The 113,442-nt window shown below is 38.3% G+C and carries 102 protein-coding genes and 2 other annotated features (1 of these 104 cut by a window edge); of the genes, 21 read left to right on the forward strand and 81 right to left on the reverse strand.

The genetic code is table 11. The features are described 5' to 3' along the window. A protein-coding gene (locus tag ACPWSO_RS07070) for an ABC transporter permease (protein ID WP_426082184.1) crosses the window boundary here: on the reverse strand, positions 1-671 show its 5' portion. 145 nt of this gene lie to the left of the window's left edge; 671 of the gene's 816 nt are visible here — the first part of the coding sequence; its start codon is at positions 669-671; the stop codon falls past the left edge of the window. A 285-nt stretch (positions 672-956) separates the two neighbouring features. After that, positions 957-3,803, reverse strand: a complete 2,847-nt coding sequence (locus ACPWSO_RS07075) for a GBS Bsp-like repeat-containing protein (protein WP_426082185.1) — start codon at positions 3,801-3,803, stop codon at positions 957-959. Positions 3,804-4,080: 277 nt separating this feature from the next. Between ACPWSO_RS07075 and ACPWSO_RS07080 the strand changes: the two genes are divergently transcribed. Beyond that, a complete protein-coding gene (locus ACPWSO_RS07080; protein WP_426082186.1) occupies positions 4,081-5,043 on the forward strand; it encodes a lysylphosphatidylglycerol synthase domain-containing protein in 963 nt (320 codons plus the stop codon). 722 nt (positions 5,044-5,765) lie between these two features. Here ACPWSO_RS07080 and ACPWSO_RS07085 read toward each other — a convergent pair. From ACPWSO_RS07085 to map, 16 genes are all read right to left on the reverse strand, one after another. After that, positions 5,766-8,516 (reverse strand): YfhO family protein, encoded by a 2,751-nt coding sequence (locus tag ACPWSO_RS07085; RefSeq protein WP_426082187.1) that lies wholly within the window; start codon positions 8,514-8,516, stop codon positions 5,766-5,768. Positions 8,517-8,541: 25 nt separating this feature from the next. Next, positions 8,542-9,504, reverse strand: coding sequence for a glycosyltransferase family 2 protein (locus tag ACPWSO_RS07090; protein ID WP_426082188.1), 963 nt, complete (start codon positions 9,502-9,504; stop codon positions 8,542-8,544). Positions 9,505-9,572: 68 nt separating this feature from the next. Then, complete coding sequence (locus tag ACPWSO_RS07095) at positions 9,573-11,492, reverse strand: DUF2142 domain-containing protein (protein WP_426082189.1); 1,920 nt, start codon at positions 11,490-11,492, stop codon at positions 9,573-9,575. A gap of 27 nt (positions 11,493-11,519) precedes the next feature. Further along, entirely contained in the window at positions 11,520-11,858 is a 339-nt protein-coding gene (locus ACPWSO_RS07100; protein ID WP_426082190.1) for a hypothetical protein, read from the reverse strand. Beyond that, the gene (locus ACPWSO_RS07105; protein ID WP_426082191.1) at positions 11,858-12,205 is read right to left on the reverse strand and encodes a DUF2304 domain-containing protein; all 348 of its coding nucleotides are present in this window, start codon (positions 12,203-12,205) and stop codon (positions 11,858-11,860) included. Before ACPWSO_RS07105 ends, ACPWSO_RS07100 begins: the two co-directional genes overlap by 1 nt. A 1-nt stretch (position 12,206) precedes the next feature. Further along, a complete protein-coding gene (locus ACPWSO_RS07110) occupies positions 12,207-12,941 on the reverse strand; it encodes a glycosyltransferase family 2 protein (RefSeq protein WP_426082192.1) in 735 nt (244 codons plus the stop codon). A 109-nt stretch (positions 12,942-13,050) separates the two neighbouring features. Beyond that, the gene (rfbD, locus tag ACPWSO_RS07115) at positions 13,051-13,890 is read right to left on the reverse strand and encodes a dTDP-4-dehydrorhamnose reductase (protein ID WP_426082193.1); all 840 of its coding nucleotides are present in this window, start codon (positions 13,888-13,890) and stop codon (positions 13,051-13,053) included. A 273-nt stretch (positions 13,891-14,163) separates the two neighbouring features. Continuing rightward, complete coding sequence (gene rfbB / locus ACPWSO_RS07120; RefSeq protein WP_426082194.1) at positions 14,164-15,192, reverse strand: dTDP-glucose 4,6-dehydratase; 1,029 nt, start codon at positions 15,190-15,192, stop codon at positions 14,164-14,166. 25 nt (positions 15,193-15,217) lie between these two features. Beyond that, positions 15,218-15,790, reverse strand: coding sequence for a dTDP-4-dehydrorhamnose 3,5-epimerase (gene rfbC, locus ACPWSO_RS07125; protein ID WP_426082195.1), 573 nt, complete (start codon positions 15,788-15,790; stop codon positions 15,218-15,220). Between the two features lie 15 nt (positions 15,791-15,805). Further along, positions 15,806-16,672, reverse strand: a complete 867-nt coding sequence (rfbA, locus tag ACPWSO_RS07130; RefSeq protein WP_426082197.1) for a glucose-1-phosphate thymidylyltransferase RfbA — start codon at positions 16,670-16,672, stop codon at positions 15,806-15,808. A gap of 116 nt (positions 16,673-16,788) precedes the next feature. After that, the gene (locus ACPWSO_RS07135) at positions 16,789-17,502 is read right to left on the reverse strand and encodes a glycosyltransferase family 2 protein (RefSeq protein ID WP_426082199.1); all 714 of its coding nucleotides are present in this window, start codon (positions 17,500-17,502) and stop codon (positions 16,789-16,791) included. Further along, the gene (locus ACPWSO_RS07140; RefSeq protein WP_426082201.1) at positions 17,499-18,341 is read right to left on the reverse strand and encodes a glycosyltransferase; all 843 of its coding nucleotides are present in this window, start codon (positions 18,339-18,341) and stop codon (positions 17,499-17,501) included. Before ACPWSO_RS07140 ends, ACPWSO_RS07135 begins: the two co-directional genes overlap by 4 nt. After that, the gene (locus ACPWSO_RS07145) at positions 18,341-19,123 is read right to left on the reverse strand and encodes a glycosyltransferase family 2 protein (protein ID WP_426082203.1); all 783 of its coding nucleotides are present in this window, start codon (positions 19,121-19,123) and stop codon (positions 18,341-18,343) included. Before ACPWSO_RS07145 ends, ACPWSO_RS07140 begins: the two co-directional genes overlap by 1 nt. Before the next feature lie 365 nt (positions 19,124-19,488). Then, entirely contained in the window at positions 19,489-20,631 is a 1,143-nt protein-coding gene (locus ACPWSO_RS07150) for a glycosyltransferase family 4 protein (RefSeq protein WP_426082204.1), read from the reverse strand. A 131-nt stretch (positions 20,632-20,762) separates the two neighbouring features. Then, the gene (locus ACPWSO_RS07155; RefSeq protein ID WP_426082205.1) at positions 20,763-21,677 is read right to left on the reverse strand and encodes a YihY/virulence factor BrkB family protein; all 915 of its coding nucleotides are present in this window, start codon (positions 21,675-21,677) and stop codon (positions 20,763-20,765) included. A 114-nt stretch (positions 21,678-21,791) separates the two neighbouring features. Next, on the reverse strand, positions 21,792-22,556 hold the full coding sequence (map, locus tag ACPWSO_RS07160; protein WP_426082206.1) for a type I methionyl aminopeptidase: 765 nt from the start codon (positions 22,554-22,556) through the stop codon (positions 21,792-21,794). 131 nt (positions 22,557-22,687) lie between these two features. Between map and ACPWSO_RS07165 the strand changes: the two genes are divergently transcribed. Together ACPWSO_RS07165 and ACPWSO_RS07170 are read left to right on the forward strand one after the other, a co-directional pair. After that, a complete protein-coding gene (locus ACPWSO_RS07165; protein ID WP_426082208.1) occupies positions 22,688-24,760 on the forward strand; it encodes an LTA synthase family protein in 2,073 nt (690 codons plus the stop codon). Between the two features lie 79 nt (positions 24,761-24,839). Continuing rightward, entirely contained in the window at positions 24,840-25,283 is a 444-nt protein-coding gene (locus ACPWSO_RS07170) for a flavodoxin (RefSeq protein WP_426082209.1), read from the forward strand. 104 nt (positions 25,284-25,387) lie between these two features. On the opposite strand, the gene ACPWSO_RS07175 is transcribed toward ACPWSO_RS07170, so the two are convergent. From ACPWSO_RS07175 to ACPWSO_RS07270, 20 genes are all read right to left on the reverse strand, one after another. Further along, a complete protein-coding gene (locus ACPWSO_RS07175; protein ID WP_426082210.1) occupies positions 25,388-26,305 on the reverse strand; it encodes an LCP family protein in 918 nt (305 codons plus the stop codon). 318 nt (positions 26,306-26,623) lie between these two features. Then, a complete protein-coding gene (locus ACPWSO_RS07180) occupies positions 26,624-27,025 on the reverse strand; it encodes a hypothetical protein (RefSeq protein WP_426082212.1) in 402 nt (133 codons plus the stop codon). Between the two features lie 212 nt (positions 27,026-27,237). Beyond that, entirely contained in the window at positions 27,238-28,218 is a 981-nt protein-coding gene (locus ACPWSO_RS07185) for a DUF975 family protein (RefSeq protein ID WP_426082213.1), read from the reverse strand. 158 nt (positions 28,219-28,376) lie between these two features. Further along, a complete protein-coding gene (locus ACPWSO_RS07190) occupies positions 28,377-29,069 on the reverse strand; it encodes a hypothetical protein (protein WP_426082214.1) in 693 nt (230 codons plus the stop codon). A gap of 184 nt (positions 29,070-29,253) precedes the next feature. Continuing rightward, positions 29,254-29,475 carry a hypothetical protein gene (locus ACPWSO_RS07195; protein ID WP_426082215.1) on the reverse strand — a complete coding sequence of 74 codons (222 nt, stop codon included), beginning with the start codon at positions 29,473-29,475 and terminating at the stop codon, positions 29,254-29,256. 1,216 nt (positions 29,476-30,691) lie between these two features. Continuing rightward, on the reverse strand, positions 30,692-31,021 hold the full coding sequence (locus ACPWSO_RS07200; RefSeq protein WP_426082216.1) for a nucleotide pyrophosphohydrolase: 330 nt from the start codon (positions 31,019-31,021) through the stop codon (positions 30,692-30,694). Between the two features lie 121 nt (positions 31,022-31,142). After that, the gene (locus ACPWSO_RS07205) at positions 31,143-31,661 is read right to left on the reverse strand and encodes a hypothetical protein (protein WP_426082217.1); all 519 of its coding nucleotides are present in this window, start codon (positions 31,659-31,661) and stop codon (positions 31,143-31,145) included. A gap of 98 nt (positions 31,662-31,759) precedes the next feature. Beyond that, positions 31,760-32,062 carry a hypothetical protein gene (locus tag ACPWSO_RS07210; RefSeq protein WP_426082218.1) on the reverse strand — a complete coding sequence of 101 codons (303 nt, stop codon included), beginning with the start codon at positions 32,060-32,062 and terminating at the stop codon, positions 31,760-31,762. A gap of 18 nt (positions 32,063-32,080) precedes the next feature. Beyond that, positions 32,081-33,673, reverse strand: coding sequence for a hypothetical protein (locus ACPWSO_RS07215; RefSeq protein WP_426082219.1), 1,593 nt, complete (start codon positions 33,671-33,673; stop codon positions 32,081-32,083). A 257-nt stretch (positions 33,674-33,930) separates the two neighbouring features. Next, positions 33,931-34,452, reverse strand: coding sequence for a hypothetical protein (locus tag ACPWSO_RS07220; RefSeq protein ID WP_426082220.1), 522 nt, complete (start codon positions 34,450-34,452; stop codon positions 33,931-33,933). Between the two features lie 35 nt (positions 34,453-34,487). Continuing rightward, entirely contained in the window at positions 34,488-35,006 is a 519-nt protein-coding gene (locus tag ACPWSO_RS07225) for a GNAT family N-acetyltransferase (RefSeq protein ID WP_426082221.1), read from the reverse strand. 100 nt (positions 35,007-35,106) lie between these two features. Next, a complete protein-coding gene (locus ACPWSO_RS07230; RefSeq protein ID WP_426082222.1) occupies positions 35,107-36,615 on the reverse strand; it encodes a hypothetical protein in 1,509 nt (502 codons plus the stop codon). 20 nt (positions 36,616-36,635) lie between these two features. Continuing rightward, the gene (locus tag ACPWSO_RS07235) at positions 36,636-37,094 is read right to left on the reverse strand and encodes a GNAT family N-acetyltransferase (protein ID WP_426082223.1); all 459 of its coding nucleotides are present in this window, start codon (positions 37,092-37,094) and stop codon (positions 36,636-36,638) included. A gap of 172 nt (positions 37,095-37,266) precedes the next feature. Beyond that, entirely contained in the window at positions 37,267-38,295 is a 1,029-nt protein-coding gene (locus ACPWSO_RS07240) for a VOC family protein (protein WP_426082224.1), read from the reverse strand. A 21-nt stretch (positions 38,296-38,316) separates the two neighbouring features. Next, positions 38,317-38,508: a 4-oxalocrotonate tautomerase gene (locus ACPWSO_RS07245; protein ID WP_426082225.1), complete on the reverse strand. Its 192-nt coding sequence runs from the start codon at positions 38,506-38,508 to the stop codon at positions 38,317-38,319. Positions 38,509-38,523: 15 nt separating this feature from the next. Next, positions 38,524-39,315, reverse strand: coding sequence for a 2-keto-4-pentenoate hydratase (locus ACPWSO_RS07250; protein WP_426082226.1), 792 nt, complete (start codon positions 39,313-39,315; stop codon positions 38,524-38,526). A gap of 15 nt (positions 39,316-39,330) precedes the next feature. Next, complete coding sequence (gene dmpG, locus ACPWSO_RS07255) at positions 39,331-40,341, reverse strand: 4-hydroxy-2-oxovalerate aldolase (protein WP_426082227.1); 1,011 nt, start codon at positions 40,339-40,341, stop codon at positions 39,331-39,333. Positions 40,342-40,354: 13 nt separating this feature from the next. After that, complete coding sequence (locus tag ACPWSO_RS07260; protein WP_426082228.1) at positions 40,355-41,224, reverse strand: acetaldehyde dehydrogenase (acetylating); 870 nt, start codon at positions 41,222-41,224, stop codon at positions 40,355-40,357. Positions 41,225-41,240: 16 nt separating this feature from the next. Beyond that, positions 41,241-42,014 carry a 2-keto-4-pentenoate hydratase gene (locus ACPWSO_RS07265; RefSeq protein WP_426082229.1) on the reverse strand — a complete coding sequence of 258 codons (774 nt, stop codon included), beginning with the start codon at positions 42,012-42,014 and terminating at the stop codon, positions 41,241-41,243. A 14-nt stretch (positions 42,015-42,028) separates the two neighbouring features. Beyond that, entirely contained in the window at positions 42,029-43,483 is a 1,455-nt protein-coding gene (locus ACPWSO_RS07270; RefSeq protein ID WP_426082230.1) for an aldehyde dehydrogenase, read from the reverse strand. 201 nt (positions 43,484-43,684) lie between these two features. Here ACPWSO_RS07270 and ACPWSO_RS07275 point away from each other — a divergent pair, with 201 nt between their 5' ends. After that, entirely contained in the window at positions 43,685-44,443 is a 759-nt protein-coding gene (locus ACPWSO_RS07275) for an IclR family transcriptional regulator (RefSeq protein WP_426082231.1), read from the forward strand. A gap of 166 nt (positions 44,444-44,609) precedes the next feature. On the opposite strand, the gene ACPWSO_RS07280 is transcribed toward ACPWSO_RS07275, so the two are convergent. Continuing rightward, positions 44,610-45,794, reverse strand: a complete 1,185-nt coding sequence (locus tag ACPWSO_RS07280; protein ID WP_426082232.1) for a DUF6630 family protein — start codon at positions 45,792-45,794, stop codon at positions 44,610-44,612. Between the two features lie 183 nt (positions 45,795-45,977). Continuing rightward, positions 45,978-46,240, forward strand: a binding site (T-box leader). A 363-nt stretch (positions 46,241-46,603) separates the two neighbouring features. Between ACPWSO_RS07280 and ACPWSO_RS07285 the strand changes: the two genes are divergently transcribed. Genes ACPWSO_RS07285 through ACPWSO_RS07295 form a run of 3 tightly spaced genes read left to right on the forward strand, consistent with a single transcriptional unit; the run spans position 46,604 to position 49,149 of the window. Continuing rightward, positions 46,604-47,455, forward strand: coding sequence for a MetQ/NlpA family ABC transporter substrate-binding protein (locus tag ACPWSO_RS07285; RefSeq protein ID WP_426082233.1), 852 nt, complete (start codon positions 46,604-46,606; stop codon positions 47,453-47,455). Between the two features lie 9 nt (positions 47,456-47,464). After that, the gene (locus ACPWSO_RS07290) at positions 47,465-48,505 is read left to right on the forward strand and encodes a methionine ABC transporter ATP-binding protein (RefSeq protein ID WP_426082234.1); all 1,041 of its coding nucleotides are present in this window, start codon (positions 47,465-47,467) and stop codon (positions 48,503-48,505) included. Next, a complete protein-coding gene (locus ACPWSO_RS07295) occupies positions 48,490-49,149 on the forward strand; it encodes a methionine ABC transporter permease (protein ID WP_426082235.1) in 660 nt (219 codons plus the stop codon). The genes ACPWSO_RS07290 and ACPWSO_RS07295 overlap by 16 nt, the downstream gene beginning before the upstream one ends. 185 nt (positions 49,150-49,334) lie before the next feature. Here ACPWSO_RS07295 and ACPWSO_RS07300 read toward each other — a convergent pair whose 3' ends face one another. Continuing rightward, positions 49,335-50,270: a helix-turn-helix transcriptional regulator gene (locus tag ACPWSO_RS07300; protein WP_426082236.1), complete on the reverse strand. Its 936-nt coding sequence runs from the start codon at positions 50,268-50,270 to the stop codon at positions 49,335-49,337. 80 nt (positions 50,271-50,350) lie between these two features. On the opposite strand from ACPWSO_RS07300, the gene ACPWSO_RS07305 reads away from it, so the two are divergent. Further along, positions 50,351-52,579 carry an ATP-binding cassette domain-containing protein gene (locus tag ACPWSO_RS07305; RefSeq protein WP_426082237.1) on the forward strand — a complete coding sequence of 743 codons (2,229 nt, stop codon included), beginning with the start codon at positions 50,351-50,353 and terminating at the stop codon, positions 52,577-52,579. 67 nt (positions 52,580-52,646) lie between these two features. Here ACPWSO_RS07305 and ACPWSO_RS07310 read toward each other — a convergent pair whose 3' ends face one another. From ACPWSO_RS07310 to ACPWSO_RS07370, 13 genes are all read right to left on the reverse strand, one after another. Then, complete coding sequence (locus tag ACPWSO_RS07310; protein ID WP_426082239.1) at positions 52,647-52,946, reverse strand: hypothetical protein; 300 nt, start codon at positions 52,944-52,946, stop codon at positions 52,647-52,649. Between the two features lie 329 nt (positions 52,947-53,275). After that, a complete protein-coding gene (locus tag ACPWSO_RS07315; protein ID WP_426082240.1) occupies positions 53,276-55,813 on the reverse strand; it encodes a fibronectin type III domain-containing protein in 2,538 nt (845 codons plus the stop codon). Positions 55,814-56,910: 1,097 nt separating this feature from the next. Then, entirely contained in the window at positions 56,911-57,867 is a 957-nt protein-coding gene (locus ACPWSO_RS07320) for a LacI family DNA-binding transcriptional regulator (RefSeq protein ID WP_426082242.1), read from the reverse strand. Positions 57,868-57,946: 79 nt separating this feature from the next. Continuing rightward, positions 57,947-59,599 carry a glycoside hydrolase family 13 protein gene (locus ACPWSO_RS07325; RefSeq protein ID WP_426082243.1) on the reverse strand — a complete coding sequence of 551 codons (1,653 nt, stop codon included), beginning with the start codon at positions 59,597-59,599 and terminating at the stop codon, positions 57,947-57,949. Between the two features lie 20 nt (positions 59,600-59,619). Beyond that, entirely contained in the window at positions 59,620-61,278 is a 1,659-nt protein-coding gene (locus ACPWSO_RS07330; RefSeq protein WP_426082244.1) for a glycoside hydrolase family 13 protein, read from the reverse strand. 269 nt (positions 61,279-61,547) lie between these two features. Beyond that, a complete protein-coding gene (locus ACPWSO_RS07335; protein WP_426082245.1) occupies positions 61,548-63,830 on the reverse strand; it encodes a glycoside hydrolase family 65 protein in 2,283 nt (760 codons plus the stop codon). Positions 63,831-63,857: 27 nt separating this feature from the next. Next, positions 63,858-64,682 carry a carbohydrate ABC transporter permease gene (locus ACPWSO_RS07340; protein WP_426082246.1) on the reverse strand — a complete coding sequence of 275 codons (825 nt, stop codon included), beginning with the start codon at positions 64,680-64,682 and terminating at the stop codon, positions 63,858-63,860. Continuing rightward, the gene (locus ACPWSO_RS07345) at positions 64,682-65,545 is read right to left on the reverse strand and encodes a carbohydrate ABC transporter permease (protein WP_426082247.1); all 864 of its coding nucleotides are present in this window, start codon (positions 65,543-65,545) and stop codon (positions 64,682-64,684) included. The genes ACPWSO_RS07340 and ACPWSO_RS07345 overlap by 1 nt, the downstream gene beginning before the upstream one ends. Positions 65,546-65,623: 78 nt before the next feature. Then, on the reverse strand, positions 65,624-66,937 hold the full coding sequence (locus ACPWSO_RS07350) for an ABC transporter substrate-binding protein (RefSeq protein WP_426082248.1): 1,314 nt from the start codon (positions 66,935-66,937) through the stop codon (positions 65,624-65,626). 408 nt (positions 66,938-67,345) lie between these two features. Beyond that, positions 67,346-69,820, reverse strand: a complete 2,475-nt coding sequence (locus ACPWSO_RS07355; protein ID WP_426082249.1) for an ABC transporter permease — start codon at positions 69,818-69,820, stop codon at positions 67,346-67,348. A 1-nt stretch (position 69,821) separates the two neighbouring features. Continuing rightward, positions 69,822-70,481, reverse strand: a complete 660-nt coding sequence (locus tag ACPWSO_RS07360; protein ID WP_426082250.1) for an ABC transporter ATP-binding protein — start codon at positions 70,479-70,481, stop codon at positions 69,822-69,824. 94 nt (positions 70,482-70,575) lie between these two features. Continuing rightward, positions 70,576-71,715 carry a sensor histidine kinase gene (locus ACPWSO_RS07365; protein WP_426082251.1) on the reverse strand — a complete coding sequence of 380 codons (1,140 nt, stop codon included), beginning with the start codon at positions 71,713-71,715 and terminating at the stop codon, positions 70,576-70,578. Further along, entirely contained in the window at positions 71,688-72,362 is a 675-nt protein-coding gene (locus ACPWSO_RS07370) for a response regulator transcription factor (RefSeq protein WP_426082252.1), read from the reverse strand. The genes ACPWSO_RS07365 and ACPWSO_RS07370 overlap by 28 nt, the downstream gene beginning before the upstream one ends. A gap of 392 nt (positions 72,363-72,754) precedes the next feature. Here ACPWSO_RS07370 and ACPWSO_RS07375 point away from each other — a divergent pair, with 392 nt between their 5' ends. The 9 genes from ACPWSO_RS07375 (at position 72,755) to ACPWSO_RS07415 (ending at position 82,826) form a co-directional block, all read left to right on the forward strand. Beyond that, the gene (locus tag ACPWSO_RS07375; protein WP_426082253.1) at positions 72,755-73,666 is read left to right on the forward strand and encodes a permease; all 912 of its coding nucleotides are present in this window, start codon (positions 72,755-72,757) and stop codon (positions 73,664-73,666) included. Between the two features lie 12 nt (positions 73,667-73,678). Continuing rightward, entirely contained in the window at positions 73,679-74,524 is an 846-nt protein-coding gene (locus tag ACPWSO_RS07380) for a TIGR03943 family putative permease subunit (protein WP_426082254.1), read from the forward strand. 208 nt (positions 74,525-74,732) lie between these two features. Then, entirely contained in the window at positions 74,733-75,416 is a 684-nt protein-coding gene (locus ACPWSO_RS07385) for a FadR/GntR family transcriptional regulator (RefSeq protein WP_426082255.1), read from the forward strand. A gap of 134 nt (positions 75,417-75,550) precedes the next feature. After that, positions 75,551-76,609, forward strand: a complete 1,059-nt coding sequence (gene uxuA, locus ACPWSO_RS07390; RefSeq protein ID WP_426082256.1) for a mannonate dehydratase — start codon at positions 75,551-75,553, stop codon at positions 76,607-76,609. Next, positions 76,602-77,915, forward strand: coding sequence for a PTS sugar transporter subunit IIC (locus tag ACPWSO_RS07395; RefSeq protein ID WP_426082258.1), 1,314 nt, complete (start codon positions 76,602-76,604; stop codon positions 77,913-77,915). Before uxuA ends, ACPWSO_RS07395 begins: the two co-directional genes overlap by 8 nt. Positions 77,916-77,940: 25 nt before the next feature. Then, entirely contained in the window at positions 77,941-79,353 is a 1,413-nt protein-coding gene (locus tag ACPWSO_RS07400) for a glycoside hydrolase family 1 protein (RefSeq protein WP_426082307.1), read from the forward strand. A gap of 121 nt (positions 79,354-79,474) precedes the next feature. After that, a complete protein-coding gene (gene gnd, locus ACPWSO_RS07405) occupies positions 79,475-80,380 on the forward strand; it encodes a phosphogluconate dehydrogenase (NAD(+)-dependent, decarboxylating) (RefSeq protein ID WP_426082259.1) in 906 nt (301 codons plus the stop codon). A 2-nt stretch (positions 80,381-80,382) separates the two neighbouring features. Next, positions 80,383-81,816: a gluconokinase gene (locus ACPWSO_RS07410; protein WP_426082260.1), complete on the forward strand. Its 1,434-nt coding sequence runs from the start codon at positions 80,383-80,385 to the stop codon at positions 81,814-81,816. 182 nt (positions 81,817-81,998) lie between these two features. Beyond that, on the forward strand, positions 81,999-82,826 hold the full coding sequence (locus ACPWSO_RS07415) for an enhanced serine sensitivity protein SseB (protein WP_426082262.1): 828 nt from the start codon (positions 81,999-82,001) through the stop codon (positions 82,824-82,826). 619 nt (positions 82,827-83,445) lie between these two features. Here ACPWSO_RS07415 and eno read toward each other — a convergent pair. The 11 genes from eno to ACPWSO_RS07470 form a co-directional block, all read right to left on the reverse strand. Continuing rightward, complete coding sequence (gene eno / locus ACPWSO_RS07420; RefSeq protein WP_426082263.1) at positions 83,446-84,744, reverse strand: phosphopyruvate hydratase; 1,299 nt, start codon at positions 84,742-84,744, stop codon at positions 83,446-83,448. Positions 84,745-84,904: 160 nt separating this feature from the next. Next, complete coding sequence (gene tpiA / locus ACPWSO_RS07425; RefSeq protein WP_426082264.1) at positions 84,905-85,660, reverse strand: triose-phosphate isomerase; 756 nt, start codon at positions 85,658-85,660, stop codon at positions 84,905-84,907. Positions 85,661-85,820: 160 nt separating this feature from the next. After that, complete coding sequence (locus ACPWSO_RS07430) at positions 85,821-87,014, reverse strand: phosphoglycerate kinase (RefSeq protein ID WP_426082265.1); 1,194 nt, start codon at positions 87,012-87,014, stop codon at positions 85,821-85,823. 425 nt (positions 87,015-87,439) lie between these two features. Further along, entirely contained in the window at positions 87,440-88,441 is a 1,002-nt protein-coding gene (gap, locus tag ACPWSO_RS07435) for a type I glyceraldehyde-3-phosphate dehydrogenase (protein ID WP_426082266.1), read from the reverse strand. A gap of 38 nt (positions 88,442-88,479) precedes the next feature. Beyond that, positions 88,480-89,517: a sugar-binding transcriptional regulator gene (locus ACPWSO_RS07440; protein ID WP_426082267.1), complete on the reverse strand. Its 1,038-nt coding sequence runs from the start codon at positions 89,515-89,517 to the stop codon at positions 88,480-88,482. A 377-nt stretch (positions 89,518-89,894) separates the two neighbouring features. Beyond that, positions 89,895-90,770 (reverse strand): YitT family protein, encoded by an 876-nt coding sequence (locus ACPWSO_RS07445; RefSeq protein ID WP_426082268.1) that lies wholly within the window; start codon positions 90,768-90,770, stop codon positions 89,895-89,897. A 524-nt stretch (positions 90,771-91,294) separates the two neighbouring features. Continuing rightward, positions 91,295-93,064: an aspartate--tRNA ligase gene (gene aspS, locus ACPWSO_RS07450; protein ID WP_426082269.1), complete on the reverse strand. Its 1,770-nt coding sequence runs from the start codon at positions 93,062-93,064 to the stop codon at positions 91,295-91,297. Between the two features lie 217 nt (positions 93,065-93,281). Next, positions 93,282-94,580: a histidine--tRNA ligase gene (gene hisS, locus ACPWSO_RS07455; RefSeq protein ID WP_426082270.1), complete on the reverse strand. Its 1,299-nt coding sequence runs from the start codon at positions 94,578-94,580 to the stop codon at positions 93,282-93,284. A 147-nt stretch (positions 94,581-94,727) separates the two neighbouring features. Continuing rightward, positions 94,728-94,937: a binding site (T-box leader), on the reverse strand. A gap of 123 nt (positions 94,938-95,060) precedes the next feature. Then, a complete protein-coding gene (locus ACPWSO_RS07460) occupies positions 95,061-96,371 on the reverse strand; it encodes a PTS sugar transporter subunit IIC (protein WP_426082271.1) in 1,311 nt (436 codons plus the stop codon). Positions 96,372-96,374: 3 nt separating this feature from the next. Then, positions 96,375-98,762: a glycoside hydrolase family 9 protein gene (locus ACPWSO_RS07465; protein ID WP_426082272.1), complete on the reverse strand. Its 2,388-nt coding sequence runs from the start codon at positions 98,760-98,762 to the stop codon at positions 96,375-96,377. After that, positions 98,755-99,723 carry an ROK family protein gene (locus tag ACPWSO_RS07470; protein ID WP_426082273.1) on the reverse strand — a complete coding sequence of 323 codons (969 nt, stop codon included), beginning with the start codon at positions 99,721-99,723 and terminating at the stop codon, positions 98,755-98,757. The genes ACPWSO_RS07465 and ACPWSO_RS07470 overlap by 8 nt, the downstream gene beginning before the upstream one ends. Before the next feature lie 186 nt (positions 99,724-99,909). Between ACPWSO_RS07470 and ACPWSO_RS07475 the strand changes: the two genes are divergently transcribed. From ACPWSO_RS07475 to ACPWSO_RS07490, 4 genes are all read left to right on the forward strand, one after another. Beyond that, on the forward strand, positions 99,910-100,971 hold the full coding sequence (locus ACPWSO_RS07475; RefSeq protein WP_426082274.1) for a LacI family DNA-binding transcriptional regulator: 1,062 nt from the start codon (positions 99,910-99,912) through the stop codon (positions 100,969-100,971). Beyond that, a complete protein-coding gene (locus tag ACPWSO_RS07480; protein ID WP_426082275.1) occupies positions 100,971-101,777 on the forward strand; it encodes an HAD family hydrolase in 807 nt (268 codons plus the stop codon). The genes ACPWSO_RS07475 and ACPWSO_RS07480 overlap by 1 nt, the downstream gene beginning before the upstream one ends. A 66-nt stretch (positions 101,778-101,843) precedes the next feature. Beyond that, positions 101,844-102,944 carry an SIS domain-containing protein gene (locus ACPWSO_RS07485; RefSeq protein WP_426082277.1) on the forward strand — a complete coding sequence of 367 codons (1,101 nt, stop codon included), beginning with the start codon at positions 101,844-101,846 and terminating at the stop codon, positions 102,942-102,944. A gap of 304 nt (positions 102,945-103,248) precedes the next feature. Then, the gene (locus ACPWSO_RS07490; protein WP_426082278.1) at positions 103,249-103,620 is read left to right on the forward strand and encodes a YxeA family protein; all 372 of its coding nucleotides are present in this window, start codon (positions 103,249-103,251) and stop codon (positions 103,618-103,620) included. 195 nt (positions 103,621-103,815) lie between these two features. On the opposite strand, the gene ACPWSO_RS07495 is transcribed toward ACPWSO_RS07490, so the two are convergent. The 17 genes from ACPWSO_RS07495 to ACPWSO_RS07575 all read right to left on the reverse strand — a co-directional run. Next, a complete protein-coding gene (locus tag ACPWSO_RS07495; RefSeq protein WP_426082280.1) occupies positions 103,816-104,106 on the reverse strand; it encodes a hypothetical protein in 291 nt (96 codons plus the stop codon). Between the two features lie 24 nt (positions 104,107-104,130). After that, positions 104,131-104,502: a hypothetical protein gene (locus ACPWSO_RS07500; protein ID WP_426082281.1), complete on the reverse strand. Its 372-nt coding sequence runs from the start codon at positions 104,500-104,502 to the stop codon at positions 104,131-104,133. 124 nt (positions 104,503-104,626) lie between these two features. Then, a complete protein-coding gene (locus tag ACPWSO_RS07505) occupies positions 104,627-104,953 on the reverse strand; it encodes a hypothetical protein (RefSeq protein WP_426082283.1) in 327 nt (108 codons plus the stop codon). Positions 104,954-105,084: 131 nt separating this feature from the next. Next, complete coding sequence (locus ACPWSO_RS07510) at positions 105,085-105,990, reverse strand: class I SAM-dependent methyltransferase (protein WP_426082284.1); 906 nt, start codon at positions 105,988-105,990, stop codon at positions 105,085-105,087. Positions 105,991-106,495: 505 nt separating this feature from the next. Next, entirely contained in the window at positions 106,496-106,888 is a 393-nt protein-coding gene (locus ACPWSO_RS07515) for a hypothetical protein (protein WP_426082285.1), read from the reverse strand. Positions 106,889-107,032: 144 nt separating this feature from the next. Next, positions 107,033-107,374: a hypothetical protein gene (locus ACPWSO_RS07520; protein ID WP_426082287.1), complete on the reverse strand. Its 342-nt coding sequence runs from the start codon at positions 107,372-107,374 to the stop codon at positions 107,033-107,035. Between the two features lie 313 nt (positions 107,375-107,687). Beyond that, on the reverse strand, positions 107,688-107,996 hold the full coding sequence (locus tag ACPWSO_RS07525; protein ID WP_426082288.1) for a hypothetical protein: 309 nt from the start codon (positions 107,994-107,996) through the stop codon (positions 107,688-107,690). Positions 107,997-108,478: 482 nt separating this feature from the next. Then, positions 108,479-108,970: a hypothetical protein gene (locus tag ACPWSO_RS07530; RefSeq protein ID WP_426082290.1), complete on the reverse strand. Its 492-nt coding sequence runs from the start codon at positions 108,968-108,970 to the stop codon at positions 108,479-108,481. Positions 108,971-109,146: 176 nt separating this feature from the next. Further along, on the reverse strand, positions 109,147-109,467 hold the full coding sequence (locus ACPWSO_RS07535) for a hypothetical protein (protein ID WP_426082292.1): 321 nt from the start codon (positions 109,465-109,467) through the stop codon (positions 109,147-109,149). A 169-nt stretch (positions 109,468-109,636) separates the two neighbouring features. Continuing rightward, complete coding sequence (locus tag ACPWSO_RS07540) at positions 109,637-109,984, reverse strand: hypothetical protein (protein ID WP_426082293.1); 348 nt, start codon at positions 109,982-109,984, stop codon at positions 109,637-109,639. 7 nt (positions 109,985-109,991) lie between these two features. Next, on the reverse strand, positions 109,992-110,300 hold the full coding sequence (locus ACPWSO_RS07545; protein WP_426082294.1) for a hypothetical protein: 309 nt from the start codon (positions 110,298-110,300) through the stop codon (positions 109,992-109,994). Beyond that, a complete protein-coding gene (locus tag ACPWSO_RS07550; RefSeq protein ID WP_426082295.1) occupies positions 110,284-111,042 on the reverse strand; it encodes a hypothetical protein in 759 nt (252 codons plus the stop codon). Before ACPWSO_RS07550 ends, ACPWSO_RS07545 begins: the two co-directional genes overlap by 17 nt. 236 nt (positions 111,043-111,278) lie before the next feature. Continuing rightward, positions 111,279-111,662 (reverse strand): hypothetical protein, encoded by a 384-nt coding sequence (locus ACPWSO_RS07555; protein ID WP_426082296.1) that lies wholly within the window; start codon positions 111,660-111,662, stop codon positions 111,279-111,281. Between the two features lie 396 nt (positions 111,663-112,058). Further along, positions 112,059-112,382, reverse strand: coding sequence for a hypothetical protein (locus ACPWSO_RS07560; protein WP_426082297.1), 324 nt, complete (start codon positions 112,380-112,382; stop codon positions 112,059-112,061). 161 nt (positions 112,383-112,543) lie between these two features. Then, complete coding sequence (locus ACPWSO_RS07565; RefSeq protein WP_426082298.1) at positions 112,544-112,795, reverse strand: hypothetical protein; 252 nt, start codon at positions 112,793-112,795, stop codon at positions 112,544-112,546. Between the two features lie 31 nt (positions 112,796-112,826). Next, on the reverse strand, positions 112,827-113,090 hold the full coding sequence (locus ACPWSO_RS07570) for a hypothetical protein (protein WP_426082299.1): 264 nt from the start codon (positions 113,088-113,090) through the stop codon (positions 112,827-112,829). Between the two features lie 38 nt (positions 113,091-113,128). Beyond that, a partial coding sequence (locus tag ACPWSO_RS07575; protein ID WP_426082300.1) for a transposase occupies positions 113,129-113,442 on the reverse strand: 314 nt, incomplete at its 5' end.

A 113,442-nucleotide genomic window follows, 5' to 3' on the forward strand; every position in this document is an offset into this window, starting at 1 on the left:
CCCTGCACAATGTAATACAATGGATTCAGTTTTAGTAGTTGGATAATTCTAGGGGAAAACTGACTTGGCGACCATAATACTGGCAATGTCCACATGATTGTCTGTAAAAGAACCCCTATCAACTGCATGATATCTGGTAAGAAGGGTTGAATAGATGCAGTCAGCCAGGTAATTCCTGTAAGGAATGCACATAAACAAAATAGGTAGTATACAATTTGAAGTGTCTGCATTGTTGGGAAAAATCCGTGCAGAATACAAATATTTAACGTAATAAAAATAAAGAACAAGTGTGTATATAGATTGGACATCACCTTTGCTGTTGGCAATATTCGAATGTTGAATACAACCTTTTTCACTAAATAATTATAATCTCTAAACACACCAGTAGAAGAGGTTAATGAATCAGAAAAGAAAAACCACGGTACAATACCGGTTACAAGAAAAACAAGGAATGGGTATTTCCCATCTGTTAAACCAGCTTTTAATCCGAATCCAAAAACAAACCAATAAGTTAATACTGTTACCAACGGATTCACAAAAGCCCAAAAAATCCCAAAAAAAGAACCCGCATAACGTGATTTAAAATCATTAAAAGAAAATTGAATCGTCAATTTCTTATTTTGGTAAATATCTCTTATAAAACTTACTAACTCTTTCGTTGCTGTAATCATTTTTTTTCCTTTCTGCATCAAAGATATGTTATTTGTCGATTTACACTTTTATCTCAAAAAGTATTATATGCCATCTGGAGATAAGATGTATGTTGCTTTATAAAAATTTAATACTTATCTTCGAGGTCAACATGTCCATTTTACTGAAAAGAACTCTATAAATCAAGCTTCGACCAAAACTTGAAGTTTTCAGACCATGCGAAAAGAGTTTGAAATAAAATTCAAATTGAATCTATTTCAAACCCTTACTTTTAAGCTTCATTTATTTCTTTTTAGCTAATTAGACTAAAGTGATACTTTGCCTGCATTTATCGCACGAGTAATCCCATTTTTCGCATAAAGATACGCATGAACAGTAAACGAAGAAGCATTTTTATGATTTTGTTTATTTACAGTCACTTTATATGTGCCATTCGCCTGTTTTACAGCTGTATACCATTTTATATCTGATTGATTGCTTTTAGACCATACAGGTACCTGAATTTTATCAACTCCTGATTTTGAATTTGGAGTAACGATGACGTCAAAAGTACCTTTAGAACGATTAATATTAGTTGTGGCAACGGTCAAATCAGGCGTAGAGACAGTAAACGTATCGGTTCCAATTGCCTTCTTCGTTCCATTCTTTAAGTTGACATAAGTATGAACATTATAGACTCCAGCAGTTTTATGTCTGCTTATTGGAATGTTTACTGAATATGAGCCGTCTGACTGTTTTGTGCCAGTGTACCATACTAAATCATCTTGACCGCCAGCCTGGCTCCATGTCGCAAAATAAACGGTTGCCGGCGTACCATACCCGCCCATATTCACTTTTGCTTTTGCAGTATATGAAGTTTCATTGCCGCTGCTGTCTTTAATTTCAGTAGTGCCGGAGACTGGCTCTAATGAAACATTAACTGTCCCTGCAGATACAGCTGCACGAATCCCGTTACCTGCATCTACGTATGCATGAACAGTATATGTGCCATTATTAAATTGATGATTTGCAACATCAGCCACTACTTTGTATGTGTTATCTGACTGCTTTTCAGCTGTGTACCATTTTAAATCCTTTTGTCCAGGCTGGCTCCAAATAGGAACCTGAATTTTACTTATCCCAGATTTAGAGGATGAATTTATGCTAACACTGAATGTCCCTTTAGCAGCATTCTTCGTATCAACAGTTGCAGAAACTCCTGGTGTCGAAACCGTAAATGTTCCTGAAGTAATGTTTTTCATAGAGTTGTTTTTTAAACGCGCATACGTATGGACACTGTATATCCCAGCCGTTTTATGTCTTTTAATATCAAAATTGGCAGTATAGGTACCATCTGCTTGTTTTGCCGCAGTATACCAAACTAAATCATCCTGTCCATTTTGTTGACTCCAAACAGCAAACAAAATTGCTGAGGGGTCTCCATAAGCACCCATGTCAACAGAAGCAGTTCCTTTATAGGTCGTCTCTTTCCCGTCTACATCTGCCACTGTAGTTATCCCATTAAGATTTCCAATCTCACTGACCGTTACTTCACCTAATGACTTAGCCACTCTAATACCATTATTCGTTGTCATATAGACATGAACTTTATAGTTCCCTACATTGTAATTATGATTACTGATTGTCGCACTCAGTTTGTAAGCTCCATCATTCTGCAGCTTCGCTGTATACCATTGAATATCTGATTGATTTGCTTGACTCCAGATAGGCACTTGAATTTCTTTTACACCTGAATTAGAAGACGGTTTTATAGTTACTTCAAATTTCCCCTTAGCAGCTGCCGCTACATCAACACTTGCTTCAAAGGAAGGCGGAGTAACCGAAAACGAATTACTACCAGTATTTATACTCTCAGTAGTCGCAAGCATTTGAACATAGGTATGAACCTGATACTTTCCACTAGTTTTATGTTTGGTAATATCAATATTTGCACTCCAAGTACCATCGTTGTTCAGTTGACCTTCATACCAAATCAAGTCATCTTGACCGCCAGTGTCAGACCAAGCTGGAAAATAGACTCTATAGGGTGTATAACCCCCTGCACTAACAGAAGCAGTCGCTCTAAAAGTTGTTTCTGAGCCATTTGTATCATTAACAGTCGTTTGAGCAGTTACAGGGATACTTGGTTTCCACTGGTTGCCATTATTAGTAAACAAACCAGTATAGTCCGTATTCACATCAAAGGGATGAGAAATACCTGGGAAATAAAAGTTGGATGACCACTGCCATGAAGAAAAATCACTGTTCCAGTTCTGAGATGCAGTTGGCGAATAAGGATATTGAGCTACCCAAATATTTCCTTTTCCAAAAAGACCTGTATTAAATAAACCTCCAGCTGTATCCAGCCAGCTTTGAGAAAGATAATAGGCAACTTTTGAATACCCTGCTGCATTCAATTTATTTTTAAACGCTGTTGTATTTGTATTTAAAGAAGCAATCCGCATAGTCGGTTCTTCAATATCCGAAACCATCACTGTATCCTTAGGTAAATTCAAAGATTGAGCTTTGCTAGCAAAGAAGGCTGCTTCATTCTGAGCACCGCTTGTCGTAGTATAGTGACTGTAATGATAGACAGATACCATCATTCCTGCTGCTTTTGCATTAGCTATTTGAGACTGAGCATACGGGTTAAAATAAGTAGTTCCTTCTGTTAATTTAACCACAACCCCTTTAACACCATAGGTCTTCATCATCTGGTACTGACTAGTTGTAATTGTGCCGTTGTGAGAAGAAATATCAATAAAGCTCAGAACGGGTCTATTCTTTTCACCAGCATAAACTGTATCGATTGTCGCTCGAGCCAGACTTCTTGCTGCTATAGCAAGGTCTGAACGACTACTAGGAGAAGGTTCTGTAAAACCATTTGGATCATTTACTTCCTCTTCAACATCACTTTCACTCATTTCAGCAACAGGAGCTTCCGATAGTTCCATTGAGGATTCAGTCGATGGCTCAGCTTCTTCTGACGACTGAGACTCCTGCACGCTACTTCCTTCATTAAGTGGCGAAGGAAGCTCATCACTCAAAGAATTGTTTTCCTCAGGAATAGTTATTCCCGGTTCAGTATCTTCCGCAAAAGCATATGTCATTGGCAAAGCCGCATTCATAAATAAGGCTAGACAACTAGCTGTAAAAAGTAATTTTTTCTTCATTAATTTAAAACTCCATTTTCTTTTTTTTAACCCGCTATTATTCAAACTTCATCTAAAACTTAAGTAAATTTGCATGTATAGTTTATCATTTTATTTAACAACTATTAAGTAAAAAACTATGTAGACACTTAATAGTAATCAAATAATCTTTTAATTGCAAGATAGATTATAACTTTTTAACTATTCCTTTAGCTTAAACAAGCTCTCAAAAAAATTTGCTCCTCTAATTATTTTAGAGTAAAATTGAAGCTAGTAACTATCAGAAAGTGAGAAAATAATGAATACAAAAGTGAAAAAAATTCTGAATATTTTAGGTAATATTATTACCCTTGTAGCAGTGTTTTTCGTCTTCAGAAAACTATTTACCAGTTCACTGGACTACACCATTTTATTTAAACAACAAAATATTTTCACAATTACAGGCATCACTCTTATTTTAACTATAATTATCATTACTAACTGTTATCCGTGGAAAAAATTGGTGGAAATCTTTTCTGCCAAGAAAATGCCCTGGCGGGATACAATCATGGTTTATACAAAATCTAATTTGCTAAAGTATCTCCCTGGGAATGTATTTCAGTATGTCGGTCGTAATGAGCTGGCAACCAAACGTGAAATACCACATCTAAAAGTAGCTACAGCGACTGTTTTTGATATTTTTATTAACGTTCTGGCAGCAGTTGTTCTATCGTCAATCTATTTTTTCCAGCATGGCTTTTCTTTTCATTTTAATTCACAGACGATACTTTTTATTTGTATCGGATTTATTGCTCTGATTCTTGGTGCTGCAGTGGTTGTCTATGCTTTTCGAGAAAAAGCTCATACTTTTTTTAAAACAATAAAACAATTTATTACTCTTCAAACATTAAAAGGTTTTGTTTCAGCTTTGATTTACTATATATTTACAATGATGATTCAAAGTCTGTTGTTTACAGCTCTACTTGTTTATGTTCTTGATGTCAGCCTAAATCCTCAGTTGTTTCTTCAATTGTTTTCTGCTTATACATTTTCCTGGCTGGTTGGTTTTATTACACCTGGAGCACCGGCAGGCATTGGAATTCGAGAAGCAGTCATGGCTGGAGCCACTGGTGGTCTCATAAATGAGGGAGTAATTACCTTTGCAATGGTGATTTTTAGAGTCTTGACAACTGTTGCTGATGGTCTGGCATTTTTATTGGTCTTAATTTTTAACATGTTAAAAAAAGATGGCCAGCATAAAGAAAGTAGTATTGAAAAATAAAAAACTGGAACATTTCTGGAGTCTACTAGCTCCTAAAATGTTCCAGTTTTTTTGGGGTCTACAACATTTTGTGTTAGTGAAAAATCTGTCAGTATTTTTTGAATGTTCAAAAAAATAAAGGAACAACAAGTGGAAAAAATAAACTCAATTGAAATCACAAAGCATCAGAACGGTTGTTTCCTATGGATAAAAATATTGGAAGTTATTTCTTAAGGTTTCATCTAAACTGGATAGTCAGTTCTGTCTGTACCATCCATTAGTTAAGCGCCTCTTGGCTCAGACAAACATGTCGATGAATTGCTTAGTTATGATTCTATATTACACATCGCTTATGACACCATTCAGTTTTCAAATAGCCCTTTCGTGATGCCCTACGTTTCTTTGAGGAACTCGATACGTTAGATGTCAGGATTCCTACTTGTTTTAAAAAGAAACAGACCTAAAAAAACAAACAAGGAATCACTAATGCTTTTCGTTATTCTTTCTCCAATGGTGTCACAAAAGAGCCAAACAGCAAGAATAAGGGAATCAAGTGTTTTACCCATAGTTATCGCACTTTCTATCATTTTCGTTTGCGTACTTATAATATTCAAAATCTTATTTTTCGCAGCATGAAGAAGAGCTTGAAACAAAATCAGAGTTTCTCTGTTTTTTGTTTCAAGCTCTTCAATGTCATTCAGTTTTTGTTCTAACAACACAAGTTGAAATAGAACCTTTTTGGTTTAGTTTTGATTATTTAATCTTAACTTTTTTTCCCACCACTTCATTGATACCCATAGCAAAATGAACACAACTGCCGTACCAATAGCAATTTTAGTAAACAGCAACTTATATTTCGGTTCATACTTAAATTCAACACTATGATTACCTGCCGGCACCTTAACTGCTCTCAAAAGGTAATTCCCACTATAAACAGCTTCCTTTTCCCCATCAACATAAACAGTCCAGTTGTTATCATTATACTCATTTAAAAGAACCACTCGTTGTTCTTCAAAATTAGTTTTGAAGGTAACTGTGCCATTTTTAAGATTTTCTATCTCTTCTATACCTTCACTAGATTTGATAGCGGATGTTGAAATTTCATCAACGTCTAGCTTTTCAGCTTCCTTTGCTGTTATAAACATCGTGTTTGGCTGATACTCATCAGACATAGCTTCTAAAATATCATTTTTTGAGTCTTTAACTACAATAGAATTTACTATCTCAAGCTGTTCAGAATATTCCTCAATGTCAGTTGTAAAGAAACCATCTTTACCATAGTAAGTTTCTTCAGCGTTCGTTTGTGCTAGAATTAATGAACCTGAGATTTCTTCATTTCCATAGAAGATTTCGCCATCATATACTTGTTTTTCGGTAGTATAAAAAGCCATTGGCATTTCTTTAGCTAGATTACTGGAAACTCTAAGCACATAATCCTTATCCAAAGAATTATCAATGCTTGGAAACTTAAAGGTGAATGGTGCATTATTTCTTAAGCCTTTAACTTTTGTTGTTGCCTGACTAGCAATACTACCCGAATTTCTATCGATGATTTCAAAAGTTAATGTATCATTTTCTCCAAATTCATAGTCAGAAGTTCCGACTAAAACAGTCATTTGGCTTAATCCTTGCACAGTAGCAGTAAATTCCTGCTCAAAACCATGTCCTTTGTAAACACTCAAAGTTGGAACAAAGCTAATATCTGCATATCTATCATCCAAAGTTGTTAGACTATTTGTAGAAATATACTTAACACCTAAGTATTTAATGAGGTTAATATTATCAATATGTTTTAAACTAATTCTAGTTGGTGAATCATAAGCCGTTTTATCTATAGCTTTGTAATAGTTTATTATTTCTTCATTTGTATAAGCAAAATCATGACCTCTGATATCTCGAATCCCATAAAACACATTTGTGGAAGGAAACAGATTCCAATTACCCAACATCGCAATTTTTTCCTGATTTTTTGTATTTTCCTGCATATATTTAATTGTATCAGTGGGCTCTGGAATCACATCGGCTGATTTATCAATCATCGGCAGATATTCTTTAGTGAATGTTCCCATGTCCCATATGACGAGTAAGGATACAATAGATACCAATATTCCTTTAAGCTTCTTGGATTTTGAAAATAGTGCCGCAGCAATGGCCATACTACTTCCAATTAACACAAGATAAATCCGATAAAATTCAGTTTGTTTTTCTGGGTCAAGCTCTGAAAAAACACCTAGCGTATTCGCAGCAACTAAAAACAGGAAAAAGCCTATTCCAAGGCAAGCAATTAGTCCTAGCTTCTTCTTAACAGATCTCGTTGCATTCCTCATTAAATCATTTAAGTTTAAACCAGTTAGGATTGCTAGCGAAAAATTAAGCAATACAATTACTCGTGGTTTTGCCGACGTATTAATCATTGGTAGTCTTGTAAATACTACATCGAATACTCCGGTAAAAATAAGTAATAGCAAAACAACAGAAGTAACAAACCAGAAAACGGTCGTACGTTTCTCTTTTCTATTAATTAAAGAAAAAGGAAATAGAAGAACTGCTAATATTCCAGTGTACATTGTTCCTTCATTTACATGACCTTCCATTCCTGCAGAACGAATAGTTGGAAAAATCATCGAACGAATATGTTCAAAATTCAAAACTCGTGTTGCTTGATACTTCCTCGAATCAGCATAGCCATTCGAACCTACTGAAGTAAGTAAATCTCCAGTATAAGGAAGGCTAGCCACCGCAGCAACCATAATGGCGATAAAGAAACAGACAAAAATAATCATCATTTTTCTTTTGTCATTTTTAAAATTCTTGATAGTATAAACTAAAACGTATAGCCCCAACAAATATAAAAAGTAAGCAGTGTATGTCGGCATACCAGCTACTAAAGAAAAATAAGTTAATGCTGATAATAAAAACAGATACTTCAATTTCATTGTTTTAAAGAACTTCTCCGTCAATAAAAACATGAAAGGTGCCAATATTGCTACACTTGTGTGAGGCCATCCGTGCCAATATACTAAAATAGAAGAGAAAGTGAAAATTATCCCCGCTATAAAAGAACTGCTTTTATTTGCTCCGTATTCTCTGACTAGTAAATACATTCCAATAAAACCTATAAGAAATTTGGATAAAGAAAACAAAAATATTCCAATATCCAACGGCAGCAGGAATAAATAATGCAGTGGAAACAGAAAGAACCACATGCTTTGCGGGACTCCTATCCCTGCTTGGGGATTCCAAAAGGTGAATGTAAAATCATGAATATAGTTAAAAAAAACAGTATAGTTTTGATCAACCACGTCTGAGAGCAACGGACCATCAATAGCCACATTCTGTGAACTGAACGGTGGAAAAGCGTACATTATATTTGTGAAAGATAGTTTAAAATCATCAAATACAATGCTAGAAAATACCAATAAAAATACAAGTATCAACCCTACATATATCCAAATATTACTTTTAATCTTATGAAGAAATTTTTGCTCTCTCATAGTTAGTATTTCTTTCCCCCGCTAATTATTTTTTTTCTTCTCTTTCTGATGAATCATAATCTAATTTTCTAACTCTATATTGAATATCTTCCAAAAGTTTTCTGTTTGCAGAAATTAGATCCGCCTGCAAGCCAATAACAAATGTTTGAAAACCAATTAAAAGCAGCGTACTTGCTAGAATCAATGACTGAACATGACCATTACCAGCACCTTGAAGGAAAAATATCAGGAAACGAATACCTAAAACAGCCCCAACAGTAAACATGACTCCACCTAAAACAGTAAAGAACATCAATGGCTTATACATCATAAAAGCTCTTAAAATAGTTAACATAGATTTTTTTACATAGCCAAACATACTGCTAAATAACCTTGAAGGTCTAAGCTCACCATTTGTTCGAATTGGTACTGAGGTCATTGCAATTTTATTTCTACCGGCTTGAACGATAGTCTCTAATGTATAAGTATACTCATTAGCTACATTCATTTTCATAGCAGCGACTCGACTATAAGCTCTAAATCCGCTTGGAGCATCAGGGATATCAGATTTCGAAGCTTTTCTAACTACCCAGCTTCCCAATTTTTGTAGTCTCTTTTTTAGAGGTGAGAAGTGCTCTGTTTGAGCAATGGGACGCTCTCCAATCACAATATCTGTTTCACCATTAAGAATCGGGCGCACTAGCTTTTCAATGTCTGCTCCGTTATATTGATTATCGGCATCCGTATTAACGATGATATCTGCTCCATTACGCAGACAAGCATCCAGCCCTGCCATGAACCCCTTAGCAAGTCCTTTATTTCGTTTAAAGTTGACAACGTAGTCAACGCCCCAGTTTTTTGCAACTTCTACAGTATTATCCTGGCTGCCGTCATTAATAATCAAGACTTCAATCTTATCAATACCATCGATTTGTTTTGGTAAATCATTCAACGCAATTTCAAGTGTTTCTGCTTCATTATAACAGGGAATTTGAATAATTAATTTCATTTGTTTCATCCTTTTGTAAAGTTATTTTCAAAAAATACAGATACCCAATATCCATACTTCTAAATGTACTAAGAGTTATAAAAATAAGTGAGCATCATCTGAAATAGCGGCATAGAAACGAGTATAATCATTACGCAAACCACTCTTTCTAGAAAAGCTTTATCGAATGGTGAGCGAACCCCTTTGTTTCTAAATGCAAGCAAAACAGGAAAGAGAATCGCTAACAAGTATCTTCCTTGAAATCCTTGGACAGCATTTTGACCTACTGGAGTAAAACTAACATATAGGGCTGTCAATGATAAGCCTAAAGCACCAAAACTTCCAACATAAAGAATTGATTTATCAATTCTACTAAGTCCATCAAACTCATTAACAGGGTAGTTTGGCAAATCAAACCAAGACAAGAATAGCGTTGTTCCTGTCGTCAATAAGACAACCAGCGGTGTAGCATTCCCTAGATAAGCAAAGAAAGAGAACATATTTTGAATGTAGTGTATTGAGTTATCTGCTAAAAAGGTAAACAGCATTTGCAGATAGCCAATCGGATTTTTTAGGATTCCCAGTACTTGAAGCTTACTGTCAACCCCGTCCTTAGGCCACTGGACAATGCCTAGCTTTTGGGCATATAAATAGGTGCCTATAGCAACAACTGCCGTCACAATGACAACCGCACCATAATAGATTCGGCGTTTTGATTTATCTGAAAATTGATTTTTGCCCAGTAAAAACATAAACAAGAACATTGGCGCATAGGAAACTTTTGCAAAAGTAATACATGTATACAAGACAAACAAAAGTACAATGTCCTTAGCTGATGCTTTCTTTTTATTAACAAGAAGATCCAATGTATAAGCTAACGCCAGCAAAATACAGCCGGTTGCCAGAAAATCACAGGATAGCGAAGCCGCCAAAAAAATATTTATTGGCAACATTGCAAAAAACGCCATTAAATTTTTACAAACAGGTGTCTTCTTAACTGCCAGATAAGCTAAAAGTGCATATAATAAAACATTCATCATTCGCCCAAAAATCAAATAATATAGAATAGGCAGCTTGAAAATCATTGCAATTTTCATGCCTACACCACTGGGAATATAGGGAACAAATAAATTGATAATTGCGGTTGAATTATAAGCTTTCTTTTCTTTTTTCTCAGCAGATACATCAGAAAGATGCTGCTTAACGACAAGAAAATCATCATAGGACTGATATTCCAAATTAGCAGTGTAATCAAGTTTTTCTAACCCCACCGGATACTCTCGTTCTACACCATTTTTAGGAAATACATGTCCTTCTGCAAGGTCATAGGATTTAATAAAATGAGCAAACTCATCCCATGTATGATGGGGAGGAACTAATACAGAACAAAGTAAACCAAACGAAACAATCACTATTGGAGTAAAAATTTCCATTTTTATTTCAAGTTTCCTAAAGAAAATAATCAAAAGTATTAATAAACTAAACATAAAAATAATCAAGAATCTAACTTTATTAAATTGGAAATAGTTTGCGACTCTATAATTATCTATTTTAATTGCAGAATCCTTCATGTTCGAAAAACTCATAAATATTTCGTTTGTTTCTTGATTAAGAACAATTGTTTTTTCCTTAATCCCAAAATAATTATTATACACACTATTATATTTTCTTAAGAGATCCTTACCATTCACTTGTACTTCATATTTGGGAGGATTTTGGTAATCACCAACTGTTACTAAGCCAATATCATACTTAAAATTTTTAATGAATTTCTTATCAAACTTCAAGGTAATATTTGCATTATTTTGCTCAGCTGTTAAGTTCCCTTGTTCATCCTTCTTAAAACCAGCCGTCTTTATTTCTGTAATTTTCAAATCAACGTTTTCAGCCGTAATATTTTTAAAATTAAACCCAAGTGCTTCAATTAGTACCGCAGCTACAAGCGCAGTCAGCACTATTAACCCAATTAGAAGCTTTTTGTTGTATTTAACTGCATGCCGCTTTCCCATTTACGTTTCCCATCCTTACCTTACAGTTTAAATTTTCATTAATATAATTCCAATGATAATGACCCCTGTTCCAACTAGCTCTTTGATTCCGATTGCTTCATTTAAAATAAAATGAGAACCGACTAAAATAGCAATATTTATACAGGCGATTGACAACGGATAGATGTATGAAAGTTCTGATTTATTTACTATTACCAACCAGAGTAAAAAACTGGCTAGATAGCAAAAGATACCCGCAAGTACAATCCATGACATGGAAAATGAAAATAGCTGCTGTTGAAAAACAACATTCAAATCTTTAGAACCCAGTTTAAATAAGATGAGACCTAAAGAAGATAAAACAACATAAATAAAAAATAAAATCATTATTTCTTCTCCTTACTATTCTGTGATTTCAAAATGGACATTTCCTGAACTAGATTTTTGATTTTTTCTTCCTGATTGGACAATAAAATACTTTGAAATATTGCTGAAATCAACAAGAATAGAATCGCACAAAAATAAAGGAAATTAGAGGTTGTCTCAAATCCAAAAAATGAGCTCAAACTCTCAGCAAGTCTGGGTACTATACCAAATAGCAGGAGAGCAACTCCTAAAACAAGGAGACTAGCTGCTCTTTTTAAGCTCAACTTATTACGATTAATTGAACGAATGACAAAAATGAAAAATAAGATTCCCACAATCATCATTTCTATTCTAAATAATGTTGTCAAATCAATCGCCCTCCTTCATAAAGGCTGAGATTAGTATAGCAGTGCCAACCTCTACCATATACTTTACAGATTTAAATGAATGGATGGACGATTTTCCACCTGCACGTTCCATCATATTAACTGGACATTCCTTTATCCTGGCTTTCCTCTTCAACAAATGAACAATTGTTTCCGGTTCTGGATATTCAGTTGGATAGCGGGTGCAGAAAAAATGAATGATTTCTTTGTTTGCTGCCCTATACCCCGAAGTCACATCATAAATCCTTTTGCCTGTTACAAGTTTGATTAGAAAAGAGATAATTTTTATCCCAGCTCGACGCATTGAAGTCGTTTGAAATTCTGAAGATGAGCCGTCAATAAAACGAGAGCCCACACAAAAATCATATTCTCCATCAATTATTGGCTTAACAATAGCATCTAAGCTATTAATATCATGCTGTCCATCTCCATCAAATTGGACAGCAATATCATAATTGTACTGAAAAGCATATTTATATCCAGTTTGAACAGCTCCGCCAATACCTAAATTCTGAATCAAATGAACGGCATTCAACTGATGTTCTTCAATGATTTCTTTTGTTCTATCCTTAGAGCCGTCATTTATTACAACATAATCCAGCGAATAATGCTCCTGCCGTTCTTCCAACTGCTTTTGATATGCCCATACCATATTAACAGTATTAAGAATATTGGCCTCTTCATTATATGCCGGAATAATTAACAGTACCCTACACATAGCAAACCCTCTCTCGCCAAACTTTTAATGCCATTTATTTTTCCCATCAACTAGAACTTTCCTGAAAATCTTAAGCACTAGTTAAAACCCTGAACCTTATTTACTTTTATTATTCAATTCCAGCCAGCATTTGTTCCAAAGCTTCCTGCCAAGTTGGAATCACAAATCCCAATGCTTCAGTCTTACTTAAATCCATCACAGAATATTGCGGACGTGTAGCCTTTTGTGGGAACTGACTAGAATCTACTGGTAATACTTCAACTTTAGTATCCTTCAAAATTTCTTTAGCAAATTCATACCAGCTACAGCTGTTCTCATTAGACAAATGGTAAATTCCATAGTTAGCTTGCTTTTCAATAATAAATACCATAAACTCTGCTAATGTTCTTGTCCAAGTTGGACGGCCAAACTGATCATTCACTATAGTCAGCTGATTTCTTGTTTCTGCTAGCTTCTGCATCGTAAAAACAAAATTATGTCCATATTTTCCAAATACCCACGATGTTCGGATAATGTAATACTTACTCATTGTTTTTTGAACAATTTGCTCTCCCAAGAGTTTTGTACGCCCATATTCATTTTGTGGATTCGTTTGGTCATCCGTATGATAGACACCATCTTTTTTTGTACCGTCAAATACGTAATCAGTACTAATGTAAATCAATGTAGCCCCAACTTCTTCTGCTGCTTCAGCAACATTTTTTGTTCCGTCGACATTAATTTTTTCATCTAATTCTTTGCCTTCATCTTCAGCTTTATCAACAGCAGTATAAGCCGCACAGTGATAAATAACTGTTGGCTTAAGTTTAGAAATATATGCTCTGGTTGCTTCTACGTTTGTAATATCCATTTCTCCCGCATCTGTGGAAACATATGTCATTCCTTGTTCGTCTAGTAAATGACGTAATTCTGTGCCCAGCTGACCATTCCCGCCTGTAAGTAAGATCATAATTAGTTTCGCCTCTTTCATTGTTCGTTTTATCCGTTGTTCTTTCAAACTACCAACCTATGGACTTCTTAAAACTTTATACATGTTCATGTAGCAATATACTGATAAAATACGTTTTATTTAAAAAAAGAGGTAGAGACAGAAGCAAGCGTAGCTCCTTCTGTCTCACCATCTAATAATCAGCTCACTTGAAGGAGTAAGCAAGTCAAAAAGCTTAATCTAGTATCTATCTAACTATTATCAACAAATGAAACAATGATTGTTGCTTATTAATCATTGTCCATTTTTGGCATAATTAGCTTCTACAGCATCTTTTTCTGCTTTCCACCAAGCTTCATTTTCAGTGTACCATTTAATCGTATCGGCTAAGCCGTCACGAAAGTTAGTAAATTCAGGCTGCCAGCCTAATTCTTCACGTAATTTTGTTGAATCGATTGCGTAACGTAAGTCATGACCAGCCCGGTCATTTACATGCTCATAAGCATCTTTCGGCTGTCCCATCAACTCTAAAATCAGTTCAACAACTGTTTTGTTGTCTTCTTCACCATCGGCGCCAATTAGATAAGTTTCGCCAATACGACCCTTTGTCAAAATTGTCCAGACAGCAGAAGAATGATCATTTGTATGAATCCAGTCACGTACATTCTTTCCTGCCCCATATAGCTTAGGTCTAATTCCACTCAGTACATTTGTAATCTGACGAGGAATAAACTTCTCAATATGCTGATAAGGTCCATAGTTATTTGAACAGTTGGAAATTGTTGCCTGCAGTCCAAATGAGCGTCCCCAAGCTTTTACCAGCAAATCTGACCCAGCTTTAGTAGAAGAATATGGGCTTGAGGGATTATATGGTGTTTCATCCGTAAATTTCTCTCCTGGACCTTCTCCGTGCTCCGGCAAATCCTCACGCAGAGGTAAATCACCATAAACTTCATCAGTTGATACATGATGATAACGAACATCGTACTTACGACACGCTTCAATCAATGTGTATGTACCAATGATGTTCGTTTGAACGAAAGGAAACGGGTCATTTAAAGAATTATCGTTGTGTGATTCTGCAGCGTAATGAACCACTGCATCAGTCTCTTTTACCAACTTATCAACCAACTCGGCATCCGCGATGTCTCCGACCACCAGCTCTACACGGTCGGCAGGCAATCCAGCAAGATTCTCTTTGTTTCCAGCATAAGTTAGTTTATCTAATACTGTTACATGAACCTCCGGATGGTTATTCACCACATAGTGAACAAAGTTTGAGCCAATGAAACCAGCTCCTCCAGTAACAATGATGTTTTTCATCTACAAGATCTCTCCTAAACAGTTTTTAGATTTCACCATATACAAATGGATTTTCTGCTTCAAATTCTTTCAATGTAGGATGCTTTTGATCCTTTTCAGAAGTAATTGCCTTTGTAATATCAATTGGCCAGTCAATTCCTAGTTCGGAATCATCAAAAGCAATGCCTCCGTCTGCTTCGGCACTATAATAGTTATCACACTTATACATAAAATTGACATTCGGTGTCAGTGTAACAAATCCATGGGCATAGCCTCTAGGAACTAACAGCTGGCGATGATTATGTTCAGATAAAATATATCCTTCCCATTGACCATATGTTGGACTGCCTTTGCGAATATCCACAATCACATCCAACACAGCCCCAGTAACCACTCGAATCAGTTTCGTCTGAGCTGCCTCGCCTTTTTGAAAATGTAGTCCTCTCAACACGCCAGCTTCACTAGAAAGAGAATGGTTATCTTGAACGAAATCAAAATTCAATCCATGCTCAGAAAATTTTTCTTTTGAGTAGCTTTCAGTAAAAAAGCCACGGTGATCGCCAAAAACATCCATTTCAATAATTTTGACATCTTTAAGTTTTGTTTCGATGACTTTCATTCGTTTTGCCTCCTGTTATCCTTCAGCCAGTCTTAGCAGATATTGACCATAACCGTTTTTCTTCAGCGGCTGTGCTAATTCTACCAGTTGCTCTTTTGAAATATAGCCCATGCGATAGGCAATTTCTTCCAGACAGGCAACCTTCAGATTTTGACGTTTTTCAATTGTTTCAATAAAAGTAGATGCCTCAAGCAGTGATTCATGAGTTCCTGTATCCAGCCAGGCAAACCCACGACCCATTACCTCTACAGACAATTTATTTTTTTCTAGATAAACTTTATTCACATCTGTAATTTCCAACTCGCCGCGCTCTGAAGGCTTAATGTTTTTAGCGATTTCAATAACTTCGTTATCGTAGAAATACAAACCAGTAACTGCATAATTTGATTTTGGCTGCTCAGGCTTTTCTTCAATAGATAATGCCTGCATATCCCCATCAAATTCGACTACTCCGAAACGCTCAGGATCATTCACATGATAGCCGAAAACTGTTGCACCGCTTTCCTTAGAAGCCGCTCTTTGCAGCATCTTAGAAAGTCCTCCGCCATAATAAATATTATCTCCTAATACGAGACAAACACTGTCGTTTCCAATAAATGATTCGCCAATAATAAATGCTTGAGCCAAACCATCCGGGCTTTCTTGAACAGCATATTCAATATGGATGCCCAAATCAGATCCATCACCAAACAGACTCTCAAACCTTGGTGTATCATCTGGTGTTGAGATAATCAGTATTTCTTTAATCCCTGCTAACATCAATGTAGACATTGGGTAATAAATCATTGGTTTGTCATAAACCGGCATCAATTGTTTAGATGTTGCTTTTGTCAGCGGATATAATCTTGTTCCGCTTCCGCCAGCTAAGATAATTCCTTTCATGGGAAAACTCCTTCATATTTAAAATTTCATTTATTGCATACCATCGTCCATTATCTCATTATCCGAAGGACTTGTCATGTATTTTCCTAACATTTTACAAAATTGTAAAATAATTCTCATCTTTTCAATAGTAGACGTTTAATCAATGCCCATGCAAGCTGTATGCGCCAGCGTAATTTTTGAATACCACTGGAACTGGTGGCTATTTCACTGGCATTCGCTTCATGTCTTCTATAATAGGTAAGTTCTTTATCTAGAAAGGCACTCTTACCATGATAGTCGCTGATTAATCCCAGCCACATATCATGCATTGGAACAGTTGGCGGAATTGGCAATGCAATATTTTTCAAGCTTTTGCGGAAACACATCCCAGCACCAATATATCCGCTTTTCCAAAGATTAGATAAAAAACCAGTTTTTACCTTTCGGTAATCAAAATAGGATAAAAGAATCGGTTTCAGCGTTTCATCAACCACAATCAAATCGCTGACTACCAGTTCCTTCTCCGGATGAGCAGAAAAAAATGCTAATGTTTCTTTTACTTTATTTGGCAGCCAGACATCATCCTGATCAGATAAAAAAATGAAGTCCCCTCGACTTTCGCTAATTGCAAAATTATAATTAGCAATCACGCCATTACCTGGTCCGTTTCTCCACTTAATCCGCAGATCTTCTGCAGCAAACTGCAGAACAATTTCCTGCGTATGATCAGAAGAACCATCGTCAGAAATAATCACTTCATCCTCAGCATTGAGCTGAGGCAGGATACTCTTCAACTGTTCTGCAATATATTTTTCTCCATTATAAGCTGCAATACATACAGAAATCATGTTTTACTCCTTACCAATCTACGGTATTCCGCCCAAGTCCGCCGCCAGATTTTACGATTTTTTACCGTTAGAAACTGTTTAAGAATCCTCTTCAGCAAATGTTTCTTATGAAGGTCAAGCTTTGCTGTATCATACTTCGTATAAAAAAGTGTTTCTGCTGTCACAATTGATTCGTAGCGCGCTAAGCTGACTTGGCGATAATCTAAAACAGATAAATTATGCTGAAGCTTGAGAGGAAGAACATAAACCGCAGCTTTCTCCTTATTCAGCTTCCAAAATACCCAATGGTCTAGAAAATCCAAAGGAAATTCCTCATTAAACTTAGAAATTGCTGTTCGACCTTTTTTAGTAAGTACTGAGCCAGAATTGATTGCCATCACCGAATCTTTCGCAACGCCAACTTCTGGATACGAACGCTCTCTGCTGATGTACTGATTACTAAAAACTGGTGAGATTTCCACTTGACCGGAGTACACATTAGGAACCAAAGCCCCCATCTTCGTTGTGTCAGCGGCAGAAAACTTCATTATATATTCAATATCTGAAACTGTTATTGCTGTATCCTGGTCTAAAAGCAGCAGCAAATCACTGTTAGCTTCATTACAAAAATCCAAAGCGGCATTATACGCTTTCGCCAGTCCCGGGTTGTCAGCATCATGTATGTAATGAACATTACTCAAGTCGAGCAGGTCATCTGTTTGCGGTACAGGACTATTATCATAAATGTAGAGAGAGAATTTTTCCAAATTCACAGCACCATAAAGAAACGTTTCATAACTTGGACAGTCAGAAAGCTTTTTTTTGTAAAGAACAATTACAGCGAGTAGTTGTTGGTCCATCAGAAAAACCTCCAGCCCCATTTATTAAAAAATTTACCCATCGACTGCATAAAAATTTTGAATAAGGCTCTGCTTCTATGAGCTCCTTTTTCATATAAGTGCACCACAGTTTCCAACGGCGTATACAAAATTTTATAGCCTTTTTGACCAAAACGAAGGCACAAATCATTATCTTCAAAATACATGAAAAAACGTTCATCAAAGCCTTGTATCTCCCTATATTTCTCCACATCAATAACCATAAAACAGCCGGAGCCCATTTTTATAAATGAGGTTCTGTCATCTGGAAGGTCACGGCATTCGTAAAAGCTTAGCCGTTTATCAAACAGCTTCTTCACAAAATTAAAGGGGATAAACCGAAGCATATAGTCAAAAACATCCAGCTTCTGTCTCACCAGATACTGTGTCGTTCCATCTTCATTCAATACTTTAGGACAGACCGCCGCAAGTTGGCTATCCTCTTGAATTCTTTCAATTAGCTTATCCAGAACAGCCTTTTTCACTAGAACATCTGGATTAAAAATTATTCCGTATTTTGTGTCAACGAGCTGAAAAATCCGATTATGGCCAAAACCAAAGCCTTTATTTTCATCACAGGAATGGATAGTGATGAACGGCTCATAGTCCTTTAGCCGAGACAAGTAGGTTTCTTCTGAAGCATTGTCAAAAATATGTATTTCATAGCTGGAGTCTTCACCGAGCTCCCTTTTTAAATCATTTAAAACATCAAATATATGTCTGCTGTTATGTGTCACAATCGAAAGTGTAATTTTTTTTGTCATTGTTCTGATAAACCCCTTAATATTCACCTTACAGTTTTAGTTAACAAGATGATTCCCTAAATTGGCAACATTTGCCAATAAAGCTTTTTTATATAAAAAAGGGGCTTGGGACAATAGTATGTCTCCATCCCCTAAAATCAAATAAAAAGTATTTCAAAATTGTCGCTTCAGAAGCAAATCGAATACTGCCAAGAATAAGAAAAGCTCTGGATAGATATCAATCAACAGCTGCTCGATTCCTTGCACCGTTCCTTGACTCCTTGACATTTTCCGGTTAGTCCGCCTTATCTTTCAAGTCAAAACACTTCTGTCACAACTACTATTTTATCTTGTAAAGTATACCATAGGCAGTAACATTTCCAAAATCACCGTTTCTTCTTTTTAGAATGCTTGCCTGCATGCTTATCCAACTGCTCCTGCCGGAACTCTTTGTTGCCAAATACTCGCAAAATATACATCAGCGGCTGATGATTTTCACCAACCAGACCTATCAATTCAATGAACAGCTCCAAGCCGATTAAGCTAAAGACAATCAATAAAATTGAAGCTACCTGACTGGCATAGCTAAACAACAACGCTACAAATGAGAAAACCAGTGCTAAACCATAGATTGTCATTACAGCTCCCTTATGTGTAAAGCCAAGAGAAAGCAAACGGTGATGGAGATGCATTTTATCAGCAGATGAAATCGGACGCTTATTCATCAGCCGGCGAATAATGGCATAGACTGTATCCGTAACTGGTACGCCTAGAATAATTAATGGTGTAATCATTGAAATAAAGGTAGCATTTTTCAAGCCCTGCAGCGACATTACCGCAATCATAAAGCCTAGAAACAAGGCACCTGTATCTCCCAGAAAAATTTTAGCTGGATAAAAATTATAAGGAAAAAAGCCCGCTATACTTGCAACTAAAATAAAAATAACGATTGGTACGTAGATAGTATTGGCATGCAGAAAAAAATAACCAACTAGCCCTATTGTCGTCAAGCTAATCATTGAAACCCCTGAAGCTAATCCATCTAGACCGTCAATAAGATTAATAGCATTGGTAATCGCTACAATCCAAAGTACGGTAAGCGGCAGACTAAACCAGCGAAGATCAATCTGATCAAGAAAAGGCAAAGTAACATAATCAATTCTTATTTCGGCAACAAAATAAATCACTAAGGAAGCAAGTAAAATTCCTAAAGTTTTCTTTGAAGGCGACAATTCAAAAATGTCATCAATCAGCCCAGTTAGTACTACAATACCGGCGGCTAATAGGATGGGTAGAATATATTGCTGAGGAATAACCGACTGAAACAAAAACAGACAGGCAAAACTAAATGAAAAATAAATAGCCAGTCCGCCAGCAGTCGGCATATTTTTTTCGTTTATACGACGTTCGCCTGGTGCATCATACGCACCAATCCGAAAAGCCAGAAGCTTAACAACTGGTGTAATAATCAATGAAATCATGAATGTTAGTAAAAGACGAAGCATAATCTCATATATAAACATAGACATAAAAAGCCCTACTTTCTTAAGGTTCATCGTATATTATACAGAATAAGCCTTGTTTTACAAGACATGTAGAAAAAAACAACACTGTATAAAGTAAAAGCGGTCATTTGTTCCTCGGTACTAAACGATTTCAATCATTTCTTAAATTTTTTCTTTACGGAGCTGAATAACTGCTTTATCATGCCGTCACGGTCCTCTATCTCGCCATGAGATAAATAATCCTCTACAACTGCATTCACAATTCCGCCTAATACGATGATTGTCGCTGCAAAATTCAGCCACAACATCAAAACAATAAAGCTTCCAATAATCTGATAGCCGGAAACTCTTGAACTAAAATAAGTAATATAAATGCCGAAAACCTGCGATAATAATAGCCAGCCAATTGTAGCAAAAACAGCTCCCGGAAGTACGGAGCGGCTTTTAAGCTTGACATTAGGAACAACGAGATAAATTAAACTTAATACTAAGAACAAGCCCAACGCTGTAACCGGCCATTTCAACGCTTCAAACGTATCAAGAAAGTCGGTTGGTATATGAACAAATGGTTCAAGGAACTCTAAAATATTTTGTCCCAATCCCAGGACAACAACAACTCCCACCAATGAAACAAGAAATAATACAATAACTACCAATGAAACCAGCCGCACAATGATAATATTTTTCCTAGGCTCCACACCAAACGCTTTGTTCATCGCGGTTTGCAGTGCATTAATACTTTGACTGGCACTCCAAAGAGTTGCTAGAGCAGAAATTGAGAGGAGCCCGCCGGAGCTTTGTGTCAGCAAAGATTTGATTGCCGGCTTTAAATCATTAAAAATTGTTTCAGGAATAATCTCCGCTACGTATGGAAGTACAGTATTAGGATCAATACGCAAATACGGCAAAAGGTTGCCAATAGTAATTAGCAGTGGAAACAGCGAGAGCAGCAGATAGTAGGCAACCACAACAGACGTATTTCCTATCTCAGAGCTGACCATCCGTTCCTGTGTTGTGTGAATAAAACGGTTGAGCTTTTGATTACTTTTCAGCTTATCCATCCACTTCATAAGTGCTCCCCTTTCTCATCCTATCTGTCAATTACTACTTTCCCTGAAAAATGATATGCTACCATCAAAATCTGCAGAGCTGCTGTCCATTCACAGCGACTCTGCAGATTTATTTTAATAGGTTAGTTCTTCCCCTTGGGAAGTTAAAATTTTAGGCCCTTCCTTTGTAATAGCCAGTGTATGCTCAAACTGACAGCTCAGTCCGCCATCCTGAGTATAGGCAGTCCAGCCATTTGGATCCATTTTCATTCGCCAGGTTCCAGTATTGACCATTGGCTCAATAGTAATAACCATGCCTTCTTTTAGCCGCAGTCCTTTTCCTGCTTCACCATAATGGGGAACTGAAGGACTTTCATGAATTGTCGGTCCTATTCCATGTCCCACAAAATCACGGACAACTGCTAAATTCTCCCCTTCGACATAGGTTTGAATAGCATGGCCGATATCTCCGATTCTGTTGCCAACTTTCGCCTGCTCAATTCCTATATATAAAGCTTTTTTAGTTACCTCCATCAAGTGCTCGATTTCCGGTGTTGACTCGCCAACAACATAGCTCCAGCAGGAATCAGACATTGCTCCCTTCAAGTCGATGCACATATCCACTTTTATTAAATCCCCGTCTTTTAATACTTTTTTTCGAGGAAAACCGTGACAAATCTCATCATTGATGCTGCAGCAGGTTGCGTACTTATATCCTTCATAACCAATTTGTGCAGCAACTCCGCCGTGGCTTTCAATGAAGTCTCTAACAAAGACTTCAATATCCCAACTGGAAATCCCAGGTTTAATAAAATCTCGTAAATGACGGTGAACATCCGCAAGTAATTCTCCGGATTCGTTCATCATTTCAATTTCTCTTGCTGATTTTAATGTTATCATTTTATTTCATCGTCTCCTAAAAATTTTTCTCACCTCTCTATTTTATCACAGATAAAAAATTCCTCCTACTTTAAAATCTATCCAAATTCTATCGCTTTTATGTTAAAATACTTAATTGGAGGGGATTAGCCTTGTATTTTATTTTGATTATTTCTTTTTTTATTGCAGCATTAATTACTTATTTGTTTCAACTACTTTTATTCCAGTTTGAAACAAGAATTAAACTACTTTTAAATTCGCTAGATACCAGCTTATTTATTTGGCTTGTCACATTATTTTCTTATACAAATGTCTTAGGACATTCCATTGCGTTCGAACAACCGGTGGATAGATTGACCTATTTCTTAACACTTTTCACTACAACCATCGTAGTGTTATTACTGAAAGGCTATTACAAGGTGAAAAGAAAGCAGACTGAACAACCAAATACTAAAAGTAGATTTTTAATAAAGGATTACTTCTTTCTTTTTATTTACGCTTTGATTATTTTCTTTTCCACACTACTATATTCAAGCAGTGTGTGGTTGATTAATCTCTTTGGCCCAGTCAGTGTTGAGCAGCTTTTATATAATGTTCAGAATCTATCCGGATCCAGCAACGAGCAGGTTTTCAGCTATATTAATGGACCATTAATGCTAACGATATTTATTACTTATCTATTCATGAAAATTTATGTTTTCTCACCTAGACCGCTTATTAATTTAAAATCCAACAATAAATTTTATACTATTATTAGTAAGTGCCTACCTTTGGTCTTAATTTTACTTGTTCTTTCAAGCTCCATCTTTTTAAGTCTTAATCAGGTAGGAATTGCTCAGGTAAAACTTTATTTTCAGAAATCAAACTTTTTAGAAGTAGAATATGCAGACCCTAATAATGTACAATTACAGTTTCCTGAAAAGAAAAGAAATTTGATTTATATTTTTGTTGAGTCTTTTGAATCAAGCTACACAGACAATCTTTCCGGAGGGACTCAAAAGCACAATCTCTTAGAGGACCTAACCGTGTTACTTGGTGATGACGCTATAAACTTCTCAAATACAGAGGGTATTGGTGGAGCCTTGCAAGTTCCTGGAGCTGAATACACAGCAGCTGGAATTGTTTCTCAAACTTCAGGAATGCCTTTAAAAGTCCCATCAGGATTCGCAAAGCCGTCAAATGTCGTTGGGTTTGATATAGAAAACAATTTCGGTATGGATGAAAACTATACTTCTGGAGAAAGCAGTTATTTGCCAGGGCTTACTTCTATAGGCGATATTCTCCAAAAGAAAGGATACAATCAAACCTTCGTCATGGGCTCTGATGCAACTTTCGGGGGCAGACGATCCTACCTAACACAACACGGTAATTACGATATACTGGATACGATTGAAGCCAAAAATAGAGGCTATATCCCAGAAGACTATAAGGTTTGGTGGGGGTATGAAGACACAAAACTATTTGATTTTTCAAAGACTGAGCTAGCCTCACTATCAAAGCAAGAGGCTCCATTTAATTTGACGTTATTAACAGCAGATACTCATTTCCCGGATGGTTTACTGACAGAAGACACTCCGACTCCATATGACAATCAATATGCCAATGTTATTTCTTATACAAGCAAGCAGATTGCAGATTTCCTTATCTGGTGCCGTCAACAAGACTTTTATGAGAATACAACGATTGTTATCAGCGGCGATCATCTAACAATGGATCAAAAATTCGTTGCTGATTTTCCTAAAAATTATGAGCGAACCATTTTTAATATGTTTGTCAATGCACCAATTACTACAGAAAACTCAAAAAACAGAACATTTACATCTATGGATATGTTCCCAACAACCTTAGCCAGTCTAAACGTTGCCATCCCCGGTGACCGCTTAGGAATAGGAACGAATCTATTTTCTGATCGAATTACGATTGCTGAAACGCACAGCATAGAAACCTTACGGGAAAATTTGACTCAAAAATCTGAATTTTATGAGAAAAACATTTTACAGGAAGCATTACCTGCTAAAAGTTCCAGTAGTACTACAGCTATAGAAGGTGGTTCATCTTCTTCAGCTGCTGAAGAAGCTAAATCTGATTCCCAAGCACAGACATCTGTCGAAACAGAAACGGCAGAAGAAATACCTTCAGTAGCAGATACTGAGGAAGTACGAACCGGTTTAGAGATATCTACTAAAATAGGTCTCCAGCAGCCTATTGCCGGAGTATTACAATAGCAAGCATTTAAAAGAATTTTACAGGCTTAAGGAAGTTCTGTTATAATCTTATCTGTACTATTTTTAAGGAGGAAATGAAATGACACTGGCTAAAATCGTTTATGCAAGTATGACTGGAAATACAGAAGAAATTGCTGACATCGTCGCAGAAGCATTTGAAAATTTAAATATCGAAGTAGAGATTGATGAATGCACGCAAGTTGATGCTGAAGATTTTAAGGATGCTGATATTTGTGTTGTGGCAACTTATACTTACGGTGATGGCGAATTGCCGGATGAAATTGTTGATTTCTATGAAGATTTGCAGGAGGTAGATTTATCTGGAAAAACCTTCGGTGTTTGTGGTTCCGGAGATACATTCTATGAAGAGTTCTGTAAATCTGTTGATGATTTCGAAGCAGTATTTGTAAAAACAGGAGCAAACAAAGGAGCTGACAGTGTAAAGGTTGATCTGGCAGCTGAAGAAGAAGATATTCAAAATCTAGAAGCCTTTGCAAAAACCTTAGCTGAAGCAGCTTCATAATTTAGCCGATTGTTTATAAAAAATGAAGTTCTACATCAAATTTTGTGAGTAGAATCAAAACACCCGAAAATTGTCCTTGAACAATTTTCGGGTGTTAATTTTATTTAATCTTTATTTAAAAATTCTTTTATTGCCTGAGCGTTCGCTGCTTCATCGATCTCAATGACACTTCCGGAAGAAGTATAGTCATTAAAATCCCAGCTACCTTCTACAGGAACAGATAGGCTTTCCAAAGATTTTACTTTACCCAGCAGAAAATCCTTAGCTAAATCAATAATCAAATCAGTCGGTACATTTGTATCAACTTTTCCAACTGCTTCTCCTGCAACCTTAGGCAGCTTAAGAATAGGAACCAAATCCTTCGATTGATCCGCCAAGGCATTCATCACCTGCTGCTGTCGGCGAATCCGTCCAAAATCCCCCTCTTCGTCCATTCTAAATCGGGCATATTGAAGTAAAGTATTTCCGTCCATCTTCTGCTTTCCAGCATATATATCAACACCATCCAAATTAATGTCTTTTTCAGCATTGATTTCTACGCCGTCAGTATATAGCTCATCCACCATTTCACTAAACTGGCTAAAATCGATGACTGCGTAATAATTAATCGGTATACCAAAGCTTTCATTCAGGACTTCTTTTGTCAGCTTCGCCCCGCCATAGGCATAAGCCGCGTTTATTTTATCTAAGCCATAACCGGGAATATTGACAAAACTATCTCTCATAATCGAAATAAGCTTAGGCTGCTTAGTCTGCGTATCGTAATGGGCAATCATTAACGTATCTGAGCGGCCGTCATCTTCATCATCATCTCGGGTGTCAGTACCAATCAGCATAATTGTCAGCTCTTTGTCGCTTTCTTGATTATCTCCGGTAAAATCTTTGTTTTTGGTTACTATAGCTTTAGCTTCAGCTGTTTCTTTGGCACTAAAAAATGTCAATGCAGCATAGCAGCCTACAGCATCTAAGATAAATACAATAAATAGCAAGATGATAATTCCAGTTTTAGCTGTTTTCTTCATCAGTCAAGTCCCTTCCACTGTTGTATACCAGTGTTCATATTCCCATAACACAAAAGCTAGCCCCATTACACAGACTAACTAACCCATTCATTTTTTCAATTGACAATTATTTTTACCAATAATAAATACAGTAATACTATACCCACATCGAAAAGTGAAGTCAACTAAAGATATATTAAGATTTCTTATTTTTTTCACAGGAAAAAGCATTCAAAAAAAATAACATCTATTTTTTTTAAACTCAAAAAGACCTTTAAAAAAGCAACTGTCAACGACTATCAGAACAAGTACAAGAGCAGGGAAATCAGAGAATGTTGATTAACTATTTTCGTTTGATTTCTTTCTTATTTGGATGGTAAGAATTGCGGCGCTTATAAGAATAAACACTAATAATAGCCAACTAAACCAGCTTTGCAGGAAAAAATTTTGAATAATATAAGCGATAAGAGACAGTTTAGTTAGTCCATAAATCATCGCAAAAAACATATAGCTAACAGTTTTTGATAACCCTAATGCGAATAAGCCTGATAAAGCACTAATTAATGGTACCAGCCAGAAAACCTGTTCAAAAGAGAAGCCCGTTCCTGTTGCTGAAGCTAGAGCCATGGCAAAGGATAGCGGATAATACAATAATGCATTTAACGCAATTTCACATAGCAAATAGAGGATAACCTCTGGCCGCTTAAACGTATTTTTCATTGCTGTAGTAGTTATTTTCATAAGGCACCTCAATTACATTCTATCTATTTTTTTTGATTATTCATTCTATGTTTTATGTCTACTAGAGACGATTAAGAGAACTATTATCATTATAACATTTTTCTTTCAAAAAAAAGGAGCTAGCCTGAAAACAGGCCTCTCCTATAGTTTTTGCGTTTACTCGCTTCATCATACTGTCAATAGCTTTTATCAACAGCTGCTATTTTTATTGTTTAAAAATCTGTAAAGCCAGCTTCCAGCTCTTTACTGAATAAATGATGTTTTTCTGCAATAATTTGATCAAAGAACAATGCCTCTGAAACACTAAAGTATGGCGTCACGTAAAATAGTGAAATACCCATGCTGAAAAATGTTAGTACATACCATGGAATAAAAGACAGTGTAAACAGAAAATACTCCATTTTATAGCCTTTCATTAACTCCATACTCAATGCAATTGCTTCCTTCGCTGATAGGCTTTCATCTTTTCTCATCAGATAATTGGTCATGCTATAAGACATCTGCTTCACCAGACCTGGAACAATAAATAGCAGTGACCACAAGAAAGTGTAAAGCCAAACCAGTAAATTCGCAGGAACAGCTCTCCTTCCATTTTCTTTAAAGAACCTGGTAAAGGTCAGCTTTAGACCAAAATCTAAACCTTCGGCATTATCAACAGCTGCCCATTTCATCATAGCTTGATATAAAAGTACGACGAAACCTATTGCTAAACCAAATAGAAAGGCGAATAATCCAATAAGGACAGAACCAGACCGTCTATAACCATAATTATAATCATACAGGTGATTTCTTGCAGTAAGCTGTTCATCGAACCCTTGGACAGGCAGATTCAATGCATGAAGGTTTCGACCTTCTTCTTTTTGGTTCTCTTCTTCATAATAGCTGTCGTCATCAAAAGCATCATACCAGCCATCGTCATAGCCATCATCGTAACCATCGTTATAGCCGTCCATATAACTGTTTCCCGAAGCTCCGTCATAGCTGTCGTCATCATCCCAAAGATCATAGTCATAATAATCATCATACTCATATTGATAATCATACATATCATATGAAGTGCTGGATGTAGCAGCCATCATTATAAAAATATATCCCGCCACTGCTATAAACGGAATCACCAGCAACGTGCTCCAACGACCATAATTTCGATGCAGCAGCCGCTGCGCCTGTTTCTTTATTTCACTTCTAAGCATCTTGTTTTCTCCTTTTTTAACCCATTATCCACCTTTTACCTGAATCTGTTACTAAGTAAGTAGTTTTACTATATCGAAAATCTGTACTTTGTACAATAGAAAGACTGAAATTTTCCCTACAATTTATGTAGAAAAATATAATAGCTGCTGGCACTCTTCTATAGATTTTCTACAGATATACGCTGTTCTTTATTCTCCTGTTTAAGAATTGCCTGATTAATGCGATCCGCCCAACCCATATTTGCTTCTTCGGGAATTACAAACAACGCCTCCTTGTAATTCCAGCCCTTCCTAACCACCTGACAGCCTTCTGTCAGCCATTCTCCTAACTGAATGATTTCATCAAACAAGTCTACCGCATAGTGATTGAAGGCCTGCAAACGATTCAGCTTTCCATTCAATTCACTTTTTATTTCACCATACATTCCTAAAAGTGTAGTGTTTTCACTAATAAAAAAGGCTTTGTTTAGAGGCTCAAGAGTAGAATCAGCTACTTCCTTGAGCAAGCGTCGAATTTTTTCTATTTGATTTTCCCAATAGCTAATCTGCTCTGATAACTCGGCAGCATTCAAACTGCAGTAGTCGACCGTTGACAAATATTTTTTTATAAACTGATTGTTTACCTCAATAACTATCTCCGAAAGTAATTTTCCTCCTCTTATCAAGGGCAGCAAAACCGTTTCAAAATACTGTTTTGCTGAGTCGTATGCTTTTGAGCGACTTGATGTTTCCAAGATAAATTTTTGAAACTGATTAGCTAGTTGTTCATAGATAGTCTGTTGCTCCTGACACAGCCTATTCATCCCCTCTACCTGAGATAACGCCTGAGGTAAATCAATATAGATATTCATTATTAGTCTCTCTTTCTTCCATAAACAATCTTTCCACACTATTTTTAGATCGACCTATTAGCTGCAGCCACTCATAAAAAATGGATCCCCATAAACAGCTGCCTTGATTTACTTTTTAGTCTTTGCTATATCGCTTATTCCAATCCTCATGTACTTAATTCTAATAGGGCCAATCCGCTTTATTTTATAGTTCTTTAGATATTTTTTTCAAATGATCTGCTGCTTCAGTCACTATTTTACTAATTTCTACAGTTGGCTTTACCACTTGCTCTACTGCTTTTTGAAGATGATTTTCTTGATTATCTGGGGGTAATTCTTTCAAGCTATTCATTAAATCATCAGCTGCACTATAAAGACTGTCTGCAACTTTTTCGGCTATTCTGCTGTCTTTATGATTACGTTCCATTGTCTCGTTCCCCCAATAGTAATCTACTTGTCAAATTCATCGAAAACTTTCTTAAACATCTATTCTTTTCAAAATAAGAGATAGTCTTTTCATCTTCATTTTATAAATAGTATCATAAAATACGAATAATTTGTTATCAATTTTTTACATCTAAATCTAAAAAAATGAGAATTATTTTACATCCATAATTAAGTGAAATAACTTTGATGTATGCGAAGAATTCAGACTTTATTACTCAGGCTTAAAACATGGAAAAAGTACTTTTTTAGTAGACTAAAGACAACAAAGCCATCCACAATCAAGGTACTGTTGTACAAAAAATTTGTAACTATTTCTTTTGTAATCAATCCATCTATAGAAAGATATTTGGAAAGACACTATCAATAAGTTAGCTTTTTATTTTCTGGATACTATGACGTCACAGGTAACGGTCCTAATCATAATACTCATTTCCCAATAGAATTTACCTGTAAATAAAGTTATTTTTTATATTTATTTTATCAATTGATTAGACTATAATTTCAAAATAAATGCAGAATGTACGTTTAAGAAACTGTTATTTTCAGGCGTTTCTTCGTATTTTTTCTCACTTTTTGTCTTGCGTTTTCTTTTTGTTCGTTTATACTTATAAGCGTGGGATAGAAAAAACAATTTTATATATTCATTGGCTCTCTTAATTCGGCGCCAACCGAATTTTAGAGAATCGTTGTGACAACCGTAATTGCCCAACATATTGCCAATAGTGTCAGCGCGCCGCTGCTTATTTTGTATGCTCTCCCTGCATAGATACCGATCTTTTAGGTAAAGGTCCTATTTGTGCAGTCACTTCAAAAAAGCAGATGGGCTATGAATAAAAACTATTGTAAACGATATTAGGGTAATTCCTGGTATCGTTTTTTCTATCCTGCTTTCACAGGCAGGATAAAATAAAAAGGGCACTTCACAAAATGGCGCCAACCATTCTGTGAAGCCTTGAATAGACAGCCGTAACTATCTAGACAAGTTTGCCCAATTACCAGCACTGAGCACTGGCTTCTTTATTGTACCGAATTTTACAGAGAATTTCCAGTCACTCTCTTATTATTTGTTTCAATATGTGCCATCCAACTGTCATAACCCAATTAATACCTGCGGTTTTCTTTTAAGACAGCTCTTTTTATTTGTCCTTGCCATTATCTTGATAAATATAACTTACAAAGCTCGTCCTATATAAAAATTACAGCTCCGTATACTTCTCTTTATTCCCTTTACTCTTATCCACTGGGTACTTAATCGCATTCAGCTTCATCTTGTCTTCAATAATCTCATGAACATCCAATTCCAAATCTGACGCCAGCATCAAACTATAAATTAAGACATCAGCTAGCTCCTGCTTGATATTCTCCATATTTTTTGATACAGCTTCTTCATCTGTCAGCCATTGAAAATTCTCTAGAAGCTCAGCTGCTTCCAGACAAATAGATAGAGACAGATCTTTTGGGTGGTGATACTGCCGCCAGTCTCTTTCATCTCTAAAATGATTGATTTTACGAATTAATTCTTCCATTCTTCTACCTCCATCCGCTTGCTTGCTCTATATCCGACAACTATTTTCTTATTCAGCCTTGTTAAGCTCTCGATAGCTGCCTGTAGTTTATGTTAGATTAACACTTGCTTCACTCTTACTATCAACTTTTTACTTTCCTGAAATTTTTCAGCCAATTATAAGAGATTTTTTTATTTCTAGTTATTATTACCCCTTTACCCGATACTAAGCTTAAACTTTCATTCAATAAATAAATGGCTTCTTCTGCATTTTCTGTATCATAAGGGCCATCAGATAATTCATCACAAAGTTCTAGTAGAAGAAAAAAATTGGGGACGTGCTGATAAAGCTTCTGCACAAACTGAATCAGTTCATTACTGTAATCCATCGCTCCATTTTTGCATATCCTAAACTGCAGCTCTTGAAGATGAGAACTTTGTAAGTGTAGTGCAAGATAGGCTTCCTCATCATAGCTTTGCTGAAATGTTTTTTGGAAATATCTGTCAAAGCCCTTAACTTCTTTAAAATGCAAACTCCGGCCAAATCGATATTCCCGCGGGTCTTGAGAAAATGTTTCTTCCCCCCATGCTATAAGCAGTTCCTGCAGCTCCACTCCATAGAGCTCACTTTCAGGTATCAGTATATCTAAAAGAAAATCCATCTGTATTCTTCCTACCCCTTCTCTGCTTCTTCCCCGACTATTTTTCAAAAAATATAATAACTAAAATTGTCGATACTTTCCACATAGTTCTATTTTACTTAGGGATGCACTCGCTTGAAGTGAGGAACAGCCGAGCTGATTTTACTATCTCCCTTTGGATCATCAAAATAAACAATTTTATCTAATGGTATTTCTTCGGGAATAAGCAGTCTGCTGATTTGGATTCCTTTATTGCAGCTGCTGCACCAGACCAGACTGTAACCGATGCGTGACTTTTGATCCCCTACATATAAGTAATCAAGTGTCCTACCTTCACATGAGGGACAAGAAAGCTCAGACAGGCAGCTAACGTAATCAGGAAGGACTGTCGCAGTATGAACCCATGCTCTAAAGTTTTTCATTAGGCGATCTCTTCCACGCTATTCTTTCACTGCTATTTTATCAATCAGATAGCCATCTTGATCAAACACCTCGGTAATTCCCACAGAATTTACAATCATCAATATATCCTTCCCAATAAAAATTGGCTGATCCTCATTTTCCTCATAGAAGCACTCGCCATCCTTGTTCGTGTATAGCTTCTTATTTGTACCATTAATTCCTTCTTTATAAAGTGTAACTCTCCAGCTATTCAGAATTTTTTCTAATGTAATAGACCGGTCCTTTTTGATTGTATAGAGAACTTTTCCATTTTTATCAATTAAACCATTGTCATACGCTTTATTATATATTGTGGCAAAATTGCTGTTTTCAAAGCGGGTAATTCCATGAATCTTTCTTTTTTCAGCTTCCTCTTGAGAGAGCAGTATATCTCCATCTATATTAACCAAGGCATAGCTTTTGCTGCCATTCCCTACTTCTCTCGCACTAAGCAAACCAAACCCAAGATAAGTATAGTCATCCATATCAGAATCTAAAACAGCTGCTTTTTTCAGATTTTCATCAATAAGGACGTAAGAGCGGTTGAACTCCTTGTCTCTATAATAGGATAATGCATAACCATCCTTATCAAAGTCATAGATTGATCCCAGTTCGTTTTCCTCTATTTCTTCTCCAGTCATTAGAATCTTGCCTGTTTTATCAATAATCAATTCCTCGCCAAACTCACTTCTAGCAGTGGCGATACCAGCTGAACTAAATGTGCCAATGGATTGGAAAAGCAAAGGCGATCCATCCTCTGTTTTGATGATTTCACCGTTTTCATCAATCAGGCCATTTTGATTGTCTGTAGTGTAATACTTTGCAACCGTATTATCTCTATAACTATAAATATCTTCAATTTTCTTTTCTCTGGCATTGACAGGTGTTAAGGTCCAGCCCTTTTCACAATGTAGAATTCCCTCTTCATCATTTATCTGAACAATAGCCCCTTTAACCTTTGGATTATCACTGCTGTTAATATATAAATCTTCAAAACGCTCAGTCAGCAGCTCGCCTTTATAATTTAAAACTGCACTCTTGCCATCTGTAAAATGGATGGTCGCTAAATAACTAGTTTCAAAATAAATTGATTTCACCTGTTCAAACTTCATATCTCTGGCTGCTTTGATAATTTCACCATTATTCTTGATGATTCCCAGTCTATTTATAGCTGTATCTCTGTACGCACCGTACTCCCCTTTAGAAAAGGCACTTTTTGAGATGGAATAGTCTCCTTCCAACCGTTCATTAGTTCCAGAAATGTAATAAAAGCTTTTATAATTTTCATCTTGACATGCAAAAAGCTTACTATTTGGAATTGATTCTATTTCTGTTATCTTCTCTTCCACACCATTCAGTAATATCTTGCCGTTCTCATCCATTAAGCCCATATAGCCTTTTGCCGAATAGATAAGCGTTTCATTTTCCAACGTTTTATCTGATTGTCTGATTTCTGTACTGAATCCCATATCTGGTTCCTGCTCTAGTCGGTGTTCTTGCTCCAGATATATACCAACAGCTAGACAGATTCCGATCAAAACCAATCCAGATAAAATAATAACCTTCTTTCGAGCTTTCCATATTCTCTTCATTTTTATTACCACCTTTTTATTTTCTCCATGATCCAATCGATCATTTTATATTATAACAATTCTTAAAAGATTATGGCTTTATTTTTATGATAAAAATTGAAAAACAGGCTGATTGTGTTTCACAGGTTTCAATCAGATCTGACGATTCCTGCTGCTAATTCTTTGCTTCCTGCTTTATTCCTAATTAGTTCCCTATAAATAATAGATACAGGAATAGGAATAAGGCCTTCCCCTCTTTCAACTCGTAAACTAAAAAACTAATCATAGATGCCGTAATCAAAGAAAAAATAATGTGTACTTGACTGCCCAAAAATCCGTCGGTATGTATAGCCCTTCTGTACTTGAATCAGCTCGGGTTTATCCATTTTTTCCAAAAGCAGCTCGACAATTTTCAAAGGTGTTTCAACCGCTGCTAAATCATTATGCAGATAACTAAAAAATCTTGTAGGAGAAACAGCTTGAATATCTATTTGATTGAGCATCCCAAAATAAGCAGGAATCCAAACATTTTCCAGAGCATTTAACCACTCCGCATCTTTTTTGTTTGGTTCTTCCTCCAACGGCCATTCTTCACTATCAAAAAGTTCTTTTTTAAACAACGCTGAGAAAGCATCCTTAACTGTCCCGATTTCCTTTTTAGGTACCATTAAAATATCTACCTGCATGACGGATTTACTAAAAGAGTATTCTTCAAAGCCGACTACTTGAATATCTATCTCTGCTGTCATTGCAGCAAAGTGTTTTTTATCTCTGAATAACGCTTGAATCTGCTGCTTCATTCATTCGCTCCTTCTATTTAGCTAATCACTACCTGTTAAAGGTTTATCCAGTACCGTTCGACTATTTCATCATCCTCTACTTCTCCTTCAAATACACCCCCATTAGACAAAATAACCTTTCGAGACGCAAAATTACTTTGATCACAGGTTACAAGAACCTTTTTCAACCCAAACTGCCGGCAAAAGTTCAGCGACTGCTTTAGCATTTCTTTGGCATATCCTTTCCCCCAAAAGCTTGGCCGGACACTGTAGCCAATATGGCCGCCAATTCGAGCAAGATAGTCATTGAGTTCATGTCGGACACTAATCATTCCCACAAGTAGTTGATCTTCCCCGCGAACAGCCAGAAACTGAGTTGCTTGAACCAGTCCTTCTGCTACTGTTTCACTGTTGCTATTCATTTTGATACAATCCAGCCATTTTTCTATATCTTCGTAATCCGCAAGAAATGAGGTGCCATCCATCGAAGTCTTAGACTGTAGAAATTCGTTTCTATATTCTTTTATCTGCCCTTCATATACAATTGAAGGCTTGATTAATTGTATTTTGTTCATACTACACACTCCATTTTTTAGTTGTATTTCCTTTATCAATAACTACTCTGAAAAAGCTTTTTTCCTTTCATTCCTGCTAAGCTGAACAAGTCATTTCAAATCAGATAAACAACTCTCCCAATATGGCTATTTCGCTAGAATCATTAGCATAGCCGGTCAACAGCTTTCTTAGCTGAAGCTTTTCAGCAGCGGTAAACTGGACGAAAAAATGGCGGTTCCATTCCTTATACCAGCTTTGGATTCGCCTTTGAATAGCCTCTTGAATAGCGTCATTCAGGGCACAAGGGTACAGTTCAAATAAAATCAGCAGGTATTCTTTTCTGGGACTGCTCGTCAGCAAATTTAAAATACTTTGCTGGCAATAAAAATTTGCTGTTTGCTGAAACTGATTCATTATATCTCCTTTAATAGCAGGAGTATAAATAGCCCTCAATCCCTCGATCGCCTTTTGCCGTACTTCCCTAGAGCAATCCGCAAGACCTTGATAAAAGAGCGGGACTTGTTCCAGAGGTGATAAGCAAACTGCCCAATCAAGAACCGCTGTACGGATTTTCTTCCTAGAATCGTTTTGTTTTTTTCTCATCTGCTCTTCATCACGAGGGTCCCTCAGCATTGCCAGCCCCTGCAGTGCTGTCACTTCATTTGTTTCAAGATGCTGATGATAATACGTGCGGATATTCATGTCAGGAAACTGTTTGACCACATAATCTCTGATCAAATAACGGATACTTTTGGCACTATCCAATAGCCTAGGAATCATCGTTTCCTCTTTTTCCAAATGGCTGTAACTCCATTCGCTTGCGAGCTTTCGAAGAATTGTTTGAGGATGAGACAACAGCTGTCTAATCTGTTCTTCCTGATGCTCGGTTATTTCAATCAGAGCTTTGAAGCTTCTCGCTAAAGTCACTTTATCAGACTTGTTCAGTCCATTATGGATGCTCTCCATTTTCGTTTCCTCATCTGCTGAAAACCCTAGTTCAAAAGCATAGCGGTAAATAAAGACATCCTCTGACTGCTGAGCTCTTAAGAGTATTTTCGGCTTTGTCAATAACACCTGGACTAGTCGTTGCTGTAATTCTATGTTCTCTTTGTGCCCTAATCCTGAGAGCCGCTGAATAAAGGGCAGGCAGTATTCCCAGTCCTCCTCACAGCAGGTGTCCAGTCGACTTAAAGCTACCAGAGCCATTTGACGAAGCTCCGGCACATTATCATTGAGCGTCATTAATAAAAATACCACTTTACGCTTTAGCGGCCATTCTACAAGCTTCTCCCAAGCCAGCTCACGAATATAACCATTGGGATGAGCTGTCAGCCAGAGCCAAAAAGAGCCGGAATCCTTCTCATTAATCCTTTTAAGCTGTTTTTTATCTAAATTCAGCCACTGCCATTTATCTGTTTTATAGTAGGAGAATGCTCTTAGTTCCTTATAAGTATCTAATAGAGCCTTAGGTGTTAATGTATGTAAACAGCTAGTCAGCACAGCGAAATAATTCTGATGATTTTTATAATCCAACCGCAGCTTGTAGCAATAATACTTAATCATTTCTCCACTGGAATGTGTGCTCATTTGTTGATTAAAACGCTGAATTTGATGTTCCTTTTGTTTCATCTTATCCTTTTCCCTCCCTTTTATTTTAATTGAAACAGTGCTGTCTCATAACCTGCTTCTTCTACATTTTTTATGTATGCTGCTTTCTTTTTATAGTAGGTTACCAGTTTTTCATTCCCTGCCCAGCAGTCAAAATAAACCTCTTTTTGCTCAAATTCTCCTTTGTTTTGAGCAAAGGCAAACAGTCTGTCTAGTATCCCCTGACCTTGATATTCTGGATGAATGGCTATCTTTCCAATGAATAAAACTGGCGCATCAAAATGATGCGCATGAAAATTTTCCATTTCTGAAATGCTCATACTCCCAATAATCCGTTCTGATTTTTTTAGAAGAAACAGCATCGGTAGAATATTTTCAATCTGCTGCTCTGTCCAGGGATAACGCCACTGTTGAATACCTCTTTTTATCAGCTTATCTGTTACTTGGTTGTACAGACAAACAAGTTTAGGTACATCTGTTTTCTCTGCTTTTTTAATCATCCTTTTCTCTCCTCATTCGTTTCCCCTATACCTGTTCTTCTCATTATACCTGATAAATAAGCGCTAATTACAGCTCTTTTAGTTGATGCACCTTTGCAGCTCTGCAAAAAAAAGAAACCGAAGCAGCTAAATTTGGGCTTCGGTTTCTTTCTGCTATTCAATTATTTCATCCTTACTTAGTCAGGATGGCTTCCTGTTCAGCGGGATAAAACGGGATGATTTCTTCATCTGGAATCACAGGTGTACCATAACGGAAGTAGCTGTGTGGCAGGCTGGCACCATACCAAATGATTGCCTTTTCTGCATCTGTCAGCTTCCACTCAACTGGTTCAAAGGTTGGATCAAAAATTAAATATCCTGTATCTCCAAACAGCTCAATCCGATTACCTCCTGGTTCAATAACATACATGCATTTAGCTTGAGAAACACCATGCTTCAGCGGACCAGCTTCAATGGGGATACCCAATTCTGTTAAAGCATCAGATAGATATTCTAAATCTTGAGGATCACCAAACCAATAGGCAATATGGTGAAGACGACCCGGTTCCGCTTTATCCAACATTCCATCAGCCATAAAAGCAATTTCATGAACAAGCGGCGATACTGACAGCCAAGCAGCTCCTTTTCCGCCATCTTCTTTAGCTAAATATTCACGAACCTTAAAGCCAAGATGTTCCGTAAAGAATTCGACATTTTTATCTACACTTTTAGATAGACAGTTCATATGATCTAATCGGCGAACAGGAACACCTGTAAGCGGACGACGTTGAGGACGGTTATTTAGTTTTGATTTTAATTCTTCCGGCGCAACATAATAGTCTACATCGAAGAAAATTTCAAACAAATGATTATCTGGACTAGTAAATTCATACGCTTTTCCTCTGCCAAAAGCCGGTTCCACCCAGCCTTTCCCCTCAGGAAGATTGGAAAGAACTGCTACTCTCCGTTCTAGGGCTGCCTGACTAGTTGCACGCCAGCTGGCTTTTGCAAGTCCTGCTTCATGATGAGGCGTTAGCTTCATACTGTATTGATAAGGATCTTCATACGCCCGCATATATACAGAGCCTGCTTCATCGCGATTGACGACAATCATCCCCATGATTTCAAAAAACTTAACAGATTCTTCCAGTTTTGGAGTATAAAGATTTACCATGGCCAGCTGCGCTACTTCAAATAATGGTTCTACCTGTGTATTTGTCATATTCTTGTTCTCCTTTTCCTTTTATCTTTTTAGTTTTTTTGCAGACACTCCGCCAATTCCCCAGTGGGTTTTCGGCACCTCAGAAACGATTACACGAACATTTTGTTTCGGCACTTCTAAAACGCTTTCAATTGTTTCCGTTACTTCAGCGATCAGCCTCTCTATTTTTTCTTCTGACCGTCCCTCCATGATTTCAATATGAATGAGTGGCATATGCTCCCTCCTGAACTATTTCATAAATAGGCGTACTTCACCTAATGTTTCACCAAATTTAACTTCTACATAATCACCAGAAGAAACGGCAACTGCCTCTGTTAAACCGCCAGTCAAAATGGGTTCTCCCGGCTTTATAGCTTCTCCTTTTTCCGCCAGCATATTTGCCAGATAGGCAACTGATTCTGCTGGATGATTTAGAACAGCTGCACCGGCACCAACAGTCTTTACCTCACCATTAATCTGTAGGACAACCCCGATAGTTTCAAGATCTATGCCTTTTGGACTAATCAGATGAGTACCGAATACAGCACCAGCGGCAGACGTATTATCTGCAACAACATCTGTCATCGTAAAATTAAAGTTTAAATAGCGGCTGTCGATAATTTCTATTGCCGGAAAAACAGCTTCTGTTGCTTCGAGAACGGCTTCTTTTGTAACACCAGGACCCTTTAGCTCTTTTTTTAAAATAAAACCAATCTCCGGTTCTACTTTAGGATGAATATAATCCGCCATTTCCGCAGTGCCCCCATCTGGAACAACCATCGTATCAAATACATAGCCATAAATCGGATCTGAAACATTCATTTGCTGAAGCTTGGCTAGACTAGTCAGTCCCATTTTCGGCCCAACAATTTTTTCACCTCTATCCAGTCTTCGCTTGATGAGCGCTGCCTGAATCTGATATGCTTCAGCCATTGTTAATTTGGGATAAAGTTTCTCGGTAATTTTAAGAATCTCATAGTTTTCGTCTTGAGCATTTAAAACATAATCGACCAGCTCATTTCTTTTCTTGCCATCCAACAATTCTTCACCTCCGATTTATTTTTTCTCCATTAATTTTTTTGCGGTATCAATAATCATATCTTCCTGACCGCCAACAACCTTCTGCCGGCCTAACTCAATCAGGATATCCCGAGGGTCAATTCCATATTTTTCCCCTGCACGTTGTGCATGCAGCCTGAAACTGGAGTACACTCCTGCGTAGCCTAATGTTAAACTTTCTTTAGTAATTTCCTGGGGCACTTGCAGCAGCGGTGCAACAACAGCTTCGGCGGCATCCATAATTTTGTATAAATCGATACCTGTTTTAACCCCCATTTTTTCTAAAGCAGCAACCAGTACCTCTGTCTGTGTATTGCCGGCACCAGCACCTAAAGCACGAATACTGCCATCAATTCTTGTTGCTCCAGCTCGAATGGCTTCCAAGGTATTGCCCATTGCCAAGCCAAGATTGTTATGGGCATGAAAGCCGACTTCTACAGACAATGCGGATTTTAAAGCAGAAATTCGTTCATATACCTGCTGCGGCAGCAATGCTCCAGCAGAGTCGGTCATATAAACTGCTTGAGCACCATAGCTTTCCATCAGCTTAGCCTGTTCGACCAGCTTGTCGACTGGAGCCATATGCGCCATCATTAGAAAGCCAATGGTTGTCATGCCTAATTTCCGAGCCTCCTGAATATGCTGAGCTGAGACATCTGCTTCGGTTACATGGGTTGCCACTCTTACCAGAGAGGCACCGAGTGCATGTGCCCGCTTCAATTCATGAAGGGTCCCTATCCCGGGCAGCAACAGCACACCGATTTTAGAATACTCTGCGGTTTCCACTGCCGCTTGAATCAGCTTAAACTCATCAACTTTAGACAAACCATACTGTAGCGTACTGCCGCCTAAACCATCGCCATGAGACACTTCAATATATGGAACCCTGGCTTGATCCAAGGCGCGAACAACGTCTCTTACTTGTTCCTCAGTAAAACTATGCTTAACTGCGTGACTGCCGTCTCTCAAGGCAACCTCTGTGATAATTACATCTAAATCTTCATTCAAGATTATCCCTCCTTCATTGATTATTTTTGACAATTTCCTCTGCAACCTGGATAGCAGCTGAGGTCATAATATCCAAATTCCCGGCATAAGGAGGCAGAAAGTCCCCGGCACCTTCTACTTCGATAAAAACAGTGACTTCATTTCCGTCAATAATTGGCTCTGAACGTAAATGATAGCCTGGTACATATGCCTGTACCTCTCTTACTCGATCATTGATAGCTGCTGTGATAGCTGCTTCATTTACTTCACCATCTACTAATACTCGAACCGTATCACGCATAAGAATAGGCGGATCAGCCGGATTTAAGATAATGATTGCCCGGCCCTTTTCAGCTCCGCCGATTTCTTCGATGGCTTTGCTAGTAGTTTCTGTAAACTCATCAATATTTGCTCGAGTTCCCGGTCCGGCACTTTTGCTGGAAATCGTTGCCACTATTTCCCCATATTTTACAGGAGCTACCTTTCCAATTGCTGCAATAATCGGTACTGTGGCTTGTCCGCCGCAAGTAACCATATTGATGTTTTTCTCATGAATGTGTTTTTTTAAATTCACTGGAGGAATCACGAAAGGTCCTATAGCAGCTGGAGTGAGATCCAGCATCCATTTTTCCAGTTGGCCAGCAACCTCCCAATTATGAATATGAGCATTTGCAGATGTAGCATCAAACAAAATATCGGCTGATTCCGGTGCTTCTTCAGCCCATTGGTCAATTCCGCCTGTAAAAGTCTTCAACCCATGTGCTCGAGCTCTTTTCATGCCTTCTGACTGGTCATCAATTCCAATCATTACTGCAGGTTCAATCCACTCTGAACGCAGCAGCTTAATCATCAGGTCACTGCCAATATTTCCCGAACCAATAATTCCAGCTTTTAACTTCTCCATCACCTTACCTCCTTCTTTAAAAGCGCACTGCTACATTTCCCAGCTGATTGAACTTTATTTCAAAATAGTCGCCTTCCTCTGCTGGTATTGCTGCAGATAAAGCCCCGGAAAGAATCACTTCTCCTTTTTCCAGCTGGATATCATAAGCTGCTAGCTTATTGGCCAGCCATACCACTCCGTTAATCGGATTATCCAGACAGGCAGCTCCAGCTCCGGTGTTCTGCAGCTTACCGTTTTTATAAAGAGCCATACCTGTTAGCCGCAAGTTTATTTCTTTCAAAGAGAATTTTTTTGTACCTAAAACATATAGACCTGATGATGCATTATCTCCCACTGTATCCTGTAAGGTTAGCTTCCAGTCCTTAATTCGGCTGTCGACAATTTCAATGGCCGGCGTAATATAATCCGTTGCCTGAATGACATCCAATGCGGTCACTTTGGGGCCCTTCAAAGCTTCTTTTAATACGAAAGCAATTTCTCCTTCTACTCGAGGCTGAAGGACTTGTTTCGATTGAACCTTGCCCCCGTTGATAATTTCCATACTATCAAGAAGATGCCCATAGTCAGGCTCGGATACTCCTAAAGAATCCTGCATTGCCGTAGAAGTTAGACCAATCTTTTTTCCTGTAATTTTATTGCCGGCTGCGAGTTGTTTACTGATGGTTTTCAATTGAACCTGGTAAGCTTCTTCAACACTCAACTGAGGAATCAGTTCTGTCAACGGCTGAACACCACCATTTTTTTTGGAAGATGCCAAATGCTCAGATAATTGTGCTGCATTGAAAATCATTTCTCTTCCTCCCGTCATAACTTAACAGTGATATTTGTCAGCTCTGTGTAAAAATCAAAGCTGTGTGCACCACCTTCACGTCCAATTCCGCTATGCTTCATACCACCAAACGGTGTCCGTAAATCTCTTAGGAACCAAGTGTTAATCCAAACGATACCAGCCTCAATCTCTGCTGCTATCCGGTGAGCCTGTTTCAAATCCTGCGTCCACATCGTTGCTGCTAGACCATAGGTTGTATCGTTTACTTGTTTCAAAACCTCTTCTTCTGTTTCAAAAAGCAGAATGGTTATAACAGGACCAAATATCTCTTCTCTAACACAGCGTGAATCTTTATCCAAACCAACAATAATCGTTGGATCAATAAAATAACCTGGTGCGTTCGGAGTTGCTCTTCCCCCAGTTAAAAAAGTCCCTTGTTCTTCCTTAGCAATCTCTAAGTAGCTCAAAACTTTGTTGTAGTGTTCTTCACTGACAACCGAACCGACAAAGGTTTCATCTGCTAATGGATCGCCTATTTTAAGCTCCTTCGTACGTTTTACCAGTTTGTCTACAAATTCATCATAGACTCCTTTTTGTACGTAAACTCTAGAACCGCAGAGACAAACCTCACCCTGATTTAAAAAGCTGGAACGTATTGAAGTTTCCACTGCATCTTCAATATCTGCGCTGTCAAAAATGATATTGGGATTTTTCCCGCCAAGCTCAAAAGACAATTTTTTTAGTGATGGTGCAGAAGCTTTCATAATTGCTGTTCCAGTGATTGTTTCTCCAGTAAAAGCGATTGCGTCAACATCCTGACTGTCTGACAATGCTGCTCCAGCTTCGCCAAACCCATGAACCAGATTGACAACTCCCTTTGGAATACCAGCGTCCGTACATATTTCAGCAATAACCGTTGCGGTCATCGGGGTTACCTCAGACGGCTTCATTACGACTGTATTTCCGGCAGCTAAAGCCGGCGCCAGCTTCCAGGTCATCAGCAGCAGCGGCAGATTCCAAGGATTAATCAAGCCGACTACACCAACAGGTTTTCTCACTGCATAATGCAGCGCGACTTCATCCTGCTGGTAGCTTTCCTGTCCAATCGTAGTCATATAATCCGCAAAAAAATGGAAGTTGTGAGCAGCCCGCGGAATATCCAGCGTCTTAGATAGCCACAATGGTTTGCCTGTGTCCAATGTCTCCAGCATGGCCAGCTCATCAAGCCTTTCAAGAATTAAATCACCAACTTTTCTTAAAATTTTTGAACGTTCACGCATAGGCATTTTTTTCCACTCGCCATCTTTGGCTCGTTTTGCTGCGGTGATTGCCTTATCAACGTCTTCTTTACTTCCTTTTGCCACAGTTCCCAGCTTCTCTTTAGTAGCAGGATTACTATTTTCAAAAACAGCACCGTTAATCGAATCAACATATTTCCCATCAATATAATGTCGGCAGTCGATACCCGTTTGATTATTTTTTTGTGTCATTAGACGTTCCCCCTTCGTTCTTTCTTGCTCTTATCTTATGGGAAAGCAGTTAAAAGACCCAGCTCTCAGTTCCTCTATGAGCAACAAACTTTAAATTCCTTGTAATTATGTTTATAATCCAAGAAAAGATAGCGTTTTCATTTTTTTTTTTTTAAATATCTGTTCCGTATACAAGAACAAGCCAAAGGAGGAGAATTACTTATGAGCAGTGAACTACAATCTGTAAAGAATGCCTTGCTTATTCTAAAATGTTTTTCCGCTGATCAGCCAAAGCTGAGAGTCACAGAGCTCAGTGAACGGACCGGTCTAGCCAAAAGCACAGTCAGCCGCAGTTTAACTACCTTAGCTTCAGAAGGCTTTATCAAGAAAGCTTCGGACAATCAATCTTATATGCTTGGCTTATCAATTATTAACCTTGCCGGTGTAGCACTAAGCGCCATGCGCATCCAGCAAGAGGTATCTCCTGCGCTGAGCCAGCTAGTCGTACGAACAGGTGAAAGCAGTCATATCGCCATTTTAGACGGGCTGGATACTGTTTATATCCAAAAAGAAGAATCCATCACTCATACAAAAATTCAAACTCACTTAGGAAAACGAAATCCTTCCCATGCAACCAGCTCCGGTAAAATTCTACTGGCATTCCAAGAACAAAGCTTTCAGGAAAAATACTTCGATATGCCGTTAAATGCCTTTACACCACAAACGATAACCAATCCCTTTCAATTAAGAGAGGAACTGAAAAAAGTAAAAAAAGCCGGCTTTGCCTACAGTAAAGATGAATTAACAGAAGGAGTTTCTTCTTTAGCTGCTCCGGTTTGGGATTATTCCGGCTCTGTTGTAGCTTCCTTAGGAATCGTCGGAGCAACGACCCGGTTCTCTACGAAGAAAATCAGAGAGTTTGTTCCCTTAATCATTGATGCCTCAAAAGCTGCTTCTGAGAATCTAGGTTTTCGAAGATAAGAGAAAGTCTGGAAAATTATTATTTATATCCCAGACTTCTCTTTACCAATAAAAACACAGCTGTAAAAGGAGGCACTTATTTCTCCCCTTTTACAGCTGTGTTTAATTCTACATTCAATAATGAACTACGGCTGCTCACCAGCCTATTTTAAAATTTTCTATTCCTTTACCGATAGATACCTTCTTTTGGCGTAAATGCTGGTATCTCTAAATTTGTTTCATAGAGATAACCAATATAATTTCCCAACATATCATACAGGTCATCCTTAACATAGGCAAACAACGCGGAATCCTCAGCAAACATCTCCTCATCAGAAATATGCCCTTCGTGGTATTGTTCTGTCCGCTCACCGATTTCCTTTAAAGTCGTTACTGCTTCTAAAATCCTCTGCTTGTCTTTTAAAGGCACTGCAGGATCTTGTGTCAACTCTTCTCCGATAAAATCACAAAAATAGGAAAAATTGCTATCCCAGTTAATATTTCCATTATTTTGGGCTTCCCAACGCAGCTTTTCTACCTGACGCAGCAGCTCTCCATACAGATGAGTAGACTGTCCTTGGGCAGGAATATACAGCCGCCAGATTTTTTGACAAACTTTCTTGTAGCTGCCAATCGAAATTTTTGCTTCTTCTATTTGTCCAACTTTCCAGAACCAGTGCAGCCGTCGATTTAAGACTTCTACAGCCTTTCTCACCTGTTCAGCGTATTCAACTGGTAAAACAGCTAACTGGTAAGAATCGGACTCTGAATCAAGGCAGACAAGCACTAATTGGTCTGGCATTGCTTCTTTCAGCTGCTGAAAAAATTCAGGCGCCATGGCTTCCGTATCAATAATTTTAGTATGGTCTAAAGACAGGTTATATTTTTTTAAAATTTCGTCAACAAAATAGACAAAATCTTCTGCGTCTTCTTTCCAATCAATCTCAGTCAGGTAGCCGCATGCCTTTAGGACCCAGTTCAGCTTGTCCCACAGGGATGTACCATCATATTCTTCAACCAGCTCAGAAACCGTCAGTTGTTCAATAAAGCCCTGAGACAAGAATAGCTGGTAATGTTCAAAAAATGCCTGCGTATCATTCAGAGCCAGTGTCATCCCAGAAACTGCCTGTTGATTACGCTGAGTGAACCAGCCGGCTAAGTCAATATATGCCTGTTTCTGATTCTTTGCTTGTTTATCTGCAATGGCTTGAATACTTTCAGCCACTTTTGACAGTTCATGCTTTGAAAGGTCTTGAAAAATCCTAAGCTCTTTTTCTTTGCTAATTTCTGTTGTTTTTATATTAGATATTGGTTTCAAATCAATCTCAATTGGTTCTGATTTTCTTCCAAATATTCGTTTAAAAAATCTCATACCTTGCGCCCCTTTTCTTTCTTCATTTGATTTTATCATATTAAATGACGTTAAAGTACCTAATTTTTTTCTTTTTGGCAGTTTTTCAATGTTTTTTTATAGTTAAATGAGTTCTCTTCTCATTATTTTCACATCTTTTAGGTTGACAGGTCTTTTTTATTCCAGTATAGTGTTCTCAATAACAAAAATGCTTTGAAAAGAAGAGTACATACTGATGATTTTTTAAGAGAGTCCTGAATGGTGAGAAGGGATAAATGAAGCAGTTTGGAAGATGGTCTTTGAGCAAGCAGCTGCGAGTCCTTGATTAGCAGCTGACGGGAATGCCCGTTACAGCATCACAGTATCGATGACAAAAACAGGAACATCTGTACTGATTGAGGCTGTACTTCCGTAAGGAAACAGTAAATAAAGGTGGTAACACGGAGAATCTAACTCCCGTCCTTTTTCTGCATAACGTAGAAAAAGGGCGGGAGTTTTACTTTGAATCACTACGATTGCGTAAGCAGAGTAGATGATGAAAAGCATGCTGTAAATCACAATGAGTTATACGAATTGATGATGCACAGTACAAGGCGATTGCTTTGAGCGTTGTAACCTTTTCTTTACCACACCATGGAAAGGAATTTCTTGCTCAAGAATCATGGAACTACCTAAACGGTTTCATGAATTGACTGAATAGGAGCTTCTGATAGTTTGAATACAAGTTATATTGCATGTACTCCTCTTTTCCATCTTAGGGATTATTACTGGCACGAGAACTCTCTTCAGGCACATTTTTTTGTTAATAAAAAATAAAGGAGAAATGACAAATGAAAACATGGAAAAAATTAATTACAGGAATTATAGCTACGGGAATTTTATTATCTTTATCTGCCTGCGGTTCATCAGCTGCAAAGAAAGACGGAGCAGATGCTGCTAAAGAAACGGAAGAATTTGTGATTGGCGTTGCTCCTGGTCCTTACGGAGAAATGGCATCAGAGGTTATTTCTCCATTGTTAGAAAAACAAGGATTTAAGTTGACAACTAAGCAGTTCAATGACTACGTTCAGCCAAACAAAGCATTGGATACTGGACAAATCGATGGTAATCTTTTTCAGCACACTGCTTATTTAGAAAAATTTTCTTCTGATAATAATCTTTCCTTAACCGCCTTAGACAGGGTACCAACGCTAGGCATGGGAATTTATTCAAAGAAGCTTGATAGTCTAAACGATTTAAAAGATAAATCAACAGTGGCGATTGCCAGCGATGCTTCTAATCTTGCGCGTACTTTGCAGCTTTTAGAAGCCAATGACTTGATTACTTTAAACAAAGAGGTTGATGAAACAAAAGCCACTGTTAGCGACATTGCAGAAAATCCTAAAAATCTCGAATTTAAGACATTGGACGCGGCTCAGCTGGCTCGTTCACTGGATACGGTTGATTTAGCATTAGTTCCCGGAAACTTTGCCTGGGCAGCTTCTTTAGACCCTGCCGATGCACTTGCCCTTGAATCATTGAAGGAAGAATACAAAAATGTTTTTGTTGTTCGTAGTGATGAAGCCGACTCGGAATTTGGCAAAGCCGTAAAAGCAGTGTTAAGCAGTCAGGAATTCAAAGATGGCATTGCTGATTCTCCTTTCAAGGATTTTGACAAGCCAGCTAGCTGGACAGATAAGTAGGCCAGCGCTATGACAAAAATTGAAGTTAATCATTTAACGGTAGCCTTTAATCAAAAAAAGCAAACAGTCAAGGCAGTAGATGACGTTTCTTTTCAGGTGAAAAGCGGTGAAATTTTTGGAATAATTGGATTAAGCGGTGCTGGGAAAAGTACCTTAATTCGTACGCTGAACCTCCTACAGCTTCCCTCTGAAGGAACGATAAAAATCAATGGAGAAGATATCACCACACTGAATACTCAAGGTATTCGAAAAATCAGACAGAAAATTGGGATGATTTTTCAGCATTTCAATTTAATTCAAAACCGAACGATAGCTGAAAATATTGCTTTTTCATTAAAAGCTGGGGATTATCCTAAAGACAAGCAAGCAGAGAGAATTGACGAGCTGTTAAAACTTGTTGATTTAGCTGATAAAAAGCACAGCTATCCGAATAATCTTTCCGGTGGTCAAAAACAGCGGATTGGTATTGCCCGTGCATTAGCGAATGATCCGGAAATTCTCCTTTGCGATGAAGCTACCAGTGCATTGGATGTGGAAACAACGGAAGAAATATTAAAGCTTTTGGAAAAGATCAATCAGGAAATGGGGATTACAATCGTCTTTATTACCCATGAATTGGAAGTAGCCAAGCGGTTGTTTCAACGTATTGCTGTCATGGAAAACGGCAAGATAGTTGAGCAAAGCTCTACATTTGAACTTTTCGCTCAACCACAATCGGCAATTGCAAAGAAATTAGTCAGCCGCTTCTTTAATCTGACAATTCCAAATCAGTTGAAAAATACACTAAATCAAGGAACCTTGTTGGAACTTCGCTATCAGGGAACCGCTGCATTAGATCCTTTAATTTCAGAAATTTCAAAAAAATTTGATGTACTGATTGGTATTACTCATGGAAAAATCGAGTATATCCAAAACGACGTAATTGGCATTTTATTTGTTTATCTTACTGGAACAGATAGTGCCATTGCAGCTGCTGTTGCTGAAATTCAGAAGCATGTCCACAGTCTGAAAATTTTAAACGAGGAGGCGAGTTCATGGAAAGTACGCTAAGCATCTTACAGGAACATTTACCTAAAGCTCTGGCTGACACAGGCTTGATGGTTGCTGTTTCCACTGTTGTTGGCATTTTGTTTGGGACACTGATCGGTCTGCTGCTCTTTTTTACAAGCAGTCCGTTATTTGCTAAACGTCCAGTTATTAATAGTATTGCCGGCTTTTTAGTAAACGGACTTCGCTCACTACCTTTTCTGATTTTATTAGTTGTTTTAATTCCGTTTCTCGCACTGCTTTTTGGTGATCCTTATACACCATTGGGTGGAGCTGCGGCCCTATCAATCGCTGCCATCCCGTTTTTTGCACGTATCGCTGAGGGTGCATTTGCAGAAATTAATCATGGCATTCTTGAGGCTGCTGTTGCTTCCGGAGCGGGACCCGGTCTGATTATTCGGGAAGTGATTCTCCCGGAAAGCCTGCCTGCTCTCGTACGGGGAGTCGTCTTAACAATTATCAGTCTGCTTGGTTACTCAGCCATGGTCGGAACAATTGGGGCAGGCGGCATCGGCGATTTAGCAATTCAATACGGCTATTATCGCTATGAAACTCTTGTGTTAGTAATCATCATTGTCCTACTGATTATTTTCGTTCAATTGATTCAATGGCTAGGTGACCGTCTAGCGGAGCACCTGACAAAATAACCACAAACAGAAAACCATCTTTCCCCAAATAAATATGGATTGAAATCGAAACTAGAAAACGCTGAAAATCAAGGATAAATTCTGCTTGATTTTCAGCGTTTAATGCTTTTTTTAAGTTTTTAAAGAAAGCACCCATCTATAAATGGATGACCCCCTGATGGAGCGTCTTCTCTATCGACTTCTTTTCATTCTGCAGCATACTGCTCCAATATCCCTTCCAACTTTTGAACAACAAACTCAACAAGCTCTCTTGGTTCCTTAATCACTGCTTCCCTGCCAAGCATAATCAAATATTCAGCCGTATAGGGGATATCCCGCTGATCAATCGTCAATTCAAGTCTCCTGCCTTTCTCATCAGATAGTACTCCTTTAGAAAGGTATCGATTTTCTAAACAACGTTTCAGACCTATTGCCGTCAGTTCAACCAACATCTTTACCGGCTCCTTCGGTTCATATTCTTTATTCAGTTCTTTCAATGTCAAATTTGTCTGATTTTGTTCAGCAACTACCGTAACGGACTGAATCCGGTCAATCCGGTAGTGTCGCGGCTCTTTCCTCGCAGTATCAACTGCAAACAAATACCAGAACCCATTTGCTGCATAAATACCAATCGGTTCTAAAACCTTGACCGATAAAAATTGAGGTGAACGATACTTTATTTCTATCTGTTGTTTATTCATTGCTGCTGCCATCAAATCACTTAAAAAGGAATTTTCTACTACTTGTTTGGGCACTGCTAACTGGAAATGATCCTCCAAATGAAGGAGCTTATCCTGTAATTGCTTAGGAACTACCGATAAAAGCTTCTCACCAGCAGTAACTGTGTTCATTTGAAACGGAAACTCTTCATAGTTAGCCAAAGACTGTATTGCAAAATACAAGGAAATAATTTCGTTCTCCGTAAATAGAACCGGTGGTAAAACCTGATTGGCCAGCACTGTAAACCCGCCATTTCTTCCCTTCTTACTCTCCACATATAAACCTAAATCTGCTAAATCTGTGATATAACGGTAAACACTTCTTATGGATAACTGGAAGCGGTCAGCCAGTTCCTGTGCCGTAAACTCTTTCTTGTTTTGGATATACCACATCATCTCATAAATTGTCTGCTCTTTTTTCATCTTTTTCCCTCTTTATACTTTAATATGACATTTTTTGTCATATTCATTTTATATACTTATAGAGTAAAGGAGGAATGACTATGAGTCAAATTAAAATTAGAGGTGCTCGTACTAGAAATTTGAAAAATATTGATGTAACTATTGAAAAACATCAAATTAATGTCTTTGCCGGTGTGTCCGGCTCTGGAAAATCATCATTAGTGTTCAATACTATAGCAGCTGAAGCACAACGGCAGATGAATGAAACATATCCAAGCTATGTGAGAAATCGAATGCCTCATCTTCCCGTTCCGGAAGTCGATCTTATCGAAAATCTTTCACCTGCTGTGATTGTTAATCAGAAGCCAATGGGAGACAACAGCCGTTCTACAGTAGGAACAGCAACCGATATCAATCCAACCCTGCGACTTCTTTTTTCACGTTTTGGCCAGCCGTTCGTCGGTTATTCAGATGTGTTTTCTTTTAACAACCCGGCAGGAATGTGCCCCACCTGTCAAGGTATGGGTCTAACGACTACTTTTAAAGTGGAGGAATTATTGAATCCTGAACAATCTCTAAATGAAGGAGCAATCTGCTTTGATACGTTCGAGCCAGGAAGCTACCGTTGGAAACGATATGTGGATTCAGGACTTTTTGACAACAATAAAAAGATTAAAGATTTTTCTGAGGAGGAACTTGAGCTTCTGCTCTACTCACCAGAGCTGAAACCGCCCCATCCATTACCTGGCTGGTATAAATCTTCTATGTATGAGGGAATTATTCCAAGAATCAAAAAGACGTTTATCCACATTACATCGAAGCAGCAAAAAAAATACCTCCCTGAAATTCAGCGGGTGATCACTCAAACCACCTGCCCGGATTGTCACGGGTATCGCCTAAATCAAAAAACTCTTTCCTGTCAATTAAACGGCAAGAACATCGGTGAATGTCTGGACATGCAGCTGGACGAGCTGAAATTGTTTTTGGAACAGCTGCAGCCTAAAGAAACTCGGCAAGTCACAGAAAAAATAATCCAGCAGCTGGATTATTTTTGTCAGGTTGGCTTAAACTACCTTAGCTTGTCGCGTGAAACCGGCACACTTTCTGGAGGAGAATCTCAGCGGATTAAACTGATTCGTTCAATCGGCAGCAGTCTATCTGATATGCTCTATATTCTCGATGAACCTAGCACAGGTTTGCATCCACAGGATATGCAGGCCATCGGACAACTGATACATGCAATCAAAGCAAAAGAAAACACGCTGCTCTTAATTGATCATGACCCTACAATCATTGAGCTGGCTGACACTGTTTATGAGTTAGGGCCTGGAGCAGGGCTTCATGGCGGCGAGCTGATTGGCCAGGGACCTTATACAGAATGGGCCGCTCGTCAAAAACAGCAGCCCAGCTTAAAAAGAGCAAAGCGGCCTGTCAGTAAAGAGAAATACTTCTTTGCAGAAAAGATTTCAAAAAATAACGTCGTTGAGGCCTCTGTAAAACTGCCGTTAAATCGACTTTTAGCAATCACTGGTGTAGCAGGATCTGGGAAAAGCTCTTTTGCAGAAGGTTTGCGGGAAAAGTATGGTGATTTGATTTTTTACGTTAATCAAAAACGGCTGCGTACAAGCAGCCGCTCCACTATGGCATCTTATATTGGTATTTTAGATGATATCCGCAAGCTGTTCAGCAAGGAAAATAAAGTGCCCGCTGGTTTATTCAGCTTTAACGGCAAAGGAGCCTGTCCAGTTTGTAAAGGGAAAGGATATATCGAAACTGAGCTTGCTTTCCTCGAAGCTGTACGAGCTGACTGCGAGCTGTGTCACGGTACAAAATTCAAACAGGAATCTCTTACTTATTTTTACCAAAGGAAATCAATTTCACAGGTATTGAGTTTATCTATTGAAGACAGCGAATCCTTCTTCAATAATCAGGAAAAAATCAGAAAGAAAATACACTGGCTAAATGAGATTGGCTTAGGTTACCTAACGCTCGGACAAACACTAGATACTCTATCCGGCGGTGAACTTCAGCGCTTGAAGCTTGCCTGCAATTTGGACTGTTCAAACAAAATCATTATTTTGGATGAACCAACCAGTGGTTTAAGCTATAAAGATACCCAAGCTCTTTTAAATGTATTTGAAGAGCTTCTGAATAAGAACAACACCCTATATGTAATCGAACACAACACTGCCATGATTCGCTTAGCAGACTGGATGATTGAATTCGGCCCTGGCTCTGGCAAAAACGGCGGACAAATTCTCTTTGAGGGAACACCTGAATCAGCTGTAAATCACCCTCGTTCAATTACAGGGCGCTATTTATCTGACTAAACATAAAAATAAAAACACCTCGATGATTTCAGTTTTCACTGAGTCCTTCGAGGTGTTTTTTAATCTATTAAGAGTTCCAGATAAGTCTCATTTGTGTGAAGTATCCGGAAACGAATCGTTGAACAAATCTGGTTCCCTGCAGTAGTACTGGTATCATCACAAGTGCCGCTAAAGCCAGAAGCAGGGATAAGGCAAAATTGAGAATCATAAAATGCTGCAGCCCAACTATAAAAGCTCCGACTACTAAGACTGGTGATACCGCAAACATTGCTAATGAGAACCAAGCACTTGCAAGCAATACATATACCGTAAACAACGCCCAAGAAGTAAATAATACATTAAACAAAACTACACCGATTTTTTTCATTTTTAAACATCTCCGTTCGCTTTTTTTATTAGTATAACAGAGCAAACTAGAAACGTTATCCAGCTACGAACTGATTTTCCTATCAGCCTTAAGGTCCATTCCTTCTCCAATAAAAGACCTAGCGAATTAAAAAAAGGGACTGTGACATTAGTATGCCTCAGTCCCTTAAATCCGGATAAACGGTGTTTCAGAAGTAACTTCTTCGACAATAAGGCGGAAATTCGCAAAAATTTATGGAACAATTTTCGGAATTTCCGCCTTATTGCTTGAAGCTGAACACTTCTGTCACAACCTCGTCTGTTCTGCTGCCTTAGCTTTAACAGTTACAATTATTTTGTGATTGTGTATTCATCAATCACTTCGTAGCCGGCAGTTCGCACTGTAACCTTTAATGCAGAATCTGTAACCTCAACTGCAGAAAAGACTGTATTCTCAGGATAATTCTCTTTTCCTGTAATATCTTTAACATTTGGGCCCCATAAAACATCGGTCCAGTCTTTGCGGGATTCCATCTTGTACGTTTTCTTCCCACTATTTCTAGAAACCATATAGATTGTTCCATCTTCACTTGTTGAAATATTCCCGTGATCTGAAATAGTTTTATTTGGCACACTATTTTTAATTGGGTAGCTGCGAATATAGTTATGATCATGGCCAGATAGAACCAGATTGACACCTAAATCTTCCATCACAGGAACCAATTTCTTCTTAATATTTTTTGAACTCAATGAACCACTGGAAGAACTAGTCCATTTTCCGCCATAAGGACTCTTATGGAACGCCACAACGATAAATTTATCTTGTCCTTTTTCAGCAACTTCCTTTTTCATCCATTCAATCTGTTTATCCAGTTCTTTATCTGAATCATGATTTGAATTCAGGTTAAAGAATAGCGCATTTCCGTAAACATAGGAGTAGTTCAATGGGAAGCCATTGACATTATCTACACTGAAGGTATTTTGATAAAATACTTCGTTAGAAGAAGAGCTCCCTTCATGATTTCCTAATACTGGCAAGAATGCCGTTGAAGCAAACGTATTGCCTGCTGCATTGAAGAAGCTGGTGAAATTCGCTTCATTTGGTGTCTCCACCATATCTCCTGTATGAATAATAAATGGTGCTTCCGGGTACATTCCCAAGGCTTTATTCAAGGTATTGCCAAAATATGGTGCATATCCGTCTAGTGAGCTTTGAGAATCAGCCAAATGAATAAAGGTGAATGGTTCTGCTTTCTGACTCTCTGTTTTAAAGCTGAAAACATCACTATAATAGGTCGTAACTGAACCAGTCTTTGGATTTGTATAATAGTTACGCAAGCGATACTCATACTTCGTACCTGGAGTCAAACCTATCAGTTGTACCTTATTCACATTGTATTTTGTGAGGATACTTTTATTCTTAGTTGAAGTACCCGTGAATTCCATAGTATTTTCTGCTGTAAACTCTTGACCTGCTTCAACAACTTCAATCGCTGCTGAATTAAGTGTTGCATCAGATTGCCATGTAATTGAACGCGTTGTTTTCGAATCTGAACCAAAACCATTATTTACACCCAGCGGTATTAGCTGGCGGCTCTCTCTTTCCGGCGTATCCTTCCGGTTGATTTCAAATTGATCAACAACTTGTCCATTAACTGTATATGCTGTTACTTCAATTTTTTCAGCAGTTACCTGAATATTACTGTACATTTTGTAGTCAGCAGCTTTTTTTACAGTACTGCTGCTGTAGTTGCTGGCTGTCTTAATCCATTCTCGACCAGTTGCGCCATTCTTTTGCTCAGCTCCGGAAGCACCTGGTGATAGGTAGATAACGCCATCTTTATGAGCAATTTCTGTGCTTCCCGGATAATCGGAAAGTACTACACTCTTAGAAATCGGATATGAGCGAATATATGCATCATCATTCCCTTGAATCACCAGATTTACTCCAGCTTCATCAAAAGCAGCTGCCAGCTTTTTATTAGCCGAGCTTACTGTTGAAGAACTGCCGTAAATACTGTTTCCCACACTAACAATAATCCATTTACTTTGACCTTTGGTTGCAACTTCTTTTTTCAGCCAGCTAATATGATTTTCAATATCTTTTGTACCGGTCAATTGACTGTTAACATTTAGGAATAAGGCATCTCCATAAACAAATGAATAGTTGCTAGTATCATTACTAACACCAGTCAAATTATAATTAAGCTGGAAAAGCTTGTTTGCAGAACCCTTGGAAATTGTATTTGGCACCAAAGGATACTGATCAAACGTATTCTGCGCTAACCCAAAATAACCATTCCAATGCTTTTCATCGGTCAATGTACTATTGGCCTTTCCTGTATGCATAATAAATGCTGATTCAGGAAACTTGTTCACTGCCGTAGACAATGTCACACCAAAATAGTTTTGGTAAGATGAAGTACTGCGGTAATTGCCGTCTGCTGCCGCAACAAAAGAGAAGTTTGTAACTGCTCCCTTCGTTTCAAATGAATATTCTTTCGAAACAGCTCCTGTGTTTTCATCGACAACACGATAATGATACAGGGTTTGCGGCTTCAAGCCTTCCACTACAGCTTTGTGATAGCCCACTCGACTATTTGCCGTTGTCGCCGCTGCAGTCTTGCCATTGTGCCCTTTATCAAAGCTTTCCCCATCCTGATAATAATAAATAACTGTTTTCGGTTGAGGAACACTACTGGATTTCACAGCCTCTGTCTGATAATTCAAATAGGCAGTTGTACCAATATCATCTCTTAATACTTGGTTGAGATTATTGACAACCAGTTCCTGTTCCTCTGCATAACCATTGGAAGCTGTTAAACTAAATGAAAAAATAAGTGTAACAGCAAGCATTAATTTTGCCAGTTTTTCTTTATAAAACTTCATTCTCCCACACTCCTTGCCCTAATAATTTAGACTACTAACCAACTCAATTATAACATGCAAAAACTTTTTAGCTTATCAGGTTTTCAGCTGGTTTAGGAAAAAAATGAGAAAATGAACCCCTTATAGATGAAGATATATTTTTCTTTTAAAAATTTTATAGACTATATCCAAAGGCTGTTAAATATAGATTTTAAATAACAATAAATAAAATATTTTTATAGAATATTTCAACATATATTCTTTCACCGGTGTTGCAGAGATATAGTCAGAATAATCTGAAAACACCAACCTGCTGAAAATGAAAAAGGAGAATTTTTAGAATGGCTCTAAAATCAAGCTTTTTACTATACTAATCAAAGTTTTTGCTGGTTCATTTGGTTTTCTCAGATAAAGAATCAAAGGTGATTGCAGAAAACCATTTCTGAAAAGATGTTTTTACGTTATACTCATCCACGCGCTAGTCCTTTTTATTGGTCTTGGATAAGTCATCCAAGAGTAGTATAAAGGACTTTTTTGTCTATGAATAGTTATGCTTCACAAAGCGGTACAAATGCCTGAGCATCCCAACTTTTGCTTCCTTAACCAGTCTGATTTGTACTTTCTTTTCCATAACTCTCCTTCTTTCGTCCGGACACTTATTAGACATCTATCCAGACAGAAAAGTTTCAAATAAAATTTATTTTTTAGCTAAAAAGTATAATTTCTTAAAAAAAAAGTAACACGAGGATATCTCGACTGCTTTTGATAGGACATACTCATATTTTGTAATTAGCTGACTCATGCGATTGAAACTAGATAGATTATACCTATTCTTTATATGATTTTGGCAAAAAACATCTATATAACTATAAAAAAAGAATCAATAATAATTCATGCTGATGGAATCGCAAAAAAGAGTTTGGGACATAAGAAAATACCCGAACTCTTCTTTCTCTAAAATCCGAATAAACGGCGTTCCAAAAGTAGCTCTCTCGGAAATAAGTCGAACTATCTCAAAAATATGAAAAGCTATTTTCGGATAATTCGTCTTATTTCTCGGAGCTAAACACTTTTGTCTCGACCTCATCCATTTATCTGATTTGTATTTTACAGGAGAATTACGACTGACTCTTTGTAGAATCTCGGACGATTAATTCCGGTAAAAAACGCCGATAGCCTTGGCTTCCTCCATTTTCTTCAATCTTTTTAACCAGCATCTCTCCACAGACCTCACCCATTTTGACGATTGGCTGCTTAGCTGTTGTTAGTTTTGGCGAGCTCACCTGATCCAGGAAAACACCATCAAAACCGATAATCCCGTATTCTTCTGGTATTTTACCACGACTATTGGAAATTCCCCGTTCAATTCCTATTGCCAGCCGGTCTGAGCTGCAGATAAAGCAAGTATTTGGTGAAAGTGTTTCCCAATATGCTTCGATAAATAATTGACTAAGCGTCGAACGATTATTAAAACGTTCAATTCTGCCGGTTTTTCCGCTAGCCTCCATTGCTTGCAAATATCCTTGTTCCCTAGACTGTTCAAAGGATTCATTCACATCAATACCTATATAAATAATTTCATCATAGCCGCAGGCGATTGCATAATTAGTAGTCATTTCCGTACCGTAATGATTATCGCTGTCTACAAAATCAATTCCCTGACTGTTCTCGCCAAACAATACAACTGGTTTATCCAAGCTTTTAATCCAGTCAAAATCGTGGGCGCGAAAACCAGTAATGATGTATCCGTCACAGGTTCCAGTGTCAAAGCCATCCTTTGTTACCAGCTGTAATGAATAATGTGCTTTACCAACTGCTCTAGCAATCCCCATCAGCAGATTCATATAGTAAGGCTCTGTTGTATCAATCTCTTCCAAGATAAAGAGTTTAATAATCTGGGAGCGGTTTTTGACCAGTGCTTTGGCTGCAATATTTGGATGATAGTCCAGTTCCTTCATCGCTTCATAAACTAATTCCTTTAATTCTTCCGTCACTTTTTCCGGATGATTGATTACTCTGGAGACGGTCATTTTGGACACATTTGCCAGTTTAGCTACGTCAGATAGTGTGGTCACATCGTTCACCTCTTCCCAGTTGGCTAGTTACTTAGATTAGCCGCATTTCTTTTCTTCTATTATACATGAGAAGCTGCTTTTATACACGAACCACCAGAGCATCATATGGCTCCAGATTCAATAGCTTAGCATTGGAAATGGGGGCAGTCCGATTGCTGATAATCTCCTCTTTTACAGTATCCTTTAACAGGAAATCTTGTGCTGTGTCTGAAAGATTGGCAACAATCAGCCATTTTTCTCCCTTGTATTCTCGATAATAGGCAAAAACCTCCTCTGCCGTATCAGGAATCAATGCATAATCGCCCCAAACAATCAGAGCATGCTCTTTTCTCAGCTGAATCAGCTGTTGGTAAGTATAAAAAATAGATTCAGGATTTTCAAGGGCCCGTTCTACATTCACAGAAGGATAGTTTTCGTTTACCGGCAGCCACGGTTTTCCAGTAGTAAATCCAGCATTTGAAGAGCTGTTCCACTGAATTGGCGTGCGCGCATTATCCCGCCCTTTAGCATTAATTGAACGCAGCAGCTCATCTTTTGTATAGCCTGCTGCCAGTCGCTCATGGTACATATTGATACTTTCAATATCCTGAACTTCCTCAATAGAAGCAACCGGTCGATTCGTCATACCGATTTCTTCCCCTTGATATATATATGGTGTCCCCTTCATCATGTGCAGTAGAATTGCAAACATTTTACCGCTTTTTTCCCGATAGTTCTGGTCGTTCCCCCAACGGGAAATAATTCGAGGTAAATCATGATTATTCCAAAACAAACTGTTCCAGCCCTGATTTCCAAGAGCGGTCTGCCATTTAGATAGTACTTCCTTCAGTTTCTTTTTATCCAACGGCTGTAAGTCCCACTTATCTTTTCCCTCTTGCTGATCCAGTCCCATATGTTCAAACTGAAAAACCATGGATAGCTCCTGACGATTGGGATCAGAATACAGCTTTGCGATTTCAGGCGTAGCCCCCCAGGTTTCACCTACCGTCATTACATCATATTTTCCGAAGCTGGCCTGATTCATTTCTTGAAGATATTCATGAAGCTTAGGTCCATTTCCCGTGATTTCCTGATCCGGCTGTTTACCAATCAAATCAATAACATCCATGCGAAAACCGCCAATACCTTTCTCCAACCAAAAGTTCATCATGCTGTATACTTCTTGACGGACTGAAGAATTTTCCCAGTTTAAATCCGGCTGCTTTTTGCTGAACAAATGAAGGTAATACTGACCTGTTGTCTCATCCAACTGCCAGGCACTGCCGCTAAAAATAGAGCGCAGTTCATTAGGTGCTTTTCCTGCTGCGGGATCCCGCCAAATATAGTAATCCCGATAAGGATTATCTTTAGTCTTCCTAGACTCAATGAACCACTTGTGTTCGTCAGAAGTATGATTCACTACCAAATCCATAATAATTCTGATATCTGCTTCTTTTGCTTTATCAATCAGTTCTTCCATGTCAGCCATCGTACCAAACTCATGCATAATATTCTGATAATCACTGATATCATAGCCATTATCGTCATTAGGAGACTGGTATACTGGGGACAGCCAAATTGCGGTTATACCTAATTTTTTTAAGTAGTCAAGTCGGGAAATAATTCCCTGAATATCTCCAATTCCATCCCCATTGCTGTCTTGGAAACTCCTTGGATAAACTTGATAGACAACTGCCTGCTGCCACCATTTCTGATTTTGTCCGTTTTGATTTCCTACTTCTGTTTCTTCCATCGTTTTTCCTCCGCTGTTTATTAATTACCCATATCAATCTGATAAGTTCGTGCTTCAAATGGGGCTAGGGTATCTGTCAGCGGCAAATCCTGCGCTGCCTGATAATTGCTTAGAACCAGCTGAGCTTTTTCAGACAGCTGCTTCATATGTTTTGGTATTTGGTAACTAGCCGGCTGCTCTGAAAGATTTACCAGCACCAAAAACACTGCTTCCTCATTTCTTCTTGTATACACATAGAGCTGCTCATGCTCAGGTAAAATCTCTTCAAAGCTGCCATAGACCAGTGCTGAATGCTGTTTACGCAACCGAATTAGCTTCTGATAGAAATAGAAAACAGAATCAGAATCTGCTAAAGCTGCTTCAACGTTAATTGTCTGCTTGTTGGGATTCATACGAAGCCACGGCTCTGTATTTGAAAAGCCGGCGTATTGATCATTACTCCATTGCATCGGTGTTCGCGAATTATCTCTAGTAATGGCATTTACAGTCGCTAAAGCTGTTTCTTCAGATTTTCCGGCATCCTGCAGTTCACGGTATAATTGCTTTGAATCCAGTGTGTTGATTTCTTCAATGCTTTCAAAAGGCATATTCGTCATCCCAAGCTCCTGCCCCTGATAAATAAACGGTGTTCCCTGCAGGAAGAAATACATCATTGCCAACGCCTTAGCAGAAATCTCCCGATATTCTTCTGAGTCATTACCAAAAACAGATACGGATCTGGGAACATCGTGATTTTCCATATAAAGTGCGTTCCAGCCTTTGCCGTCCAGTGCATATTGCCAGTTTGAGAGAGCCTTTTTAAATGCCTTAATATCAAAGTTTTTTTCTTGTTCCTGTTTCCAAAGCCCAATATGCTCAAATTCAAAAATCATATTGAAATAGCCGTCATCACCAGCCCATTGTTCTGCTTCAACTGCCTTAACCCCGCTCGCTTCTCCCACGGTCATAATGTCATATTCTTCAAAGACCTGCTTTAGTTCTTCTAGATAGTGCTCAATTCCTGGAATATTTTGATACCTCCCTGGAACATTTTCCAAAAGCGCCGGCAAATGATGGGCATCTTTGCGAATATGGGAGATTGCATCTACCCGAAAACCGTCAATTCCTTTATCCAGCCACCAGCGAATCATGGAAAAAAGCCTCTCTTTCAACTGCTCATTTTCCCAGTTAAAATCTGGCTGCTCTTTTGCAAAGGCATGAAAATAGTATTGCTCCGTTTTTTCATCATATTCCCAAACGGAGCCGCCAAAAATAGCCTGCCAATCAGAAGGCGGCTCTCCCTGAATACCATCTTTCCAAATATAATAGTCTCTATAAGGATTATCTTTGCTCGCTTTAGATTCTTTAAACCATTCATGCTGGTCGGAGCTATGATTAACGACTAGATCCATAATCAGCTTAATTCCCAGCTTGTGGGCTTCTGCCAAGAGTAAATCAAAGTCCGCCATCGTACCAAAATCTGCCATAATTGCCTGATAATCGCTGATATCATAGCCATTGTCCACATTAGGCGACTGATACACCGGATTTAACCAGATAAAATCAATTCCCAGTTTCTTAAGGTAGGGTAATTTTTCTCTGATACCATTTAAGTCTCCAATTCCATCATTATTACTATCTTTAAAGCTACGCGGATAAATTTGATACCCAACCGCTTCTTTCCACCATTTTTTCTTCATCAGCTTCCCCTTCTTTCAACTGGAAATAAACTAAAATCAGAGCACAAAGAGAATAATCTCATTTTGTGCTCTGACCTGCCTTTTCTATCCTCTATGCTGAAAACATCTGTTTAAGCACTTGTCATATGATTTTCATTAAATTAATGTTTTGTTATGCTTCGTATTTACTCAGCAAAACACATTTTCTTGCTTTCTACTACTCCCCCCAGAACTATTCGCAATCTATACTAATGATTGCTTTGCCAGTTCTTAATTAGCAATAGCTATCATTATTTTTGCTTAATAGGAACAATCACTGTTTGTTCTAAAAGATAGTCTTCCTCATAGATAGACAGCTGCTGTGTTGAGCCTTCAAGCAGCTCCAGCTGTATGTTATTCTGATCCACTTTAACTGAAATTAAGCCGCCACGGTAATTGATAGTAAAGGCGTAGCCTTCCCACATTTCAGGTAAGAATGGCGAGAAGCTTAAACTGTCATCAAAGGTGCGCATTCCTGCAAACCCCTGTACAATTGCCAGCCAGCTGCCGCTCATAGACGTGATATGCAGACCGTCATCTGTGTCATTATTGTAATTATCCAAATCGAGGCGTGCAGTTCGCTTATACAGCTCAACCGCTTTTTCTTCCTGACCAAGTTCAGCTGCTAAAATTGCATGGACACAGGAAGACAGCGAAGATTCATGAACCGTCATTGGCTCATAGAAATTAAAGTTCTTTTCCTTTTGTTCTGGGGTAAACTGATTTCCAAAGAAATAAATTCCCTGCAGAACATCTGCCTGCTTGATAAAGCAGCTTCTTAAAATACGATCCCACGACCAGTTCTGATTCAACGGACGGTCTTCCGGCTTCAGCATTTCTGCCGGCATCAAATCTTTATCGAGGAATGTATCATGCTGTACAAAAATATCAAGTTCTTCATCATATGGGAAATACATCTTTTCAGCAATGTCTTGCCACTGCTTGCGTTCTTCCCCAGTAACCAATAGTTCATGCTTGATTTCTGAAAGTGCCTGTTCATAGTGCTCCAGAGCATAGCGTAAACACCAAACTGCCAGATAATTAGTATACCAGTTATTGTTAACATTATTCTCATATTCATTTGGTCCTGTCACGCCATGAATCATATAACAATTATTTCTGGTTGAATAATGAACACGATCTGCCCAAAAACGGGCTACATTTACAACGACCTTCATTCCTTCGCCCAGTAAATAAGTTTTGTCACCTGTGTAGTTCGTATAATTATAAATTGCATGAATGATTGCACCATTACGATGAATTTCTTCGAATGTTATTTCCCATTCATTATGACATTCCACTCCGGTAAAGGTAACCATGGGGTATAAAGCCCCTTTTAGTCCTTGACGTTGAGCGTTAAGCAACGCACCATCCAGCTGTCTGGAACGATATTCTAATAGCTTGCGCGTTGTCTTTGGTTCTGTAACAGAGAGATACATGGGAACAATATAGGCTTCTGTATCCCAATAGGTTGCTCCGCCATATTTTTCTCCAGTAAAGCCCTTTGGTCCTACATTCAAGCGTTCGTCCTCGCCGTAATACGTAGAAAACAATTGAAACAGGTTAAAACGAATTCCCTGCTGAGCTTCATCGTCGCCGATAATTTCTACATCTGCCAGCTGCCAGCGTTTCTTCCAAGCTGCTGCTTGTTTTTCCAAGTGTTTATCAAAAGAATCTGCCAGACCTGTCTGCAGCGTTTCTTTCACGGCTTGAAGCTGCTCTGCTTCTGGAACGTCACGGCTTGTCGCAACAGCAACTGTTTTTTCCAATTCCAAGCTGGCTCCACTGTTTCCTTGCCAGATGAACCGTTCACCAATTACCAGTTTCTCACTAACTACTTCTCCTGTAAGTGACTGATTGAGCTGGTTTTTCATAGCTGTAGTCACCGTAAATCGAGGGATATCAAATGCATTTGGAATCGTCTGTGTTGTTAAAAAGCTGATTCCTTCAGCGTATGATCGTTCTCTTTCCTCCCAAAACATCTCCTCATAATTACTATCTTCATTGCGTACATCACCGTCCATTTTTGATACGAACTGAATTTCTGGTGTGCCTTTTAGAACTTCAGCTTTGATGCGTACAAATGCCAGTTCTTTATCTACAATACTAACAAACCGTTCAAAAGTAAAAGCAATTTCTGCCAAATCAGATTGATAGACAAAGCGACGGGTCAACAATCCATTTTTCATATCCAGTTCCATATAAAAATCAGCTACAGATTGCTCAGCCAAGTCTAAAGCTGTACCGTCAATAAAAATATCTACTGCGATAAAATTCACTGCGTTGATAACTTTTCCAAAATAGTCAGGATAGCCGTTTTTCCACCAGCCAACTCTTGTTTTATCCGGATACCAAACGCCTGCCAGATATAGTCCCTGATGAGAATCGCCGCTGTATGGCTCTTCAAACATCCCCCGCATTCCCATGTATCCATTACCGATGGAGGTCAAACTCTCCATCAGCCGCTTGTTTTCACGATCCAGTGTTCCTGTCGAGATTTTCCAAGGATCGATATCGAATAGTCGTTTATACATTTCAGCCCTCCAACCTGCTGCCCGTGCCTATTTCACAGCACCATCAGCAACACCTTTTATGATTTGTTTCTGCATGATAAAGTAGAAAATGATAACAGGCAATACGGCGATAACTAAACCTGCCAGTGCTAAGTGCCACTGTTTTGTATATTGTCCAAAGAAGAAAAACATTTTAAGTGGAATTGTTTGAGTCGTTGGTGAATTAATTACCAGCGATGGTAGTAAATAGTCATTCCAAATCCACATTGTATTTAAAACTACAACAGTCACTGTGGTTGGCTTCAGCATGGGAAAGATGACCTTCCAAAAAACCTGAAAACGATTCGCCCCGTCAATAATTGCCGCTTCATCCAATGCTTTGGGAATACTCTTCAATGCTCCATGATAAAGGAAAATTGACATACTTGCACCAAAGCCAAGATACATAAAAATTATTCCTGCTTGATTCAGCATCTGTGCTTTCCCGAAAATGGAAATCAGCGGAATCATTACAGATTGAAAAGGAACCAGCATAGCTGCAACAAAAACCATAAAGATAAAGGTACTCAGCTTTGTCTGCATCCGTTCTAATGCATACGCGCAAAGAGCTGAGAAAATCACAATCACTGTCACACTGAGTATAGTAATCAGTAATGAGTTAAATAAGGTTTTAATAAAATCCAATTGAGTGAATGCTTCCGGGTAATTAGCCCAAGTAAAAGAATCTGGAATACCCAATGGATTGGTGAAAATTTCCTGCTTGGATTTAAATGAGTTGCTTATCATCAGATAGAAAGGAATCAGCCAAATCAAACCCAAAAGAATTCCTAAGAGCATGCGCACTAACCGACTTCCTGCTTTTTGTTTCTCCATTAGACTTCAACCTCTTTTCTCTTCGTCAGATAAACCTGTGCCAGTGAAATAACAGCTACAATGATAAAGAAGATAACTGCTTTAGATTGTGCATAGCCCATTTTATTTTCAACAAACGCACTATTATAAATATTCATGGCAACCATTTGTGTTGAATTATAAGGTCCACCATTTGTTAAAGATAGGTTTTGATCATAAAGCTTAAAGCTGTTGGACAGGGTCATAAACAGACTAACAGTGAAGCCGGGCATAATCAATGGGAATTTCACATGCCAAAATTTCTGCCAAGCCGTTGCGCCGTCTAAGTCAGCGGCTTCCAGTAATGCATCATCCACATTTTGCAAATAAGAGATGTAGATCACCATGATGTAGCCTGACATTTGCCAACACATTACGATAACCAATGCCCAAAACCCGGTCTGCGTAGTAGAGAGCCAGGTTTTCAACCCTTCATTGCCTATCGCATCACCGATTGCGCCAAACGCATTAATAAAGATAAACTGCCAGATAAATCCTAAAATAAGTCCGCCAATCAAGTTAGGCATAAAGAAGACCGTTCGTAGTATATTGGCGCCCTTGAATTTGCTGGTAACCAACATGGCTAGTCCTAGCCCAATAATATTAATTAAAATAATTGAAACAACAGCAAATTTAATCGTAAAGCCGATTGCTGCCCAGAAACCGCTGTCGGAAAGTAAATTCACATAATTTTCCAGACCAATGAATTCTCCTCTTGCTACCGCATCCCAATTTGTAAAAGAATAATATACACCATACAAAAACGGTACAACAACGACTAATGTTAGTGCCAGCACAACAGGTGCGGCAAACAGATAAAACCAGGTTTTCTTTTGATGTTTCACTTGTGGTCCCTCCCTTATGTAAAAGCACGAGAGATGTAGTGATTGTCTCCCGTGCAGCTGTTGAATAGATTCATTCGCTTATTTACGCTCTGAAGCCCATTTATCCTGTGCTGTTTTCAATACTTCTTCCCAGCTTGCTTCACCGGCAACATATTTTTGGATTTGTGCACCTAAGGTTTGTTCGCCCCAGCCTGCAGGATAACCCATGAAGATCCAGCCAGTAGTTTTACCTTCTGTATAGTATGTGTAGACGTCTTTAGATAGTGGATCAGAAATCTTTTCTGTATCATAGCCTTCGTAGGCAGGTACAAATTTAAAATCTTCCAGAACAATTTTCTTACCTTCATCTGATGTGTACAGATAATCAAGGAAATCTTTAGCTGCCTGCACTTCTTCATCAGAACCGTTTGGATTTACTCCCCAGTACATTGGTACGCCGACTGGGATTGTTCCTTCCGTTACACCGTCAATTGGAATTGGCAGTAAACCAATATTTTCATTAGCTAATTCTTCATCAATTCCTTCAATTGTTGGATATACCCAATTTCCTTGTTGAGTCATTGCAACTTTACCATTTGAAAACAGCTGTTCAATTTGTTGAGAGTAGTCTAAGCTGTTTGTCGGCTGAACAGAGTATTTATTAGAGATATCAATATATTTCTTAAACTGATCACCATACGAAAATTCAACTTCTTTTGCTTCAAATGCTTTCATCACATCGTTGTCAAATTCAGCGTTCAGGAATGCATTGGACGAATGTAGTCCAGTAATCCACTGTTCTTTTGCTGCTAAAGCAAAAGGAGCATCAATCCCTAGTTCCTCTTTCTTTGCTTCCAGTGTTTTTGCTGCGTCTTCTAAGTCTGTTAACGTTGTGATATTTTCTGCATCAATTCCAGCTTTTTTGAATATTTCTTTATTGTATAGAACACCGTAGCCTTCAATATTATACGGAAGTCCCAGAACTTTGCCATCCTTTGTTGCACCAGTTAAAGTACCTTCCAATGCTTGTTTCGCCGATTCAGTATCACTTAAATCCGTTAGGTTATCAATCCACATATTCACATCTTCCGGACCGCCTATATTATAAATGTCGGGCTCATTGCCAGATGAGAATTTGGATTTCAATGCAGCTCCATAATCTGAACCGCCGCCGACTGTTTCAACATTGATTTTCACATCAGGATTTTCTTCCTCATATTTTTTTGCCAGTTCTTCAAACTGATCCTTAAACTCTACTTTAAATTGGAAAATATCAATTTGCGTTTTATCTGCTGCTTTACTGTCGCCTGAACCGCCAGATGAATCAGATGCATTGCCGCATGCAGCCATACCTAATACCAATCCTGATGCCAATAAACCTAAACCAATTTTTTTCCAGTTTCTTTTATTCATTTTGGTCCCTCCAGAGTTTTTATTTACACCATCATTGTGCAATCGATTGCGTTGTTTTGCAAGCGTTTTTATGATGTTACCGATAACAAGATGAATTTAGTCTTTTTTTCAGCTATATAAAGAGTATTATTCTGTACTATTACTTTTTTGAAGAGCATATTTCAAAAATAAAAATCTATTAATTAATGCAATCGTTTTTTTGTAAAATAAAAAAACGAAGCTCTGTTTACGCTTCGCTCTTTTTATTTTACTCTGCTTTCGATAGCTGTCTTTTACAACCACTATCACACCTCTCTAATTAAACAAAGGGTTTCGGTATGCTTTCTTTTTCCCAATCATTTGTAGTCTTTTTTACCTTTTTGTACACTGGTTTTCTCATAGCAATTACTTTTAAACAGTTTCGCAGACTTATTCTGCTCCACGTATACGATTAATAATCGTTTCCTTGTTGACTAAATTTGTTGTAGCAAACGTCAATATCAGTTGAACTGAAAATACCAAAGTTACCAGCAGCAGAACCTGCAGCAATGGATACTGATAAAATTTGATTTGCATTAAGCCATTTTCTGCAGCATGCTTGTAAGCCAGATATCCTAAAAGACTTCCAAGTCCTACAGACAGACCAGAAATACCCAGTGCATAAAAAATGCCTTCTAGCTGCAGCATTTTTCTCATTTGACGCCCAGACATGCCGATTGCCTGCATAACACCCAGCTCTTTTTTTCGGGATAAAATACTATCGATAGTTGTATTGATTAAGTTCATGATTCCAACAATTCCCAGAACAAAAAGGATACCATAACCAGCTCCAGTCGTCATCGCTGTTGCACTACGCCACTTCTCCTGAACTGCTTCAAAGTCGTCTAATTCAAAAGCTTCATGCTCTTTAGAAATCGCCTCAAGGGATGCTTGAACAGCAGAAAGTTGATTTTTCTCAGCATAAATATCGTACGTATTCGTTAAATTAGTAGTGGTCAGCTTCGACAATGCCTGATTTGAAGTGATAAATGTTCCTTGTCCGCTTTGTCCATTGGTCAAATCTGCTTTGGCAATCAGGGTCATTTTCTTTGTATAGCTGGAATCACCATCCTCTATAATCACTTCCAGCTCTTCTCCAACAGCAACCTCCGGATAGTTTTTTGAAAACCAGCTGTCAGCAATCAAAGTATTTCCTACACTCAGCTCATTAAAGCTTCCAGCTGATCCCTCTGTAATATTCTTTTTAATTTCATCAAACTCATCCTCATTAAATCCATAAATAGAAGAAGTTAACGGTTTATTTGTGAGATCATCCATAAGTGCAGGAATTTCCATGTTCAGCAGTTGATGCTCGTTTACTTTTTCTACACCGGGAATGTCTTCAATTCTCTTTTTCATTTTTTCATTCAGGGGGTTATTTTGTTGAATCGCTGACCACTCAAGCTCTGGATTCATTTTATTTCCCGCATGGTTGCTAATCATTAACCGGAAATCACCATTTATCTCATCTCGTGCGATTTGATCTGGATTCATGCAGCTGAAAATAGTTGCCATTGTGACGAACAAAATGCCTATTAACCCTAAAGAAATTACTGTAATCAAAGTTCTTTTTTTGTTTCTCAGTAGATTGGCTCCCACTAATTTTTCCAAAGATAAGCTGATGTACCCTCTTCTTTTTCCTTTGCTTCCTTCTTTTTGCCCTGTGTAATTCATTGCCTCCATTGGAGAAATCTTCGAAGCCAGACGCATTGGTTTTAGCGAAGAAATCAACACTGTTGCCAAACCAATTACAGCAGTTAACAGAAATACCCAAGGAATATAAATTTGAATTTCTCCATTCTCCAGCATCTCTTTTGATACCGCTGACAGCTCTGAGCCAGATAAAAACGAGAACATAATTTGTTTAAAGAAGAACAGAATCAGCAGCCCGCCCAACACTAACCCAGTTGGAATCGCCAACAGTGCAACAATCATATTTTCCAACAGAACAATCCGGTTGATCTGTCTCTTCGTTGCACCTAGAGCTTTCAGCTTCCCGAACTCCTGTACCTTGTTAATCAATGAGACATAATAAATACTATAGATAGTCAGCGCACCTGCTAATGAAATTATTAAAATCAAAACAGCCATTCCGCTAATAAAACTAGGATCTGTATAATTAGCAAATAAATATTCTGTATTTATAAGTATCGATGTCTCCGCGAGTCCAAAAGATTCACCAATCTTCTTCCCTGTTTCCTCAACCAAATCAACTGTTTTAGTATATTCAGGAGTTACACGAACCACTACGCGATACTGACGTTCTGCTTCCGGAATCAACGCTTTCATTATCTCCTCAGAAACAATCATCGAATACGCAGCTGCGCCGCTCGTCTCTTTTTCATCAGTCAATAGTCCACTCAAGATGAAATGCTCCGTGCGTTCAAAGCCCAGCCCCTCTGCATCAAACGGTTGAAAAGCAATGTCTATCTGATCGCCAACGACCGCGTTTGGGTATCCCAGTAACGCTAAACTTTTTTTTGACAAAACAACCTCTTTGTCTTTCTGCGGAAAAGAGCCTTCTACAGTCTTAATTTTATTCAGTTCTAGGGCCTGTTTATCTAAATACGTAACAAATAATTCACCAGTCCCCAGCTTTGCCGAACCGACATCTTGACGTACTCCTGCTTTTTCAATATCGGCATGTTCAACTAGCTGACTGGCCGTTTCTTCAGAGACACCACGATACATTGCATGCCAGGTAGGATACAGTTTATTTACAGCGGCATTTTGTGTATTTACCGCACCCAAACCAATAGTGACAATTAGCAATATTAGAATAGTAGTTAATATAATAGCTGTGCCGGATAGTAAGTTTTTTCCCCGGTTATATTTTGTATTTGCCCAGGCAACTGTCTTAATCATTTTAAATCACCCGCCCATCTTCAATACGGACCACTCTATCTGCCATCTGGGCAATCGATTCGTCGTGAGTAATCATAATGAGAGTTTGCCCATATTTCTCTACTGATTGCTTTAGTAAAGACAATACCTCTAGTTCAGTTTTCGTATCAAGATTGCCGGTTGGCTCGTCTGCAAGAATGATTGCCGGCTCAGCAGCAATCGCTCGGGCAATCGCTACCCTTTGCTGCTGACCGCCGGACAGTGTACTTGGCAATGCTTTTTTTCTCTGATCCAATCCAATTTTTTCAAGTAGCTCATTAACAAATCCTTCATTTACCTTTCGTCCATCTAACCCCAGCGGTAATACAACATTTTCCCAGACATTTAAAGAAGGAATCAAATTATAGCTTTGAAAGATAAATCCTATTTTACGGCGGCGGAAAACTGCCAGCTCTTCATCCTTCATGGCAAACACACTTTTTCCATCAATATAGATTTCCCCAGAGTCAGGGCGGTCCAATGCTCCAATTAGATTGAGCAGAGTACTTTTCCCAGATCCGGATTTTCCAATAATTGCAACAAACTCCCCTTTTGAAACCTGTAGGTTTGTTTGATCTACCGCTTTAATCACTGTACTTCCATCATTATATTCTTTCACTAATTCATTAATTTTCAATACCATTATTATTCCCTCTTTTCGTTCTTGTTGCTTTCAGTATAGAGAAGGAATCTTGCAGTTTCATTTCAGTTTTCTTAACAGAACTGTAAGAAAGCTGTTATTCAGTCAAAGGGATTGTTAATTGTACTTTTGTGCCCTTTGGTTGTCTATTTTTAGTAAGAATCACACCGCCCTGCTCTTCGATAATCTTACGTGCTAAATACAGACCCACACCAGAACCTTCCTTTTCAAGAATCTCAGTAGCACTGCCTCGATAGAAGCGCTGATAAATAAGATTGATTTCTTCTTCTGGAATCCCTACTCCTTCATCCCGCACTTCAACCAATACATAACTAGGCAGGTAGGTTCCAATTACCTGAATTGTGGTTTCCTTCGGACTATATTTAATTGCATTTTCTAAAATATTTCCAATCGCTTCAATTGTCCATTTTCTATCCGCCATTATCTGTTGATCCTCTGTTAGCACTACTTCAATTTCTATATCCTTAGCAACAGCCTTCATAATAAGACTATTAACTACTTCTGTAATCAATTGTTGAAAGGAGTACGGCTTCATGTCCAAATCAATTAGACCTGTTTCTAAATGAGACAAATTAGCCAGCGAGTCCAGCATTAAATCCAACCTATCTACTTGGGCAACTCCTTGTGTAATAAAACGGCTGCGCTCCTCTAGCGTGAAATCTCCTGAGGCAGCAATTTCCATACTCATTTTTAGAGATGCAACTGGTGTTTTCAGCTGGTGCGCAATATCTGTAATCACTGATTTAACATGCCCGTCTTCTTTATATTTTCTTTGCAGCAATACACTATTTCGCCTGAGCTCTTCTTGAATTTGTTCGTTCAGTTCAGCCATTTCCTTTTTAATCCGCCGATTATCCTGCAGACTTTTGCACAGCAGTAACAACCAGAAAAGCACGGCAAGGACTAAAACTGACATTGTATACAATATAAAACGCCAAATACTTTTCTGCTGGCGAGTCCGCTCTAGTTGATAACCATATTTCGCAGCCAACCGCTGTCCTTCAGCAACCTTTTCTTGATTAACTGGGGCTTCAAAACCATTAATCACCGTTGCCTCATTCAGCTTTTCAACTGAAGAGAAGGTACCTAACGCATGATACATATCCAGAGCTGTCGCCCGCTTCAACGACATAAAGCCCCAAAACAGCAACAGAATAACTACTATTGTCCCAACTATAAAACTGGCTATTAGAATTTTTGGACGTCGCCGATCCATATATAGCCAACTCCTCTCACTGTCTTGATTTTCTCTTTTCCTATTTTTTGCCGTAGCCGACTGATATTTACAGAAATTGTATTGCTGTCTACATAGTCGCCTTTATTATCCCAAATTTTTTCAAGCAGCTGTTCCTGAGTCAAAATCTGTTTAGGATTTTCCATAAAATAAATCAGCATCTGCATTTCCGTCTTACTCAACTGTGTCAGCTCCGATTCTAAAAAGACCTTCATCTCAGATATATGAAGCCTAACATCTCCCGAAGACAGAATCTTGGCCCCATCATTTGAAAACCGTTTCATTAAAGTATTGACCTTAGACAATAGAACCATCAGGCTGAATGGTTTTGTAACATAATCGTCTGCTCCTTGCTCATAGCCTAAAACGATGTCATACTCTTGATTATAAGAGGTCAGCATAATAATAATCACACTGGAATACTGGCGTATTTTACGACAAAAGTCTAAACCGTTTCCATCTGGCAATGAAATATCACTTAATATCATATCTATTTCTTCCGCAGCAAATATTTGTTCTGCGCTGCGAACTGTTTTACACGGGAATACCTCATACCCCTCTTTTTCCAGACACAGGGTGATTCCCTGGTTTAAATTCAAATCATCCTCTAGCAATAAAATCTTTTTCATGTTCTTCTCCATCCCCAATTTAATTACATTCGTTATCTTAAACTATAGCAAAAAAAGGGCTGATTGGCAGTACCTATTTTAATAAAAATGAACATAAAAAAACAATTTTTCTGTTTTTTATTGTTGACAGTACTTTTTACTCCCGTCGGCACATGATTCTCATTCCTTTTCTTTAAAACACTCAATCAACACAGCTTTGCCATTTGATTTTTAACTTAAATTTATACTAAAGGGCTTGTTTTAATACCCAAAAAGGCGTTAAATATGTGAAGTATATATAGCGTACTTTATCCTTATGGTATTAACCAGCTCAACTGCATTGCTATTATTTTGTTTTTTTGATCTATCATTACTTTAATAGAAATTATTTATATTGAGGAGCTTACTATTTTATGGAACATTTTTTGCCTAATTCCGTTCTACAAATGAGCACCATTTTTTTATCGATTGTTATTGAAGCTTTTCCTTTTGTTTTGCTAGGTTGTTTGATTTCCGGAGCCATTCATGTTTTTCTGACACCCGAACGAGTAATTCGACTACTCCCCAAAAATAAAGTATTAAGCATCTTTTTGGGAAGCATTCTGGGTTTTTTCTTCCCTTCCTGCGAATGCGGGATTGTACCTATTGTTCATCAATTTTTAAAGAAAAGCGTTCCTGACTACACTGCTTTTGCTTTCATGCTGACAGCACCAATTATCAATCCGATCGTCCTGTTTTCCACCTACATTGCCTTTGGAAATTCTGTTCAGTTTGTTCTTTGGCGGGTTGCCGGTAGCTTTCTCATTGCTTTTGTGGTTGGCGGTTGGCTGGCATTTTTCAACAAGGAATCAATTCTTTCCTTTGAAGAAATATTGGAAGCACCTGACTGCTCAGTAAATGCCTCAGAAATCAACCCTAAAAAAGAGCCTCTGTTTCATAAAATGAGTCATGTACTCACCCATGGTATCGACGAATTTTTTGATACCGGACGCTACTTAGTTATTGGCGCGCTACTGGCAGCCTCCATGCAGACCTACTTACCTACTTCTGCAATTTTACAATTGGGCCATACAAAGCTGTTAGCTATCTTAGTTATGCTGTTTATCGCTTTTACCCTATCCCTGTGTTCAGAGGCTGATGCCTTTATCGGTTCTTCTCTGCTTAGTCTCTTTGGCTCAGGTCCAGTTGTCGGTTTTCTAGTCTTTGGACCGATGGTAGATATCAAAAATCTACTGATGATGAAACGCTACTTTAAACTGTCATTTATTGTTAAGCTGATTGCTTTAATCACTATTCTAACAGCATTTTATGCTTACTTTATCTAAGGAGGATTTTTCATGACTCGGTTTATTATTTTTGCCGGCTACGCTTTACTGATGATGTCATTGCAGCTTTCTGGAAAGCTAAATCAATATATCAACACTCATTACCGCTACCTAGCTATTTTATCAATGGTGCTCTCTTTATTTTTAGCAATCATTCAACTAATCTCTTGGACTAGAGAAGATAAATCTGGTTCCTATAAACAGCTACAGGATCATGAAACTGAGCATCACCATTCACTAAAGCCCTATCAACAGATTTTTGCTTATATTCTACTGGCATTGCCGTTAGTCGTTGGTTTTGTTTTTCCGACAGTTAGTCTGGATACCACAATTGTCGAAGCAAAGGGTTTTCAATTTCCTTTAAGCCAAGAGGCGACTGGAGATCCTGATATGCAGACTCAATACCTGAAACCAGATACCAGTATTTATTTTGATAAAGCTGATTACGACGAACAGATGAATCAGCTGATGGCTGAATATGCAGATAATCAGGTGCTGACCATCACAGATGAAAATTATTTAGAAATAGTCGAACTAATTTATAACTTTCCCAGTGAATTTCAGGGAAAATCTGTCTCTTACAAGGGATTTATCTTTCACTCCAATCAAGAATCAGAATCAGACACCTTTGTTTTCAGATTCGGAATTATTCATTGTGTAGCTGATGCTGGAGTCTTTGGTTTGCTGACCCGCCTTCCCGAAAATCAGGTATTAGCAAACAATGACTGGGTCGAAATTAAGGGAACCCTCTCTACTGAGTATTATCATCCCTTTCAGCGAACATTGCCTATTGTTAATGCCGTATCAGTGAAACAAATCTCAGCTCCAGAGAATCAATATGTTTACCGGTCATTTTGATCAATAAGAAACAGCCGAATTACGAAGGCAGCAAAAAATGGCGAGAACCAAGCAAATACTTATAAAGACCTGCCCATCTCTCAAAGTAGATTCCACAAATGAGACGAATTTTCTACAATTCATGCGATGATTTCTTGATTATTGCTAAGTTTGCAACAAATATGAAAGTGAGATACAATACATTCATCAGATGAGTGAGGGGTTTATTATGAAAGAGAAAAACAAAAAACTACCTGAACAAGTTGCAGACAGCATCATCGACTATATCCATGCACATAATCTTCAGGTTGGAGATCGTCTGCCAAATGAATTTGATTTAGCAAAAGAGTTGGATGTGGGGCGTAGCACCATCCGAGAAGCCGTTCGCTCCCTCGCCTCCCGAAACGTTTTGGAGGTTAAACAAGGATCTGGTACCTTCATCAGCGAAAAAAGAGGCATAGCTACTGACCCTCTCGGCTTTTCGTTGATTAAAGACAGTCTAAAGCTGACAAAGGATTTATTCGAAATTCGCTATCTTTTGGAACCGCGCGTAGCAGCATTGGCAGCTGAACATGCCAGTGAAGAAGAGATTGCAGCAATCGACTCCATACGCAAACAAATTGAAACGGTTATGAATACGGACACTGAGCTGCAGCTGCAGCTAGACATTGAGTTTCATTCGTTGATTGCTAAAGCCAGCAACAACGTAGCCATGCATCACTTAATCCCAATAATCAATGAATCTGTCCTGCTATACAACGACCATTATACAAATCAGCAGGTCAAGCAGGAAACGTTAACCATGCATAGAGAAATCGTTGAAGCTATCAAAAAGCATGATAGCAATGGCGCCTACGATGCCATGATGATTCACATGGCCTATAACCGTATGAGCTTAACTCACTTTGAATAGCTGTTAAATCCATCGAAAGAATCTGCCGAGAGGTCTGGTTCTTTTTTTATATAAAAAAGAAAGCGTTCTCTATTGACAAATCATCAGACGTATTTTATAGTTAAATCATCAGATGATTTAAAGGAGGATTTCAAATGAAATTTAGTTTCAGATGGTATGGAAATGAAGACCCCATTTCGCTTGAAAACATTGCCCAAATTCCCAATATGGAAGGAATTGTCAGCGCTGTCTATAGTGTGCCGGCTGGAGAGATTTGGCCAGAACAAGCCATTTATTCACTAAAAGAAAAGATTGAAGCACAAGGGATGATTTTTCAGGTAGTCGAAAGCGTTCCCGTACATGAAGATATTAAATTAGGACGACCTACACGAACAAAATATATTCAAAATTACCAAGAAAACATCAGACGTTTAGCCAAAGCTGGTATTACAACCATTTGCTACAATTTCATGCCGGTTTTTGACTGGACCCGAACAGACCTGAGTTATGTCAATAAAGATGGTTCAACTTCTCTCATCCTAGATACTAAAAAAATAAAGAATTTAGATCCGTTTAAAGGAGATTTTTCGTTGCCAGGATGGGATGAATCCTACAGTAAGGATCAACTGAAAGATTTATTCGATGCTTATCAGACAATTTCAGAAGCAGATTTGTGGGAAAATCTGAAATATTTTCTAGATCAGATTCTGCCTATTGCAGAAGAAGTTGGGATAAAGATGGCGATTCATCCAGATGATCCGCCCTATGCTATTTTTGGATTACCACGGATTATCACTACAGATGCTGCCTTAGACAAGCTTCTTGCGCTAAATCCCAGTCCGGCTAATGGAATTACATTTTGCACCGGTTCATTAGGTGCACGGGTGGATAACGATATCTATACCATGCTGGAAAAATATTTGAAAAAGGGGCGCGTGTACTTCATGCACACCCGTAATATCCTGCTCCATGAAAATAATAGCTTTGAAGAAACTGCCCACATGTCAAAATATGGTTCTGTTGATATGGTAAAGGTACTCTCGCTGTTGAACGACTACCACTATCAAGGCTATCTAAGACCTGATCACGGCCGCATGATTTGGGGGGAATCTGGACGTCCGGGATATGGATTATTTGATCGGGCGCTGGGAGCTAGCTACTTAAACGGAATTTGGGAAACGTTACAAGCAAAAGGAGGAAAGAAACATGGATAACCGCAACTTTATGGACCGCTTTGCAGATGTTTTAGGAAATGTCGCTACAAAAATCAACAGTCTTCGTTATATCAAAGTTATCAAAGAAGCTTTTGCTGCATTAATTCCAGTGATTATTACTGGTGCATTCGGTACCCTCTTCTCAGCGATGGTTTTCGATACCGAAAACGGACTAGCTCAGTTGAAACCGCTTCAATTTTTAGGACAGCTAAAACCGATTGCTAACAGTATCTCTTATGTTACACTTAGCTTTCTAACAATTTATGCTGTATTTTTGATAGGAATCGAGCTGGCTAAGCTAAATCAAGTTAAAGGTGTTTTCCCCGGTATCATAGCTGTTATGTCTTATCTTTCGGTGAACCCAACCACCTACGAATTTCTTTTTGAAGAAAAATCAGTAATCGCTGAAAATGTTCTTGCTAAACAATTTACTGATACAAAAGGACTTTTTTTAGGAATGTTTATTGCTATTCTTTCTATCGAACTGTACTGTTGGCTTGGAAAACAGGATAAGCTCAAAATCAAAATGCCAGATACTGTACCCACAAATGTCTCTGCCAGCTTTTCTGCTCTATTCCCTACAGTTCTAACAATTGCTATCATCGCTACCTTAGGTTTTACTGTTAAAGCGTTAACCGGCATGTATATGTATGATATTATCTATAACTTAGTTCAAAAACCTTTGGAAAACGTTGTACAAGGTTTGCCGGGCATTTTGCTGTTAATGTTTATTGCTCAGGTTTTCTGGGTTATTGGTATTCATGGAAATCAAATGGTCAAACCAGTTAGAGAACCCTTGCTATTAGCTGCTATTGCTGTTAATACGGAAGCTTTCGAAGCAGGGAAAGAAGTTCCAAACATCATCACCATGCCTTTTTGGGATATGTACATGAGCATGGGCGGTTCAGGAGTGACCATCGGACTGCTGATTGCTATATTCATGGTAGGTAAACGAGATGATATGAGGGAAATCGCTAAACTGTCTGCTGCTCCTGGTATTTTTAATATCAATGAACCTGTTATTTTTGGGATGCCGATTATGCTGAATCCGATTTTAGCTATTCCCTTTATTTTAACCCCTTTAGTGACAGGAACCATTGGTTACGTGGCAACGGCTCTCGGTTTTGCTGCAAAAGCTGTCGTGATGGTTCCATGGCCGATGCCGCCGTTGGTCAATGGTTATCTGGCTACAGCTGGAGATTTGGGTGCAGTCATCACTCAATTGATTTGTATTATTGTTTCAGTATTAATTTATCTGCCATTTGTTAAGATTTCTAATCGGCAGCAGCTTAATTTAGAAAACTAAATTCTTTCTGGAGGTAAAATAAATGATAGACATAACTATTCCTGAAAATTTTGTGATTGGAGCGGCTTCTTCTGCTTGGCAGACAGAAGGCTGGAAAGGAAAAAAAGAAAATCAGGATTCCTTTCTTGATCTCTGGTATAAAAATGAAGCATTTGTTTGGCATGATGGCTATGGACCTGACGAAGCAACTGACTTCATGACCCATTATCAAAAGGATATTGATTTAATGAAGGAAATTAAACTTACTCATTACCGAACCTCCATTAACTGGTCTCGCTTTTTTACAGATTATGAAGCACTAACTGTCGATGAAGACTATGCAGCCCATATCAATCGAGTAGTGGACGCTCTTATTGCTGCTGGTGTTGAACCAATGCTATGTCTTGAGCATTATGAAGTCCCAGGTGTTCTTTTAGAGAAATACGATGGCTGGAGCTCAAAAAAAGTTGTTGAATTATACGTTAAATATGCTGAAATTGCCTTTGAACGCTATGCTGACCGAGTGAAGCACTGGTTTACCTTTAACGAGCCAATTGTGCCTCAAACCCGCTGTTATCTTGATGCTGTTCGCTGGCCTCACGAGCAAGACTCTAAAAAATGGATGACCTGGAATTACCACAAAGCATTGGCAACTGCTAAAGCTGTTAAGCTCTTCCACGAGAAAGAGTATGCAGGACGTATCGGCTGTATTTTAAACCCAGAAATGGTTTATGCCCGTTCCAGTGCTGTCCATGACCAGAAAGCTGCTCATATGTATGACCTGTTCTTTAACAAAGTATTTTTCGACCCAATGATTTTAGGCGGATATCCTCAAGAGCTGATTGAACTATGTCAAGCGAACAATATCATGTTCCCAGCAACAAAAGAAGAGCTGAAGCTGATTAAAGAACATACAGTTGACTTCCTAGGAATCAATCAGTACTATCCTAAAAGAGTGCGGGCTCCCCGCTACCAATGGAACCCTGAAACACCCTTCCACCCAGAAATGTTTTACGAAACTTTCGACTTACCCGGAAGAAAAATGAACAACTCCCGCGGCTGGGAAATTTATCCCAAAGTAATGTACGATATGGCTATCTATCTAAAGGAGAACTACGGTGATATCCCTTGGCTGGTTACCGAAAACGGGATGGGACGTGAACAGGAAGAGCTTTATATAGATGAAGCAGGCATCGTCCAGGATGATTACAGAATAGATTTTATTTCTCAACATCTTGCCTGGCTCTTGCGTGCAGTGGCAGAAGGTGCTAACTGCGAAGGCTACATGCTTTGGGCATTTACCGATTGTGTCTCGCCAATGAACGCTTTTAAAAATCGTTATGGCCTTGTAAGAATCGAATTAAATGAAGAACGAACACGGTCTTTGAAAAAATCCGCCGGCTGGTATAAATCACTGGTTACTGAAAGGAAGCTTCATTTAACAAACAACTTAACTTAATCAGAACCTTGCGAATCGCTCTTTCTACTTTTTTACAACAGCTTCTTTCCTCGATGGAAAGAATTTGCTGGTGGATTAGGAAGAGCTTTTCCTATATCATATAATGAGGAGAATATACTACATGAATATAGAAATGATTGGTATCGGAAAAATGGGGATGGGTATCTTAAATAATCTAGCTCAGAAAAACTGCTACTCTATTCATTGTACAGACCTTGATTTAACTTTGCGGAATTCGGTTGAGCAATCTGGTGCACGCTTTTTCAACACTTTGGAAGAGCTGCTTTCCGCTAGACATGAAGAACAACGACTTGTTTGGCTAATGCTGCCAGCTGGAAAGACTACAAATCAGCTGGTTAAAGACTGCTTGACCTATTTGAAGCCAGGCGACATACTAATCGATGCTGGTAATTCGAAATATACCGATAGCCAGAAAAATTATCAACACTGCTTAAAAAAGAAGGTACATTTTTTTGATGTAGGAACATCTGGCGGGATGACTGGGGCATTAGAAGGAGCCTGTATGATGGTCGGCGGCAAAGAAAAGCATTACCAGGAGATAGCCTCGTTAATCGAAGACCTCTGCGTTCCTGAAGGTGTTCTTTATTGTGGTCCGGCCGGCAGTGGTCATTATCTGAAGATGATTCACAACGGTATTGAATACGGTATGATGCAGGCAATCGCAGAGGGTTTTGACATTTTGAATCATGCGCCCTTCGATTATGACCTTGCTAAGGTTGCTCATGTTTTCAATCACGGCTCAGTAATTAGAAGCTGGCTGATGGAATTGACAGAAAATATCTTTTTGCATCCAGAACAGTTAAATACTATCGAAGGTATCATTCCTTCTTCAGGTGAAGGTCAGTGGACGATTGAAGAAGCCCTTCGTTTGAAAATACCAGCGCCAATTATTACTCAGTCCCTTCTCTTCCGCTACTCTTCAGAGAATACCGACCGTACAACAGAAAAAGTTGTTGCGCTTCTACGAAATCAATTTGGCGGACATGCCACAATCAAGGAGGAATAAATGTGTCAGACAGCAGCGTACTAACCATCGACATCGGCACAACTGCAATTAAATTTTCCCTCTATCAGGGAAAGAATCTGATTGAAAAAAGAGAAGCTCGTATTCAAACCTATACTGGCGAAAACGGGAAAATCTACCAAAAACCTGAGGAAATTCTGACTCAGCTGAAAGCCGGTATCACAGCCTTTTCAAAGCTGGAACTGAAATCAATTGCCACAATTGCTCTAAGTACAGCCATGCACAGTCTCCTGCCGGTCTTTAAAGACGGCAGCTATGGCGAGCTGCTGCTTTGGTCAGACAGTCAGGCAGCAGCTTCAACAGCGGCCTTTAAGAAGCTGCCGTTTAGCCGGGAAGTCTATCAAAAAACCGGAACACCGATTCATTATATGTCGCCTTTTTCCAAGCTGCTTTATTTTAAACAACAAGATATTTTGCAAAATAATGTAGGTAAATGGATTGGGCTAAAGGAGCTTGTTGTTGCTTACTTTACCGGTAGCTACTGTCTTGATTACTCCACTGCCTCTGCAACGGGTCTGTTTAACAGTCTCGATCTGGATTGGGATCAGGATATCCTCAGTTACGTTTCTATCGAGCGCGAACAGTTGGCAGAGCTAATTGATACAGATGTGCTTCTGCCTATCCAATTGGAAACAAAACAACAGCTGGGATTGGCCTCAAATGTCCAGCTCTTAGCAGGTGCCAGCGATGGCTGTCTGGCGGCATATGCCGGCTATTTAAATACTGGACTAACAACCAGCATCACCTTGGGAACCAGCGGTGCTGTTAGGCAGCTAACCAACAAACGACAGCTGGATAAGAACGGGCAGACATTCTGCTACTATCTAAAAAAAGATTTATGGGTTATCGGTGGACCAAGCAATAATGGTGGCGCTGTCTTAGAATGGGTTAGCAACCTGTTCTGGGAAAATCCTACTACACTCTTTGATCACTTGAATCTGATTTTAAAAGAGACCAGTATCGGTGCTGATGGTCTGACTTTCCTCCCCTTTATCAATGGCGAACGTGCCCCTTTCTGGAATTCCTTTTTCAAAGGTTCCTTTCAAAATATTACTATGACACACAACAGGAAGCATTTTGTTCGAGCAGCAGCCGAGGGCATATTGCTAAATTTGCGGATGATTATGGACGCAAACCAAATTGAGGAGGATGCGGTTTCTATTAACGGCGGTGCTTTTCGCCATGAAGAATTAGCAAAACTAGCGGGTGCCATTTTCGGCAAAGACTGTCTACTTTCAACTAACAATGAGCCAGGCTTTGGTCTACTTAGTTTAGCGAAACAAACATTCACTGCCGTTCCTTCTACTTCGTTTCAGCGCATCAAAAAAAATAATGAGTTAGCTTCTGCCTATCAGGACATCTATGAGAATTTCTTAACTAAAATTGAGCAGTATAAACTTCAACAACAAGAAAATTGAACAGTCCTCAACTATCTGAAATTCCCAAGATAGTTGAGGCTTTTTCTGTCGTTTTTCAAAAGGACATTTACAGTCTTAGAAAAATAGAGGATAATTAACGTTAGACCATAAGATTCAAAAATGTCTCAATCCAAAAATTCTAAACAAGTCCAACTATTCGAAATCATCGGAGGAAAATCTAAATGGGGTTATTTGATAAATTTAAAAAGAAAAAAGCTGGAGCTTCTAAGCAATCAGTCGAAGCTGTTGAAAATCCACAGCTGCTGGCACGGTGGGAAAATTACCTTGCTGATACGACTGATGAACACCTTAATCAATTCTATGAAGAAGTATGTACTCGGGCAGTTTTTCTATTACTCGCTGCACCATTGGATACGAAGCTTGCAAACGGAACCAATGTGCTAAAAGAAAAGACCAGCATTGTGTTTCCTTTACTAGAAAATGCCAATAATGAGCATTACTATCCTGCCTTTACTGACTGGAAGGCTGTTAGTCATTGGAAGCAGGCTCCATCAAACAATGCTTTTGTCTTTTCTTTTGATGACCTTGCTTCAATGATTATAGGCAATCCGACTATCACTGGCCTGTCCATTAATCCATTTAATGAAAATATTGTCTTATCCAAACAGCTTATTCAGCATTTAAAAATGAGAAAAGACATTCTGGAAACTGGACATTCGGAAATAAAAGTAACCGAAGATACTGCCGTTCAGTTGGGGCAGCCGGAGCCTTATCCAACTGAATTAGTCCGTCAACTAGACAACTTCTTTAACAAGCAGACAACGGTGAACCGTGCTTGGATTCAATTAATGAAGAAAGAAGCTGAAACCAGCTATCTATTAATTGTTGACTTCGAAGGAGATAAAAACAAGCTATTTCCTGTCATTGCAGAAATCACAACGCCTTATCTTAATGGCTTGTATATCGATATGATTCCCTATACTTCTGAGGAAGGCTTTGTAAAAAATGCCACTCTGAATCTGGCTCCTTTCTATTCACGAAATAACTAGTCTGCAATTTTATCAAAGATCAAATAAATAAAGTGCAAATGCTACTTAATTCTCAATAAAATATCACTAGTGTTGCAAAGAAAAATTAATGGCTAAACATGCTTCAGACCAATAGAAGTGACAGTGAGATGAAAGCCATCTACTGCGCCAATATTCGACTTTTTTCCATTTTCAGCAGATTCGTATTTTCAAATCATTCTGACTATATCTCTGCAACACCAGTGATTGCTGCTATATAAAAATCAGATTTACAAAAATGTATTCGTGAAAATAGAAAAACGCTACTCCTATATTTACTTCACTACCAGGTTGATATATCCTTTAAAAGAAAACTTATTAAATCATAGTCATCATATGAAATACTGACAGTATAAAAATTTTTTTCACCTTCTTTTATTTAAGATTCAGCAATTTTTTACTTACCAACAGACAAAGCTCTGTTGCCTATATTGAGAGTCCTCTCACATCACGATTCAGCAAATATTCTTCTAACAATTCACTTAACAGCACAAAAAAACACTACCTCTCCTCTAAATTTTATAGAGAAAAGATAGTGTTTTATGTTTGTAATTCATTTAATTAAACCAAACTACAAACATCCCTTTTATATCAAGGATTCTTATTTGTTTTTAAGGTTGTAGAAAGATTTCAACCCTTTGTATTCAGCTACATCGCCTAATTGGTCTTCGATACGTAATAATTGGTTATATTTTGCAATACGGTCAGTACGTGAAAGAGAACCAGTTTTGATTTGTCCAGCGTTTGTTGCAACTGCGATATCAGAGATTGTAGAATCTTCAGTTTCACCTGAACGGTGAGATACAACAGCAGTATAGCCAGCTTCTTTAGCCATTTCGATTGCTTCAAACGTTTCAGTTAAAGTACCGATTTGGTTTACTTTGATCAGGATTGAGTTAGCGATACCTTTTTCGATACCTTCAGCTAATTTAGTTGTGTTTGTTACGAATAGATCGTCACCAACTAATTGAACTTTGTCGCCTAAAGCAACAGTTAATTTTTTGAAACCATCCCAGTCATTTTCATCTAAGCCATCTTCGATTGAGATGATTGGGTATTTCGCGCATAATTCTTCGTAGAATGCGATCATTTCTTCAGTTGTTTTTTCGCCTTCGCCTGAATCAGCTAAAACGTAAACACCTTTTTCTTTGTCGTAGAATTCAGAAGAAGCAGCATCCATAGCAAGAACGATATCTTTACCAGGTACATAACCAGCTTTTTCGATTGCTTCGATGATTACTTCGAAACCTTCTTCATTTGAACCAAGGTTAGGAGCGAAACCACCTTCGTCACCTACAGAAGTAGCTAAACCGCGAGCTTTTAAGATTCCTGCTAATGCATGGAATACTTCAGCACCATAACGTAACGCTTCTTTAAATGTAGGAGCGCCTACAGGCATGATCATGAACTCTTGGAAGTCGATACTGTTATCAGCATGAGATCCGCCGTTGATGATGTTCATCATTGGAGTTGGCAATACTTTTGTATTGAATCCGCCTAAGTAGTGGTATAAAGGTACTTCTAGGTAATCAGCAGCAGCACGAGCTACAGCGATAGAAACACCAAGAATAGCGTTAGCACCTAATTTACCTTTGTTAGGAGTTCCATCTAATTCGATCATTGCTTTATCAATTGCCATTTGGTCACGAACATCGTAGCCAATGATTGCTTCAGCGATGATGTTATTAACGTTGTCAACTGCTTTAACAACCCCTTTACCTAGGTAACGAGATTTGTCGCCATCACGTAATTCAACCGCTTCGTATTCACCAGTTGAAGCTCCAGATGGAACCATTCCACGGCCAAAAGCTCCGCTTTCAGTGTATACTTCTACTTCGATTGTTGGGTTACCGCGTGAGTCTAAGACTTCGCGTGCGTAAACATCAGTAATAATTGACATGTTTTGTCTCTCCTTTGAGTTTGTTTTATACTAAGGGGATTCGAGCTCCCTTAATTATGATTGTAGTGAATAATCCTAAGCTATGCAAACATTTTTTGCGTATTTCATAAATTATTCGATGAATCTTCGATTTATTGCGTATCTTAATTATAAGTCTGTTTTATTTAACAGCCTCTAACAATGCTAAGAATGAATCAGCTTCAAGACTTGCTCCGCCGACTAAAGCACCGTCAACGTTTTCTTTTGCCATATATTCAGCAATGTTTTCTGGTTTTACAGAGCCGCCGTATTGGATACGAACTGCTTCTGATACTTCTTTACCGTATAATTTTTCTACAGTTGAACGAACAACACCACAGATTTCATCCGCAATGTTGGCATCTGCAGATTTACCAGTACCGATTGCCCAGATTGGTTCATAAGCAATAACTAAATTACTAACTTGTCCATCTGTTAAGCCTTCCAATCCAGCAGTGATTTGACCTTCAATCCACTCAGCAGTTTTTCCTGCTTCATAGGTTTCCAGAGATTCGCCGCAACAGAAAATTGGAATCATGCCGTTAGCAAAGATTGCTTTGGCTTTTTTATTGATTTCTGCATCAGTTTCATGGAAATACTCACGACGTTCTGAATGGCCGATAATTACATAGTCAACACCTAAATCAGCCAATGCCGCAGGAGAAGTTTCTCCTGTGAAAGCACCTGATGTTTCCCAGTAGCAGTTTTGAGCTGAAATTTTCAAATCAGTTCCTTTTGCCGCTTCAACTAACTCTTGTAAAAATAATGCAGGAGATCCAATGACAGAATCTACTTTATCATTTGTAGGAATCTTCGTTTTTACTGCTTCAGCAAAGTCTTTTGCTTCTTTAGCGTTCTTATTCATTTTCCAGTTACCAGCGATAATTGGTTTACGCATCTAAAGACACTTCCTTTTCTTTTAATATCCAGCTTTTATTATTATCCAGCTTCTCGATTCAACCGCCTCGGCAAATAGATAAAATTAAACTAAACACTTACTTTGACTTTAGTTAATTTTCCTAATTTGCTCTGAGTTTAAACGAATCTTTCAGCTTTTATTATTTATCGTTAATAGCTGCAAGTCCTGGTAAAGTTTTACCTTCAAGCAATTCCAAGCTTGCGCCGCCGCCAGTTGAAATATGTGTGAATTTATCAGCAAAGCCTAATTGGATTGCAGCTGCCGCTGAATCGCCACCGCCGATGATTGTTGTTGCATCTTCAAGATTAGCGATTGCTTCACAAACCCCAATTGTTCCTTTAGCAAAGTTGCTCATTTCAAATACGCCCATAGGTCCGTTCCAGACAACTGTTTTCGCACCAGCTAATTCTTTTGTGAACAGCTCGATTGATTTAGGTCCGATATCTAAGCCCATGTAGCCCTCTGGAACAGCTTCTCCATCAGTTACAACAGTTTCAACATCATTGCTGAATTCATTTGCGCATACAGAATCGATTGGCAATACTAGTTTGTCGCCAGCTTTTTCAATCAATTCTTTAGCCAAAGTCACTTTATCTTCTTCTACTAGTGAGTTTCCGATTTCAATGCCTTTTGCTTTGTAGAATGTATAAGTCATTCCACCGCCGATAAGGATTTTATCTGCTTTAGAAATTAGATTTTCGATTACGCCGATTTTATCCGACACTTTCGCACCGCCTAGGATAGCTATGAATGGACGTTTTGGTGCTTCTACTGCTTCACCGATGAATTTGATTTCTTTCTCCATCAGGAAACCAGCTACAGTTGGAATACCAGTTGATGCAATTCCAACATTTGAAGCATGTGCACGGTGAGCCGTACCAAATGCATCGTTGACAAATACATCGCCTAATGAAGCCCAGTATTTACCTAATTCAGCATCATTTCCGCTTTCTTTCTTACCATCAATATCTTCAAAACGAGTGTTTTCAAATACTAAAACATCGCCGTCTTTCATGTTATTTACTGCAGCTTCCAGTTCAGCTCCGCGTGTTTCAGGAACAAATGTTACTGGTTTGCCTAATAACTCACCTAAACGTTCAGCAACTGGTTTTAATGATTTACCAGCTTTATCTTCTTCCGTTTTCACACGACCTAAATGAGAGAAAAGAATTGCTTTTCCGCCGTTTTCAATCACATATTTAATTGTCGGCAGTGCTGCTACAATACGGTTGTCATTCGTAATCACGCCATCTTTCAATGGTACATTGAAGTCCACACGAACTAATACTTTTTTGTCCTTTAAATCTACATCTTTGATTGTCTTTTTAGCCATTCGTAAATTTCCCTCCTGTTTGTATATAAACCCTATTACAGAAGCAAGCAATATATGTGTACCTGCAATCTACTACCGCAGAAAAAGGCTGCTCTTCATACATAGTAGCTTCTAAAGAATTTATATAGTTAGTATGTTTACGGCAGAAAACGCCCAAAGGTTTTCTCTGTCGCCGTCTATTTTACCACTATTTATGATTTTCATAAAAAGAAAAGCGGAACGCATAGAGCTAGACTACATGGCTAGCTCATTTTTCAGAAATCATTTTTCTGTAAAAACGATTTAAAAATGAGTCCTACTCTCGTACGCATATTATTCTACTAGAAGCTCCTGCAACAGTAGAACTAACAAAAAGCGGAGAAGCGCGTTGCTTCCCCGCTTAATATTCTCTGCATTTCTGTTAAGACGAATGTCGAAACCAGAAATTATAAGTTAGCGAAGTACTCTAAAGTACGAACTAATTGTGCAGTGTAAGACATTTCGTTATCGTACCAAGCAACAGTTTTCACTAATTGTTGGTCGCCAACTGTCATTACTTTTGTTTGAGTAGCATCGAATAATGAACCGAAAGTCATACCTACGATATCAGAAGATACGATTTGGTCTTCGTTATATCCGTAAGATTCGTTAGCAGCTTTAGCCATTACTTCGTTTACTTCTTCAACAGTAACTTTTTTGTCAAGAATAGAAACTAATTCAGTTAATGAACCAGTAGCTACAGGAACACGTTGAGCAGCTCCATCTAATTTACCGTTCAATTCTGGAATAACCAAACCGATTGCTTTAGCAGCACCAGTTGTATTAGGAACGATGTTTTCAGCAGCGGCACGCGCACGACGGAAGTCTCCGCCTGGGTGTGGTCCGTCAAGAGTCATTTGGTCACCAGTGTAAGCGTGAATTGTAGTCATTAGACCTTCAACAACACCAAAGTTATCTTGTAAAGCTTTAGCCATAGGAGCTAAACAGTTAGTAGTACATGAAGCACCTGAAATAACTGTTTCTTTACCAGTTAAGATATCATGGTTAGTGTTGTAAACGATTGTTGGTACGTCATTTCCACCAGGAGCAGAGATAACAACACGTTTAGCACCAGCTTTTAAGTGTAATTCAGCTTTTTCTTTTGAAGTGAAGAATCCAGTACATTCAAGAACGATGTCTACACCTAATTCGCCCCATGGTAATTCCTCTGGGTTACGGTTAGCAAGAACTTTAACTTCTTTACCGTTAACGTTGAAAGATCCATCATGAACTTCAACAGTTCCGTTGAAACGTCCTTGAGTTGTGTCATATTTTAACAAGTGAGCCAACATTTTAGCATCTGTTAAATCATTGATTGCTACTACTTCGATTCCTGCTACATCTTGGATACGACGGAATGCTAAGCGTCCGATACGTCCAAATCCATTAATACCTACTTTAACTGTCATTAAAGATTTCCTCCTTATGAAAATCAAAAATTTTTATTTTAAAGGGTTGCCCCTTTTAAAATCTCATTTGCTGCGGCTTCATCTGTGATAAGCCACGTTTGTTCTGGCGCATTTTTCATATATGCCCGAATGGCCTTTGCCTTCAATTTTCCTCCGGCAATTGCTACAACATAAGGAATACTTTGTACATCCTTCAGCTGCAGACCAATTCTTGGAATCTTATACACTACTTCTCCTTCTTCGTTAAAGAAATAGCCAAAAGATTCTGCTACAGCATTTTTTTGTTTCAGCATAATCATTTCTTCATCGGACATTTTTCTCCGGGCTGCCATATGCAGCGCCCTTCCAATACCGTGAACAACTCCATTGGAGCGGCTGATTAGCTCTAAAACTTCTTGAATAGAAGGTTCCTGAAGCAAAGAATCATACGTCTCTTTACTCAGCTGCTCGGGGATATACAACGCCCGATGCTGCCCCCCAGTGTTATGAGCCATTACTGCACTCACTGAGTTGGCTTGAACGGTCAGTGCTTCTCCGATGCCTCCTCTTGCAGGAACAAACAGATTGTGTCTTGTCTCAGTTTCAAGAAGACCCATGTGCTCAGCGGCCTGAGCCATTGTTGTTCCGCCCATGACGGCAATCACGTTGTTGCCCTCAGGTAAAAGCATGTCCAGCGAATGCGTCAGTACTTCGCCAAATTCATCTAATACCTTGCGCTGATTATCACTGTTTCCGGCAATTACGATACAGCGCTGAATACCAAAAAGCTGAGCAATTTCGATTTCAATCTGTTGAATACCGAATAGGAGATTCATCATCTTTTCAAGTCCCTGATAAACGTCCATCCCTTTTTCAGTCAAGGTCATACCGCTTTTAGATGACTGAATTAACTGGAGCTGCTTTAGCATATCCGTTTCTGTACGTAAAACACGTTCAGTCAATCCCATACTTTCAGAAAGACTTTTTCTGCCGATTGGCTGCATCCAGTAAATGTTTCGCAGAATATGGTATCTTTCCTGCATTACATCAAGCATATCTGGAGCAACTGCCTCAATCATTTTCAATTCTTCCAGCATGATGGATTCCTCCGTTGGTCAAAAAATGTCCAAGTAAGACTAAAAACGACCTATGAACATTAAAAAAATAATCTAGCTACTCAACTTCTTTCAGTTAAATAGACTTTTTTTAACCTCACAAAGTAATTCTAGCAGTTTTCATAGTTCTTTTCAAGGAAAAGAACTCACTTTTTTTTGCTTTCATACATTTTCTTTCAGAGTGAAATTTTTCTGAATATTTTTACATTTTCAAAGCATTCTTAATAATAGATAAAAGCAGATAAAACGGAGATAGCCGCCACTGCTATTATGTTTCAAACCTCCAAATTTAAGCCGGCTCATTTCATTCTATTTCTCTGAGCCGGGTCCTTTAATCCCGCGTTCACTCCAAAACGCTGTTATAACTCTTCCTCATAAAACCGTCCTAAAATTTTGACGTTATCTGAAATACTAACGAAGGCTGAAGGATCTGCCTTTTTCATCGCTGATTCTAATGCCGGTAGTTCAAAGCGTGTCACAACTGTTAATAAAACCGTCTGTTTGTCGTGCTTATAAGCCCCCTCTGCCTCGTGGATGATTGTAATTCCACGACGCATTTTCCCTTGAATTTCATTAATTACCGCATCTGGATTTTTAGTGATGACCATTACCTGCATTTTCTTTTGCTTAGTATACACAGCATCAGTTACTTTACCACTGACAAAAATGGATAATGCGCTGTAAAACATATACTGCCAGCCAAATAGATAACCGGCTACAAAGACAATCAATGCATTAAAGTAAATTGAAATTGAGCCGACAGAACGACCTGTTTTTTTACGAATTGTAATACTGAAAATATCTAATCCGCCAGACGATAGACCATTTTTCAAGGCAAACCCGATTCCTGCTCCCATCACACCGCCGCCAAAAATAGCGCAGATGATTGGATCCGTAGACAGCACAGTCTGGGGAACAATCTGCATGAAAATTGACGTCAGAGCTACAGTGATAAATGTAAAGATAGTAAATTTCTTGCCTATTTTCAGCCATGCCAGAAAGAACAGCGGCAGATTTAAAGCGAATAATGTAACAGAAACCGGTACATTAAATCCAATCAGTTTGGTTGAAAGTGTGGTCAGAATTTGTGCTAATCCGGTAATACCGCTGGAATAAATATTTCCCGGCTGATAAAAAAAGTTCATAGCTACAGAAGCTAAAATTGCATACACAATCGATACGGACAGCTTTGTTGTGTAGTCGTTAACTGGTATATCAGCAATTGTTTTTTTCATATATTATCTGCCTCTCATCTATATTGCATTTTCTCCAAAGAAAATAGGACATAGTCTTCTACCCTGAGAAATAAGGCGGGTACAACGAAATTGTCACGAAAGACTGGACAGGAATCAAGGAGCTGTTGATTGATACCTGTCTAAAGCGTTCTTTCATTTTCAGTATGATTCGACTTATTTTTTTGAGGAAGTAGCCCCTGAAACGCTGTTTATTCGATTTTAGGTAATGGGAGTATGGTACTGTCTCCCCCTAATCTTGGTCCATTAAAAATCATTTGTCTCCAAAAATCAGATATTTGTGTAATTTCCACACACGCTCTAAATAGGATTATATATATTATACGAAATTTTCTTAATAATGAAAGAAGATTATCTGCGTCTATAAAAAACTTAAAGAGTAGTCCAGTAACTGTTTCGATTAATACCCGTTGCCTCCTTTTTTACATTCATCCCTGCGGCAGTTAGCTTATTTATATAAAAAAACAAGAGACATCCCGCGAACGGCGTGATGTCTCTTGGTCTATTTACTCATCTACTGCTGTTACGTCAAGATTCAGTTCGAATAACTGAAGCGGAGATACTGTACTTGGCGCGTTATTCATTGGATCAGCCGCTTTACCATTTTTAGGGAAGGCAATCACTTCACGGATATTTTCCTCACCAGCAAGCAACATGACCAAACGATCCAATCCTAAAGCAATTCCCCCATGAGGCGGGAAACCGTAGGAAAGTGCATCCAGCAAGTAGCCAAATTGCTCTTGGACAACTTCAGGCTCAAGTCCTAGCGTTTCAAACATTTTCTCCTGCAGCTCACGCTGATAGATACGAAGAGAACCTCCGCCCAGCTCATAACCGTTCAATACAACGTCGTACGCTTGTGCGTAAACCTTCTCCGGTGCTGTAGCAAGCAACTCAATATGCTCCTCACGCGGCAGCGTAAATGGATGGTGCGCAGAGACATAGCGTTCCGCATCTTCATCATATTCAAATAGCGGCCAGTCGACAACCCACAGGAAGTTGAATTTAGATTCATCAATCAAATTCAGCTCTTTCCCCATACGTGTACGGATAGCTCCTAAAGAGGCGGCAACGATTCCCGGAGTATCTGCCGCGAACATCAGCAAATCACCCACCTCAGCGTTAGTTACTTTAATCAGCTCATCAGTAATTTCTGTTAAGAATTTGGCAATTGGTCCTTTCAGACCGTCTTCTTCTACCTTCAGCCAAGCCAAGCCTTTAGCGCCAAACTGACTCACATACTGCCCTAAATTATCCATATCTTTACGAGAGTATTTGTCTGCAGCTCCTTTAGCATTCAGTGCTTTTACCTGTCCGCCGCTTTGCAGCGCCATTTGGAACACTTTAAACTCAACATCCTTAACAACTGGCGCAATATCAATCAGCTCCATATCAAAGCGGGTATCCGGCTTGTCACTACCGTAGCGTGCCATCGCTTCATCATAGCTAATACGAGGAAACGGCAGCGGCAGCTCTACACCTTTAGCTTCTTTCATTACCTTAGCCAGCATCTCTTCTGTCATTGTCTGAATTTCTTCAGCAGTCAGAAAGGTTGTCTCAATATCCACCTGGGTAAATTCCGGCTGACGGTCACCACGCAAGTCCTCATCACGGAAACAACGAACGATTTGATAATAACGGTCGAAGCCAGCACCCATTAATAACTGTTTAAAGATTTGCGGCGACTGCGGCAATGCATAAAAATGCCCTGCATGTACTCTTGAAGGAACTAAGTAGTCCCGTGCCCCTTCAGGAGATGATTTGCCTAGATAAGGTGTTTCTATATCCATAAAAGAACTGTCATCTAAATAATGACGAATTGATTTAGTCACTTGATGGCGAAGCTTGAAGTTCTCAGTCATCGCCGGACGGCGTAGATCAAGGTAGCGGTACTTCATCCGCAGCTCGTCGTTGACATTATTGTCATCTTCAATCAGAAACGGCGGTGTTTTTGCCTTATTAAGAATGGTAATAGCTGTTGCCATAACTTCAAACTCACCTGTCGGCATTTTAGGGTTAATCGCATCTGCATCCCGATAGCGGACTTTCCCGGTAATTTCGATAACGTACTCACTGCGGCATTTGTCTGCAATTTCCCATGCTTCTTTTGAATGTTCAGGGTTAAATACAATCTGAACAATCCCTTCTCTATCTCTAAGGTCGATAAAAATGACGCCGCCAAGATCCCGGCGTTTCTGAACCCAGCCCTTCAATACGACTTCTTTATCAACTAATTCCTTCGTTACATTTCCACAATATACTGTTCGTTGTACCATCATCATTCTCCTTTTCATTTGAGTTGAACCTGCGTTTGGGACATAAGTTAATGCCTGGACTCTTCTTTCTCTAAAATCTGAATAAACGGTGTTCCAAAAGTAGCTCTCTCGGAAATATGCCGAACTATCTCAAAAATATGAAAAGCTATTTTCGGATAATCCGTCTTATTTCTCGGAGCAAAACACTTTTGTCTCAACCTCTTTCAAAAATATCAGTTTAATCAAACATCACAGTTGTCATCTCATCATAAACTTCACCAAAATTTTCATAGATATCAGTCAGCTTGAACGGCTTTTCTTCCCGGCTTGCCATTCCTTTAACATTCACGATTCCTTCTGCAAGCTCGCTTTCACCGATTGTCAGAACCAGTTTGGCATTTAGCTTCGCTGCCGACTTAAATTGAGCCTTTGGTTTACGATTCATAAAGTCACGGTCAGCTGAAAATCCGAAATTCCTCACAGCCTGAACCAGTTTTAATGAAGCAATATTGGTTTCTGCTCCAATGCCCACAACATAGACATCTAATTCATCAATTTCCGGTAGTAGGATTTCCTCAGCTTTCAAGGTTAATAAAATCCGTTCAATTCCCATCGCAAAACCAAAACCAGGTGTTTCCGGTCCGCCCAGCTCTTCCACCAGACCATCATAACGTCCGCCCGCACAGACAGTTGACTGTGCACCCATACCAGGGGCTTCACTCATAATTTCAAAAATTGTCTGTGTATAGTAGTCCAGACCGCGAACCATATTTTTATCAATTGTATAAGAAATTCCCAACTCATCAAGCATATCTGTCACTGTTTCAAAATGTGTCTTTGATTTCTCATTCAGATAGTCCAATATTGAGGGTGCATCTTTAACGATTGCTTTATCTTTTCTATCTTTACTATCCAGCACTCTTAGTGGGTTTTCATGAAGGCGGCGCTTAGAATCTTCACTCAATTCATCTGCTTTCGGCTCAAGATAATCGATTAATGCCTGACGGTAAGCTGCACGGCTTTCTTTATCTCCTAAAGAATTGATAACCAATTTGATTTGATTGACACCAAGCTGTTTGAAGAAATCCATAGCCATAGCCATTGTTTCCACATCAACTGCAGGATTTTCACTGCCAAAGGCTTCTACCCCAATCTGGTGAAACTGACGCATACGTCCAGCCTGAGGCTGTTCATAACGAAACATTGGTCCGATATAATATGCCTTATACGGCTTCGCATATTCAGGTCCAAATAGCTTGTTTTCAACAAATGCCCGAACAATTGGCGCGGTCCCCTCCGGCCGTAAGGTAATGTGGCGGTCCCCTTTATCATAAAAATCATACATCTCTTTTGAGACAATATCTGTTGTATCACCTACACTGCGTGAAATCACTTCATAATGTTCAAAAATTGGTGTGCGAATTTCCTGATATTGGTAATCCCGGAAAAGGAGACGGGCTGTCTCTTCAATAAATTGCCATTGCTCTGTTGTTCCCGGCAATAAATCACTTGTGCCCTTCGGCTTTTGATAGTTCATTGATTGTTCCTCCATTCATTCTTTTCCTCATTAAATCTAACTATCGGTTTTATCATTTATCAGCATATTAGGATTTATTCAGTGCTGACTTCTTCTGATGCAGCTGAAAGCTGTCTTACAGAATAAAAAAATCCGTCCTTGTATCACTACAAGGACGGATGAATAATCATACGTGGTACCACCTAATTTTGAAAGATTGCTCTTTCATCTCAACGATTAACGCTCGCAACGGAATGGCTTTTCCTCCATTCATCTCCGGAATGTCTTTCAATCGTCTCCTTGAAGCTGCTTTCAGCCAGCGGCAGCCTTCTCTTGTACATAGGATTCAAGATTTACTCGTTCCTTCTTTGACTTTCAATATTATATATAAACTACTAGAGATTTTCATGAAAGTCAAGAAGAAATTCTCTGAATTTTATTAACCGAATACTCGCTACTTCATCATTATCTATAGTATACTATCTGATTCTTCCAGCTGGATTATGCCTTTTCTTCCATTTTATTGGAAAACATAACAAACGGCATGTAAATGAATGTACCTGCGACAATGATTACAATCTGTAAAATAGCTGCCCGGAAATCTCCTGCTGTTGCTAGATATCCGGATAAAACTGGAGGTGTAACCCAAGGAATAAGAATATAGGTCGGATTTACCAGCTGCAGACTTGTTGCAATATAAGCTAGTAAGGTAGATACCATTGGTACGATACAAAATGGAATTGCATAAACTGGATTAAACACGATTGGCAGACCAAACATCATGGGTTCGCTGATATTAAATAGACTAGATACACCGCCCAGCTTAGCAATCATCCGTTGATCTTCTCTTTTAGAAAACAACAGCACCGCGATAACCAGACAAATCATAGTTCCACCGCCGCCCATATAAACATACGCATCAAGGAATGGTTGTGTAACAATATTCGGTGCTGCCGAACCAGCATTGATTGCTTCCACATTCTGCTGTAGTGATGTCAGTAGGATTGGACCAGAAATAGCACCAAAAACAAAAGCACCATGAATACCAAAAATGAATACAAAGGTTGAAAGAAAAACATATAATAAAATTCCCGGAAGCGTTTGGAAGCCGCCTACTAGTGGTGCCTGTAAAATATTGACAATGATTTCCGGTATAGTCAGACCAGTCACCGTGCGCAGTACAACCTCACCGATAGCAAAAACACTTATTGTCAGAACAGCTGGGATTAAGCTGTTAAAGGATTTTGCGATTGCTGGCGGTACGCTTTCAGGCATCTTTATTTTCAAACGGTTATTTGCCGATAATTTTGTGACCATTGGCACACTGATTAAGGCAGCCAGAATACCTAGCAACATGGCAGAAGCACTTGTAAAGGTTTGCGTTAATGCACCGGATGTCTGAATCTCTGTTCCATCAAAGCCAGTAATATTAATTACGTTTGGCACAAGTGAAACATAGCATGCTAAGGCGATGATTCCTTCTAACGCACCATCTGAATGATAAGAACGAGCTAAACGAACACCAATTAGAAACGTTACCATTAAGCCTAAAATTCCAAGTGTGCCATTGTACGCCTGCAGACAAATTTCTGAAATTATTTCTCTGCCGGGAATCCCGCGCAGAAGTCCTGTATTCTCTGTCAAGAGTACATTATTCACCAGCAGGAAAAATGCTGCTGTAATAGTAATTGGAATCGTTGTAGCAAAGGCATCACGAATAGCTCCGATAAAACGATTGCTTGCGACTTTATTTGCATATAAAGCAATTTTTTCCCCTAAAGCTTCTTTGTTAAAAGCGCCGTCTTTCATCATGTGTTATTCCCCTTTTCTATTTTCAAATTTGATTAACTCTGCTGTCAATGATAGCCATTTCCCCGCTATACCAACCCAGACTTCCTTATAGGTGGCATTGTTAAACTGGGGCCAGTACGGCTGGTCCTCATCGCCAAAGGTCTGCATCCCAACCGGCATCTCTCCTGTCAATTCTCCTGAAGAAACAGAATACTGCTGTGGATAGTTATAACCTTCACCATATATCATCGATTGCCCAAATGGATTCTTACCTACCATCCATTGAAGCTGCTGATGCCCCATATCTACTAATTGCTGCTTTTCCAAAAGACGTCCCATCACTGCTGCACTTTTTCCCATTGAGAGCAGAATGCCATTGTTGCCGCGGAAGGAGAACCAGACAGGAAAGCGTTTTACATATAACCCTTCACCAATTTTTATTCCCTGCTGCAGCTGCTTTTGATAGCTGTCTTCTGCTTCTACGTCCACAAGTAAATGCTGTTTGTAAAAGCTTTCTTTTTCCTGCCACTCGTTCTCTTTATAGACACCGCTGGCATACATTGGATACGGATCAGTAAACTGACCAAGATATGCTAGATATCCTGCATACTCTTCTGCCCGCTCCCGCCATTCAGCAGAGTGTTGGTTGCCTACGACAGCTAGTACCTCTTCAAACGCCTGAGCATAGAGGTGCTCTCTCGCCTGATGATTGAAATGCTGAAAAACCTGATGACGTTCATCTCGATAAAACATTCCTTTCAAAATAGTGCCGTCATCTAACTGGATTCCCTCATGCTCCTGACATTCCAGAAGCTCTTCAAACCAGCCCGTCATTTGTTTGTAATAACTGCTGTCCGCTGTCAACTGATACATCAGCGCTGCAGTCCAAGACATCGTTGCTAAAAATCCGCTTTTAGACATGCTGTAGGTATGCTCCCAAAAGACAGGTTCATGCTTAAAGCCTGTTTGTTCAAATCCAGACAGTGCATGAAGATAATCTTCCTTCACCACCTGAAGCAGCTTTTCCCTCAATACATATTCTACCGGCAGTGTTTTAATTATTTTTGCCAGTAATCCTGTAATCAGGAAATTATCATAGGGGCTGTTGTGAATTCGAGGTAGAGCATCATCCATCGTGCCAATGCGATTGTCTGTCCAACGAGTAATTCCTGCACTGGTAATCCGATCCCCACTGTCTAAACGTGTTTTCAGGATAAAATCAATGCCCCACTCGCCTTCCTCCAGCAGCCGCAGATACAAGGATTCATTTTCCTGCACCGCTTCTGCGGCTTCGAAAAGACTTGCCGTTACTTCCGCAGTCTGGACCAATTGCTGTGACAAATCGCCAGCATCATGCCAGCCGCCGCTGAAATTGACTAACGCTCCTTTATACTCCACTGTCAAATCCTCATGACAAGTTCCATGGATACCATGTATAGGACAGCCGCAGCGCTCACAGAAAATAAAGTTTAAGGATTTCCAGATAGACGCTTCTTTCAGCGCAGTTACCTGACCAATTTGAAACGGCTGAGTCCTTACCTCACCAATTTGAAGATAGTATTCACCTTCATTTTGAACCTCTGAAAAGTCTAGCAAGCCAAATCGACCATTTTCTGTTTCAGCTGTTTGGATGTCCCCTTGGAAGACGATAGCTCCGGTTTTTGAATCGTTTAATATAAACCCCATTTCAGAAAAATCATCCCGATTAATAATAGCTGTTTTCGTAAATTGAGGATGATAGCCGATATGAGAAAACACAATTTCCCTATTAGGAGCCTGCCAGCCCTTGGCAGAAGTACTATGTTGATTTTTCTCCAAACGTACATTGCTGATGGTATAGCTTAGCTGCCCCGGAAGATTCATATAGGAACCATTTGCTCCGGAAAAAATTCGAATACCGATAACCGCTTCCCTCGGTAAATTGCTGATATCAAGCACATAGGTACTGACCGACTGTCCTTCTAAATTGATAACGTGGGTTCCTTCCCGATTGTAGATATCTGGAATCTTAATTTCACCGTCATTTTCCAGCGTAATCGTTACATAGGGATTGACGACATTCACACAAGCAGCTGAAATATCCAGTTTTATTTGGGTAAAATCCGTCCAATCTTCTCTGGTAAGAGGAAGATAAGCTTCGACTTCACCAAAGTTCACATAGTCGCCATCCTCAGGCGCCCCTTCCGCCCAAGAATCATAGCGCGTACTGCTAAACAAAGAAACTGAGTCGGAAGCGGTTTCAATCTCACCTCGCCCTCGATGCTGCCAACTGCGGTAATCATTAACTAATGCCCGCTGTGCCAGAATGACCTCTTTGTCCAGCTGCTGTTTTTCAAAGGACCAGGTTCTCTCCAAAGGAAGCGGCCGATGGATATAGCCGGAAGCTCTCAGTTCTTTTTCTAAATTATGCATTCTTTCTTTCTCCTTTCTGTTTTATAAAAACCAATGCTGCTGCTCCTTTCAAAGCCACGGCATTAGGATCAAGGGCTGTTACAGAAAAACCTTTTGTAACAAAACGGATTGTTTTCTCATTTAGAAACGTTACCAAATGATTCAAAAACCACCCGCTGTTCATCACACCACCGCCGAATACAACCGCTTCAGGATCGCTGACGCGAACCAGATTCATCGTCAATGCCGCCGCTGCCTGCAGCGCTTGATTAATTACCTTCTGTGCCAGCAAATCTTCTGCCTCATATGCTTGAATTAACGCTTGAAATGAGATCCGCTTGTTCTCCTCCTTCGCTGAAATCAGCGAACTCTCAGGATAATCAGCTGCCAGCTTCATCGTCTGATTATGCATGCCTAAACCTGAAGCAAACAGCTCTACACAGCCAGTCCGTCCGCAGGCACACTGCTCTTCACTGTTCATATCAACAACCATGTGACCAACCTCACCGGCATTGAAGTGTCCTCCTGTGATTAACCTGCCGTTTGTAATAATCCGTCCGGCAATTCCTGTACCAATATTGATGTAGACAAAATCTTTAACTTTTTTTCCCACTCCAAGCATATTTTCAGCCATGGCAGCCCCAGAAACATCGTTCGTTACCCAGCACGGCAAATGGAACAGCCCGCTTATCTCATCAGCAACAAAAATCTTTTCTGAAAGACCGGGGTGGATTTCCAGCCATTCGCCCTGTTCAGTATCAACACGACCAACTACACAAATCCCAATACCCACAAGCTTTCCGTGAAGAACGTGGTTATGTAAATAGTCTTTTATGGCCTCTTTTATTTTATCTACAGCAACCCGCTGGTTTTCTACATTCGAAGGATATTTTTCACTGGACAGAATCTCACCATTTTCGGTGACCTCCCCTACCAATATCTTTGTTCCTCCTAAATCAACAGCCAAAACAGTCTGCATCATTTTTACTCACCTCAGCAATCTGATAACGTTACCAAATAATTATATATTGATTTCGCTTACACGCTTATAATAACCTCACTCAAATACGTCTGTCAATACTTTTTAAAACATTTTAGAAACGTTACCAAAAATTCTTGATTTTTTTTCATACCTAACATACACTAAGAAGTGAGGAGGACCTTTCACATGAAAAAGAATATAACGATTAAAGAAATAGCAAAAAAAAGCGGTGTTTCTGTTTCAACAGTTTCCCGTGTTTTAAATAATCATCCATCTGTTTCTCCTGCTAAAAGAGCTAAGGTTCAGGCAATCATCAAGGAAGAAGGCTTTCAACCCAGTATGCTCGCCCGAGGCATGGTTTCAAATAAAACACGAACATTGGCAGTCGTTGTTTCAGATATTACTAACCCGTACTTCACTTCTCTTGTTTCAGAAATTGAACTTGCCAGTCAGGACCAAAACTATTCCCTGCTGCTTTTCAATACAATGACTGCAGGACACCAAAAAAAGGCAGACAGCAGCTTTACTGAGCGGGATACCTTCAACACCATTCTTGAAAAGAAAGTAGACGGGGTTCTGATTCTCGGAGGCGAAATCGACTTAGATGAACCCAATCCGGAATATCTACTGGCCTTGGAGCACTTGAATCAACAGGTGCCTGTGCTGATTGTCGGTCAAAAGCAAAAAGACTGTTCCTGCTCCTTTCTTGAACGTGATTTAGAAAAAGGTGTTTTTTTAGCCATGCAGCATTTATTAGCACTCGGCTATCGAAGGATTGGTTTTATTGGCGGAGAACCTGGCGTTAAAATTACCACTCAGAGGGTTCAGGCATTCGAAAAGGCACTTTCACTATACAGCACTTTTGATTCCTCTCTGCTTTACTTAAGCGATTTCTATACTGAGGATGGGTATCAAACCATGACAGAAATCATCCGACAAAAAGAAATGCCTGATGCGGTTCTAGCTATCAATGATCGAGTGGCTGTGGGTGCTTTTCGGGCATTGGCGGATCACGGACTTTCCTGTCCAGATGATATCGCCATTGCCAGCTGCGATAGCTTTCCAGATGGAGAGTATCAGATTCCCCGCATCACAACAATCAATCAGCATAACCAAATATTAGGACAGCTAGCCGTTAAACGACTGCTGAAGCTAATCAACGAGGAGCCGCTTGGTTCTATTGAGCTGCATTCGCCAGATTTGATTATTCGCGAGTCCTGCGGCATTAGAAAGGGTAGAACAACGTAATGGAAAAACACTTAATCTTTATGGATATCGATGGCACACTAGTTGACCGGGAACAAAATATCTCTCAGAAAACCAGAACTGTCATTACTGAGCTGCAAACCGAAGGTCATCAGTTTTATGTTGCCACTGGGCGCAAATATTCTTCGGCTCTCCAAGTCGCTCAGCGGCTAACCCTGCAAACTCAGGTTGTAGCATCAAACGGCAGTATTTACTCAGTAAATGAAACACTGCATAAAAAGCAGCTATCAAAAGAAGCACTGGCGCTAGTTTATGAAACAGTAACTGCTTGTCAGCTGCCGATGTTTTTCTTTGGAGAACATACCGTTTTTTACACAGAACAGCTGCCGGAATACTTGCAGAGAAATGATCAGTCCCGCATTGCTAATGGAGAAGAGGATTTTCTGTTCGTTGATTCTCTAGACACTTTAATGTCTGTCAGCACACGGATCGTTAACGGCATTGTCATCGCTGACGAACGGGAATCAGAACTCGATGCTATTCGGGAAATACTCTTAAAAAGTAATTTACTTTCTGTTTCCTCCTCCCATCCAAACAATATCGAGCTGATTCCCAAAGGAGTAAATAAGGCCACCGCCATCCAACAAATTCAAAAAAGCCTAGCGGTTCCTCAAAAACGGATTATCAGCTTTGGCGATGGTCTGAACGATTTGGAAATGCTGCAGGCCTCCGGCGTCAGTGTGGCGATGGGAAATGCTGTTGATCAGCTAAAAAGCCAGGCGAAATATGTAACCGGTACAAATACAGAAGATGGCATTGCCAACTTCCTAATCAACTATTTTAATTAGGACTTGCCTAAAATGATTGAGAAATGACCATTTCAGACAGTCCCTAGTACAAAGGAGTCCATGAACATGACAAAACCCACAATGCTTTCTTATATTTTAGAAGAACAGGACAAGCTGACAAACGCAATTAAAAGCTATCCTAAAAATATTGATCAGGCGATCCAAGGTCTGAGCTTAACTGCTGATAACTGGCTGGTTCTGGGAACTGGTTCCAGTATCAATGCAGCCAAAAGCGCCAAGTATTATATCGAGGCTGTTGCCGGGGTGAAGCTGGCGATCGAAGAGCCCTACAACTTTACTCATTATGAAAAAATTGATCCTGAGCTGCAGGTCGTTTTAGGTATTTCCCAGAGCGGACAAAGCACTTCAACCATTGAAGCTATGGCTAAGGTAACCGCCCATCATTCCGTTCATACAATGGCAGTTACCAGTATTCCAGACAGTGAAATCACAAAAGTTACTACGACTACATTAGATATTCTATCCGGTCGTGAACGAGTAGGCTATGTGACCTTGGGCTTTTCGGCAACTGTACTGGCACTGATGCTTTTAGGTCTTAGAATCGGTGTTAAGAAAGGCTTAATTTCCGAAGAACAAGAGCTTGCTGAATTGGATGAGTTCCTTGAATTGACCAGCCGCTTTAATCAGTCAATTGAGCGTGCGACAGCTTTCTTTGAGCAGCACCGTCAGGACTTTCAACAAGCACCGCGCTTTACCTCTATTGCCTATGGTCCTGCTGTCGGTACAGCAAAGGAAATGGAGACAAAATTTTCAGAAACCATTCGGGTTCCTTCTCAAGGGGTTGAACTTGAAGCCTTTATGCATGGACCTTATCTAGAAATCAATCCGGAGCACCGCTTATTTTTCCTTGATACGCCGGCAAGGCCTGAAATTATTGAAAAAGCAGGACTTTTAAAAGCCTACGAGCAAAAACATACTTCTCATGTCTTTACAATTTCATTACGCTCTGAGGCTGCAGCAGACAAACATACTTTAGCCCTAGGAAACTGCAAAGATGAACGCAAGGCTCCTTATCTAGCGATTATTCCTTTTCAAGTGTTCTGCTGGTATATTTCCAGAGAAAAAGGAATCGATATTACTCAGCGCATCTTTACTGACTTCTCACAAGCAGTAAAAAGCAAGACAACCGTTCAGGATTATGTATAAGTCCAATCTATAAAAATAGAATAAACTCCGTTCAAAGCAAAAATACCTTTACAATCGTTCGTCAAGGATCAGCTGTTGTAAAGGCGTTTTTGTGCTCCAAGCAAAGAAAAACTAAGCCATCCGCAGGATAGTCTTTCATCAATAAGTTTGACTTAGAAATCAACCTGTAGACGGATTTCAAAATTTCTGTACATGATAAAATAGCTCTTGTCTTACCAATACGTGTTTGAGATTTCAACGGCACACAAGAATAACTGTCTCGAAATTTTCAGCCCCCCCCCAAAGAAAGAGAGGAATTTTATTTATGAAATTAGTCAAAGGATTAGCAGGGTTACTAGCAGCAGGAGTTATTCTATTAGGAGGACTGGTTTTGTTTACCAGAAATTCTTCCGGTGAGCTTGCAGGAATCGTTGATCGTTTCAATCCCCTTGTTTCCGAAGGCGAAGTATACGTAAAAACCAAAGAAGCCGATGAGATTAACGGCTATGGAACCGCCCGGTATATCCAGAAAGCAGCTGATGAAAATGGTAAAACAAGAGAAGTCGATTTCAATGCCATTAGCGAATTAACCACTGGAAAATACTTAAAGCTGTACAACAAGGGCGCGTACATTGAAACTTACGAAGAAGTAGCCAGAGAGGCTGTCCCGGAAAAAGCATTAACTACGATTGAATAATAATAAACCACCTAAGCAAAAACTGGTTCAGCCTTTGCTTAGGTGGTTTATTTAGTTGTGAAGAAGGGCTTTTTTTGATGCATTGTGAAAGGATAAATTTGTTTAAAACTTCTCCCCCTATCAAGACTTTCCTGTTATCTATGAACATCTAACACTTTCTATTAATTACGCCGCAAAATAAAAAGAGTTTCTATGCTATTTTTTTAAATACTCCCTCGTATAAGGTGTCTCCTCTATTATCAACTCATCACCACTTTTTCTAATTATTAATGTAGCTTTAGACATAGTTTCTTGATCGTTTATAAGACCATTTGGTTTTACATCACTCGGTTGAAGAAAACCACATTCATTATAACTTAGACTAAATCGTTGTTTTTCTAATTTATTAATTGATAACTTATTCTCTCTACAATAGTCACTAACAAACTCTATTGCTAAAGCTTTCTGCAGTTCTTCTTCCATCTTCCATTTATCTATTTTTTTCATTTTCATTCTCCTATACTAATTGAATCATTCGCCATTATCTAATGATTTAAGTAATTCTTTTCCCATTTTCCGACATTTTTCCCACTCTTCAGAATTTTTAACAGCATCGTCGTCCCATAAATCTTTGTCTAGTCCCATCTGTTCTAGCATGAGTTTGATTTTGCTCATTAACTCCATCTGCTTCTTTGTTATCCATTCATGTTCATATAATATTTCTGCTCTCACAAAATCTGTATACAAAAAATCAGAAGCTAATTCATCAGAGAGAACTGCATTTTTTAAATGTTGACTTTGCTTATTAAAATCACTTGAAAAAAATTTTATTCCCCCAATAAAAAAATCATATATCTTTGATAATTCTTCTATATCGTAGTTCATACTTTTAACACCTTTCAATAGGGTACATCCCAATTCCCAAATCTTTAAAGTCAATTTTAGCTCGACTACTTCCCTTGCTCTTCGACACTAGCTAAGTCACTATCAATAGATAATTCGTGTAACTTCCAGTCTGTTCGCTGATTCATTTCCAATCTTCCAATAACGAGTCCACTCTTTCTTTTTCCACTGGTTTTGCATTATTGTATTGTTCCATTTGCCCCAAGGCTTTTAATCCAGCTGTACCTATGTGACTTAATAAATAGCCATTGGCATAAAACTTATCATCATCTTTAAATGACATTTCCAACAAATATTTTTTTACCTCACAAGTATCTATACTATTCATCGAAATATATCCAACAATATGATACATCAGTAATGTATCTTCAATCGTTAAATAAGCTTCAATTTCCTTTGTTGACAACTCTTTATTTCTAAGTTGCTCTAATATTTTATAGGTTGATTTCAAATCTATCTCTCCTCATTTGAAAAAGGCTTTGATGTATTCCGTATTGAATGACGTTATCACTAAATATTCTCATAACCGTGGGTCGCTCATACTTAGAACTAAAATGAAATCCATCTTTGTGACATAAATTTTTATCCCGGTTTCACGTAATTATAAATATGGCCTCTTTCCAACTCACTAAACAATAAGCCCTTTTCCAATCTGTATTTGCTGTGATACCAATCAAAATGAATACCATCAGCTACCGAATGACTATACTCAAATCCTGTTTCAAGGATTTCACGTTCTATGGATTCAACAGTCATCGCCTTCTTTTCATTTTCAATCATCATTTTTTTAAGATCACCGCTGAAGTTAAGTGTTGAGAGTATCCCACCTTTTTTCAACACTCTGTACGCTTCCTTAAAAAGAATCGACGCCATCGAATTTTTTGATTCTTTATCTTGAATATGAACGATATCATAAAGCAAAATCACATCTATACTATTATCAGGAAAATCAAGCGCTGAAGCTCCATTTGTATGAATAGTTTTGATGTTATGGATTGCATATCTCTGTTCTTTTTCCTTGATCCACTTCAATGCTTTCGCGTCACAATCTACTGCAAACACTTCGCCTGTTTGTTCTAATGCCAGCGAGCAGCCAATTGTATAGTGCCCATACCCGCAACCGAAATCAATCACACGTGCATCTTTTTTCATACCAACCTTTTGCATTAATGATTTGCATGTTGTTGTTTCCCAAGCTAAAACCTGTCCGTGAATCCCTTCCTGTTTTTCTTCGTTATTATCAATAGATTCAAGGGTAAATGAAGTGGGTGCACCTAAGCCTATATCTTTTTTTATTTTACTGATAATATGCAGATAGAAGCCATCCATCTTACAGAGTAGATTACATATGTAAGTTTTATCATTAATTGTTACACGTACCTTTTGTGTTGTCTCCTTCTCTAATCCTGCAGCTGCTTCAGCAGGTATCTTCATCAACAATCGGCCACTATCAACAGCCGGTATTACAGCATCAAATGTTATTCTCATTTAACTTTCCCTCTCCTCTTTTCTTAAAAACCGTCTAATCTGGTGATATTATCCATAAATTTTCATCAAGTCCCTACCTCATCGTACATAACGATCCACGCCGTCTTCTTTCAGTTTGCACTTGGACTAGCCAGCTGCTTGTTATCTCAGTCAAACCAATATTCAAAGCTGGCTTTAGAGCATTCGGTTCTGGAAACAGCTTAGAAGAAAACGCATGGATGGACAATCACTTCTGTTTTAAATAACCAATACTGAATTTTATAAGAAATCATCACTCAATGTGGTTGAAGGTATTGATTTTTTTATGAAAGTAATGTGGATATCTTAATTTTTATGTATTAAAAGGTATTAGCTTTTGATTCGCTAATACCTCCTCAATAACATTAGAAATTTGTTAAATACTAATTCCATTAATAGAAAAACACTGCATTTTTCGTACAATAATCACAAGTTGTTTTTTTAGCCATTGGCAGCTTGATTAACAAGTGATAGAGTGTCTTTTTTATTAAATACTAATCTTATATTTTGATTCAATTCTTTTTAATAAGGTATCTTCATTTCCATAGCTATTGCCAATCCGCTCTGTTAAATCTTGTCCATACTCTTCTCTAATTCTATTATCCCATTCCAACATACACTTATTAACTCCTTCATGTTGTTTAACAGAACATCTTACAATTAAAGGATATATCCAATCTACATTATCGCAATCAATACAAATAAAATATTGTCTATTTTCTTCATAGCTGATAAAAAGATTTTCTGCATTATTCTTTTCCTTAAACTTAAATACTTTTTGTAGTTTATCATTATCATATTTTATTCCCATAATTTGTGATAGGTCTGTCATTATTTCAAAAAGATAATCATTTGCGAAATATATTTCGTATTGATACATATTTAACCTCCAAATTATTTTTTGTATTTTATAACAAAATTTATATTAGGAAATATTCGTTCAAGTTAATTAATAAGTACCTGTATACTATTCAAAGCTTTACTAACTAATGCCAATCAGATGGCATAATTTTTTCCTATATTACTAAAAATCTGATGGTTCTGTATATTCAATATGGTCATCTGATAAACCTTCTGGAAACTGTTCTTTTGGATATTCTCTTTCTAAAAGTTCGTTAAAGTTTTTTATTGTTTCACTCAATGCTTCCTGCTGAGTTTTACCAAAACCAACAGCAGACTCTGGGTAATTATCATCAGACCTCAATTTTATATTAATATCTGTATAACCAGAGAAAGTGCCTGATTTATCTTCATAAATTTTTACTTTCATTTTACCAAACGGAAGAATTCCTATCATCCAAATATTATATTCACCAACACATCGCTCAATTTTTGAAACATTCTTTAAAGATAACTTTTTCCACACAACTTTACTCTCCTTTTTATTGTTTTCCAAATAATATTATCTTTCCTATTGGTTTATGAAAATCAATGTATTTACCATTTTTGTAATACCTTACTATGTTAGAAATTGAAATATTACTCAAGTGAATTGTCATTTAAATCACTAAACCTTTTTTATCATATTAACGTTTTTCCAAACACTTATTATACTAGTAGAAAAAATTTAAATTTCTGTAGAATAAATATAGCTTTGTTAACAACTAGTAATTGTATACTCTCTATCAAGGATTTCTGATTTGACTGGTAATCCAGTAACAGAGTGCCATTTTGTATGTTTATTTTTTTAATGCTTTCTCAGCATATAAAATATCAACAGATAAATCTAAATCTGAAAATTTTTTCTCTAACTCTTTGAGTAAACTAATAAATTCTTTGCTCTGCAAGTTCTCAGAAATATCTTCAAAAACCTCACTTATCCATTCTATTTGCTTTCTCGAAGCCATTGCTAAATATTCATTTGTTTCTTTTTTATTTTTTGAAAAAATCTCGATTAATTCTTCCCAAATTCTGTTAACTTTTGGCTCATCTGGTAATAATTTTATTCTTTCTTCTAGTAATATTTTTACTTTTTCTGAATTGATCATTTCAAAACCTTCCTAACCTAAATTAAAATCTTCATTTTATTTGGAATTATTGTTGAAAGTTTGTCATTTTTTTCATTCATGTAAAATATTTCTAATTATATTTTTCTCTAATATAGCTTTCAAACAGCTACTTTGCCAAATCTCAATCCTTAGTCGTCTAATATTATGCATGCATTTCTATTAGTTAAGGGATTCGCGTTTTTTATGCTAAAGCAATCCAAACAGTCCTACTATCTTTGATTGCATTATTTAATATTCCACAAATTATTTTTAGAATTAATTTAGACTATATATATCTCAACTCGTTTATATCTAAACCTTGAAATTGATTTAGTGTACTTTTTTATCTTTTATTTCCCAAAGGCTTTCCTCGTACCAACCTGAATCAAGATGATAATATAAAGCTAGCCCTTCCCAACCATGTGCTGTGGGTTGAATCAATTCTATAATGTCATTATTGTCAACCTTGTAATCAAATTTTTTTATTTAACACTTTTAGTTATTAAAACTCCTCCTAAAGTATTTTTCAAATCCAACCTATCACAAATTGCATTTACCATTTCTTTTTCATTATCAACACTGATATGTTTATCAATTTCATCTCCATTTTTTACAAAAAAGACGATGAAGTCAGGTAATGCATAAACTTTTCTAAAAAAATTAAGCAGTTTATTATCAATTAATTCCGACTTTTCTTTATTAACAGCCCACTCCAAGTCTTTAATTAGCTCATGCTCACCTAATAATCTAAATCCAATATAGTTATCAGTTATCTCAGCATTGTTCATAAATAGGGCATATGATTTTTTAAAAAAATTTATATCCTCTTTTTTCTTGAAAATTAATTCTTCATTAAATGAAAATTGCTGTGGATCTTGTGAAAACCATTCATTCCCCCAATGAACAAGTATTTCAGTTAATCCCAAAGCAATAATATATTCCTCTTTGATAAATAAATCCACCGAATATTCCATAACACACCACCTCTTTTTTTATTTTGGAAAATGGAATGTTTCCACTCCTCCACGTATCCAACGTTTTTGAACCCAATCGTAAGTAAAAACATGTTGATGAACATCAGGATGATCTTGGGGTTGTCCATGATTTCCCCAATGCACTTCACTTAAGGGTACATCATACCCATCCACTTTTAGCCATGATCCATTAAATTCAGCTGTCTGTATACTTCACCAGTTTTAGAACTAGCTTTCCCGCCCAAAATAGTGTGAGGACGACCTTCTGCTAGAGGATCTGGTAAAGGTATTTCATTTCCCACCTCACCATGCTTATTAAGAGGAATAGGATTTCCGTCTATATCTTTTGGATAATCATATGGAGAATCGTCCACTGTCCCACTGACTTTCTCATATGATATATTCTCTTTTATTACCTGATCACCAGTTTTCTTATCCTTCAACACCACATCGTCCACAGTCAATGGATGTCCTGCATAATACGCTGCGATACTCACCTGAGCAATACTGCTCAATACGATGGACCAACTCTGGATTTTTTCTTATCTATATTTTAAAAAGGCTAAAGCACTGCCAAAAGACAGTGCTTGGATACAACTATAAACTATAAACTATAAAAAACAGCATATCAACAAGTAGCTAATTCTACATAACTTAAGTAACAACTTAATACCCCAATGATTCAAGTAATTCTTTTCCTATTTCTCGACATTTTTTCCACTCTATAGAATTTTTCACAGCAGCATCACTCCATAAATTTTTCTCTAAACTCATCTGCTCTAATATGGATTTAATTTTTTTCATTAAATCCATTTGCGTTTCTGTTATCCATTCATTTTCACATAATATTTCTGCTCTCACAAAATCCGTGTGCAAAAAATCGGAGGCTAATTCATCAGAAAGAGCTGCATGTTTTAAATTTTGGCTCTGCTTATTAAAATCACTGGAAAAAAATTTCATTCCATTGATAAAAAGTTCATATATCTTCGATAATTCCTCTATATCATACCTCATAATTTTATCACCTTTCAATATGGTAAGTCTTAACTCCTAATTTTTTGAAATCCAGTTCATATCTGCCATTAGAGTAAATTCTTACAACTGGTTCATTTGGAGCAGAAACCTTATAATATGGAAACTCACCATGATGACCTTTTCCCGGATGATATTGAACATAGCGTGAACTTCCACTAGTTCCAACTGGCGGATTCATACTATATCCTCCCCCTTCATCAAAAGAGATTCCGGCATATCTTCCATCTTTTAGCGGAGTAACTGTCCACCCCTGATTTTTTAATAAATCGACAATATCCTTAGGATTTTTTTCCAAGTAAAAAGCTTGGTGTATCAAAAATTTCATCAATAGTAACTGGATTTTTCCATCTAACATTATCAATTCCATACTGTTCTTTAAAATAATTATTCCAATCGTTCCCAGATACTGGATTTTCTGCACCAAAATCTGTTTTAGTGTTAACAGTTCCCTTATCCTTCAACACCACATCATCCGCAGTCAACGGATGTCCTGCATAATACGCTGCGATACTTACTTGAGCAATACTGCTCAATACGATGGACCAGCGCTGGGCTTTTTCTACATCAGTTAGAGGACGTCCAGTGTCGTAATCCACCCCTTCACGCAGTTCTATGGCTAGGCGGCTCATTTGATCTATATCGTTGCCCCGCTTAATTTCACGCCCATACAAATCAAATTCTTTTTCCGCCCATTCCCTATAGGCTTCGTTTACCTTATAATCATCCGCTGAAATATACGGTGGATTTTCCAGCCACATCCAGCTTTTCATTCCATATAAATCAACCTGAACGTATCTTCTGGTTTTCAGCTTCTCATCAAGGTCCATGCCTTCTTCTTTTAGTTTGCGCTTGCGCCAGTCGGCTGCCTTTTCTGCAATCGTTGTCGCCCAGTCCATATTCATACGGGACATATCAAAGACACCGTATTCTGCATTGTAGGCACTGCCGCTTTTGATTTGCGCCAAACCAGTATTCACCGCTGCCTTTAGAGCATTCACTTCTGTAAACAGCATAGAAGAAAACGCATGGAAGGTCAATCACTTTTGTTCCCAGTGACCAGCACTGAGTTTATTAAGAGAGCAATATAAATATCTTGTTTTTTTACATACCAAAAGGTATCAGCTTTTGATTCGCTAATACCTCCTCAATAACACCAAAAAATTTGCTAAATACTAATTCTATTAATAGAAAAACACTACACTTTTGTAAAATAAATACAGCTAGCATTTTTGTTATCCATTGATAACTTAAGGACATCTAATAGTAAAAAGAATTATTTACCTAATAAAAAATCTAACTCTTCGTTTGTCCATTTTTGATGTATCAATTTCTTGATTTCATCAGACAATTGCAAAATTTCTTTCCATTCTGATGCTGTTTTTACTGCTTTTACATGCCATAAAACTTCTCCTCTTTCGAGTTCTAAAAGCTTTGTTTGTAGCTGTTTACTTAGAAGAGAAATATTTCTATCAATTATATCATTTTCTTCTAATACTTCCCGTGTATATTGACTAAAAGAAGCTGGATAATCAATCGCTAATTCTTCAAATATTTGATGTTTGATTTCTTTATCTTCTAAATTAATTATTTTCATACCTAATCTATTTAAAGAAGAAAGGTAGTATTTAAAAGACTGTTCTATTGTTAGTTTTTTCATTTATCTCATCTCACTTATCTCTTAGTATGATAGTTGCTTTGTCATCATGTGTACGTATATACGTATCATCAACTAGCTTGACTCTTCCCGTAGAGCCTTTTATCCAACTGAGCCAAATCAAATTAACTCCCTTATCTACTAACAGTTAAAATAGACAAAGCGCACTTACCTCAACTGGTAGAAACACACTTTGCTTATAAAATATTTATACAGATGACGAAGTTCAATATATACCTTTCCTATTTCACCCTCAGAATCTATTAAACTGGTAAGCGAGACCTAAATTTTTCATCATAAACTAGCTTGTGTCTGACAACTAATCAAATACCAATTGTTCTAAAATAGTTTCGATAAACTTTCATCGTTTTCAAAGCTAAAAGCTCATTAAAATCTTTATTATGAAAAAGCACCTAGCACTATGTTCTTTTCTTCATCATTCAACAAATCAAAATACTCTGTAGTACCTAATTCTCTTAGTGTTGCTATCGCAACAAACTTGATAGTTACTCCAGGCAATCCCTTAGTTAAAGCTATATCTTTTCCAGTTGCTATTTTTGTTATTTTTTCAATAAGCAATATATCTTGAATTTTGTTTTCTGCAATTACCGAAAGGGTATTATACAGTACACCATCATTATCATGTGATAAATAATTAAATAAATCTTCAGTAGAGTATTCACCACTTTTTAGTTTCTTATCAATTTTATACCACGGTTCCATAAAGTATCTTCCTTTCAAGTTTTTAATATCCTAAAATGGCTTTTCTTTCTATGTAAATAAAGGTATTAGTTTTTAAATTACTAGTACCTTTCGTCAAACTAATTCAAGACTTTATCAATTGATTACCCGTCTCATGATAAAATACCTTTTTATTTCTACATTTATCTTTCTACAGAAGTTCTATCTGGAAATTTCCCGTCTTCTCGATAAAGTATCTGTCCTATTCTTTGAGTTGCCCATTGTACATACATTTTATCCGGAATTTTTTCATCATCAACTTTTTGCAAAAGAAATGTTTTCTTTTCGATTTTATTATATTCAATTTTTCCTAATCTATTTTCATTAGGACCAATACTATATACAACTCTTTTTTCGTCTTCAAAATCCTTAACCATTAACATATAAATTGCCATATCTTCTTATTCCTCCCAAGGTATCCATGTTCTACCTGATTCCACCAGTTTCATGAACAGCCCCACTAGTTCCCTTATCCTTCAACACCACATCATCCACAGTCAACGGATGTCCTGCATAATACGCTGCGATACTCACTTGAGCAATACTGCTCAATACGATGGACCAGCGCTGGGCTTTTTCTACATCAGTTAGAGGACGTCCGGTGTCGTAATCCACCCCTTCACGCAGCTCTATGGCTAAGCGGCTCATTTCATCTATATCGTTGCCCCGCTTAATTTCACGCCCATACAAATCAAATTCTTTTTCCGCCCATTCCCTATAGGCTTCGTTTACCTTGTAATCGGGAGTGGGACATAATCCACTCTCAAAAAGAAAATAAGCTCGATTTTGATGATGAATGTCAAAATCGGGCTTGTTTTTTTTTCTTCCCTTCTCTTTCTCTCCATATATTTTCCTAATTTTCTTAGATTTAGTGCCATGAGAGCCAAACCAACATCAATCTTCGCTCCTTGTTTTCCACGTAAATGGAAACGATGGAACGCCAAATGAGCCTTTAGATGCCCAAACACTGGTTCTACATCGATTTTCCGTTGTCGATAAATCGAACCTGTTTTTTCATCTGAAAGCTTCTTCTTGCATTCTG

The organism is Enterococcus sp. LJL51 (genome assembly GCF_049894025.1).
Classification (GTDB): domain Bacteria; phylum Bacillota; class Bacilli; order Lactobacillales; family Enterococcaceae; genus Enterococcus_L.

What these genes read in the sequence shown, in the direction of transcription:
- ACPWSO_RS07075 (WP_426082185.1), bottom strand. Translation starts at nt 3,803, where the DNA reads ATGAAGAAAAAATTACTTTTTACAGCTAGTTGTCTAGCCTTATTTATG.
- ACPWSO_RS07080 (WP_426082186.1), top strand. Translation starts at nt 4,081, where the DNA reads ATGAATACAAAAGTGAAAAAAATTCTGAATATTTTAGGTAATATTATT.
- ACPWSO_RS07085 (WP_426082187.1), bottom strand. Translation starts at nt 8,516, where the DNA reads ATGAGAGAGCAAAAATTTCTTCATAAGATTAAAAGTAATATTTGGATA.
- ACPWSO_RS07090 (WP_426082188.1), bottom strand. Translation starts at nt 9,504, where the DNA reads ATGAAATTAATTATTCAAATTCCCTGTTATAATGAAGCAGAAACACTT.
- ACPWSO_RS07095 (WP_426082189.1), bottom strand. Translation starts at nt 11,492, where the DNA reads ATGGGAAAGCGGCATGCAGTTAAATACAACAAAAAGCTTCTAATTGGG.
- ACPWSO_RS07100 (WP_426082190.1), bottom strand. Translation starts at nt 11,858, where the DNA reads ATGATTTTATTTTTTATTTATGTTGTTTTATCTTCTTTAGGTCTCATC.
- ACPWSO_RS07110 (WP_426082192.1), bottom strand. Translation starts at nt 12,941, where the DNA reads ATGTGTAGGGTACTGTTAATTATTCCGGCATATAATGAAGAGGCCAAT.
- rfbD (WP_426082193.1), bottom strand. Translation starts at nt 13,890, where the DNA reads ATGATCTTACTTACAGGCGGGAATGGTCAGCTGGGCACAGAATTACGT.
- rfbB (WP_426082194.1), bottom strand. Translation starts at nt 15,192, where the DNA reads ATGAAAAACATCATTGTTACTGGAGGAGCTGGTTTCATTGGCTCAAAC.
- rfbC (WP_426082195.1), bottom strand. Translation starts at nt 15,790, where the DNA reads ATGAAAGTCATCGAAACAAAACTTAAAGATGTCAAAATTATTGAAATG.
- rfbA (WP_426082197.1), bottom strand. Translation starts at nt 16,672, where the DNA reads ATGAAAGGAATTATCTTAGCTGGCGGAAGCGGAACAAGATTATATCCG.
- ACPWSO_RS07135 (WP_426082199.1), bottom strand. Translation starts at nt 17,502, where the DNA reads ATGATTTCTGTATGTATTGCAGCTTATAATGGAGAAAAATATATTGCA.
- ACPWSO_RS07140 (WP_426082201.1), bottom strand. Translation starts at nt 18,341, where the DNA reads ATGGACCAACAACTACTCGCTGTAATTGTTCTTTACAAAAAAAAGCTT.
- ACPWSO_RS07145 (WP_426082203.1), bottom strand. Translation starts at nt 19,123, where the DNA reads ATGACAAAAAAAATTACACTTTCGATTGTGACACATAACAGCAGACAT.
- ACPWSO_RS07150 (WP_426082204.1), bottom strand. Translation starts at nt 20,631, where the DNA reads ATGTCTATGTTTATATATGAGATTATGCTTCGTCTTTTACTAACATTC.
- ACPWSO_RS07155 (WP_426082205.1), bottom strand. Translation starts at nt 21,677, where the DNA reads ATGAAGTGGATGGATAAGCTGAAAAGTAATCAAAAGCTCAACCGTTTT.
- map (WP_426082206.1), bottom strand. Translation starts at nt 22,556, where the DNA reads ATGATAACATTAAAATCAGCAAGAGAAATTGAAATGATGAACGAATCC.
- ACPWSO_RS07170 (WP_426082209.1), top strand. Translation starts at nt 24,840, where the DNA reads ATGACACTGGCTAAAATCGTTTATGCAAGTATGACTGGAAATACAGAA.
- ACPWSO_RS07175 (WP_426082210.1), bottom strand. Translation starts at nt 26,305, where the DNA reads ATGAAGAAAACAGCTAAAACTGGAATTATCATCTTGCTATTTATTGTA.
- ACPWSO_RS07180 (WP_426082212.1), bottom strand. Translation starts at nt 27,025, where the DNA reads ATGAAAATAACTACTACAGCAATGAAAAATACGTTTAAGCGGCCAGAG.
- ACPWSO_RS07185 (WP_426082213.1), bottom strand. Translation starts at nt 28,218, where the DNA reads ATGCTTAGAAGTGAAATAAAGAAACAGGCGCAGCGGCTGCTGCATCGA.
- ACPWSO_RS07190 (WP_426082214.1), bottom strand. Translation starts at nt 29,069, where the DNA reads ATGAATATCTATATTGATTTACCTCAGGCGTTATCTCAGGTAGAGGGG.
- ACPWSO_RS07195 (WP_426082215.1), bottom strand. Translation starts at nt 29,475, where the DNA reads ATGGAACGTAATCATAAAGACAGCAGAATAGCCGAAAAAGTTGCAGAC.
- ACPWSO_RS07200 (WP_426082216.1), bottom strand. Translation starts at nt 31,021, where the DNA reads ATGGAAGAATTAATTCGTAAAATCAATCATTTTAGAGATGAAAGAGAC.
- ACPWSO_RS07205 (WP_426082217.1), bottom strand. Translation starts at nt 31,661, where the DNA reads ATGGATTTTCTTTTAGATATACTGATACCTGAAAGTGAGCTCTATGGA.
- ACPWSO_RS07210 (WP_426082218.1), bottom strand. Translation starts at nt 32,062, where the DNA reads ATGAAAAACTTTAGAGCATGGGTTCATACTGCGACAGTCCTTCCTGAT.
- ACPWSO_RS07215 (WP_426082219.1), bottom strand. Translation starts at nt 33,673, where the DNA reads ATGAAGAGAATATGGAAAGCTCGAAAGAAGGTTATTATTTTATCTGGA.
- ACPWSO_RS07220 (WP_426082220.1), bottom strand. Translation starts at nt 34,452, where the DNA reads ATGAAGCAGCAGATTCAAGCGTTATTCAGAGATAAAAAACACTTTGCT.
- ACPWSO_RS07225 (WP_426082221.1), bottom strand. Translation starts at nt 35,006, where the DNA reads ATGAACAAAATACAATTAATCAAGCCTTCAATTGTATATGAAGGGCAG.
- ACPWSO_RS07230 (WP_426082222.1), bottom strand. Translation starts at nt 36,615, where the DNA reads ATGAAACAAAAGGAACATCAAATTCAGCGTTTTAATCAACAAATGAGC.
- ACPWSO_RS07235 (WP_426082223.1), bottom strand. Translation starts at nt 37,094, where the DNA reads ATGATTAAAAAAGCAGAGAAAACAGATGTACCTAAACTTGTTTGTCTG.
- ACPWSO_RS07240 (WP_426082224.1), bottom strand. Translation starts at nt 38,295, where the DNA reads ATGACAAATACACAGGTAGAACCATTATTTGAAGTAGCGCAGCTGGCC.
- ACPWSO_RS07245 (WP_426082225.1), bottom strand. Translation starts at nt 38,508, where the DNA reads ATGCCACTCATTCATATTGAAATCATGGAGGGACGGTCAGAAGAAAAA.
- ACPWSO_RS07260 (WP_426082228.1), bottom strand. Translation starts at nt 41,224, where the DNA reads ATGGAGAAGTTAAAAGCTGGAATTATTGGTTCGGGAAATATTGGCAGT.
- ACPWSO_RS07265 (WP_426082229.1), bottom strand. Translation starts at nt 42,014, where the DNA reads ATGATTTTCAATGCAGCACAATTATCTGAGCATTTGGCATCTTCCAAA.
- ACPWSO_RS07270 (WP_426082230.1), bottom strand. Translation starts at nt 43,483, where the DNA reads ATGACACAAAAAAATAATCAAACGGGTATCGACTGCCGACATTATATT.
- ACPWSO_RS07275 (WP_426082231.1), top strand. Translation starts at nt 43,685, where the DNA reads ATGAGCAGTGAACTACAATCTGTAAAGAATGCCTTGCTTATTCTAAAA.
- ACPWSO_RS07280 (WP_426082232.1), bottom strand. Translation starts at nt 45,794, where the DNA reads ATGAGATTTTTTAAACGAATATTTGGAAGAAAATCAGAACCAATTGAG.
- ACPWSO_RS07285 (WP_426082233.1), top strand. Translation starts at nt 46,604, where the DNA reads ATGAAAACATGGAAAAAATTAATTACAGGAATTATAGCTACGGGAATT.
- ACPWSO_RS07290 (WP_426082234.1), top strand. Translation starts at nt 47,465, where the DNA reads ATGACAAAAATTGAAGTTAATCATTTAACGGTAGCCTTTAATCAAAAA.
- ACPWSO_RS07295 (WP_426082235.1), top strand. Translation starts at nt 48,490, where the DNA reads ATGGAAAGTACGCTAAGCATCTTACAGGAACATTTACCTAAAGCTCTG.
- ACPWSO_RS07300 (WP_426082236.1), bottom strand. Translation starts at nt 50,270, where the DNA reads ATGAAAAAAGAGCAGACAATTTATGAGATGATGTGGTATATCCAAAAC.
- ACPWSO_RS07305 (WP_426082237.1), top strand. Translation starts at nt 50,351, where the DNA reads ATGAGTCAAATTAAAATTAGAGGTGCTCGTACTAGAAATTTGAAAAAT.
- ACPWSO_RS07310 (WP_426082239.1), bottom strand. Translation starts at nt 52,946, where the DNA reads ATGAAAAAAATCGGTGTAGTTTTGTTTAATGTATTATTTACTTCTTGG.
- ACPWSO_RS07315 (WP_426082240.1), bottom strand. Translation starts at nt 55,813, where the DNA reads ATGAAGTTTTATAAAGAAAAACTGGCAAAATTAATGCTTGCTGTTACA.
- ACPWSO_RS07325 (WP_426082243.1), bottom strand. Translation starts at nt 59,599, where the DNA reads ATGGAAGAAACAGAAGTAGGAAATCAAAACGGACAAAATCAGAAATGG.
- ACPWSO_RS07330 (WP_426082244.1), bottom strand. Translation starts at nt 61,278, where the DNA reads ATGAAGAAAAAATGGTGGAAAGAAGCGGTTGGGTATCAAATTTATCCG.
- ACPWSO_RS07335 (WP_426082245.1), bottom strand. Translation starts at nt 63,830, where the DNA reads ATGTATAAACGACTATTCGATATCGATCCTTGGAAAATCTCGACAGGA.
- ACPWSO_RS07340 (WP_426082246.1), bottom strand. Translation starts at nt 64,682, where the DNA reads ATGGAGAAACAAAAAGCAGGAAGTCGGTTAGTGCGCATGCTCTTAGGA.
- ACPWSO_RS07350 (WP_426082248.1), bottom strand. Translation starts at nt 66,937, where the DNA reads ATGAATAAAAGAAACTGGAAAAAAATTGGTTTAGGTTTATTGGCATCA.
- ACPWSO_RS07355 (WP_426082249.1), bottom strand. Translation starts at nt 69,820, where the DNA reads ATGATTAAGACAGTTGCCTGGGCAAATACAAAATATAACCGGGGAAAA.
- ACPWSO_RS07360 (WP_426082250.1), bottom strand. Translation starts at nt 70,481, where the DNA reads ATGGTATTGAAAATTAATGAATTAGTGAAAGAATATAATGATGGAAGT.
- ACPWSO_RS07365 (WP_426082251.1), bottom strand. Translation starts at nt 71,715, where the DNA reads ATGGATCGGCGACGTCCAAAAATTCTAATAGCCAGTTTTATAGTTGGG.
- ACPWSO_RS07370 (WP_426082252.1), bottom strand. Translation starts at nt 72,362, where the DNA reads ATGAAAAAGATTTTATTGCTAGAGGATGATTTGAATTTAAACCAGGGA.
- ACPWSO_RS07375 (WP_426082253.1), top strand. Translation starts at nt 72,755, where the DNA reads ATGGAACATTTTTTGCCTAATTCCGTTCTACAAATGAGCACCATTTTT.
- ACPWSO_RS07380 (WP_426082254.1), top strand. Translation starts at nt 73,679, where the DNA reads ATGACTCGGTTTATTATTTTTGCCGGCTACGCTTTACTGATGATGTCA.
- ACPWSO_RS07385 (WP_426082255.1), top strand. Translation starts at nt 74,733, where the DNA reads ATGAAAGAGAAAAACAAAAAACTACCTGAACAAGTTGCAGACAGCATC.
- uxuA (WP_426082256.1), top strand. Translation starts at nt 75,551, where the DNA reads ATGAAATTTAGTTTCAGATGGTATGGAAATGAAGACCCCATTTCGCTT.
- ACPWSO_RS07395 (WP_426082258.1), top strand. Translation starts at nt 76,602, where the DNA reads ATGGATAACCGCAACTTTATGGACCGCTTTGCAGATGTTTTAGGAAAT.
- gnd (WP_426082259.1), top strand. Translation starts at nt 79,475, where the DNA reads ATGAATATAGAAATGATTGGTATCGGAAAAATGGGGATGGGTATCTTA.
- ACPWSO_RS07415 (WP_426082262.1), top strand. Translation starts at nt 81,999, where the DNA reads ATGGGGTTATTTGATAAATTTAAAAAGAAAAAAGCTGGAGCTTCTAAG.
- eno (WP_426082263.1), bottom strand. Translation starts at nt 84,744, where the DNA reads ATGTCAATTATTACTGATGTTTACGCACGCGAAGTCTTAGACTCACGC.
- tpiA (WP_426082264.1), bottom strand. Translation starts at nt 85,660, where the DNA reads ATGCGTAAACCAATTATCGCTGGTAACTGGAAAATGAATAAGAACGCT.
- ACPWSO_RS07430 (WP_426082265.1), bottom strand. Translation starts at nt 87,014, where the DNA reads ATGGCTAAAAAGACAATCAAAGATGTAGATTTAAAGGACAAAAAAGTA.
- gap (WP_426082266.1), bottom strand. Translation starts at nt 88,441, where the DNA reads ATGACAGTTAAAGTAGGTATTAATGGATTTGGACGTATCGGACGCTTA.
- ACPWSO_RS07440 (WP_426082267.1), bottom strand. Translation starts at nt 89,517, where the DNA reads ATGCTGGAAGAATTGAAAATGATTGAGGCAGTTGCTCCAGATATGCTT.
- ACPWSO_RS07445 (WP_426082268.1), bottom strand. Translation starts at nt 90,770, where the DNA reads ATGAAAAAAACAATTGCTGATATACCAGTTAACGACTACACAACAAAG.
- aspS (WP_426082269.1), bottom strand. Translation starts at nt 93,064, where the DNA reads ATGGTACAACGAACAGTATATTGTGGAAATGTAACGAAGGAATTAGTT.
- hisS (WP_426082270.1), bottom strand. Translation starts at nt 94,580, where the DNA reads ATGAACTATCAAAAGCCGAAGGGCACAAGTGATTTATTGCCGGGAACA.
- ACPWSO_RS07460 (WP_426082271.1), bottom strand. Translation starts at nt 96,371, where the DNA reads ATGATGAAAGACGGCGCTTTTAACAAAGAAGCTTTAGGGGAAAAAATT.
- ACPWSO_RS07465 (WP_426082272.1), bottom strand. Translation starts at nt 98,762, where the DNA reads ATGCATAATTTAGAAAAAGAACTGAGAGCTTCCGGCTATATCCATCGG.
- ACPWSO_RS07470 (WP_426082273.1), bottom strand. Translation starts at nt 99,723, where the DNA reads ATGATGCAGACTGTTTTGGCTGTTGATTTAGGAGGAACAAAGATATTG.
- ACPWSO_RS07475 (WP_426082274.1), top strand. Translation starts at nt 99,910, where the DNA reads ATGAAAAAGAATATAACGATTAAAGAAATAGCAAAAAAAAGCGGTGTT.
- ACPWSO_RS07480 (WP_426082275.1), top strand. Translation starts at nt 100,971, where the DNA reads ATGGAAAAACACTTAATCTTTATGGATATCGATGGCACACTAGTTGAC.
- ACPWSO_RS07485 (WP_426082277.1), top strand. Translation starts at nt 101,844, where the DNA reads ATGACAAAACCCACAATGCTTTCTTATATTTTAGAAGAACAGGACAAG.
- ACPWSO_RS07490 (WP_426082278.1), top strand. Translation starts at nt 103,249, where the DNA reads ATGAAATTAGTCAAAGGATTAGCAGGGTTACTAGCAGCAGGAGTTATT.
- ACPWSO_RS07495 (WP_426082280.1), bottom strand. Translation starts at nt 104,106, where the DNA reads ATGAAAAAAATAGATAAATGGAAGATGGAAGAAGAACTGCAGAAAGCT.
- ACPWSO_RS07510 (WP_426082284.1), bottom strand. Translation starts at nt 105,990, where the DNA reads ATGAGAATAACATTTGATGCTGTAATACCGGCTGTTGATAGTGGCCGA.
- ACPWSO_RS07515 (WP_426082285.1), bottom strand. Translation starts at nt 106,888, where the DNA reads ATGTATCAATACGAAATATATTTCGCAAATGATTATCTTTTTGAAATA.
- ACPWSO_RS07525 (WP_426082288.1), bottom strand. Translation starts at nt 107,996, where the DNA reads ATGATCAATTCAGAAAAAGTAAAAATATTACTAGAAGAAAGAATAAAA.
- ACPWSO_RS07530 (WP_426082290.1), bottom strand. Translation starts at nt 108,970, where the DNA reads ATGGAATATTCGGTGGATTTATTTATCAAAGAGGAATATATTATTGCT.
- ACPWSO_RS07540 (WP_426082293.1), bottom strand. Translation starts at nt 109,984, where the DNA reads ATGAGGTATGATATAGAGGAATTATCGAAGATATATGAACTTTTTATC.
- ACPWSO_RS07555 (WP_426082296.1), bottom strand. Translation starts at nt 111,662, where the DNA reads ATGAAAAAACTAACAATAGAACAGTCTTTTAAATACTACCTTTCTTCT.
- ACPWSO_RS07560 (WP_426082297.1), bottom strand. Translation starts at nt 112,382, where the DNA reads ATGGAACCGTGGTATAAAATTGATAAGAAACTAAAAAGTGGTGAATAC.
- ACPWSO_RS07565 (WP_426082298.1), bottom strand. Translation starts at nt 112,795, where the DNA reads ATGGCAATTTATATGTTAATGGTTAAGGATTTTGAAGACGAAAAAAGA.